This window comes from Paraburkholderia phenoliruptrix (assembly GCF_047325075.1).
Taxonomy (GTDB): Bacteria; Pseudomonadota; Gammaproteobacteria; order Burkholderiales; family Burkholderiaceae; genus Paraburkholderia; species Paraburkholderia phenoliruptrix.
Genome location: NZ_CP168530.1, coordinates 1,084,368 through 1,198,963, shown reverse-complemented (window position 1 = coordinate 1,198,963; position 114,596 = coordinate 1,084,368). Strand labels below are relative to the sequence as shown.

Genomic DNA, 114,596 nt, shown 5'->3' with positions numbered 1-114,596 from the left:
GCGTATGCACGACCGCCTCGATGCTCGAACGCACGAACTGCGTCGGGTCATAGACGATGCGGTATTCGACGCCCGCGGGCATGTCCTGCGCGAGCTCCTTCATCGCCGAGCGGACTTCGTCGGAAATCGCGAGCGAGTTGGCGCCGGGCGCCTGGTTGATGGCGAGCGCAACCGCCGGCTTGTTGTCGAGCAGCGAACGCAGGCCGTATTCCGACGCCGCGAGTTCAATGCGCGCGATGTCGCGCAGATACGTCACGCCGCCGTCGGGCGCAGTCTTCACGATGATGTTGCCGAATTCGCCTTCCGTCCTCAAACGGCCGCGCGCATTCACCGACAACTGCAACTGCGTGCCCGGCACCGAAGGCGATGCGCCGATCACACCGGCTGCCACCTGGATGTTCTGCTCGCGAATGGCATTAACCACTTCGGTCGCCGTCAGACCGCGTTGCGCGACCTTCTGCGGATCGAGCCACACACGCATCGCGTAGTCGCCCGAACCCCACAACTGCACCTGGCCCACGCCCTGAATACGCGCGAGACGATCCTTCACGTTCAGCAGCGCGTAGTTGCGCAGATACGTCATGTCGTAACGATCGTTCGGCGAGATCAGGTGGACCACCATGGTGAGCGTCGGCGAGCTCTTGATGGTCGTCACACCGAGCCGTTGCACGTCTTCCGGCAGACGCGGCAGCGCCTGGTTCACGCGGTTCTGCACGAGCTGCGTGGCGAGGTCCGGGTTGGTGCCGAGCTTGAAGGTCACCGTCAGCGTGAGATTGCCGTCGCTATTGGCCTGCGACTGCATGTACAGCATGTTCTCGACGCCGTTGATCTGCTCTTCGAGCGGCGAAGCGACCGCTTCCGCGATCACTTTCGGATTGGCGCCCGGATATTGCGCGTGCACCACGACCGACGGCGGCACCACTTCGGGGTACTCGGAAATCGGCAGCTTGAAGAGCGAAATCACGCCCGCCAGCAGCACCAATACCGATAGCACGCCCGCGAAGATCGGCCTGTCGATGAAGAATTTGGATATGTTCATTGGAAGCTCTTGATGTTTGGAGCAAGCGGTTGGAACATGCGCCGCGCACTCAATGGCGCGCCGGCAACGCTCACGAGTTCTTGTCCGCTTTGGCGCGCGCCTGCGCGAGCGACGCGCTGTTCGGGTCCTGATCGGTCGTCATGGGCACCATGTGCGCGCGCACCGCGTCGCCCGGCCGCACGCGCTGAACGCCGTTGACGACGATGCGGTCGCCCGCTTTCAGGCCGCTCTTCACGACGCGCAGATTGCCCTGCATGTCGCCCACCGAGATCTCGCGGTAGGCGACATGATTGTTGTGGTCGACCACCAGTACGAACTTCTTGTCCTGGTCGGTGCCCACGGCGGCGTCGTCGATCAGGAGCGCGGGATGCGGTTCGCTGCCGCCCACTTTCACGCGGGCATAGAGGCCAGGAATGAGCGTGCCGTCCTGGTTGTCGAAACGCGCGCGCACCCGGATGGTGCCCGATGACGTATCCAGACGGTTGTCCACCGACTCGATGGTGCCGCTGCGCGAGTAGCCGGCTTCATCGGCGAGACCGAGTTCGACCGGCACCTTGCTGCCGTCTTTCGCGCGACGCAGATACTGCAGATACGTTTGTTCGTCGGCGTCGAACGATGCGTAGATCGGCGAAACCGACACGAGGGTGGTAAGCGGCGCCGAACCTGCACCCGCCGACACCACGTTACCCACCGTGATCTCGGCGCGCGACACGCGGCCCGACACGGGCGCCACGATCTTCGTGTAGCCGAGATTGATGCGCGCGGTTTCGAGCGCGGCTTGCGCGGCCTTCAGGTTCGCGCTCGCTTCGCGCGCGGCGTTCTGCTTCTCGTCGTAGTCGCGCTTGGCGATGGCGTTGTCGGCGATCAGGCGTTGCGCGCGCTCCCAGTCGCTTTGCGTGTAGCCGGTACGCGCCTGCGCGGCCGCGAGCTGCGCTTCGGCACGGTCCACTTCAGCCGCGTACGGACGCGGGTCGATCACGAACAGCGTGTCGCCCTTCTTCACGAGCGCGCCGTCCTTGAAGTTGACGGACACGATCGTGCCGGACACCTGCGGACGGACGTCCACTTTTTCCACCGCTTCGAGACGGCCGGAATAACTTTGCCAGTCGGTAATCGTCTTTTGCACCACCGTGGCGACATCCACTTCAGGCACGATGGTCGGCGCGGCAGGCGAGCTTGCGTCCACGCGAATAGCGCCGAAGGTGCCGAGGCCGGCAAGGACGATCACGGCGAGCGCGGCAACCGCCACGCGGCGACGGGAAAGAGGAAGGATGGTCATGTGTAGCTCCCGGTATTGTTAATTAAAGTTCTGCTCGTTTCTGGTTCAGCGCTGGTTCAGCGCCGCATTTACCGATGGGCGCGCGCATCGAAGCGCCACTGAAAAAATCGCACTGCCTCCTGCAAGGCGGGCGGATGATCGGCGAGCGCCGCATGCGAGACCGCCGGATAGCGGACCACCTGGGTCAGCACACCCGCGTCGATGAGGCTGCTCGCGTACTTCTCCGCCTCGACGTGCAGCACGTCGTTTTGCGCCGTCGCGATCAGCGTGGCCGGCAGGCCCGCGAGCCGCGACGATTCGAGCGGCGCCGCATACGGATGCATGCGTTGCGACGCCTGCGGCAGATACGCGCGATAACAGGCCGCGCATTCTCTTGCCGTGATGTCCGAGCCGAGGCGCTTTTCATCGCCAAGGCGCGTGAGACTCGGATCCAGCATCGGCCCGAACAACGCCTGGGCGGCGATCTGCACGTCGCCGCGATCGCGCGCGATAAAGGCAAGGCAATTGGCCAACTGGCCGCCCGCATCGTGGCCGGCCACGCCAACTTTCCTGCTATTGCCGCCAAATGCACGCGCCCGCGTCTGCACCCACAGCGCCGCGCGGTGCGCGTCTTCCGGCGCGGCCGGAAAAGGAAACGCCGGCGCGAGCGAGTAACCCACCGACACCACCAATGCAGGTAAATGCTCCGCGAAATAGCGCGACGCAAAATCGGCCTGCTCGATCGACCCCTTCGTAAAGCCGCCGCCGTGAAAATAAATCAATACCGGCAGTGCGGTTTTCTTCGGCTGCCGGTACAAACGCAATGTGATGTCCTGTGCGTGTCCTTCTATCTGTACGTCCGTGACTTCCAGTGCCGTGCTGTCGGCCTCGGCCGGCGCAACGCCGGCGGGCACAAAAGAGTACGGCGGTTTGAATGCATCCATGTCGAGCCGCGCAATGCGCAAAGAACTTCAATGGTGCGAATTGTGGGTTCGGCAGACTCGTAAATAAATGCCTATAATCCGGCAACACAATTCGGCGCCTCTGAACAATCAATCCGATTGCCCGGTGGATTCGAATCCTGCTCAGTACGCCTGCCCCTTCTGGAGGTTTGCAATGGACCGGCTTCAGGCCATGCAAGTGTTCACGCGTGTCGTCGACACCAACAGCTTTACCCGCGCGGCTGAAACGCTCGATCTGCCGCGTGCCTCGGTTACCACCATCATTCAGAACCTCGAAGCGTTCCTCGGTACGCGGCTCATGCACCGCACCACGCGGCGCCTGTCGCTCACGCCGGACGGCGCGGCGTACTACGAACGCTGCGTGCGCATCCTCGCGGACGTGGAAGAGACCGAGGCCAGTTTTCAGAGCGGCAATAAAAAGCCGCACGGCAAGCTGCGCATCGACATGCCCGGCTCGATTGGCCGCTTGCTGGTGATTCCGCAGCTATGTGAATTCCATAAGCGCTATCCGGACATCGATCTGCAGCTCGGCTTGTCCGACCGGCCGGTCGACCTGCTGCAGGAAGGCGTGGATTGCGTGGTGCGCGTCGGCGCGCTGCAGGATTCCTCATTGGTAGCGCGACGCATTGGCCTTTTTGAAGGCGTGACGTGCGCGGCTCCCGAATACATTCAGCGGGCCGGCATGCCGACTTCGCTCGAGGACCTGGATAATCACAAAGCAGTCAATTACTTCTCGAGTCGCACGGGACGCACGATCGATTGGGCATTCCTGGTTGATGGTAAAGAGGTTGAAGTAAAAATGAAGAGCATCGTGTCGGTGAACGACGCCGATGCCTACGTGACCTGCGGGCTGGAAGGTTTTGGCCTGATTCAGCCGGCGCTGTTCATGGTGCTGCCGCATTTGCGTTCCGGCCAGCTCGTTGAAGTACTGCCCGAGTTAAAGCCCTTGCCAATGCCTATTTCGGCAGTCTATCCGCACAGTCGGCATCTGTCGCCTAAAGTCCGTGTTTTCGTAGACTGGATTGCCGAAGTATTCGACCGCTGCCCATTGCTGAGCGGCCGCGGCACGCTTGACACTGCCTGCTCGAAGCGCACATTCGAAGAACTCGAATCCTCTCCCGCACTCGACACACCCGTCATGTCAGAGTGGGTCGCGTGATGGGACCTATGAGTTAACTCAGTTGAAGTGCAAATAGTGAAACAGTGAATTCCAACCGCGGCGCCAATGCCGCGGTTGTTCTTTGTGCCTGTGTTTATCAGGCTCTCCGGGCGATTGTTCTGGAATTGCGACAATTCATTTCGCGAAACCGCAATTTATCGGCGCGCGCCCGAAGTCTACATTTCACCCTGTCGCAGCACCGCTCGTGCTGCAAACGAATCGACAGGAGTGAATCATGAAACGCAATCTTCTCGCAGGTCTTGCTCTCTCGCTGCTCGCGAGCGCACCGGTATTCGCACAAAGCAATGGCATCGGCCACGCCGGCAGTTATCAGACCCAACCTGCCGCGACGGCCAGCGGAAAAACGCGTGCGGAAGTGCAGGCCGAACTGGTCGCGGCCTATCGTGACGGTTCGCTGCCCTCTCTTAATCGCACGACGTACCCGAACAAAGGCCTCATCGGACAGACGCAGGCTGCACGCATCGCGCTGCAAGAGGGTGCGAACGGCGAGGTGACGCGCGTCGCCAACGGGCAATAACTTTGCCTTCGAGATTAATGCGCCGCTTTGGTTAGGGTTCCGTAGCAAATTACAATCGGAACCTTGCGCGCGGCGGACGTGACAGACACATCGGAAAAGGAGTACATCATGACACCATCGGAACTCGACCACTGGGATACAGACGCCGCCGTCTGGACACCGTATCGCGCACCGCAACGCTAATGCGAAGCGCACTTGCAACAAGGGCCGCATGTAGCGGCCCTTTGCAATGCGTCTTTTAACGTTTCGGAACGCCTTCGCGCCATTCGCTCCAGTGCGTGACAATGTCCTGCACGAGCGGATTGCCCGAGCGATAGAGGTTCTCCAGCGCAATCGTAAAGCCGCCTTGGGCGGCGTAATTCAACAGATTGTCGGCGCTCGTCTGACCGTCATAAGGGCGGTCGAAATCCGAGCCCGCGCGCAAGACGGCCACGCGGTTCAAATCCACCTTGTGGACGGAAGCCGCGCGCTTGAGTGCTTCATAGGTGGCGTTGTCTTCCTGCTGCGTCGTGCAATAAACGCCCTTGCCGTCGGTCAGGATCTTTGTCCAGTCGCGCGCGCGTTGCCCGAGCAACGTGCCCGACCACCAAGTGTCGCCGGCGAGCGTATCGCATTGAATGACAGTGGGCGGCCGGTTGGCCGGCGCGTACGAATATTTGGCGCGCGCCGCCTGCGCCTGCGCATTGTCGGACAGCACCACGTTGCGCGATAACGCGAATGCGGTATCGGCAAGCTGCGTATTCAGCTGGAATACTTCGGTCCGGTAATCGAGCGGCGGCTTTTCCGTGGGGCTTTTCGTGTTGATCCCGAGGTAGCCGGTGTTCCAGCCGGCCGGAATTTCGCGCCCGTCGATTTCCCATTGAATACCGAAATCGACAAGATACTTCGCCCACGCCGCCGAACCGACCGTGCCCTGCTGCGGGTCGATGCCGGCAATGCCCGCCACCATGAAATAGGTATGCCGCAAATCGAAACGCGGCGAGAACGTCAACGCCATGATGGACGCCGCGGCATTGCTGTGCCCCATGCCGGTCGTCATCACGCACACGTCCTGGCGGTTGCAATGCACCGCGGGATAATCGGGCGACAGGCCGTCCACTGGAATATCGCGCCACGGCCCGAGATTATCGAGCCAGACCTGGCCCTCGGGACCGAACATCGAGATGATCATGACCTTGACGGGCCGCCCGCGGGAAGCACCGTCGTCGTGCGAGAACCCGTCGCTGTCGTCCGCGCTGGCGGGTCCGGAAGTAAAGGCTGCGCATGCCGCGAGTGCAATAACGGAAAGCGCGCCGAATGTGCGAGTCAGCATCGTGATCTTCCTTTTGCTTGTCATGCAGTTGGGGAGAGAGCCGCTTCAAGCCGGAAGAAGTATAGATGCGACGAAATTATTGTCCACCAGACGACGCGTGAGCGCCGCCACGCGCGCGAAGCGCCGCGCGAGCGGCATGCACCGGAAAAAGACCGTCAGACGCGCGGCACGTCCGGTTCGAAAAACACCCAGCGCACTTGCGGAAACGCGGCCTGCAGATCCGCCTCGATGATATTGATCGCGTCGACCATCGCGCGGCCGCTTGCGTAGTCGATCATTTCGGCCTGCACCGCCACCACCACATGGCGTCCCCATTGCAGCGTAATCATATTGATGATGCTGCGAATTTCGCTGCGTGCACGCAAGTGCGCTTCAATGGCGCGGCGCACCTCTGGGCTGGCCGATTCGCCGACGATCATCGACTTCACCTCGCGCGCCACCAGCCACGCAATCACCATGAGCAGCAAACCGACCGCGATCGAGCCCAACGCGTCGTAGACAGGATTGCCGGTCACGAGCGTCAGCAGCACGGCTGTGAAGGCCATGGCGAGCCCCATCAGGGCCGCAATGTCTTCGCCGGCCACCACCAGCAGTTCGGACTCGCGCGTTTCCCTGAACCAGCGCCACATGCTTTTGTCCGGATGCACGCGGCGGATTTCCTTCACCGCCCCCCACAGCGAAAGCGATTCGAGCACCACCGAAACGCCCAGCACGACAAGCGCGACATAGGCATATTGCAACGGCTCGCGCGCGATCAACCGATGCACGCCTTCGTAGACGGAAAACGCGCCGCCCACGAAAAACAGCAGCAACGCCACCAGCAGCGAATAGAAGTTGATCTCGCGGCCGCCGCCCATCGGATGCAACGGGCTTGCCGGCCGGCGCGCCTGACGCAGACCGAACAGCAGCAGCAATTGATTACCGCAGTCGGCGGTGGAGTGGATGGCTTCGGCAAACATCGAGCCGGAACCGGTGAACGAAGCGGCGGCAAACTTGCAGACGGCAATGCCGAGGTTGGCGGCGAGCGCATAAATAATGGCTTTCGGCGATTCTTCTTTCATCGTCGTGGAGGGCGTGAGTCGATTTGCAAAAGGCTTTCAACGGCCGGGAATCCGCATTATGGCCATGCTTCGCAACACGGTCCAACAGCGGCGCGCGGCGAGCATGCGCCGCGCGCCCGGACTGCGTGTATTTCTCTTACGCCCTGCCCCACGCAACGCTCATGCCCTCTCCAGCGCGGCCATCTCGCGCACGATCACCAACAGCATCGACAGACTCGCGCCGCCGGTGGCACGCAGGTCTGCGAGGAGCCGCGCATAGCGCTCGAGTTGTGCGGCCCGCTTGTCGCGCCATGCCTGCACCAGCGCATCCGGCGTGGCTGCGTCGTCGGCGCCGGCAAGCGCGCTCATTGTCAGCGCGCGTTTGAGGCGCGCGAGTTCGGCCAGCGCGGACGCCCGCGCCAGCATGTCCCAGTGCGACGGCGCCGGCAGCGCGGCCGCGCGTTCGCTGATCCAGTGGTAATTCAGCAGGGTGCCGAGCGCGAAATAGACGCCCGCCACCAGTTCGAGCTTGCGCTCGCAGGTCGACGCGACTTCAGCAATGTCGAGGAGCGCCGCCGAAATCTCGCCGCTCGCTATGCGCACCGCCAGGTCGCTGTCGACGCCCGCGTCCACCAGCACGCGCTGGCGCTCGGAGAGCGCTTCCATATCCGCGGCCGGCAATAGCGCCGGCCATTGCGGCGCGAGCCGCACCGCGGCGTCGCGGCAACGCGCGAGCAGACCCGTCACGTCGTCGCTATTCACTGCCGGTGAAGAGAGATGCCGCAGGAACCACAGCGCCGAACGTTCGACCAGCCGCGCGACTTCGACGAACATGCGCGCCTGCACGTCGTCGGCGACGCGGTTGTCGAGCGCGTCGATGCTGCGCCACACGTCGTCCAGATCGAACACGTCGCGCGCCATGATGCACGCGCGCACGATGTCGCCGGGCCGCGCGTCGGTTTCCTCCATCAGCCGATGCACGAACTCGCAGCCGACGCGGTTCACCAGCGCATTGGTCAGATGCGTGGCGAGGATTTCGCGGCGCAGCGGATGGCGCTGCATCGGCTCGCTGAAGCGCTGGCGCAACGGCTTCGGAAAATAGTCGATCAGCATCTCGCTGACGAGCGGATCTTCGGGCACCGACGAATCGAGCAGCGCGTCGTACAGCCACATCTTGCTGTACGCGAGCAGCACCGCGCGCTCCGGCGTGGTGAGCCCCTGTTTTGCGGCCTGGCGCTCGGCCACTTCGTCGTCGGTCGGCAAGAATTCGATCGTGCGATTCAGGCGCCCCGCACGTTCCAGATAGCGCATGAGGCGCGCTTCCGCGTCGAGCAAGTCGACGCCATAACGGCCCGCAATGGAGAGCGCCTGCGTCTGGTAATAGTTGTCCTGCAGCACGAGCAGGCCGACTTCATCGGTCATTTCGGCGAGAAGCGCATTGCGCTGCTTGTCGGTCATCTCGCCGTCGGCCACGACGAGGCCGAGCAGAATCTTGATGTTGACCTCATGATCCGAGCAGTCCACACCCGCCGAGTTGTCGATCGCATCGGTATTGATGCGGCCGCCGCGCTGCGCGAACTCGATGCGGCCCAGTTGCGTGAGCCCGAGATTGCCGCCTTCGGCGACGACCTTGCAGCGCAGCTCAGCACCGTTCACGCGGATCGCGTCGTTCGCACGGTCGCCCACTTGCAGATGCGTTTCGCGCGTCGCCTTCACATAGGTGCCGATGCCGCCGTTGTAGAGCAGATCCACGGGCGCCTGCAGAATCGCGCGCATCAGTTCGGCGGGCGAAAGCGCCGCCGCGCTGATGCCGAGCACCGATTGCACCGAAGGCGACAGCGGAATCGTTTTCGCCGTGCGCGGAAACACGCCGCCGCCGGCTGAGATCAGCGAAGGATCATAGTCGGCCCAGCTCGAGCGGTCGAGGAGAAAGAGCCGCCCGCGCTCCGCAAGACTGGTTGCCGGGTCGGGATTCGGGTCAAGAAAGATATGCCGATGATCGAACGCGGCCACGAGGCGGATATGCGGCGAGAGCAGCATGCCGTTGCCGAACACGTCGCCGGACATGTCGCCGATGCCGACCACGGTGAAGTCCATGGTCTGCGTATCGACGCCCATTTCGCGGAAGTGCCGCTTCACCGACTCCCACGCGCCGCGTGCGGTGATCGCCATTTTCTTGTGGTCGTAACCGACCGAGCCGCCGGACGCGAACGCGTCGTCGAGCCAGAAACCGTATTCCTGCGAGATCGCATTCGCGTAGTCGGAGAAGGTGGCCGTGCCCTTGTCGGCGGCGACGACCAGATACGGGTCGTCGGGATCGTGGCGCACCACGTCGCGCGGCGGCACGACGGTCGTGCCCGCCAGGTTGTCGGTCAGATCGAGCAGGCCGCGCAGGAAGGTCTGATAGCACGCAATGCCTTCGCGCATCCACGCATCGCGTTCGCTTGGCGGCGGCGGATTCTTCACGACGAAGCCGCCCTTCGAGCCGACCGGCACGATCACGACGTTCTTCACCATTTGCGCCTTCATGAGGCCGAGCACTTCGGTGCGGAAATCCTCGCGACGGTCCGACCAGCGCAAGCCGCCGCGCGCCACGCGTCCGCCGCGCAAATGCACGCCCTCCACGCGCGGCGAATAGACCCATATCTCGAACATCGGCTTGGGCTCGGGCAATCCGGGTACCTGCGCAGGATTGAACTTGAACGACAGATACGGTTTGGGCTTGCCTTCGGCGTCGAACAGATAGTAGTTGGTGCGCTGCGTCGCCTTGATGACGCCGAGAAACTGCCGCAGTATGCGGTCCTCGTCGAGATTCGGCACCTGATCGAGCGCGCTGTCTATGGTCTTCTGCAAACTGTCGACGCGCGCTTCGCGCGTGCCGCCAAGCGTCGGATCGAACCGCGCGATAAACAGCTCCACCAGCATGCGCGCAATCGCCGGATTACCGGTCACCGCGCGCTCGATGTACGCGTCGCTGAAAGTCGAGCCCACCTGCCGCAGATACTTCGCATACGCGCGCAGTATCGTCACTTCGCGTGCACTGAGTTGCGCGCGCAGCACGAGGCGGTTGAAGTCGTCGCTTTCTATCGCGCCGGTCCACACCTGCGCGAAGGCGTCTTCGAAAAGATCCTTCACGCGCTCGATGTCGAACTCGGCGTCGTCGGCCAGTTCGAGGCCGAAGTCGTGAATCCACGCGGGCGTCGCGCCCACTGCCTCGATCAGATACGGCCGCTCTTCATCCACCCGCACGCCGAGGTGTTCGAGCATCGGCAAACTGCGCGAGAGCGCAATCGGCATGCCCGCGCGATACACCTTGAAGCGGAATGCGCGCGGCCCAGCTTCGATGGGACGGTACAGGTTCATCGCGAGCCGCTCGCTGCCCTGCACGCGCTCGATCAGTTCGATGTCGCGCACCGCCGTGCGCGCAGCATAGTCGTCGCGATAGCCGGCCGGAAACGAATCCGCATAGTGTTGCAGCAGGCGGTTGCCCTGCTCTTCGCCGAACGCGTCGAGCAACGCATCGGCGAGATCGTCCTGCCAGCGGCGCGCCACCTGCACGAGGCGCGCTTCCAGTTCGCGCGTGTCGACGTGGGGCATGCCGCCCGGCTTCGCATGGACAACGAAATGAATGCGCGCGAGCGTCGACTCGGACAGCAACGGCGTGAATTCGACGCTTTCCCCGTTGAACGCATCGGCGAGCAGGTTCGCAATACGCTGGCGCAGATCGGTGTTGTACTTGTCGCGCGGCACGAACACGAGGCACGACACGAAGCGGTCAAACCGGTCGCGCCGCACGAAGAGCCGCGTGCGCTGATGTTCCTGCAAACGCAGCACGCCGAGCGCGATATCGTAGAGCTGGTTTTCATCGGCCTGGAAAAGCTCGTCGCGCGGATAGGTTTCGAGCACCGTGACGAGCGATTTCGCGAGATGACCTTTCGGCAAGAATCCCGCTCTTCTCACGATATTGGCGCATTTGCGCCGAACGATGGGAATTTCCGCGGCGGACACGAAATACGCGGTGGACGTGTAGAGCCCGATGAAGCGCCGCTCGCCGATCACCTTGCCGTCGGCGCCCGTCAGCTTGATGCCGACGTAATCCAGATAGCCCGGCCGGTGCACGGTCGCGCGCGAGTTGGCCTTGGTCAGGAAGATCGGCGACGCGCTCGAAATGATGTCGACGGCGGCGGGCGGCAACATTGTCACCTCGGTAGTTGCCGCGCCGGCCGTCAGCGGGCGCAGCTCGTCGCGCATGATGCCGAGCCCCGAGCCCGGCACCGCGCGCAAGCCGTAACCCGTGCCCTGCTGCACCAGTTCATAGTCGCGCTGGCCGAGAAACGTGAAGTGATCGGCCACCATCCATTCGAGGAACGCACGCGCTTCCACGGCATCCGGGCCGCTCTCGCCCGCCTTCATGCCTTTGATCGTGACGCGCGCGAGTTCCACGAGCTTCGGCCAGTCTTCCACCGCGGCGCGCACGTCGCGCAGCACTCGCGCAATGTCGTCGCGCAGCGCGTCGAGCTTTGCCGCGTCGCCGCAACGGTCGACTTCGAAGTGGATGAACGAGGCCAGCTGGGAACGCGTGTCGGCGGCTTCTTCGGCGCCCTGCGTCACGCGCACGATGTCGCCGTCGGGACCGCGCCAGATGCGAAACACCGGATGCACGACCGAATGCAGCGCGAGCCCCTGGCGGTTCACCGCCATCGAGACGGAATCGACCAGAAACGGCATGTCGTCGTTGACGATCTCGATCACCGTGTGATCCGAATGCCAGCCGTGCTGTTCGAGAATCGGGTTATAGACGCGCAGCCTTTCCTTGCCCGGCACGAAGCGCTGCGCGGTTTGCCAGTGCGCCAGCGCGGCGCCGTAGAGATCGGGGATGGAGCGGCTTTGCAGGTCGTCGGCGTCGACGAAATCATAGTAGTGCCGCAAAAAAGGCTCGACGACGTGAAACGCCGGCTCGGGCAAGCGCGCTCGTGCAAGCTCGACGACATCGTTCAGCAAGTGCGTGACGGCTTCTTCGTTCTTGGCTTGCATGATGAACTCCCCCGGCTGGCGGCAATGGCGAGTATCGCCCGGATCGGATGCATCGTCTGAAGAAGGATTATGCACCTGCATGGCGCCATGCGACGGACGCCGCGAGTTAGGTTATACCCGCTGCCCGCGCGCTTGCTGCGGGTGCGCAATCAGGCCCCGCCGTAACCACGTAACCGCGCAATCGCGCCGTTGCGCCTAACGCATGGCCCAGGCCTCGGCCGTTTGCTGCGCGAGCCATGCGCGCACCTGCTCGGCCACCCATGCCGGATCGTCGTGCGGCAGGTCGTGCCCGGCCCATGGGTGCTCGCGATGCGGCGCGCCCCACGCCCCGGCCAGGTTCGAGGTACACGCAGGATTGACGAGCCGGTCGCCGCGCGCGGAAAGCAGCAACAGCGGGCAAACAGGTTTCTCCGCGCCCGCGCGAAAGCGCGCCGCCGCCCACAGTTGCCGCAGCGCATTGCCGCGGCTCACCGGCGCGCTGCGGCGAATCATGCTCCACGATTCGAGATCCGCTGCGAGCGTGCCGGTCTCATTGCACGTCAACCGATGAATGCCGCGCTCCGCGCACAGGGCGTCGTTCCAATGCCGGGCGACGGATAAAAGACCCGGCCATGCTGCTGGCCGCAGCCGCTCGTGCACGTGGCTGAACGGACGCATGCTGGTGTTGATCAGGACGAGCCGCGCGACTTCGCCGGGATGTTGTTGCGCCCACGCGGTGGCGACCATGGCACCGAGCGACATCGCGAGTAGGTTGATGGGGCCGGCCGTGCCTGCGCCGGTTGCACTTACGCCGGTCGCACCTACGCCGGTCGCACCTACGCCGGCCGCACCTACGCCGGTCGCACCTACGCCGGCCGCACCGCCTCGCACAGCAGCGAGGCGCACGAACTCGACCATCGCGGCGACGCTCGCGGGCGCGCGCAAATGCGCGAACGCGCCGTTTCCCGGCAGATCGAGCAACATGAGACGGGAGGCGCCCGTGGCTTCGCGCAATGCGTCGGGCAACGCACCCCAATGACGCGTCTCGCGTGTCAGCCCGCGCAGCAGAATCCATGTGCTCATGAACTATTCGGCCTGTACCAGTGATCGATCGCGCTTTGCAGCAATTGCTCGCGGCGATTGCCTTGCGGCAGCCAGCGCTGCGACGAAAACGCCGCCCGCGCGAGGAAATCGAGCAGATTCGCGTGACGCCGCAACACGCGCGCCGTGCGGTGCGCTTTCACCGGATTGAAGAACCCCTGGCGCGAGAAAAGCTGGCGCGGGTTTTTCTTGATCCACAGCCACGAGCCGAGTTCGAGCGTCATCGGTAAAAAAACGTGGGCGGCGGGCGCGCGGTCATAGGCGAAGTCCCACAGATCGCCGTGCAGCAGATATTGATGACTTTGCGGCTCGAACGTATACCCATGATGCGGATGCGAGTGCTCGAACATGGTTTTCAGCACATACATTTCCGGCAGATGCGGCATCAGCTTGCGCGTGCGTGCATACGGAAACCAGATGCTGTCGCTCCAGCCGTAGCCCGAATGGCAATCGAGCGCAATGCTCAACGGCCGCGCAGCCAGTTCCGTTTCGACCACCTGCAGCAGCGCGGCGGCCTCGGCTTCCATCGGCGAGCCGCGGCGCCCGCGATACCACGGCAACCAAGCGCCGACGCGCTGGCCGCCCGCGAGCAGCGGCACGCGCTCGTCGGCGTTTTGCGGCGCATTGCGCATCAGGTCGACGCCGTTCGGATTGGCGCGCGTGGCCGCCCACATTCCGCCCGGATTGACGATCGGCATGAAGACGAGGCGGATCGACTGCAACTGACGGACGAGCAGTTCGTCCCATTCGAGCCGCGCGAGCAGCGCGCGCATGTAATCGAGCACGAGTTGCGAGCCGATTCGCTCGAGCCCGTGAATGCCGCCGAAAAAACCGATGGCGGGCGCCTGCGGATCCGTCGAGCCGATGCTCGCGGTATGCACGCCGAAGCGCCGGCCGCGCACCGTCGTCTCGCAAACGGTGCGGATCGCAAAGCTCGCGCTGCCGTGATCGAGGATCGCCTTAAGATCTTCGTACTCCGCAAAGCTGTCGGGAAGGAAGCTCAAAGGCTGCATGAGGGCGTCGCGAATAGTGCGGGATGTCGGGGACGGCACGGCGAATGACGCAATATAGCCTGGCTGCAAGTCACCCGGCATGACGGCTGCACGCAGGCAAAACGTTGTCATACGGACATCATGCGCGGGTCATACCGGCGTCATTCGGCCGTCATCTTGCGCGCCACAAATTTCCGCTTTTCGCCTTATAAAGCCCCTTCGCTTGGGTCGCCCACTCCTCGATTCGCGTGTTCTGCTGGAATAATCACGGGCTTGCGGCCGGCTGTCCGGCCAGCCATCCCTCGCCTGCTGCCCACCTTCATGGAAACCCTTGTCGTCTTGCTGGTCCTGCTGTCGGCGCTGCTGCATGCCACCTGGAACGCGTCGTTGCATCTGTCAGAAGACCGTGTCTGGCTGCTCGGCATGATGGCGATTCCGTACATCGCCGTGAGCAGCGTCGGTGTGCTCGTGCTGCCGATGCCCGCGCCCGCCGCGTGGCCGTACATCTTCGCGTCGGTGGTGCTGGAGTTCGGTTATCTGCTCGCGCTGATCCGGGCGTACCGGAGCGGCGACTTCGGGCAGATCTATCCGATTGCGCGCGGTCTCTCGCCCATGCTGGTGTTCGTCGGCGCGTTGGTGTTCGCCCATGAATCGCTGAAGCCGCTCGCGGCGCTCGGCGTCGCGCTGGTGTCGATGGGCATCGTCTCGCTGGCGTTCCGGCGCGGCATGCGCTTCTCGGGCGAGAGCGTGCCGTTCGCGCTGCTGACGGGTTTTTTCATCGCGACGTATTCGGTGGTCGACGGAATCGGCGCGCGCGTGGCGGGCAACGGCCTCAGCTACATCATGTGGGTCTATCTGATCTGGAACGTGCCGCAGTTTCTGCTCGCGTGGCATCGGCGCGGGGGCGCGAAGGGGCTTTTCATCGGGCGCGCAGTGGTGACGAAAGGCATTGCGTCCGGCGCGCTTGCGCTCTTCGCCTATTGCCTGATCATCGAAGCCTACCGTTATCTGCCTATCGCGATGGTTTCCGCGCTGCGCGAATTGAGCTCGATCTTCGCGGTGCTGATCGGCTGGCTGTTCATGCACGAGAAATTGACCGCGCGGCGTGTCGTGGCATGCGCGCTCGTCACGCTGGGCGCGGTGTTGATCCGCCTCTGAGGCAGGCACCCGGCGCTTTGCCGGCGCCATCGCCCGCCTAAATGGCTCCTACATTTTTATAGAAATGGCTCTGAAGCTCAGAGCCAAATCTCACTATAGTCGCTGCATGTGCCGCGCCTTGGGCGCGGCGTCCGCCGACAGCGAGGAGCCACGCAATGAACCTGAAGAACGCAGACCTGAAGAGCCGCAAAGACGCAGCCACGCCGCGCGGCGTCGGCGTCATGTGCGATTTTTACGCCGAGCGCGCCGAAAACGCCGAGCTCTGGGATGTGGAGGGCCGCCGCTTCATCGACTTCGCGGCGGGCATTGCGGTGTGCAACACGGGGCATCGTCATCCGAAGATCGTGGCGGCGCTGCGCGACCAGCTCGATCATTTCACGCACACTGCATATCAGATCGTGCCGTACGCGTCCTATGTGGATCTGGCGGAAAAGCTCAATCAGCGCGCGCCAGGCGATCATCCGAAGAAAACGGCTTTCTTCACCACCGGCGCCGAGGCCGTGGAAAACGCGATCAAGATCGCGCGCGCCGCGACCGGCCGTCCCGGCGTGATCGCCTTCACGGGCGGCTTCCACGGCCGCACGCTGATGGGCATGGCGCTGACCGGCAAGGTCGCGCCGTACAAGCTGGGCTTTGGGCCGTTCCCGTCGGACGTGTTCCATGCGCCGTTCCCGAATCCGCTGCATGGCGTCAGCACGGCAGATTCGCTCAAGGCAATTGAATTCCTGTTCAAGGCTGACATCGACCCGAAGCGTGTGGCCGCCATCATCTTCGAGCCGGTTCAAGGCGAAGGCGGTTTCTATCCGGCGCCGGCCGAGTTCGTGCGCGCGCTGCGCAAGCTGTGCAACGAGCACGGCATTCTGCTGATCGCGGACGAAGTGCAAACCGGCTTTGCGCGCACCGGCAAGCTGTTCGCCATGCATCACTACGACGTGGTGCCCGACCTGATGACGGTCGCGAAGAGCCTGGCGGGCGGCATGCCGCTGTCGGGCGTGATCGGCCGCGCTGAGGTGATGGATGCGGCGGCGCCCGGCGGACTCGGCGGCACATACGCCGGCAATCCGCTCGCGCTCGCCGCGGCGCATGCGGTGCTCGACATCATCGACGAAGAGCAGCTCTGCGAGCGCGCCGTCGTGCTCGGCGAGCGCGTCAAGGCCAAACTGACCGCGCTGCAAAAAGACGCGCCGCAGATCGCCGACGTGCGCGGCCCCGGCGCCATGGTGGCCGTCGAGTTCTGCAAGCCCGGCAGCACGGAACCGGACGCGGACTTCACGAAGCGCGTGCAGGCCCGCGCGCTCGAACGCGGCCTGTTGCTGCTCGTGTGCGGCGTCTATTCGAACGTGGTCCGCTTCCTGTTCCCGTTGACGATTCAGGACGCCGTTTTCGACGAGGCGCTCGCGATTCTCGAAGACGTGATCAAGGACAGCGTCGCTGTCGCAGCCTGAGGAAACGATTCATGAGCACACTGACTCTGAAAGACCCGGCTCTATTGAAGAGCGCCGGCTATATCGCGGGCGAGTGGCAAGGTGCCGACGATGCCGCCACCTTCGAAGTCGTGAACCCGGCGACCGGCGAAGTGATCGCCACGGTGCCGCGCATGGGCACGGCGGAAACGCGCCGCGCCATCGCCGCGGCGAACGCCGCCTGGCCGGCATGGCGCGCCATCACGGCAAAGCAGCGGGCGGCGATTCTGCGCAAGTGGCACGACCTGATGCTCGAGCACGCCGACGACCTCGCGCTCATTCTCACGACCGAACAAGGCAAGCCGCTTGCCGAGGCCAAGGGCGAGATCCAGTACGCCGCGTCCTTCCTCGAATGGTTCGCCGAAGAAGGCAAGCGCGTGAGCGGCGACACGATTCCGACGCCCGCCGCCGATAAGCGCATTGTCGTGACGAAGGAGCCGGTCGGCGTCTGCGCGGCCATTACGCCGTGGAATTTCCCCGCCGCGATGATCACCCGCAAAGTCGGCCCGGCGCTCGCGGCCGGCTGTCCGATCATCGTCAAGCCGGCTGAAGCCACGCCGCTCTCGGCGCTCGCGCTCGCCGTGCTGGCCGAACGCGCCGGCGTGCCGCGCGGCGTCTTCAACGTGGTGACCGGCGAGCCGAAGGCGATCGGCGCGGAAATGACCGGCAATCCGATTGTGCGCAAGCTGTCGTTCACGGGCTCGACGCCGGTTGGCCGTCTGCTGATGGCGCAGTGCGCGCCGACCGTCAAGAAGGTGTCGCTGGAACTGGGCGGCAACGCGCCCTTCATCGTGTTCGACGACGCCGATCTCGACGCTGCCGTGGCCGGCGCAATTGCGTCGAAGTATCGCAACAGCGGCCAGACCTGCGTGTGCACCAACCGCTTCTACGTGCACGACAAGGTCTACGACGCGTTTGCCGACAAGCTGCGCGCCGCCGTCGAACAATTGAAGGTGGGCCGCGGCACCGAGGCCGGTGTGACGCAAGGTCCGCTCATCAACGAAGCCGCTGTGCTCAAGGTCGAATCGCATATCGAAGACGCGCTCGCGAAAGGCGCGCGCGTCGTCACGGGCGGCAAGCGTCACGCGCTCGGTCACGGCTTTTTCGAGCCGACCGTGCTCGCCGACGTCACGCCCGACATGAAGGTGGCGCGCGACGAAACCTTCGGCCCGCTCGCGCCGCTGTTCCGTTTCTCGTCGGACGAGGAAGTGATCCGGCTCGCGAACGATACGGAGTTCGGTCTGGCGTCGTACTTCTATAGCCGCGACATCGCGCGCGTGTGGCGCGTCGCGGAAGCGCTCGAATACGGCATGGTGGGCATCAACACCGGCCTGATCTCCAACGAAGTCGCGCCGTTCGGCGGCGTCAAGCAGTCAGGCCTTGGGCGCGAAGGCTCGCACTACGGCATCGACGACTACGTTGTTATCAAGTACATGTGCATGGGCGGCATCTGAATGCACAAACGGCACGCCTTGGCGTGCCGTTTTTTTCGTCTCGCGCGGCAATCCTGCCCGCGCGGCGATCAGCTCAATTAATGGCCGACATACACGGGAGCCGAATACGAGCTCGCGGTCACCTGAGCGCGGCTGCCGGCTTGCGACGAACCGCTGGTTGCCGGGCCATAGCCGCTCGTTTGAGCCGTGCCGTTCTGCGCGGCGACGCGGGCTTCGGCGGCCTGAATATTGGCCGGGTAATCGTAGTCGTTCGACGTGCCCGGGTTGTAGCCGGCCTTTTCCAGCTGAATCAGCTCGGCGCGAACCTGAGCGCGCGTGACCGGCTGGTTCGACTGTGCGAAAGCGGCGAGCGGTGCGGAAATGAGCGCGGCGATAACAGCGGCTTCGATCAGCGATTTCATGATTACGACCTCCAGAGATTGTTTTGTCAGGCGCTGAAGGCGGTGTGTCTTCAGCAGATGGACACAGTCTAGGAGGCCGGGAACCTAGGGTAAACCCCAAACCAGTGAATTCACTGTTGCTGCGCCTGCGATAATTCGCCAGCACCCGCCTTGATTACTGCCTTCGGCGGCACCAAACCGCCGCTCACCTGCCGGTCGCTTCTCGGGCTCGCGCCAAAGCGCGCGCGATACGTCCGCGAAAAATGCGACGGCGACTCGAATCCGCACGCCACGCAGATCGACGTGATCGACATATCGGTCTGTTGCAGCAGCTCGCGCGCGCGGGTGAGCCGCAATTGCAGGTAGAAATGCGTGGGGGTGTCTTTCAGCGACGCGCAGAAGAGCCGTTCCAGCTGCCGCCGCGTCACGCCGATTTCCTGCGCGAGCCGGTCGGGCGCAAGCGGCTCCTCCATGTGCTGCTCCATCACGCCGATCACCTGAATCAGCTTGCGATTGTGCACGCCGTAGCGCGCGGCGATTTCCATCCGCTGATGGTCGGAACGCTGGCGGATGCGGCTCACCACGAACTGCTCGGAAACCGCCGATGCGAGCGCGGCGCCGTGCTCGCGGCCGATCAGGTCGAGCATCATGTCGATCGACGCCGTGCCGCCCGCACACGTGATGCGCCGCGTGCCGATCTCGAACAATTCCTGGCTCGCATCCAGCGACGGATACCGCTCGCGAAATGCCGACAGCGCCTCCCAATGCACGGTCACGTTGTCCGCGCCGCCGAAGAGCCCGGCTTCCGCGAGCACGAAGCTGCCCGTGTCGATGCCGCCGAGCGTCGCGCCCGCCCGCGCGAGGCGCTTGAGCCGCTCGCCGAGCTCGCGCGTGTAGCAGGCGAGCGGCTCGAAGCCTGCCACGACGAAGAGCGTCGCCGCTTCACCCGCTTCTTCGAGGTCGCCGATCGCGGCGTCGGCGTTGATCGAAATGCCGTTGCTGGCCGCGACGGGCGCGCCGTCCAGACTGAGAATGCGCCATCGGTACAACTCGCCGCGAAAGCGATTGGCTACGCGCAGCGGCTCCACGGCCGACATGAAGCCGATCGCCGAAAAGCCCGGCAGCAGCAGGAACGAAATTTCTTCAGGCATGGGGCGAAAATCCGGTGAAAAGCGGCGTGAGCCACGGGCGAACGCGCGGTTCCGGGCGAGCGTAGCAAGCAGATCGCGAGCGGACAAGGCGCGCCAAAATTCGCGGCAGCGCATGCTGCGCCGCAACGCCGCGCGGAGGCCGCCTGCGGCTTGCGCGTGCTGGTTTTCCCTCGTTGTCGCGTGGAAGCAAGAACGGGTCGCTGATGGTCGCTTTGGCAGCAATATGGGGCATTAACTTTAGTGCCATTCCACACGCAGGATCTCACGCAGGGTCGACAGGTTCAGGTAGTACCTCACGCATCACTTGCCGGTGGGCCGCGCCGTGCCTTCGCGCAGCGAAGCGGCCTCTTTCGAAAACACGCTATCAGACGCACATGAGCGTCAATAGGGGAAGGTCATGAAGTTACGCATCAAAACGCTGCTTGCCCAACTTGCCCGCCTTGCCTGCCTCGCGGCCGCATGCGGCGCCGCCGTCACCGCGCTGCCCGCGTTTGCCCAGGATCCGCCTGCTTGTCGCGCCGTGCATTTCGCCGACATCGGCTGGACGGACATCACGTCGACCACGGCGCTCGCCTCCACTGTATTTGAAGGGCTCGGCTATCAGCCGGTGACGACCGTCGCTTCGGTGCCGATTTCGTTTGCCGGGCTGAAGAGCAAACAGCTCGACGTCTCGCTCGGCTACTGGTGGCCCGTGCAGGAGAAGGCGATTGCGCCGTTCGTCGAGTCGAAGTCGATCGAGGTGCTGCAACCGCCCAATCTGACGGGCGCGAAGGCGACCTTCGCCGTGCCAACCTACGCGTACGACGCGGGTCTCAAAACCTTCGCCGACATCGCCAAACATCGCGATCAGCTCGACGGCAAGATCTACGGCATCGAGCCCGGCAGCAGCGCGAACGCGGCCATCCAGAAGATGATCGCCACCAACAAGTTCGGCCTCGGCGGCTTCAAGCTGATCGAATCGAGCGAAGCGGGCATGCTCGTCTCAGTGGAACGCGCGATTCGCGACAAGAAATGGGTGGTGTTTCTCGGCTGGGAACCGCATCCGATGAACATTCAGATCGACATGAAATATCTGACGGGCAGCGAAGGCGTCTTCGGTCCGAACGACGGCGAGGCGCGCGTGTACACCCTCACGTCGCCCGACTATCTGTCCCGTTGCCCGAACGCGGGCAAGCTCGTGAGCAACCTGCGCTTTTCCACGCAGCTCGAAAACGTGGTGATGCAATCGGTCATGAACAAGGAGAAGCCCGCCGATGCCGCCAAGGCTTATCTGAAGAAAAACCCGCAGGTACTCGACGCATGGCTTGCCGGCGTGAAGACCTATGACGGCAAGGACGGTTTGCCCGCGGTCAAGGCTTATCTCGGGCTTTGATCCGCTGAATCCGAGTCGCTGACTTCGTCCGCACAAGTCGCGCACTGAACAACATAGGAATTTTGCACGCATGAATCATGAAGTCATCGTGACCTGCGCGGTCACCGGCGTAGGCGACACCGTCGGCAAGCACCCGGCCATTCCCGTCACGCCGAAGCAGATCGCCGAGGCGGCCATCGAAGCCGCGAAAGCAGGCGCGACCGTCGCGCATTGCCACGTGCGCGATCCGAAAACCGGACGCGGCAGCCGCGATCCGGCGCTCTATCGCGAGGTGGTCGACCGGATCCGCTCGTCGGGCACGGACGTCATCATTAATCTGACCGCGGGCATGGGCGGCGATCTGGAAATCGGCCCCGGCGAAGATCCGATGCGCTTTGGCGCGAACACGGATCTGGTCGGCGGCCTCACGCGCCTCGCGCACGTCGAGGAGTTGCTGCCGGAAATCTGCACGCTCGATTGCGGCACGCTCAATTTCGGCGACGGCGACTACATCTACGTGTCGACGCCGGCGCAGCTGCGGGCTGGCGCCGCGCGCATTCAGGAGTTGGGCGTGAAGCCCGAACTCGAGATCTTCGATACGGGCCACCTGTGGTTCGCGAAGCAGCTGCTGAAGGAAGGGCTGCTGGATGCGCCGCCGCTGTTCCAGCTGTGCCTCGGCATTCCCTGGGGCGCGCCCGCCGACACCACGACGATGAAAGCGATGGCGGACAACCTGCCGCCCGGCGCGCAATGGGCCGGCTTCGGCATCGGCCGCATGCAGATGCCGATGGTCGCGCAGGCCATGCTGCTCGGCGGCCATGTGCGCGTCGGTCTCGAAGACAACATCTGGCTCGATAAAGGTGTGCCCGCAACCAACGGCACGCTCGTGCAGCGCGCGGTGGAAATCATCGAGCGCCTCGGCGGACGGGCGCTTACGCCCGCCGAAGGACGACGCACGCTCGGCCTGCCCGCGCGCGGCGAACGGCAACTCGAACGGCGCGCGGCCGGCGCATACGCGTGAATCGGGCATAGCAGAACTCATAGGCAAACAAGGAAACGTCAGCAATGGCAGTGATCGTCGATATCAAAACATTTGCCGCAATCGGCGCCGGCGTGATCGGCAGCGGCTGGGTGGCGCGCGCGCTCGCCCACGGCCTCGATGTGATCGCGTGGGACCCCGCGCCCGGCGCGGAAAAGCAGTTGCGCGAGAACGTGGCGAACGCGTGGCCCGCGCTCGAACGCGTCGGCCTCGTGCAAGGGGCGTCGCAGGCGCGACTGCGCTTTGTCGAAACGATCGAAGCGTGTGTGGGCGACGCCGACTTCATTCAGGAAAGCGCGCCCGAGCGCGAGGATCTGAAGCTCGCGTTGCACGAGCAGATCAGCCGCGCTGCCAAGTCCGAGGCGATCATCGCTTCATCGACCTCGGGGCTTCTGCCGAGCGACTTCTACGCGCGGGCCATGCATCCCGAGCGGTGTATCGTCGGGCATCCGTTCAATCCCGTGTATCTGCTGCCGCTCGTCGAAGTGCTCGGCGGAGAAAGGACGGCGCCCGCCACCATCGACGCCGCGCTGCGCATTTACCATTCGCTCTCGATGCGTCCGCTGCGGGTGCGCAAGGAAGTGCCGGGCTTCATCGCCGACCGGCTGCTCGAAGCGCTGTGGCGCGAGGCGCTGCATCTCGTCAACGAAGGCGTGGCGACCACCGGCGAGATCGACGACGCGATCCGCTTCGGCGCGGGCATCCGCTGGTCGTTCATGGGCACCTTCCTCACCTACACGCTCGCGGGCGGCGACGCCGGCATGCGCCATTTCATGCAGCAATTCGGCCCCGCGCTGGAACTGCCGTGGACTAAACTGGTAGCGCCGAAGCTGACGGAAGAACTGATCGACCGCGTGGTGGACGGCACCGCCGAACAGGTCGGCCCGCGCTCGATCAAGGAACTGGAGCGCTATCGCGACGACTGCATCACGAGCGTGCTGGCGGCAATCGGCGAGGCCAAGGCGCGCCATGGCCTCGCGCCGGCGGATTGACGCCTGCCGGCTGTGATCGGCGAATCGACCGGAATACTGCCGCGCCCGCTGCCCGGCGCACCATCGCATCACGCGTCGCACACGAACCCAAGGAGACCCCGCACCATGCCGCCCACCACTTCCCTGCCCTGCTACCACGACACGGTGCGCGCGGAATGGGTCGACTACAACGGTCATCTGCGCGACGCGTTCTATATGCTGATCTTCAGCTACGCGACCGACGAACTGATCGACCTGATCGGTTTGCCCGACGCCGTACGCAAGCAACGCGGCCGCTCCATCTACACGCTCGAAGCGCACATCAACTATCTGCACGAAATCAAGCAGGGCGCGCGCGTGCGCGTCGACATGCGCGTGCTCGCGCATGACACGAAGCGCTTGCACCTGTACCTCGAAATGTTCGCGGACGACGGCGACACGCCGGTTGCGGCCGGCGAGCAGATGCTGCTGCACGTCGACACGAGCGGGCCGCGCTCGGTCGCGTTCGACGCCGACGTCGCCGCGCGCATCAAGGAACTGGCCGACGCGCAGGCGGCTTTACCCGCCGCCGCGTACGCGGGCCGCATGATCGGGCTGCCCGCGGCCGCGCAAGGAAAGCGGAGCCAGCATGCTTGAGCCGCAAATGGCGGCGTTCATCGCGCGAGCCGCAGCGATCTACCCGGGACACAGCACCTCCCTGACGCCGCGCGAGCAGCGCGAGATCTATGACCGCTACGCCGCCGCGCTCACGCCCCCATTGCCGCCGCACATCGTGACCGAAGACGCGTCGTTTCAGGCCGCCGCCGGCCATTCGATTGCATTGCGCCGTTATCGCAACCGCGCCCCGGCGGACGGCATGCGGCGCGGCGTCGTGCTGTATTTTCATGGCGGCGGCTTCGTGCTCGGATCGCTCGACAGTCATCAACTGATCACGGCGCGCCTCGCCGCGGACACCGGCCTCGATGTGATCGCCGTCGACTACCGGCTCGCGCCCGAACACCGCGCGCCGGCCGCGCACGACGATTGTCTCGAGCTCACCCGCGCCGCCTTGCAAGGCCGGCTGCCGTTCGATCTTCCCGCCGGCGCCACGCTGCAGCTCGCGGGCGACAGCGCCGGCGCCACGCTCGCGGCCAGCGTCGCATTGCGTTTACGCGACGAGGGAATGGCCGGCATCAGCGGCATGGCGCTGATCTATCCGATGCTCGGCACCGACCCGCAGCCGCCCGCCCGCGACACTGAAGCGCACGCGCCGATGCTGACGCTCACCGACGTCCACGCGTTTCGCGACCTGTACTGGGGCGAAGCGGCGCCGCGTCCGGACTGGACCGTGCCGCTCGACGCCGCGCGTTACGACGCGCTTCCGCCCACGCTCGCCGTCGGCGCCGAGCATGACCCGCTTCGCGACGACGCCCGGGTTTTCGTCGAACGGATCGAGGCGGCCGGCGGCCACGCGCAGTTGTGGATCGGCGCGGGACTCGTGCACGGCTGCTGGCGCGCAATCGATTCGAGCCCCGGCGTGCAAGCCATGCACAAGGCGGTGTGCGGCTTTCTGCGCGCCAATGCCGGCGCCAATGCCGGTGCCAATGCCGGTGCCGCCTGAGCGGCGCTTATCCACGCGGGTTATGCGCGATTAATAAAACCGCTCCCCAATCGCGAATCAAGCCAGAACTCGCGCATCGCGGCTTGCCTGTCCGCTTATCACCATTTCCGCATCCGGCCAGACGCGTCCCCGTGTTCTGTTCGCTGACCCACTGAATAAAAGAATCGCTGCGTCAACACTGTCGTCGGCCAGATATTCCGTCATCGAGACGCCATGGCGCGAGTCGCCAATGAATTGCACGGCTCTTATCGTGGATGAATAGCCACATCGTCCATTTCCCCAACAGAATGGGATATGCCCGCCGTGCCGGCCGGCATGTGTGGCTGCCACCAGCAGCCATCCTGCAAAAGGAAAATCGTATGTTGATGCGAGAAGCTATCCCCCAGGCTCTGAATCGCGGTAACGCTCAGCTTTCGGAGAACCCGCTCACCGCCGGGTCGCCGAAGACCTTTGTCCATTCCTTCGACATCTATCTAAAAGACTCCAATGCCTTCATGAATACTTATTTCGCGCGCTACTTCGAGTGGCAAGGCGTGTGCCGCGAACGGTGGTTCCATGAATGCATTCACGACGATCTGCTCGGCTCGGACGGCATGTTCGTGACCAAACGCGCGCATCAGGAATATGTGCATGAGACGTTTCCGTTCCAGCGCGTGGATTGCTATCTGAACACCGTGCAAGTCAGGCAATGCTCCGCCTACCTGCTGTTTCGCTTTTGCGTCGACGGACGCAAGGTGTCGCAGGGCTATCAGCAGATTCTCTACGCGGGCCGCGACCGCAAGATCCGGCGCTTTCCGGATGGAATCGTCGAACGTGTGAAGGAGTATGAGTTGCCGTTGTCCGCGCTGACGGAGTAGGCCGCGGCGCACCGCGAAAGGCTTAACGCCGGCGCGCCTCGCGCGCCGGCAAGCCGGGCAACGCCCTGTCCGCTGCCGAACCCGGTACGGGCAGGCGCACGGTGAAGGTAGTGTGCGTGCCGCGCACCGACGTGCATTCGATACTGCCGCCGAGCAGCTCCGTCGCGCGGCGGCAAAAAGCGAGGCCCATGCCGGCGCCGCTGCCATGGCGCTTGGTCGAAAAGAAGGCGTCAAAAATATGCGGCAGAACGTCCGGCGCGATGCCGGGTCCGGTGTCGCGAAATTGCAGCACGCAGAATCCCTGGTCCTCCCGCGCGCTGATCGCGATCTGCCCTTCGCCGCTCACGTGAATCGCATGCAACGCGTTTTTCAGCAGATTGAAGAGCACGAACACGACTACCGTGTCCGAGCCGGAAAAACGCAGCGTCGAGTCGATCGGCGAGACCGTGATGCGCTCTCGTTCGCCTGCGCGAAACGGGTAACGCTCCAGCGCGGAGTTCACGCACTGCTGCACGGCATGCGCGCTGAAACGGCTGCGGTCCAGCCGGTCGAGGGTGAAGGAAGCCAGCGCCATTTCGACCATCGCGCTCGTGCCGGATACTTCGCGCCGGATTGCCGTGGCAAGCTGGCTAATGCGCTCGGTTTGATCCGAATGTTCGTGGTCGTCGTACAGGCCGTGCGCGACGGCAAGCCGATAGCCTTTGAACACATGACTCCAGACGCTGGCAATCTCGTCCGCGTGCATGCCGATGGTGGCGAGCGGCGTCGCGATTTCGTGTGCAATGGTGGCCGCGAGCGCATAGGGATGAATCAGGTGATAGCGCACAATCGTGATGGCGAGCAGCCCCAGGCTCAACGCGATGAACAGCACGCCGGGCGGATAAAACGGATAGCCGTAGTTGACCGCGTAGTCGACAGCGGCGAAAGAATACAGGCCCAGCGCCGCGAGACACAGATCGAGACGCCGCCGCGCCTCGCCGCCCGCCTGCTTGCGCGCGCCGAGCAGAAGCTGCGCGCTGCGCGCCGCGAGCAACACCGTCTGCAGGACATGCAACGGATGCAGCGGACCGGCGACCGGATAGTAGCCGAAGAAAAAACGCTGATAGCCTGACACCACTTCATTGCCGGGCAGCAGGACCGCCAGCACGACGCATAATCCATACGAGGCCAGCAACATGGGCCGCTCGCGCCGCCGCGCCGCCACCTCGGTGACGAAGTGATAAAAGGTAGTGGGAAGAAACAGAATGAACAGATAACCGACGCGAACCAGCAAGGCCGCGATCTGCGGGTCTTCAGTCTGGAACAGCAAGGTCCATGTGCCCTGCCATGCGAAGGTGGCCGAGCACATCAGAAGGAATGGCGCCGAGAGCCGCGTCAGCCCCTGCGTGATGACGACATAGAGGCCGAACACGACGAACATGGCCGACACGAAGGCGGTAGGAATGGCGTACATGTAGCTCGACGCGCCGGCAGGCGTTAGCGCGCCCGGTTGCTCCGCCAATGCGCGTAGGTCAGCGGCTTGATGCCGGCTTCGGCCACTTCCGGCGACTCGATCGGACTCCAGCAGTAGAACGCGTCGCCCCAGCCGGGAATGGGCTGCGGCTTGAGCATTCTGAACTCGAGACTGGATCGATACGCGAGATGCGGCCAGAAGAGCGGCATGACTTCGCGCACCGCCATCTGCTTCAGCAACTCGGCGGGGCCGCTTTCGTCCGCGACGATTTCGCCCTGCGCGATCCAGTCGTGCTCGGCCCACGCGACGAAAACGCTCGCCCTGCCCTCGCGGTCGAACATGAGAATCGCATTCTGCTCGGGACGCCAGTAGTACTCGAGAATGCCCTTCTCTTTCACCACGTCGTCGATTACTTTGCGCGTGCGCGGATCGCAATAGGTGATGCCGTTCTCGCCGAGTGCAAGCCAGCCCGCCTCGGAACAGTGGCGGCTCTTGGCGTCCTTCAGGAAGTGAACGAGCCGGTTCGCCGAATCGGCGTCGGTCTTGCGCAGATACAGATCGACAATGCCCGCGTTGAATGCCTTGACCGCGACGGTTTCGTCGGCGACGCCCGTGAGCAGAATTTTCGCGCAATGCAAGTTGGAGATGGACGACAGAAACTCGACACCGCTCACGCCCGGCATGTCGTAATCGACCACGACAGCGGCCACTTCGGCGAAACGCGCATCGCGCGCCAGCACGTCCCGCTGCGGCGATGTTTCCACGAAGCGCTCGAATCCCGTCTCGCTCAGGCACGCCGCAGCCGGGGCGAACTCCAGCGAATTCTCGCGCGCGTGCTGGCGGATGAAGGCGAGCGCCGTTTGCGGCCGCGAAAAAAACAGATTGGTGGAAACGTCCGGAAAGAACCGGCGTAGCGCGTCGAGATAGTTGTCGTTGTCGTCGACGAAAACAACCGTGGTCGGATAGGAGACGGGTGGTCGAATAAACTTGTTCATATTTTCACGTGGTTCGTCGTGCCGCCGCAGCGGATCACCGTGACAGGCTCGCCGGTCGCCGCACTCGCTCACGTGGAACATGCCGGCGCGCCGCCACCTGCGTACACGCCGGTCTTTCTATCGCTGTTGCCGGGCCGGTTCCCGTTGATCCGTATAGTACAGGGCTCTTGGCTTCAACAGTACAAAGTTACGCGTGTTTAAGCCAGCGTATGCGGCCTGAATAAAGCGAATAAGCGATACGGATAAAAACGCGGATAGAAACGGGGATAGGGGACGCGACGGCCGCCCGCCCGTTGGGCAGCCGCGCGATGCCGCGACGGCGCCGGTTACGGCCGCGCGGCCACTTCGTCCAGATGATCGAGCAGCGCAGCCGGGTCGTCGTAGACCCGGAGCGCGCCGGCGCGCTCCAGCTCTTCCGTGCCGTAGCCGCCCGACAGCAAGCCCACGCCGAGCGCGCGGCAGCGCCGCGCCGCGAGCATGTCCCAGATGCTGTCGCCGACCACGACCGAATGCTCGATCTCGACGCCGAGGCGTTCGGCTGCCGCAATGAAGAGATCGGGGTCGGGCTTTGCGTATTTGACGTCGTCGCGCGTGACGACGACGGCTTTCGACGGATCGACGCCGAGCGCCTCAAGATTCACGGCCGCGGTTTCCATGCGGCCGCTGGTGGCGACAGCCCACGGCGTGCCGGCTTGCGTGAGCGCGTCGAGCAATTCGCGCGCGCCCGGCAGCGGACATACTTGCGCGCGCAACCTTTTATACGCCGCCGCATGCGCGTGACGAAGACGCTCGCCGCGCTCGGCGCTGATGTCGCCGTGCGTCTCGCGCAAAAGCTGATTGGTGAAGAGGCCGCCGCTCATGCCGATTTTTCGATGGATCCGCCACACCGATAGGGCAATACCTTCGCTGTCGAGCGCTTCTTTCCAGGCCAGCACGTGTTGATAGACGCTGTCGACGAGCGTGCCGTCGAGATCGAACAGAAATGAGGTCTGGATACGCATGGTGGGCTCCTTTCGATGGCTACGCCCGCCAATATGCCACGTCAAGCGCCGCGAGGCATCAGCGCGCCTTGCCGCGCGCGCCCTTGCCGGCCGTCGCGGCGCGCGGAGGATCCTTGCTGGCCGGCGCGCCGCCGCCCACTTGCTCGAGCCACGACAGCGCGTCGACATACGACAGAAACTGTTTCAGATAGCCCGGCGACAGCTCGCGCATCAGCGAAAGCGAGCGATGCACGAGACTGCTCGAATTGAGCGGACCGGCGTTGCCGGGCGCCGGTTGCAGCGACTGGCGCACCTGCTGGTCGGTGCGCACGCGCGCCCACGTCTCACGGAAATAATCGAGCTCGGGAAGTTCGGGATAGGCGGGCTGGCCGGGCGGCGGGCGCCGCGCTGCGCCTTGCAATTCGCCGACGAGTTCGGCGAGCGCGCTCTGGGACGGCTCGCGCTCGCAGACGGCGTCAGTGGCTGCGGCCGCGGCGCGTGCGCGCAGCGGGCTGTGGTGCTCGTGGTCCTCGCGGTCGCCGGGTTCTATCTTGCGCGCATACGCTTCGAGCAGCGCGGCAAGCTTCTCGTCGAGCACACGTCGCGCCTCGCCGCTGTGTCCGGCGGCGCGCCGCTCCAGCGCGTCGATGAAACGAAACCGCAGCGGGTCTGCCAGGTCGGCACCGCGCGCCCGCCAGCCGTCGAGGATCGCGCGCGGCGTCTGCGGCGTGCCCGCCGGCTCCGTCGCCTGATGGCTCGCGCGATTACTCACGAGACTTTCCCGCCGCCGCGAGCCGCGGAACCGGCGCGATCTCCACGCGGCGGTTGCGCGCGCGCCCTTGTTCGTCGGCATTCGAACTGACCGGCTGAGCGGAGCCGAAGGCCGCCGCGAACACCGACGACGCCGGCACGCCCGCGTCGATCAGCGCGCGCGTCACGGTCAGCGCGCGCTGCGCCGACAGTTCCCAGTTGTCCGCGAAACGGCGGTTGCCTTCGCGCAGCCGCTGGTCGTCGGTGAAGCCGCTCACCATCAGCAGCTGGTCGTTCGCGCGCAGATAGGCGGACAGCGGCCCCCCGAGACTCTTCAGCAGGTCCCGCCCTTGCGGCTGCAACTGGTCGGAGTTCAGCGCGAACAGCACATTGCCGCTGATGCCGATGCGTCCGTTGACGAGCGTCACACGGCCGGCCGCGAGCGGGCCGGCGAGCGCCTCTTCGAGCGTTTTGCGGCGCTGCGTTTCGAGCTGGCGCTGTTTGACCTCCTGCTCCAGCTTGTTCGACAGTTCGAGCTGCACGCCGATCACGGCGACCAGAATCAGCATGAACGCGCCGAGCAGCACCGACATCAGGTCGCCGAACGCCGCCCAGATCGGCGTGCCGGGTTCCACGCCGCCGTCGATGTCCTCGCTCATCCCGCTCATGCCGCCTCGACTCCGTCTGCGGTGCGCTCGGCCGCGAGCCGCTGCAGATCTTCGACGATCTGCTTCTGCGACATCACGCTCAGGTCGACCACCTCGCGCGCCTGCGCGACGTAGTAGGCAAGCTGTTCGTCACTGCGCGCGAGCGACTTGTCGAGCGCCGCTTCGATTCGCTCCAGATGCGCGACGAGCTTGTCGTTCGATTCGCCGAACATCTGCACGGCCGCGCCGAAGGCCTCGCTGAGGCTCGCCACTTCGACGGCGCCGCCCGTGATCTGCGCGGCAATCGTGCCGATCTTCTCCGCCTCGGCCTCGACCTTCTCGGTGAAGCGAGTGCCGACACGGTCGAGCAGATCCGCCGACGTCGCGACGAGCGCGTCCACAGCCGTGCGCTGTTCCGCCGATGCATGGTTGACCGCGTCGAGCAGCGTTTCCAGCGTTTCGAGCAGGCGACTGCGCTCCTCGAGCATTGCGGTGTCGCGCACCATGCTGTCCGAGAGCTTCTGACGCAATTCGGCAACCACTTCGGCCGCGGCCTTCGGCGCCTCGGACGCCGCCTGCACGAGCCGCGAGATTTCAGCGATGGTTTCGCTCGCGTGCGTCTGGGTCTGAGCGGAGATATCGCGCGCGGTCTGCTCGAGCGTGTCGCAAATCTGCTGCTGACGGTTCGCCGTGCGCTCGCCCGCCTGCTGCCATTCGTTGCCAAGCGTGGTCGCCAGCGAATCGAGCTTCGCGGTCCAGGCGGTTAGACGCTCTTCGTTGTGCTCGCCTGCCAGTTGCCATTTTTCGCTGAGCGCAGCGGCCATCGAGTCGAGCTTCGCGGTCCACGCCGCCAGCTGGTGCTCGTTGTTTTCGCCTGCCTTCTGCCATGTCTCGCCGAGCGAACTCGCCAGCGCATCCAGCTTCGCGGTCCACGCCGCCAGCTGCTGCTCATTATTTTCGCCCGCTTTCTGCCATGTCTCGCCGAGCGAATTCGCCAGCGCGTCCAGCTTCGCCGTCCAAGCCGCGAGTCGCGCTTCGTTGTGCTCGCCCGCCTGCTGCCATTCCTTGCCGAGCGCGGCCGCCATCGACTCAAGCTTCGCCGTCCATGCCGCCAACCGCGCTTCGTCTCGCGACGCCATGGCGTTCTGCAAGTCCGCATGCGACTGGCCGACGGTCCGCAGCAACGACGACGAGTGCGCCTCGAACGCCGCGGCTGCCGCCGCCAGGGTCTTTTCGTGCCGCGCCGCCAGCGTCTCGCCGCTCTGCTGCTGGCGCGACAGCGCCTCCTTCCATGTCTCGGAGATGTTGCCCGCCGCGGCTTCGAGACGCGCGGACACGCCGTCGACGAGTCCGTTCGAGCGCTCGTCGAAAGTCTCGGTGAAGCGCTCCAGCGACGCCTGCAATTGCCGGCTCAATGCCTCGTTCGACCGTTGCTGGCCGGCGAGCGCCTCGTTCCAGATGTCGGCCACCTTCGCCGTGGCCGACTCGAAACCGTTCGACAAGCCGTCCAGTTGACGCTGCACCGCCTGCGAGACGCTCTCGTGCAAGGCCGCGCTCTCGCGCGCGAGGCCGGCCATGGTGGCCTGCATGACGGGCTCGAGCGCCTCGCCGGCGGCTCGCGTGCTGTCCGCGACGCTCTGCTTCAACGACTGCTCCACCGAGGCCGCGAGGCGCGCATACGCGAGCTGAGCCTTGCTGTGAAACGCTTCCTGGCTGGCCAGTTGGCGCTCGTTCAAAGCGAGACTGTGCTGCTCCATCGCGCTCATCATCGTTTGCAGACGGTCGACGAGCGTAGGCATCAGCTCCGCCTGCTTTTGCAGGAGGCGGAAGCTTTCGTCGCGCCGATGCGCCTGCGAATAGATGCGCAGTGTGGTCGCGACCTTCACGTCGAGCTGTTGCGCGGCTTCGAGCCGCTCGCGGCGGCACAACGCCGACAGCAGGCCGAGCATGGCGGAACTCGCCACGCCCGCAATCGAAGTGCCGAACGCAAAGCCCAAACCTTTGACCGGCGCGGCCAGCGAGGCGCGGATCGCAGCGAGGTCGGTCGCGCTTTCGAGCGCGAGGCCGGTGCCGCGCAGCGTGACGACCATGCCGAGCAGCGTGCCGAGCATGCCGAGCAGCACCAGCAAGCCCACGAGATAAGGCGTGAGCGCGGGCCCCGGCAACGCGACGCGTTCGCCTTCGATACGAAGGCGCGCCGCGTTGCGCAAGCCCGGATGCAATTGCTCCAGCCACGCGCCGAGCCGCGGCGGCGGTTCGGACAGCCCCGCCACCGCGCGCGTGAGCGTGCCGGTCGCCGCGCTATAGCGGCGCAATTCGAGTGCGCCGGCCAGATAGAAGGCACCGATCAGCAGCGTGACCGCCAGTGCGAGCCAGTTCGAACCGACATAGCCGATGGCAATGCCGCACACCGCGGCAAGACCTGCCGCGAACACAACGAGATCAATACGATATCTGGACATAGTGTCCCAGTTAGCGAGTACGAAGGGCGGCGAGCAGCCCTTCGACCGGTTGTAAACGAACATCCAGCTCGGCCAGCAGCACGCTCAGCATGTCCTGGCGGAATGCATCGAGCCAGAGGCCGGACGCAGCAGGGACGGCAGCAGCGGCGGGAACACCCTCGTCCGCTGCGGGCGTCGCGGCTTCCGCCTGCTGCGCCGCGTCGCGCAGCCGCTCGAAGTGGCCGGCCAGCAGCGCCGGCAGGCTCGCGAAGAGACTCCGTTCGCGTTCGGCGAGCGCGCGTTCCATGACGGCGTCCACCACCGCGAGACGGCCCATCGCCGGCGTCTTTGCTGCGAGCAGCGCGCGCAGCCGGCCGCGCAGACTGCCGACAGCCGTTTCCATCGATTGCTGCATGGCCTGATAGCGCTGGCGAAACACCACGTAGTCCACCGGCGCAGCGGGCGGCTCTCTATACGCGGGACCGCGGCGCTTTGATGTCGCGAACGCGCTGTCGCCGGTAATCGTATTGACGAGCGATGCCCGCACGCGCGCGCATTCGGCTTCTTCCGCGCTGCCGAAGCTCCGCGCGCCCGCGGGCACGGCAGGCGGCGCGCCTGTGAGCGCCGACGAGAGCGCGATCGCGTCCGTCCAGCCGAGCCATTGGCTCAGCCGGCCGGACAGCGACTGCCGGGGTTCGGAAACGTCGACATCGGCGAAACGCGACAGCAGGCGAACGAGCGCGGGGCCGCTGAGAGCTGTGCGCTGAGGGGCTTGCAACATACCACCGGATGCAAAAAAGTCAGCAGTTTACACGCTGACGCACGCGGCGGCTTCAGTCCCCATAAGAACGTCCCGTCGCGCAGACATCGTGGCGCCCGCGAATGGACGTTCTGGGCTGCCGCGCATGCGACGGCCGCGTGGGATTTGCGCCGCGCCGCCGCCCCCGCCGCCCCGGGCTTCCGCTTCAGATCGCTCCACGCGGCCGGGGCTGCTCGGCATCGACGCAGCACACGAGCGCATCGGCGTCTTCATCCCCGACGCTCAGATAGATATGCCCGATGGAACTGTCGAAATAGAGACTGTCGCCCGGCGTCAGCCTGAACGACTTGCCGTTCTCGAAGCGCAGTTCGAGCTTGCCGGCGAGCAGAAAGACGAACTCCTCGCCCGCATGCCGGATGTACTCGGGAAAGTCGGACACGGCGCGCGCGTGGATGTGCGCGCGCATCGGCATCATGCGTTTGCCCGTCAGGTTGTTCGCGAGCATGCCGTACTCGTAGTTCGGCGTGTCGTACACAGGTTGCTTGCCGGCGGCGGTGAACGACGGCTTCATCGCGCCGGCAGCCGGCTTGCGGCGCCGGCCGAAGATCGCGTCGAACTCCAGCTCCAGCGAATGCGCGAGCGCCGCGAACTTGTCGTAAGTCAGCGCGATGTCGCCCCGCTCGGCCTTCGAGATCGTCGAAACCGCAATGCCCGAGCGCTCCGAGAGCTCCGCCAGCGTGAGCCCGCGCGCCTTGCGCGCCTGCCGCAAATGCCCGCCCACCAGCTTGTGATCGAGCGCGGGCGGCGCTTCGTCCGCGCTCGCCCTGAGTTGTTCCACTACGGCTTTGACCATCTCACCTGATTCCGCTTGCCAGAAAAATTTCTCGTATCCGAGAAATTTATTTTTTCTCGTATATGATAACTCACGTCGATTCCACCTTCCTGTGGGGCCCGTATCGTGTCTACCTTTGCGCTCAGTCAATCCGGCTTGACGAAGACCCGCGTCATCACTGCCACGACCATCGGCACGGCGCTCGAATTCTACGACTTCACGATCTACAGCTTCTTCGCGATCCAGATCGGGCAGTTGTTCTTTCCCGGCGCGTCGCCCGTCAATCAGTTCCTGCTTTCCATCGGCGTGTTCGGCGTGGGCTTCGTGGTGCGGCCGCTCGGCGGCGTGGTGATCGGCGCTTATGCGGACCGCGCGGGGCGCAAGAACGCGATGGTCCTCACCATCATGCTGATGGCGCTCAGCTGCGCGATGATCGCGTGCGCGCCGACTTACGCGGTAGCCGGACTCGCGGCGCCGCTGATCGTGCTCGTCGCGCGCCTGATACAAGGCTTCGCGGCCGGCGGCGAGTTCGGACCGGGCACGACGCTGCTCGTCGAATATGCGACCGACAGCACGCGCGCCTTCTTCGCGAGCTGGAATTTCGCGGCGACTGCAGCGGGTCTCGTGCTCGGCGCGCTCGTGGCGACGCTTGTCAACGTACTGCTGCCGAAGCAGGCGGTGCTCGAGTGGGGCTGGCGCATTCCGTTCGTGCTCGGCATCGTCGCCGCGCCGGCGGGCATGCTGATCCGCCGGCGCCTCGAAGAAACGCTGACGGAGCGCAAGCCCGGCGAAGCGCCGCCGCGCGGCGCGCTGAAGGCCGCACTGACCACACATCTCAAGCTGACGATTCTCGGCACCTTCGCCGAGTTGGGCGGTTCCGTGTCCGTCTATATCACCGCGTTTTTCTTGCCGAGCCATGCGGTGCGCGCGCTGCATCTGTCGTCGACGTCGGCGGTCATTTCGGGTATCGTCAGTTCGCTCGCGCTTTTCGTCGCGGCACCGCTCGCCGGCATGCTCGCGGATCGCTATACCCGCAAGCGCGTGCTGGTCATTTCGCGCGTCGTGATGCTGCTCGTCGTCTATCCGGCGTTTGCATTTCTGAGCGCGCATCCGTCGATGACCGCGCTTTGCATCGTCTCCGCGCTGCTCGCCGTGTTCGTATCCGGGCAGATCGTGCCGGTGCTGGTCATGATCCCGGAACTGTTCCCGAAGCATGTGCGCGCAACGGGCATTGCCTTGACGTATGTGGTCAGCGCATCGTTTTTCGGCGGCTTCTCGCCGTTTATCGCGAGCTGGCTCGTCGCGCGTACCGGCAATCCGCTTGCGCCAGCATGGTATGTCGCGACGGCGTGCGCGATTTCACTCGTGCCGGTAATCTGGCTGAAGGACCGTACCGGCGAAGCACTCGCCTGACGAAGAGGACGCAATGAGTCGTGACAATGTAAGTGAGCACAACGAACTGGTAGGCCGCAGCGCGGTCGAGCTGCGCCGGATGATCGGCGCGAAAGAGATCTCTCCTGTCGAACTGCTCGATGCATGCATCGAGCGAATCGAGGCCGTGAATCCCGCCGTCAACGCCATTACGGCCACCGACTTCCCGGCCGCGCGAGCCGCCGCGAAGCGCGCCGAACAACAGGTGCTCGACGGCGAACCGCTGGGTCTGCTGCATGGCTTGCCGCTCGGCGTAAAGGATCTGGAAAATACCGCCGGACTCCTGACGACCTACGGTTCGCCGATGTCGCGCGGCAACGTCCCCACGCAAGATGTGGTGCTCGTCGAGCGCCTGCGCGCCGCTGGCGCAATCGTCACCGCGAAAACCAATGTGCCCGAACTCGGCGCGGGCGCGAACACGCGCAATCCGGTGTGGGGCGCAACCGGCAATCCGTTCAATACCGCGCTGAATGCCGGAGGCTCGTCGGGCGGCTCCGCCGCTGCGCTCGCGTGCGACATGTTGCCTGTGTGCACCGGCTCGGACACCGGCGGCTCGCTGCGCATTCCCGCTTCCAAATGCGGCGTAGTCGGTTTTCGTCCGACGCCGGGACTCGTGCCCAACTCGCGCAAGCTGGTGGGCTGGGCGCCGATCTCGGTGGTCGGGCCGATGGGCCGCACCGTCGCCGAGGCATGCCTGCAACTCGCGGCGACAGCCGGCATTTCCGCGGGCGATCCGCTCAGCTTTCCCGTCGATCCGCTCGGTTTTGCCGCGCCGGCCGACATCGACCTCAGCACACTGCGCGTGGGTTGGACTGAAGATTTCGGCAGTTGCGACCTGGACGCATCGATCCGCCAGCTGTTTCGCGAGCGCGTGGCGCTGATTGCGCCGTCTTTCCGTTCGTGCGAAGAAGTCCGCTTCGATCTCGGCGACGTGCACCGCTGCTTCGACGTGATTCGCGCGGAGAGTTTCGTCGCCGGTCTGCATGACGCCTATACACGCGACCCGGATCAGCTGGGCCCGAATACGCGCGCCAACTACGAGCTCGGCGCGCGCATGAGCCTCGGGGACAGCGCGTGGGCGCAGGCCGAGCAGACGCGCATTTTCAAACGCTTCCAGGCCGCGTTCCGGCAGTACGACGTCATTCTCTCGCCGACCACGTCGGTGTCGCCGTTTCCCTGGCAGCAGCTTTACGCCGCGCAAATCGATGGGCGCGAGCAGGACAACTATTACCGCTGGCTCGCGCTCACCTACGTCGTCACGCTCACGACGCACCCCGCCGTCTCGCTGCCATGCGGACTCGATCACGCCGGCATGCCGTTCGGCTTGCAGATCGTCGGGCCGTTTCATGGCGACCGCAAGACGCTCGGCATCGCGCATGCCATGGAGCAGGTATTCGCGCAATCGCCGGTATTGCGCCGGCCGCGACCGGATCTGTCGAAGCTCACAAAAGCGGACGCGTCGCTCCAATCGATCGTGACCTCGCCTCCCCTCTTTAACGACGCGGGCACGAGCGGCTCCGGCGTCTCGGCGGTTTAAGCGATGACAGCTATCAAATTCGATACCGTGGTGCTCGGCGCCGGCATTGTCGGTGTGTGCGTGGCCGTGCATTTGCAGCAGCGCGGCCGGCAGGTTGCACTGGTAGACCGCAAACCGCCCGGCAACGAGACGTCGTTCGGCAATGCGGGGTTGATCCAGCGCGAAGGTGTTTATCCCTACGCCTTTCCGCGCGGACTCGGTGCATTGCTTCGCTATGCACGCAACCAGTCGCTCGACGTTCGCTATCACGCCGACGCGCTCTTCCATGCAGCGCCGTTCCTATGGAGGTACTGGCGCAATTCCGACCCCGCGAAACACGCCCAGATTGCGAGGTCGTATTCGACGCTGATCGAACACTGCGTGAGTGAACATCGCGCGCTCGCCGCCGCAGCAGGCGCGAGCGCGCTGCTGCGCCCGACCGGATGGATCAAGGTGTTTCGCAGCAATGCCGCGCAAGATGCGGAACTGCGGCTCGCAGATCAATGGCACCGCGAATACGGCGTTGAGTTCGAAGCGCTCGACGCCGCACGCCTGCAGCAGGCCGAGCCGGATCTCGACAAGGCCCTGCGAGGCGGCTTGCGCTATACGCAGGCGGATTCGGTGAGCGACCCGAACGCGCTCGTCACGGCCTACGCGAAATACTTCGAGAGCCTTGGCGGCCGGTTCTTTACCGGCGACGCCAACACGCTGCGCAACGGCTGGGACGTCGCAACGGACGCGGGGACGATCAGCGCTTCATCGGTAGTCGTTGCATTGGGGCCGTGGTCCGGCGTGCTCAGTTCGCGGCTGGGTTATCACCTGCCGCTCGGCGTCAAGCGCGGCTATCACATGCATTACGCGCCGCGCGCGGGTGCGCGCCTCAATCATCCGGTGCTCGACGCAGAAAAGGGCTATCTGCTCGCGCCGATGGCGCGCGGCATCCGCCTCACGACCGGTGCCGAGATTGCGTTGCTCGACGCGCCGAAAACGCCGACGCAACTCGCCGCCGTCGAACCGATTGCGCGCACGCTTTTTCCACTCGACAAACGCCTCGACGATCAACCGTGGATGGGCGCACGGCCCTGCACGCCGGACATGATGCCCGTGATCGGGCGCGCTGAAAAACATCAGGGCTTGTGGTTTGCATTCGGCCACGCGCATCACGGACTCACGCTCGGGCCGGTGACGGGCCGCCTCATCGCCGAAATGATGACAGGCGAGCAAACGCTGGTGAACACGCGGCCTTTCAGAGTGGAGCGGTTCTAGCGGCAAACGGCGGCGGCATACGGCAACGGCATACGCGGTGCTTCCTTCAGTGCAGCGGTTGCATGGCGGTCCATCGCGTCCAGCCGCTCTCACCCTTCATCGCGCTCATGCGCAACGCGCGTGAGCCATCGGGAAAAATAATCGACTCGGTGCGGCATGCTTCGGGGTCCGGAAGATCGCGCAAAGCGACAAAACCGATTTCGTGTTTGAACGACAGATTGCCTTCACGCAATATGCCGAGGTAAGCCGGTTCCTCGTTGTCCATTGGCTGAGCCGTGCAGCGGTTCAGCAGCACAGCGGCGACTTCTGCATCACACATGGTCTCTCTCCTGACTAATACAACACCACCCGGCCCGGCGGTGCTCGAGTTCGTGTTTTTATAAAATCATTCTAGAAGTCGCGGGCGAAAACGCTAACTCCCAGTTTTACGATCGCTTCCTTATCTCAACGGACGCGCGCTAGCGAAGCAGCCGGCTCCCGTCAACCTGACGGCATAGTCTGCAGCACTGCCCGGCCAGCCGAACAGGTAGCCTTGCAGCGTGTCGCAGCCCATTGCGTGCAGCGCGCTCGCCTGTTCTTCGGTCTCGACGCCTTCCGCGGTGACGGACATTCCGCACGCGTGCGCCATCTTCACGACCGCATGGGCAATGGCCGCGCAATCCCTGTCGCCGGGCAAGCCCGCGACAAACGAGCGGTCGATCTTCAGGCCATGCAGCGCAAAGCGCTTCAGGTATGACATGGAGGCATAGCCCGTACCGAAGTCGTCGATGGTCAGCTTCACACCCAGTTTCACCAGCTCGGACATCGTCGCGCATACAGCCGGATCATCGGGCATCAGCATGCCTTCTGTGATTTCCAGTTGCAGAGCGGAAGGTTGCAGGCCGGTGTTGGCAAGACATGCAGCGACATGCTGCACGAGCCGCTCGTTGAACTGCACCGGCGAAATGTTCACGGAGACAGTCACGCCCGGCGCAATGCTCCAGCGCCAGTCCGCGACCTGTGCGCAGGCCTGCTCCAGCACCCAATCGCCGACTGCTTCCATCAGCCCGGCCTGCTCGGCGATCGGGATGAATTCGGCAGGCGCGACGTCGCCGAGTTCGCTGCTCGTCCAGCGCAAGAGCGCCTCGACGCCCAGTATTTCGCGTGATGCAGCGTCAACGACAGCCTGGTACGCGACTCTGAATTCGCCCGCATCGAGCGCATCGCGCAGCAGGTCTTCAATCGCAAAGCGGCGTTGCGCCGCTTCCTTCATGTCACGCGTAAAAAAACGCACGCTGCCGGGGCCGTATGTTTTCGCACGGCGCATCGCGGCGCCGGCATCGCGCATGAGAAGCGCCGCGTCGCGGACATCGCCGTTGGAACGCGCAACGCCCACCGATGCGCTCACGCGGTACTCACGGCCCGCAATCACAAACGGCTCGACGAATAAAGCCAGAACCTGTTGCGCGAACGCGGGCAGCGCCGGCGCGTCGCGGTGACCGTCTGTAACAATCACGAACTCGTCGCCGCCGATGCGGGCAAGCAGATCGTTCGCGGCCACGGTGCCGGCGAGCCGCTGTGCGACGCTGCGCAACAGGCGGTCGCCGAGATCGTAGTCGGCAATGTCGTTGATCCTGCTGAAGCCGTCCACGTTGACAACCAGCATCGCCACGCATGCGGCCTGCGCGGATCTCAGCCACTGCTGGGCGCGCCCTGTCGCGTAGGCGCGGTTATAGACGCCCGTGAGCGAATCGATAAACGAACCATGTGCGCAGTGGCCCTGGACACGCGTTTGCATGGCGACTGCCTGCAATGACGCGTCGCCGCACGGGGGATGGAGTCGCACATCCGATTGAGTTGGCGGCAGCACGGAAACTTGCCCAGTCATCGTTACGCTCCTATGCTAAGCATTACACACGAACCGTATGACAGTTCGCTTTATGCACTCAGCCAATTTTTAATAACCTTCAGGACTACGGAGGTAAGCGCCTTTATCTCACGAGGGAAGAACAGGCACCGCGACGCCATAGCCGTGCCTCCACGATATGCCGGCATAGGCCTCTTGAGAACGGGTCACGTTGGTGAACGCGTAAAGCAACGTCAAACGCTTCACCGCATGCCGCACAAACCGCTGGGCCACACAATGAAAATCCACCAACTGCGCGTCCTGATCGCCATTGCCGATGCAGGCAGTGTCAGAGGCGCCGCGCGCATGCTCGATTCGTCGCCGGCCGCCGTTACGCAAAATATCCAGCAACTGGAAGAAACCGTGCGCATGCAACTCGTCGTGCGTACATCGTCGGGCGTGACGCTTACGGCATGCGGGCAAACCCTGCTTGCGCATGCGCGGCTCGTCGCGGCACAAATGACGCGGGCGCACCAGGCCATCGATGCCATGCGCGGCGAACCGAGCGGACGTCTTTCCATTGCGGTGACTGCCTGGGTCGCGCTGACGTTTCTGCCCGAAACCGTGGCGCGCTTTCGCACCCGAATGCCGGCCATCCAGCTGGAATTGTTCGAAGGCTTGCTGGCCATTGCCACACCGCGTCTGCGTGACGGCAGCCTGGATATTTATGTCGGACGGCAAGCGCCAGGCGCAACGACTTGCGACTTCAACTATCAGCCGCTGTTCGCCACGAGCCGTGCGGTGGTCGCGCGGCAAGGTCATCCCCTTGCGGACTCGCGTTCGCTCTCGGACTTGCTCGAGAACGACTGGCTCGTCGCGCTCGATCCGCAGACCGAAGGTCAGGCGTCCTATCAGATGTTCGCCCGCCACGGGCTGCCGGTGCCGCGCAGTATTCACTTTCTGCATTCGCTTACCGTCGCGGTTGCGCTGCTCAAACGCACGGACATGCTCAGCATTTTTCCGTGGCCGCTCGTCGAACTGTGCGCCGCGCGCGACGGTTTGTGCGCAATCCCGCTGCGGGAGGAACTCGAAGACTCGACGGTTGGCATCATCATGCGCACCGGTGAGCCTGCCGACGCCGCGTCACGATGTTTTATTGACTGCCTGATCGAAACGATCCGCGACGAATCCTGGGGCCGAACAACGGATATCCGCCGGGCCATGCAATCGGTGGAAGTGCTCGTGTAATGCGCTCGTGGCAAGCGCCTCGTCTGGCGTGGGGCTCAAATAAAAAACGCCGCGAGCGCAACGGCTCGCGGCGTCATAACACTCGCTGCTGCAGGAGCGCTCAGGCGGTCACCGCCACCCGCCGCGGCGACACGGCGGATACTACAAACGCGACCACGATGTTCACCACGAGCGCGATCAGGCCAATATAAACCGGGTAGACCGCATCGCCGATATGCAGTGCGAACACCGGCTTGAGCCCTTGCGAAATGGCGAGCGAGGTGCCGAGCACGATGCCGGCCAGCCAACCGCTGAACAGGCCCGGCGTATTCAGGCGCCGCGTGTACAGCGAAAAGACGATAGCCGGGAAAATCTGCAGGATCCACACGCCGCCAAGCAATTGCAGGTCGATTGCATATTGGGTCGGCAGGAACACGATGAACAGCAGCGCGCCGAATTTGACGACGAGCGAGACGATCTTCGCATTTGCCGCCTCGGCTTCGGGCGTGATGTTCGGCGACACCAGCGGACGCCACAAGTTGCGCGTGAACAGATTTGCCGCGCCGATCGACATGATCGCGGCCGGAACCAGCGCACTGATTGCGATAGCTGCCGCCGAGAAACCGACGAACCACGACGGGAACAGCGTGTTAAAGAGTGCAGGCACCATGTCCGACGCCGACTTCACATGCACGCCTGCCGCAATCGCCATGTAGCCGAGCAACGCGATCAGGCCGAGCAGCAGGGTGTAAGCCGGCAGGAAGATCGCGTTCTTGCGGACCGTCTTCGCCGACGAAGACGACAACACTGCCGTCATCGTGTGCGGATACATGAATGCAGCAAGCGCGGAGCCCAACGCAAGCGATGCATACGCGGTGAATTGCGTCGGTTTGAGGATGATGCCGGTCGCGCCGCCCTTCGCCTTGAAGTACGTATCCGCTGCGTCGAATACATGCGCATAGCCGCCGAGTTTTGCAGGAATCAGCCACACCGCCGCGATCACGACGATGTAGATCATGATGTCCTTCACGAACGCGATCATCGCCGGTGCACGCAGGCCGCTCGCGTACGTGTAGAGCGCCAGAATCACGAAAGCGACAATCAACGGCAATTCGCCGCTCACGCCGAGCCCTTTGATCACCACTTGCATGCCGACCAGTTGCAGGGCGATATACGGCATCGTCGCCACGATACCGGTCAGCGCGACCGCGGCCGGAAACCACTTGCCGCCGTATTCGCCGTGCACGTAGTCCGCTGCCGTAATGTGATTCTTCGCATGCGCGACCTTCCACAGCTTCGGCATGACGGCAAACACAAAGGGATAGACGATGATCGTGTACGGCAGCGCGAAGAAGCCATAGGCGCCGACGGAATAGACGAGCGCCGGCACTGCGATCACCGTGTACGCGGTGTAAAAGTCGCCGCCTACGAGGAACCAGGAAATGATCGTTCCGAACTGACGGCCGCCCAGACCCCATTCGTGCAATTGCGTGAGATCGCCGCGTTTCCAGCGAGCGGCAAAGAAGCCGATCACGGTGACAAGAGCAAAGAATGCGATGAAGACGGTCATCGCAACCGGATTGACGGGATTCAGATCACTCATTTGACACCTCGATACACGATGTAAATCAGTAGCGAGGTCAACGGCACCCACAGGAACTGATACCAGTAGAAGAACGGAAACCCGGCAAACGACGGACGTGTGTCGTTATAGAACGGCAACCACAACAGCGCGATATACGGGAGCAAAAGAATGAGCCAGAGCCATGACCGGCCGGCGGATGGGGAGGTCTCCATATACATCTCCTAGGTCTATTATTGACACCGCGCATCCGGACTCGTGGTCCGCCGCGCGGAAACCCGGTCATGGGCATCTGCATGGAATACCCACGCGATAACCCTGCAGAAACCGGAATCTGCCTGTGCGCAACGCCGACGCATGACGAGGCGAGCATGAAGCTGGCCCGCCGCAAGGTTCATACGAATCGCGCACCGGAATATGCGCCGAAATAAGCACCGAATGGCGCCGGCATGACGGCGAAAGCGTCCCGCGAGACGCAGTACGCCGCGGGGATGTAGTATTCGCCTTCGTGGGCGTCCTCACAAGCGCGCAACTACGTAAGCGGGCTACGTATTACTACGTAGCCGACTGCCGGTCTTTTCAACGATGAAACTCAAAGCCAAGATTGTCCTGCTGGCTATCGTGCCCTTCCTTGCGGCTATCGCCAGCATCGAAATCGGTGTGCGCCGCGAAGCGACCGCGCTTGCGCAAACGCAGCACGCGACCACCCAGGCGGCCTACATGGCCAGCAAGGAGATCGAACTCAAGCATTACGTGGAGTTGGCGACCTCGGCGATCGCACCGCTTTACGAAGCTGGCGAGGACAACGCGCGCGACGACGCGCTGCGCCGCACGCGCGCGCTCGGCGTTCTCGAGAAGATGGACTTCGGCAAAGACGGCTACTTCTTCGTCTACGACATGCACGGCCGCTCGCTGATGCATCCGCGGGAGCCCGACCTCGTGGGGCGCGATTTGTCGGAGCTGCGCGATCCGCAAGGTGTGCCGACCATCCAGAAGCTGCTCGCAGCGGCTGCGCAGGGCGGCGGCTATGTGCGTTATCTGTGGCATCGTCCGTCGACGGGCAAGGTTGCTTCCAAGCTCGGCTATGTCGTGCCGCTCGAACGCTGGGGCTGGATGATCGGCACCGGCATCTATCTCGACGACGTCGATACGACGCTCGCGCATATCGACGAACGGGCGGCGAGCAATATCGATCGCACCATGATGTGGATCGACGCCATTGCACTCGCGGGGCTCGCCGCCATTGCACTGTGCGCGCTCGTGCTGAACGTCACCGAGTATCGCAGCGCGGACGCAAAACTGAAGCGGCTCGCGCAGCAGGTCGTCGAATCGCAGGAGAACGAACGCGCGCGGCTCTCGCGCGAACTGCATGACGGCATCAGTCAGATGATGGTGTCGGTGAAACTGCTGCTGGAATCGGCGCTCGCCCGTTTCGAGCGCAGCGAGACGCGCGTGCCCGCTGCCGAAGCCGCCCTCTCCACCAGTCTTACGCGGCTCGGCGACACACTGCGTGAAGTGCGGCGTATTTCTCATGCACTGCGTCCGTCGATGCTCGACGACCTGGGCGTCGCAGCGGCAATCGAGCAACTCACGCGCGAACTCAGCGAACAGTCGGGCATTGAAATCAGCTTTACCCAGATCACCCACACGCATGCCGCCGTGCTCGCCGATGCGGTCAACACCGTGCTGTTCCGCATCGCCCAGGAAGCTTTGACGAACATCGTGCGGCATGCACACGCGTCGAGCGCAGCGCTGGCGCTCGAAGTCTCGAACGATGCGGTCACGCTCAGTATCGCCGACAATGGCTGCGGGTTCGACGTCGCGCACGCGTTTGTGGGCCGCCGCTCGGGCGTGGGACTGCGCAACATGCGTGAACGCGTGGAAGCGCTCGGCGGCACGCTCGAACTCAGTTCACAGCCTGGCCACACGCTCGTCACCGCGCGCGTGCCGCTTGGCCTCGGCGCAACGAATCTGATCGAGCCGAGCTTGCAGGGGACCTCTTCATGAACGACACATCGCACGTCACTGCCCGGCTGATTCTGGTCGACGACCACCCGCTCGTCCGCGACGGTTTGCGTGCGCGACTTGAAGCGGTGCGTAATCTCGAGGTGGTGGGCGAAGCAGGTAATGCGCAAGAAGCGCTCGCGCTCGCTGCGAGTCACGAACCTCACCTCGTGCTGATGGACGTCGGCATGAACGGAATGAACGGTATAGCGCTTGCCGGCATGTTTCATGAGCGTTTTCCGGGCATTCGGGTGCTGATGCTGTCGATGCACGACAACCTCGAATACGTCACGCAGGCCGTACGGGCGGGCGCAAGCGGGTACGTATTGAAGGACTCGCCCGCGACCGAAATCATTCAGGCCATTAGCGCGGTGCTCGACGGTAAGACGTATTTCAGCGCCGGACTCGGCGCGCGATTGATTCAGGCCTCGGCGATGCAATCGCCGGTTGAACGGCTCACGCCGCGCGAGCGCGATATTCTCGATGCGCTCGCCGAGGGCCTGTCGAGCAAGCAGATTGCGCAACGCAATGATCTTTCGGTGCGCACCGTCGAGACACATCGCCTCAATTTAAAGCGCAAGCTGGACATTGAAGGCCAGGCGGAACTGATCAAGTTCGCGGTGGAAAACCGGCGCACGAGCCGTTAATGCCGCGAGTGTCCCGCTGGGCAACAAGTGGAGACAATAAGAATGAGACGATCGATGTGCGGACCAGCAAGTGCCTTTAAAGGTGCCGCTTTATGTCTATGCGTGTCGCTGCTTTCAGCTGTTTTTCCGGCTCACGGCGACGAACAGCGAACGAATCGCGGACACGATCCATTCTTCCAGATCTCGAAAGCGATTGACGCGTGCCCCGTGCCGCTCGGCCCACTCGAAACCGAAGCGGAATGGCTCGCCGACAGTCATTACCGCATTGAACGCGGCAACAGCTGCTGGATAGAGGGCCGTTGCCGTTTATCCAACGCTTACCTGTACGATACGGAAATTGCCGAAGCCGTGCAGCGGCGTCTCGCCAATATCAATGCCGCCATGCACTGGCGGGAACAGTCGACACTGTGGCTCACGCTGCAACGCCGGTTCATTTATGTGCAAGGCTGTGTAGCGCCCGGCTTCGACAAGCAGGCATTCCTTCAAGAACTCGCCAAAACTGCGGACGTCGAACGCGTGATCGATGACACCACAACCAACCCGCGTGCCGCCCAACTACCCTATAAAACGCTGGCGGACCCGGACCGGCCAGTAGTCGATCCGGGCAACTAGCTCACGGCAAGCGTCATGCGCCATATCGAACGGGGCTATCGTACCAAGGCAAACGCCTCGCGGCTCGCTATGTCGGCTGCGCCATAGATGCCCACCACGGTGTAATCCGACGCAATGCACTCGAAGGTGGCTTCCAGAAACGTAATGACGAAATGGCGTCTTGCAGATTCCGTGGATGACACTGCGGCAAGCTCATCCACCAGAGAAGAATGCGTCACCTCATGGGCCGAATATGCGGTGAGACCTTGCGACGCGAGCGGATGAATCTCCAGATCACGCTCCCCCGGCGGCCCTAGCCGATGAAACACCGTGTCGGGAAATAGCACTGCGCAGAAGGGATCGTCGTCGGGATCGAACGGACCGTATCGCTCGAAGTCGGACTCCGCGATTGGATACGCGAGAATCACGCGACGGTCGCTGGCGACAATGAATGGTTCGGCAGCGTCGGCTGCCGGATGAGGAATTGAGTCCAGCAGGAGAACCTGATCCTCCTGCTGGGACGATTCGAGCGCGCTCGTCATGTACTTCGCTATTCCCGTACGCTTATGCGCTCGCTGCCGTTGACGCCAGCGGTGCCGCCGCGCTCGTTGTCAATTCAGAAGCTGCGGCTTTCTTGCGGCCGGGCGCTTTTGCTGCGGCTTTCTTCGCGGTGACTTTTCGCGCCGCAGCTTTCTTTGCAGCGGGCTTGACGACAGCCTTTTTAGTCGCCGCCGATTGGCTGCGTGCCGTGGTCTTTTTCGCCACCACTTTTTTTGCGGCAGCTTTCTTGCTGACCGCGCCGCTCGCGGCCGCGGACGTCGCTTTGCCGTCGATCAGGAACCTGGTGCGGTCTTTCACCGCTGCGAGCCAGCGAGGCGCCGGACCGCGTCCGCTCCACGTTGCGCCGGTGGCGGGGTCGCGATACTTGGGCGGTTGCGCGCCTTTCGGCTGACCTTTGCGTTTCGCGCGAGTCGCGACACCGCTTGCAGACGGCCTGGATTCGCTCGCGCCGTCAATGAGAAACACGCTGCGGTCTTTTGCACCGGCAATCCAGCCGGGCGCACGGCCATGTCCAGTCCACGTCGCGCCCGTTTTATGGTCGCGGTACTTCGGTATCTTCTGTCCGGCCGCAGTGGGCTTCAATTTGCCGCTCGCGGCATTACCATTCAGGCCTTTGGCTGCGCGGCGCGCTTTGGCTTGTGCTTCGATGTCCGCGGTGGTCAGGCCGTGCTTGAGCATCAACTCGCGAATCTGGTCGATTGCGATTTGCGCTTTCCTTGCAATAAGGGCGTCAGCTTGTGCCTGGAGCTTCTTAAGCTTTGCCTGGATCTGCTCTAACGTGGGCATTGAATTGCTCCTTATGTGGTAATCGATCGAACTATGCCATGAATAGCGCGAGAAGGGCATACCCGGCCGGCCGTAAAAACCCCAATCTGTTTGTTCTATGCGTGCTGGAGTACGAAATTTTTCTTTGATGCAGTTGAAAGACTGCCTTTTGCGCGCCTTTGTTCCCTGTCTGGCCTTTTCCTTTTTCGCCTTTTTTTTCGCCTCTTTTGCGCCCTTTCTCGCCTTCTTTTTCTGCTCTCGCTATCGCGCTGCTTCTTTGTACTTCTTTCTGACCTATTCGCTTCTCCCACATCTTTCCGATTGTTTCGCCCTAGCTCAGGTCGGCGTAAAAACGACAACCTGACGATCGGCAATGTATCTGACGCTGCGCAAGAAGCGGTACTGCTGGTCGTCGGCGGTAATACGGTTGAGCCCTATTCGGGTCAGCGCAAGAATCTCGTCGGCTAACTGCGCCCGTACCACACCCTCGTCGCGCAGATCTTCCAGCGAGCCGGACGGATCGCCGACATAAACGCTGCGCACGTGCGCCCCTATTCTCATCAGAACGACGCTTTCGCCTTCGTCGAGCGCCCGTTCCAGGTAGGCCGCCAGCGTTCTCAACGACTCGGGTGTGCAACTCTGAGCCTGATAGATCGCAGCATTCGATGGCGTCATGTCCGTTCCCCGTCGCCGGTATGGAGAGAAGTTGGCTACCCCGCGCTGCGGCAATAGCCGCTTCTACTATAGGCAAGCATTGGGAGATTCAAAGCTTTTCCAGTTCTTTTCTTAACGCGGCGTTGGCCGGCAATCGTGCGGTTTCCACCTTCACGCGAATGTGCCGCGCCCAACGTGTCACGCAATTCGCAGACCGTAAGCCGGCAGAACTTCTTGAGTCGTCACGAAACGGTGCTGTTTTACCGCGTCGTGAAAGAGCCGGTAGTCGCTCTTCTCGAATGCCTCAGTCCATACCGGCCTGTCGCCGGAATCGTCTTCCGCGCGAAGACCGGTGGCCTTGTACTTCCATGAGCCGACTCCTTTCGGCACATAGTCCGGAATCGGCTCTTTCAGGCCGGGAATACCGCCCTCTTTGACGAATTCGCAGATCGCGCGCAAGCGCTCGTTGTCGTCCATGATCCGGTTGTTATCGAGCAAGTCGGTCAGCACCGTTTTCACATGGGCCGGCATTCCTTCTTCGTTTTCGAAATCTTCGCGCCCGGCCACGTAGGCCCGCACCGCGCGGCACGCCATATCAGCAGCCTCGACGAACTCTGGCAAGTTATGCCTCTGTATGAACATATTCCTGCCGTCGATGTAATGCCATTTCGCCCACGGCTGATCCGGATAGTGCAACGCGGCGCCGTGGCCAACAGGAAGTGCGAGGGTCAGCACGTCTTCCTCCACGTGCTGGATCAGGTGCTGCATCGCGAGCGTGAGGTTCTCGAGCCAGCCGGTGCGGGTGCAATCTTGCGCTTCGAGAGAATGAACCCGATTGCCCGGACTTTCGATGCCGGCGAACCCCTGATGCGCCCACGTATCCACATACGTATGCAGCGTCACGCCGAGACGATGCAAGCCCGTGTCCGTGCCCCGCTGCCGGATGGCGCGCCGCACCACCTCACGCGCCACTGCGCTGTCCGCCCGGCACACGGCCTTTTCGTCGAGTGTCGCGCCCTCGCCGGCAGGCAGGAAATGAAACGGCGCCCACACGAGCCGGTTCTGGTCGTTTTCGGTGTTGGCGTAGTCGAACGTCTTGTGTGCGGTGGCGAAGCGCTCGAACGTTTCGCCACCCTCGAAGCGCAGGATGCCCGGCGTGGTTGCGTCATCGACATACTGGCAAGCATGGGCGACGGTCAGCGCCTGAGCAGGCGTCATTCCACCCACTCGCGCGACGATATAAACCACGCCGTAATGAAAGTCGATATTCATGGCAGACGCTCCTCATGCACGATGAATGACAACAACATCATTGGTCAACGAGCGGGCGGGCGGCGAATTAAAAAGATCTCTTATTGAAGACGAACGCAATGCCCTACCGTTTTATTCCTTCCCCGATCCGGCTGGCTGCCGGTGCAATGCCATAAAAAAACCCCGCTGCGTTATCCGGAGCGGGGTTGCGTTTCAGCGCACGTTGCGCCGCCTTATTTGACGATGTCGATCAGCTCGACTTCGAACGTCAAGTCGCTGTTCGGCGGAATGGTGCCCACGGCGCGGCTGCCGTAAGCGGTGGCAGCCGGGCACGTCAGTTTGGCCTTGCCGCCCACCTTCATGGTCTGGACCCCTTGAGTCCAGCACGGAATCACACGGTTCAACGGAAACGTTGCCGGACCCCCGTGCTTCGCGGACGCGTCGAATTCAGTGCCGTTTGCAAGCGTGCCGCGATAATTGACCTTGACGACATCGGTGGCGGCCGGCTGCGCGCCGGTTCCCTGCACCAGATGCTCGACAACGACGCCCGAAGGCAGCTTCTCCGTGGAAGCGGCAGCCATTGCCGTCGAGGAGAGAACAGTAGCAGCGAGCAAAGCAGCGATAGATTTCAAAACGGGCCTCCAGATGGGTAGTACAGCTCATTCTAGCGCAACGCTAGTCGCGCGCCGTCAATCGAGCCGCCGTACGGAAACGTCGCCCGCGCCGGTATCGCCGCGCGCGACGAAATCGGCGAGTGCCGTTTCGCGTTCGCGGACCTCGGCCAGCGCCACGGGGTCGAGCAGTGCGGTGATCACTTCTTCGCGCTCGCGGCTGGCCTGCGCGATCACATCGCCATAGGGACTCCAGATCGCGCTCGCCCCACAGGTGTCCCAGCCGCCCGTCGTGCCGACGTGATTTGAGAGCAATACGTATAGCGTGTTGTCGAACGCCCGCGCCGGGAACCAGATGCGCGACTGGTGATAGCCGGACTTGACGCTGAAGAGCCCGCTCACGAGATAAGCGTGCGCACCGTCGATAGCCACGTTGCGCGCGTGCTCGGGAAAGCCCGAGTCATAACACACGCCGAGCGCGAGCCGCCATCCGTCGAGTTCGAGGATGCAGCCTCGCGTGCCCGGCCGGTAGATTTCCGCTTCGCTTCTATATAGATACTGCTTGTGATAGGGCTCGACGTCCTCACCGCGGCGATCGAATACGAGCGAGGAAATATGCAGCCCGTGCGCTGTGCGCGTGGCCGCGCCCACGACGACGGAAATGCCGCGGCGGCGACACACCTCGCGGATCGGATCGAGGCGCGCATCGGACGCCTCGAATGCATACCTTGCGGGGTCGCCGGCAATCAGCCCGGGCTCGTAGCCGCTCAGGAATTTCTCGGGAAAAACCACCAGTCTGGCGCCGCGGTCGGCGGCAACACCGGTCAATTCGACCGTCTTCGCGAGGTTCGCTGTTACATCGCCGCAAACCGGCTGCGCCTGAGCGGCCGCGATTGGCAGGGTCACGCGAGGCAACGCTGCGAGCTTGTTATCCACGTAAACTCCGTTATGAATCGAACCGCCGGTTGAGTGCCAAGTGGTTGCCGAGCGCCCGTGTGGACCGCCGTCGGTGACGGCTGGGCCAGGTGCCGTTTGAAGCCTCGGCATTTAAACACGGACCGCTCCCGCGTGTCAGCGAGATTTGGTGAACCAGCGCCTTGCGCGCAGAGTCCATTAGGAAATGCACAGCCACAAATCGCCGGCCGCCTGATCCGATGCTAACCAGCGCTTGTCAATGAACGAACCCGTCGATCCCGACAAACAGGACGTTGCGCCGCCTGGGGCCGCGCCCGAGCGGCGCCGCGCGCCCCGGCCGCGACGCATTCCGCTCAGTCGCGAGCAGCAGGCGCGCCTCGACGCTCGCGAGCCGGCCTTCGAGCCGCAGCCGTTCGTGATCGACGAAGAAGCGGCGCGCCGCCCTTTTGCCGCGAAGCTCCATGAGTGGTTCGAACAGCGCCGCTGGCAGCCGTTCGATTTCCAGCGGGAAGTCTGGCGCGACATGGAAAGAGGCGCGAGCGGCTTGCTGCATGCAACCACGGGCGCGGGCAAGACGTGGGCCGTGTGGTTCGGCGCACTCGCCGCCTTTGGCGGCAACGGCTCGTCTCGCGCGAGTTCGAGCTCCATGCGCAAGCGCGCGGCACCCACGCAGCCCGAGCCGCTCACGGTTCTGTGGATCACGCCGATGCGCGCCCTCGCTGCCGACACGGCCCGCGCATTGCAAAGCTCGGCCATCGAACTGGCCGTGCCGTGGACAGTCGGCTTGCGAACCGGCGACACCTCCCCGGCCGAACGCGCGCGCCAGAACCGGCGCATGCCGTCTGCGCTGATTACGACGCCCGAGAGCCTGACGCTCGTCCTCACAAGGCCCGATGCGCGCGACGTGCTCTCCCATGTGAGACTTGTGATTGTCGACGAATGGCACGAGCTGCTCGGCAACAAGCGCGGCACGCAGACCCAACTGGCGCTCGCGCGGCTCGCGCACTGGCAGCCCGGCTTGCAGGCGTGGGGTTTGTCGGCGACGCTCGGCAATCTTGCCTTCGCAGCCGAGGTACTGCTCGCGCCGGTCAGGACCCCGCGCGTGAGCGTGCACGGCAAGTTGCCGAAAGCGTTGATCGTCGATACGGTCATTCCGGAAACCATCGAGCGGTTCCCATGGGGCGGTCATATGGGCATGCGCCAGGTCGCGGCCGTGGCCGCTGCGATCGGCGAGGCGCGCACCTCGCTCGTATTCACCAACACGCGCTCGCAATGCGAAGTCTGGTATCAGGCGCTGCTCGAAGCGCGGCCCGACTGGGCCGGCGCGATCGCTTTGCATCACGGCTCGCTCGATCAGGAAGTGCGCGAGTGGGTCGAGCGCGGCCTGAAGAGCGGCCTCCTGAAAGTGGTTGTGTGCACATCGAGTCTGGACCTCGGCGTCGACTTTTTGCCGGTTGAACGCGTCTTCCAGATCGGCTCGCCGAAAGGCGTCGCGCGTTTGATGCAGCGTGCGGGCCGCTCAGGCCATGCGCCCGGCCGGCCGTCGCGCGTGACGATCGTGCCCACGCACGCGCTAGAACTCGTCGAAGCGGCGGCCGCGCGCGAAGCGGTCGACAAGCGGCAAATAGAGGGCCGAGACACGCCTGAGAAACCGTTCGACGTTCTGGTCCAGCATCTGGTGACGGTCGCCATCGGCGGAGGCTTCGAGGCGCGCGCGCTCTATGACGAAGTTCGCAGCGCCTACGCGTACCGCAATCTGACGCAGCAGGAATTCGACTGGGCGTTGGGCTTCGTGGAAGGCGGCGGCACCGCGCTGCGCGCGTATCCGGACTACCACCGCGTGGTGCGCGAAAACGACGGCATGTACCGCGTGCCCCGCGAAGACCTGGTGCGCCGGCATCGCAACAACGTCGGCACCATCGTCGCGAACGGCACGCTCAATGTCGCCTATCTGGCGGGCGGGCGCATCGGCGCAATCGAGGAGTCGTTCATTTCACGCCTGAAACCGGGCGATATTTTCACCTTCGGCGGACGCGCGCTCGAATTGATTCGCGTGCAGGACATGACCGCGTGGGTGAAACGCGCGACGTCCGCGCGCGGCGCGATGCCGCAATGGGCCGGCAGCCGCATGCCGCTCTCCTCCGAACTCGCGGAAGCGACCTTGACGATGCTGGCGCGCGCCGCCGGCGGCATCTATGACGAACCGGAAATGCGCGCGGTCCGGCCGCTGCTCGAATTGCAGAAGAAATGGTCGGCGTTGCCGGAGCCCGGTGTGCTTGTCGCCGAAATACTCAAAACCCGCGAAGGCCATCACTTCTTCTGTTATCCATTTGCAGGGCGAACCGCACATATCGGTCTGGGCGCGTTGCTTGCATGGAGAGTCGCGCGAGAAAAGCCGGGTACTTTTTCCATTTCCATGAACGACTATGGTTTCGAGTTGTTGTCCGCGCAACCATTCGACTGGGCCGCGGAATTGCAGCGCGGGTTGCTCTCGGCGGAAGAACTGGATCGCGACATTCTCGCCAGCCTGAATTCTTCGGAATTATCGAGGCGCCGCTTCCGCGAAATTGCGCGCGTGTCCGGACTCGTGTTTCAGGGGCATCCCGGACAGCAGAAGAGCGCGCGGCAATTGCAGGCGTCGAGCGGCCTTTTCTACGAAATATTCCGCAATCACGACAGCGGCAATCTGTTACTCGACCAGGCGGACGCGGAGGTGCTGCTGCAGGAACTCGACGCCAAACGCATTCGCACCGCGCTGCAGCGGATGAACGCAAGCCGCCTCGTTCTCACGCAGCCGAAAAAACCGACTCCGTTTGCGTTTCCGCTCATCGTCGGACGGCTGCGCGAGAAAGTCAGCACGGAAAAGCTCGCGGATCGCGTGGAGCGGATGCTCGCGGAACTGGAAAAGGCGGCCCGCGCATGAAGCCCGCTGCGCTGCCGGTCGATATTGCGGGCCACGCGCTTGTCCTGTCGACTTTGCGCGCCGCCTTCGATCCCGCGCTGCGCTGCCTGCTCGTCGCCGATGCGCATTTCGGCAAGGACGCGGTATTCCGTGCGCGCGGCGTCCCGGTGCCGGTGGGGTCCACGGCGGACAACCTGATGCGCCTCGACATACTCATCGCCGAATTCGAACCGGCCATGCTGGTCTTTCTCGGTGACCTGCTACATGCGCGCGAGGCGCACGCCGAAGAAACGCTCGATGCGCTGCACGTCTGGCGCGCGCGGCACGCGAGTTTGCGGATCGTGCTAGTGGAAGGCAATCATGACCGGCACGCGGGCGCCTTACCCGATGCACTTCGCGTCGATTATGTGCAGGAGCCGTGGCGCATCGGACCGTGGGCGCTGTGTCATCACCCGCAGACCGTGGACGGTGCGTATGCACTCGCCGGCCATCTGCATCCCGTGTATCGGATCGCCACGCGTCACGACTCCGTCCGCGTGCCATGCTTTCGTTTCGGCGCGCAATGCGGCGTGCTGCCGGCATTCGGCAGCTTTACCGGCGGCGCCCGCAACGACGGCCTTACGAAGGGAGAAAGGGTTTTCGTCGTGGCTCAAGACAAGATCGTTCAAGTGCCGCGCTAGGCAGTGGTACCCCGCACGGCAGCGCGTTTTCCTCATACCAGTCGCAACAAACCATGCGGATTTGCGGCCAGCCAACACATTCGCACGCGATCTTTTCCGCAAGCGCATGCATCATTGCCCGCGCCCGGCGCCGCACTATTTGACGGCCGGGCTCTCACAAGCCCACCGCGCGGGCCTCGCGGCGCGCAGCGAGCCGCACGCGGGTTTACGTGTGTTTGACTGCGCGCAGCCGCCCCGTTTACTGGACGCTGAATCAGTCTGTCAACAATCTTTCGGTCTGCTTCGGTCAGTCAACGGTGCTCGGAGAGCGCCCTCACAACACCCTGGAGACAAGCCATGGCACACGTGTCGAGCAGCGCCATAGAAGAACTCAAAGCCGCTATACGCGGGCAGCTGGTGCTGCCCGAAGACGCCGGCTTCAACGAAGCGCGCAGCATCTGGAATGCGATGATCGACCGCCGCCCGGCGATGATCCTGCGCTGCGCGGGAGTCGCCGACGTGCGCCGCGGCATCGCCTTCGCGCGCGCGAACAATCTGCCGCTCGCCGTGCGCGGCGGCGGCCATAACATTGCCGGCAGCGCGCTGTGCGAAGACGGCCTCGTGATGGATTTCTCGCGGATGAAGTCGGTGCGGATCGACCCCGTGGCAAGACGCGCGTATGTCGAACCGGGCGCGACGCTCGCGGACTTCGATCATGAAGCGCAGGCCTTCGGGCTCGCGACGCCGCTCGGCATCAATTCGACCACCGGCGTGGCGGGCTTGACGCTTGGCGGCGGCTTTGGGTGGCTGAGCCGCAAATACGGCATGACGGTCGACAATCTGATCTCCGCCGACGTCGTCACGGCCGAGGGCGAATTGCTTCGCGCCAGCGCCGAATCGAACGAAGATCTGTTCTGGGCCATTCGCGGCGGCGGCGGCAACTTCGGCGTCGTCACTTCGTTCGAGTTTGCGCTGCATCCGGTCGGACCGATGGTGTACGGCGGCCTCGTCGTTTTTCCGCTCGCTCAGGCAAGGGACGCGCTCGTCAAATATCGCGCGGCATCCACGCAAATGCCCGACGATCTCTCCGTGTGGGCGGTGCTGCGGCTCGCGCCGCCGCTGCCGTTCCTGCCCGCCGACGTCCACGGTCAGCCGGTCATCATCTTCGCGAACTGCTACACGGGACCGACCGCCAACGGTCCTTCGGCGGTCGCGCAAGTGAAGACGTTCGGCACGCCGGTCGGCGAACATCTCGGCGAAATGCCGTTCGTGGCGTGGCAGCAGGCGTTCGACCCGCTGCTCACGCCCGGATCGCGCAACTACTGGAAGTCGCACAATCTTGCCGGCATCGACGACGGCCTCATCGACGCACTGCTTCAGTCGATCGAGAATCTGCCTTCGCCGCAGTGCGAGATTTTCTTCGGCCAGATCGGCGGCCAAACGCAGCGCGTGCCCGTGAACGCGACCGCTTATTCGAGCCGCGATACGCACTACGCGATGAACGTGCATGGCCGCTGGGAAGATCCCGCCGACGACGATCGTTGCATCGGCTGGGCTCGCGCATTTTTCGACGCCGCGGCGCCCTTCTCGCTCGGCAGCGTCTACGTGAACTTCATGACCCAGGAAGAAGGCGGCCGCGTAGCCGATGCATACGGCCCGAACTACGAACGGCTCGTCGCCGTGAAGAGCCGCTACGATCCGCATAACGTCTTCCGTCATAACCAGAACATTCGTCCCGCCATGTAACGGCGATCATTGAGGAAGCCGCGCCGCTCGCCCGCGCGGATTCCTCGCCTCCCATGCATTCATGCCACTCTGCGCGGGCAGCATGGGGTCAGGCACGGCACATGCTGCTCTATCATTGACCCCGGTCCTTATGGGCCGGTGTCACGGCATTACCCTTTTGATCGATAAAGAAAAACCGCCTCGATAAACGTAAAAGGACAACTATCATGCGCAGACGACAATTCATCACGACGGCCGGCGCGGCTTTCGCAACCGCGGGGCTCGGCCTCGCCGGTTGCACCACCACGTCCTCGTCTTCGAACGCGTCGGCGTCCGCCAACGCCAACAAGCGCGACACGATTAACGCCGGAGTCGACTCCACGCTTTCGCGTCTGTACGCGAATGTCGGCGGCTCGCGCGAACTCGTGGCCAAAGCGCGCGGTGTGCTGGTGTTCCCGTCGGTGATTTCGGCGGGCTTCTGGGTCGGCGGCCAATACGGCGAAGGCGCGCTGCGCGTGGGCGGTCGCACGACCGGCTACTACAGCACCGTGGCAGGATCGTTCGGCTTGCAGATCGGCGCGCAGTCGAAGGCGCTGATTTTCCTGTTCATGACGCAGGAAGCGCTCGACAAATTCCTCAATAGCCAAGGCTGGGCAGCGGGCGCCGACGCAACCGTCGCGGTGCTCAAGGTCGGCGCGAATGGCGCGATCGATACGTCGACGGCGACGAGCCCCGTCGAGGCGTTCGTGTTGACGAACGGCGGGCTGATGGCCGGAGTGTCTCTGGAAGGCACGAAGGTGTCGCGCCTCGTCATCTGAGCGTTGATCATCTGATCTTGCTCGAAGCCGCGCGGCCGCCTCGCGGACCGCGTGGCAACCGCGCCTCGCCTCTCCGACCGGCGGCAGTCACTCGGCCGGGAGCGTCATCTCGGCAATCTCGCAGCGCGGCCACTGGCGCAGCACGTCCGGCGCGAGCAGCAGCTTGGCTGCGCGGACGCCGGCTCCCATCACAATCTGTGCGCGCTCCATCACGGCCGCATCCACGAGAATGCGCCAGCCATCCGGCAAGCCGAAAGCCGTAATGCCGCCGAACTCCATTCCGCTCAGTTCGACCGCGACCTCGCGCTTCGCGAACGAGAGCCGCTGCGCGCCGAGCGCCGCCTTGACCGCGCCGTTGATGTCGAGCCGCAACGAGCCGAGCGAAACGAGCGCCGCGTAGTGCTCGCCGCCGTCTTTCTTGTAGCGCACCACGATCGTATTCGCGCAGTCTTCCAGACCGAAGCCGTAACGCGCGCTGAAGGCGGCGGTGTCCGAAGCGTCGTCGGTGACGGAGAAAACCGTGACGCCCTGCTGCGGAAGTTGCGCGAGCACAGGCGCCGGCAACGACGCGGCGAGTTCTTCGGCGGGAATCACGTCCAACTGCTTCAGGGCTTCGTGCGAATGCATGGCGGATAGTGGAAACGATGAGAAGAGCCTTCGCATTCTAGCGGCACGCGCGCGGCGCCGGGCGGGGCGCACTTGCTATAGTCACAGGCACAAGCTTTGCGAAAGTCAGCGATACGAAGGCTGCGTCCGGCTGAGCGGCTCGCGCATGCCGACCGGCGCCCGTACCCATCGAGACTTCGACCATGGACATCGACACGCTTTCCGCAGAAAACCTCCAGCACGTGGCGCGCGCGCAGGCGAACTGGGCAATCGGAGCACTCAGGAAGTTTTCCGACGACCGCTGCTCCGCGATGGCGGCGAGCATCGCGTTTTACGCCGCGTTTTCTCTTGCGCCGACACTCGTCATGGTGATTGCGGTGGCCGGCTGGTTCTTCGGTGCCGAGGCCGCGCGCGGCGAACTGTTCGACCACATCCACGGGCTGCTCGGCGACCAGGCGGCAGCGGGCGTGCAGACCATTGTCGAGAACGCGCATCACAGCGGCAGCGCGGGCGGCATCGCGGCCATCATCTCGTTCACGATGCTGGCGATCGGCGCGTCGGCCACGTTTTCATCGCTGAACAGCGCGCTCAACGTCGTGTGGCCGTACAGCGGACCGCGCACCTCCAGCGTCATCGCGCTCGTGCGCGTGCGGCTGATTTCGTTCGGACTCGTGCTCGGCGTCGCGTTTCTGCTGATCGTTTCGCTCGTGCTGGACACGGTGATTACCTTTATCGGCAAATGGCTGTGGGGCGACTCGCCTTATGTGGTGATCGGCAATCTGTTGCAGCTCGGCGTGGGCCTGCTGGTGCTCGCGTTTGCGTTTGCCGGCCTGCTCAAGTTCCTACCCGACGCGAGCGTGCGCTGGCGCGATGCGCTCGTCGGCGGCGTGGTGGCAGCCGTGCTGTTTTCGGCGGGCAAGAAGCTGTTTGCGCTGTACCTCGCGCACGCGGGCATGGCCAGTTCGTTCGGCGCGGCGGGATCGCTCGCGGTGCTGCTCATGTGGCTGTATTTCTCGGCTGCGGTGCTGCTGCTCGGCGCGGAATTTTCGGCGGCCCGCGGCCGGCTCAACGATCCGCGCGGCGGCTGGGGCATCCAGAGCGATTCGCCGCCGGGGAGCCGCGCCAAGCTCGCGTCGGTGCTGGCGGCGTCGACGGTTCCGGCGAGTGCGGCGTTGCACGCGAAAGAGTACGCGTTCGGTGCCGAAGACCACGCGCAACGCGCCGGGATCGGCGCCGCGTTCTCCGCGGACCACCGCGCCGGGTCATCTGCTTTTGGCAGGCGGCGGCCGCGAGCGCGAGACAAAGCGTCGGTCGCGGCGACCGCGCTCAAGGTCGGACGCTCGGTGATTTCCGCTGAAGCCGAAGCGACGCATCTCGCCGCGGTGACGCTGCTGGGCGCCAGCCGCAAAGCGGCCGCCGCGAATCGCTACGTGCGCGCGCACCCGTGGAAGTCTGTCGCCCTCGCCGCCGCCGCGGGCCTCGCGGCAGCGAGCATGGCGCGGCACGCGCGCGACGAGGACACTCCGGCCAGATAGAGAGCGGCGAACGGCCGCACCTTATTGGTGCGCGTGGATCACAATCCCTGAGACCTGTCTAGTCCGCTTTTCGGTCAATCCGCATCGCGCTGCCCGAACAGGTGGCGGGCGACGCCGCGTTCGCTAGACGAGTTCCTTACTCTCAGCTTACAAATTAATGCCAAAAGGACATCAGCGGAAACGTTCGTCGTCAACAAAACAACAATAATGCGAATGCAACGAAACAATATTGCAAAAACGGAAACAATGGCCAACAGGCTGTAAATACAAGGCTTTGCGCCGATTGTCAGTTTTTGGCGACACTCTTTTTTTTCCAGTTCTTACCGATTGACGCGGTGAGCTATTCTCCTTTCCGCAACAAGTAAACTAATCATCTGCGTGGAGAAATGGATGAAACGAATCGCACTGTCTACCCTCTCGCTGGCGCTTCTCGGCGCTACCGGCGTCGCACACGCTCAAAGCAGCGTGACCCTGTACGGCTTGATCGATGAATCGATCCAGTTTGCGCACAACACCGTCGACGCGACGGGCGCGAACAAGAACCAGCTCGGCCTGGCCGCCGGCAACCTGCAAGGCAGCCGTTGGGGCTTGAAGGGCACGGAAGATCTGGGCGGCGGTCTGAAGGCGCTGTTCCAGTTGGAAAACGGCTTTGATCCGAATACCGGCCGTCTGAACCAGGGCGGTCGTATGTTCGGTCGTCAGGCATATGTCGGTTTGACCGGTGACCAGTGGGGTACGGTCACGCTGGGTCGCCAGTATGACCCGGTCGTCGACCTGGTCCAGCCGCTGACGGCAGACAACTACTTCGGTTCGACGTTCACGACGCCGGGCGACGTGGACAACAACGACAACTCGTCGCGCACGAACAACGCTGTCAAGTACACCTCGCCGGTGTGGGGCGGCTTCCAGTTCGAAGGCATGTACGCATTCGGCGGCATCGCTGGCTCCACGGGCGCAGGTCAAACGTGGTCGGGCGCGGCAACGTATGCAACGGGTCCGTTCAGCATTGCTGCCGGCTACTTCCGCGCAGAAAACCCGCACACCGCAGCGCCGACCCGTGCAGGCTGGGGTGCGACGAGCACGTCTGACGGCACGTTCGACAACCAGATCAACCCGTACGCCGCCGCCAAGTCGATCGGCATCGCTTCGGTTGCTGTTCAATACGTCGCGGGCCCGTTCACGGCCAACGTGCGTTACAGCAACGCGCAGTACAAGCCGGACGCACAGTCGGGCTTCGGTTCGACCGAGAAGTACAACGTCGCAGGCGCGTACCTGGGCTACCAGGCAACGCCGGCACTGCTGGTTGGCGTGGGCTACATCTACACGAAGGCTAGCGGCGACGCGAGCGCAACGTACCACCAGGTCTCGCTGGGCGGCGACTACAACCTGTCGAAGCGCACGGACATCTACCTGGTCGGCGCATACCAGCACGCAAGCGGCGATCAGCGTGCTTCGAACGGTGCACTGGTCAGCGCAGGCGCAGCAGTCGGTTCGTACGGCTACAACTCGGCTTCCAGCTCGCAAGAAGTGGTCAGCCTGGGTATCCGCCACAAGTTCTAATTGGACTTGACGGACTGCTGAAGCTTACGCAGTTCGAAACCAGCCACGGGCGTGAAGCCGGTGGCTGGTTTTTTTTCGTCCGTAGCATGCGGCTCATGCGGCCCAGCAGCGACGAACAGTCAGATCGCGCCCAAAAAATAAGGCCGCCGACTCACCCCGCGCGGGGTTCATGGCGACCTTCATTTTCCCGATGCAGGGTGTTCGGCCCGCCGGCGACGCGGCGCTCCCCACCCACAGCAGACACCCAAACACCTACCGCCGCTGCGCCTTGCCCTTGTCCGCCTGGGCCAGCGTCTGCGCCGGTTTCATATCGAGTTCATGTTCGATGCCGTCCGCGCCCACCGGCGCGCGGTACAGCACCAGCGCCCGCTCGCGCTGCAGCGTCGGCACTTCGGGCGACGCCTGCCAGTCGGGATCCGGAATCTCGCCGAACACCTGACGCAGCCGCTCGCCCCACGTGCGATGAATCATCTCGAAGTAAGCATTGTCGTGATCGATCGAGACGAAGCGCGTGACGCGCAGCGAGTCTTTCTCGTAGACCAGCAAGTCGAGCGGCAACCCCACCGAGAGGTTCGAGCGCAGCGTCGAGTCCATGGAGATGAGCGCGCATTTTGCGGCTTCGTCGAGCGGCGTGGACGGTGTCAGCACCCGGTCGATGATCGGCTTGCCGTACTTCGCCTCGCCGATCTGGAAGTACGGATTCACCGCCGACGCCTCGATGAAATTGCCCGCCGCATAAATCATGAAGAGACGCGGCCGGTTCCCGGCGATCTGTCCGCCGAGAATGAAGCTGCAATTGAAGTCGACGCCGAATTCCTGCAGCGCCGCCGCCTCCCGCTGATGCACCGAACGCACCGCCTCGCCGATCACGCGCGCCGCGTCCGCCATGGTCGGCGCGGTCCACAGCGTGGGCTTCGCGGCATCCGCCGGCTCCGACAGTTCGTGCAGCACGGCTTGCGTGAGCGACAGATTGCCCGCGCCCAGCAGCACGAGCATGCGCTCGCCGGGCTGCTCGAACACCGACATCTTGCGCGCGGTGCTGATGTGATCGACGCCCGCGTTGGTCCTCGTGTCGGAAAGAAACACGAGACCTTCGTCGACGGTCATCGCTACGCAGTAGGTCATAGGGAAAAGTACCCGCAAAAAACAACTGAACGGCGCTATTGTAATGCGGCGCGAATGCGCTTCTTCACCGTATTACGGCCGTTGCGGGTTTGTACTTGATAGCAGTGGCGACTCGCGCGGCGCGAGACCCGGCGCCGCCTACTGCGACATCTGCGCAGTGACGTTGACGGACACCTTCAACTGCTCCTCCCTGCCGCCGATGCGCCGGCCGCGCACCGGCGCCGCCGCCTCGTAATCGCGCGCCACAGCCAGCCTGCAGTACATTTCGCTGGCGAAGGCGGCATGTGTGACATCGATCGACACCCAGCCGGTGCCGTCGAGCCACACGTCCACCCACGCGTGGCTCGCCGCGTGTGCGACGTCGCCCGGTTCGATATAGCCGCTCACGTAGCGCGCCGGGACGCCGCGGGTCCGGCAGCATGCGAGCATCAGATGCGCATGGTCCTGACACACGCCATTGCCGAGCGCGAGCGCCTGCGCCGCCGTGCTGGTCACCTCGGTCACGCCCGGGCTGTACCTGACCTGTTCGACGATCCGCTCGGACAGCGCGATGAGACCGGACGCGCTCCCGAGACTCGGCACCGAGCCGGCCAGTTCGCGAATCGCCGCGTCGGCCTCCGTGAGGCGCGTCGCGCAGGTGAAATGCTCGAGCGGAATCGGACCGGCATCGTCGGGAAGACGGCCGTCCCGCAGCGCAATCGTGTCGACTTCGCCGGCTACGTGCAGGCGAATCTCGCTATGCGGCTTGTTGATGACGAGCGTATGCAGCACGTTGCCGTAGGCGTCGAACGCTGCGTCGAGCTTGCCCGGCGCGTCGATGCTCCAGCGCCGCACAACCTGCGAGGCGCCGCTTGCGGGCGTGAGCCGCAATTGCTGGATCGAGTAATGGACAGTCGCTTCGTAACGATAGGACGTCTCGTGGCGGATTGTCAGGTACATGGAAACTCCGTCAGGCGACTGGCAGCATGAGATAGGTACGCGCGACGAGATTGCCGAGCTCGAACACGCGAGCAAGGAATTGCGTCAGGTACGCGTGCAGGCCGGCTTCGAAAATCTGCCGGATATCCGAATAGAGCAGTTCGGCGCGCAGCTTGCCGGCGAACCGCTCGCACTGGTTCGAGCCCGACGTGCGCAGCATCGCCAGATTCGCGCAGACGCCTTCGAGCGAGGCGAGCAGCGAGCGCGGCATCTGCTGGTTGAGAATCATCAATTCGACGACCCGGGCCGGCGTGACAACGTCGCGATACACCTTGCGATAGATTTCCAGCGCCGACACGGAGCTCAGAATCGAAGTCCAGTAATAGAAGTCTTCGAGCTGGCGCGCGGCGTCGCGCGAATTCGGCTCCACGTCGGCAAAGCGCACGTCGAGAATACGCGCCGTGTTGTCGGCGCGCTCGAGAAACGTGCCGAGCTGCGTGAAGAAGAACGCGTCGTCCTGCAACGCGGTGCCGATCGTCACGCCGCGTGACAGGTGCGAGCGAAACTTGACCCATTCGAACAACGCGCCGGGATTCGCCGCGGCCTGACCGGACGAAATACGCTCGTTGAATTCGAGCCAGGTATCGTTGATCGTCTCCCACCATTCGGTCGTCAAGGTGCCGCGAACGGCACGCGCATTTTCGCGCGCGGCGTGCAAACACGAATGAATACTCGACGGGTTCGTCGCGTCGGCCACCATGAAATCGAGCACGTGTTCGCGCGTCGGCTCGTCATAGCGCTGCGCGAAGGCGGACTCGAGTTCGGAGATGCGCAGCACCGAACGTTGCGCGCGCGCCTCCTGGTCGGGCGTCTGCGGCAGCAAAAGCGCCTTCAGGTTGATGTCGAGCATGCGGGCGGTGTTCTCCGCGCGCTCCATGTAGCGGGCCATCCAGAAGAGGTGATCGGCGGTGCGGCTTAGCATGACGGCGTTCCGTATCTGATGACGCGAGGTCTCTTGAAGTAAAGCTCGCGCTGGTTATCCGTATGCGCCGGCGGCTTTCGATGAGCGCCCCGGCGCGCTGGGTTGCGGGCGCGGCCAGGCCAGCCGCGCGGCAACCGCGTCAGTCGACCATCCACGTGTCTTTGGTCCCGCCTCCCTGCGACGAATTGACGACGAGCGAGCCCTCCTGCAACGCGACCCGGGTCAGTCCGCCCGCGACCATCGTGACCGTCTTGCCCGACAGCACGAACGGACGCAGGTCGATATGGCGCGGCGCAATGCCGGATTCGACGAAGGTCGGGCAAGCGGAAAGCGCCAGGGTGGGTTGCGCGATATAGCCTGCCGGGCGCGCGATCAGACGCTCGCGGAACGCTTCGATCTCCGCCTTCGTCGAGGCGGGCCCGACGAGCATGCCGTAGCCGCCCGCGCCGTGCACTTCCTTGACGACGAGTTCCGGCAGATGCGCGAGCGTGTAGGCAAGATCGTCGGGCTTGCGGCACTGGAACGTGGGCACGTTGTTCAGGATCGGCTTCTCGCCCAGGTAGAACTCGATCATGTCCGGCACGTACGGGTAGATCGATTTGTCGTCGGCGATGCCCGTGCCCATCGCATTGGCGAGCGCGACGCGCCCCGCCCGATACGCGGTCAGCAGGCCGGGCACGCCGAGCGCCGAGTCGTTGCGGAACGCGAGTGGGTCCAGAAAATCGTCGTCGACCCGGCGATAGATCACATCCACCCGCTTGGGCCCCTGCGTCGTGCGCATGAACACATAGTTGTCGTCGACAAAAAGGTCCTTGCCTTCCACCAGCTCGACGCCCATCTGTTGCGCGAGGAACGTGTGCTCGAAATACGCGGAGTTGTACATGCCCGGCGTCAGCACGACGACGACCGGATCGTCGACGCCTTCGGGCGCGACCGAGCGCAGCGTATCGAGCAGAAGATCGGGATAATGCGCGACCGGCGCAATGCGGTTCTGCACGAACAGCTCGGGGAAAAGCCGCATCATCATCTTGCGGTTTTCGAGCATATAGGACACGCCCGACGGCACCCGCAGGTTGTCTTCCAGCACATAGAACTCACCGTCGTCGCCGGCGCGCACCACGTCGACGCCGGCAATATGCGCGTAAACACCGAGCGGCACGTCGACGCCCTGCATTTCCGGCCGGTATTGCGCGTTGGTATAAACCTGGTCCGCGGGCACGATGCCGGCGCGCACGATCTTGCGATCGTGATACACGTCGTGGATAAACAGATTGAGCGCCTGGACGCGCTGACGCAGGCCGGCTTCCAGGGTCTGCCATTCGCCGCGCGGAATGATGCGTGGAATGAGATCGAAGGGAATCAGCCGCTCGGTGCCGGAGAGGTCGCCGTTCACGGCGAACGTAATGCCGACCCGGCGAAACAGCAGGTCGGCTTCCGCACGCTTGCGTGCGATCGCTTCATTGCCCTGCTTCGAGAGCCACCGCTCAAAGCGCGCGTAATGTGGCCGCACGGCATCGTCATGATGACGCATCTCGTCATAGCATCGCATGTCACGCCCCGCTCTTGTTGTCGGATAGAAGGCGAATGCGCTGCGCATTCGGTGTTCGACTTCATTCAAGCAAGCGCTATGCCATTGAGCTTTTAGCGCGCCAAACCGGCAGACATGCACATGAAGCGCGCATCGCAAAGCGTTGCGCTTCGCTGTCATCGTACTGCTGCCGCACACGATGCGCTAGTACAGTGCATAAGCGGCCCCGACGATGCAGCGCGTCGTATTTTGGGGCGTACCGCGCGAGAGAGCGCGGAAGGCAGGCGCCAAAAAAAATCCCCGTGGAGTTGCATCCACGGGGATTCTGACTGCTTGCAATGCTGAGGGCTGAGCCACCCTGAGCAAAGGCGTGAAGCGGACTTAGCCTGCTGCAGCGTCCTTCAGCTTCTTCAGCGCACGTGCCTTGATGCGCACGCTAGCCGGCTTGGCCGGGAACCAGCGCTCTTCGCCCGTGAACGGGTCTTTGCCGAAGCGCTTTTTCTTGGCCGGCACGGCTTGCACGACGATCTTCAGAAGACCCGACAGCGTGAATTCGCCGGCGCCCTTCTTATGCACTGCGCCGAGGATCGTGTCTTCGAGCGCGGCCAGAACGGCCTTGGCAGCCTTCGGTTCGACCGCTGCGCGTTCAGCAACGTGTGCAGCCAGCGAGGCCTTCGTGAAGGTGTCCTTGATCGGCGACGGTGCGCCGGACGCCTTCACGGCGACCTTCTTAGCTGCGGGAGCTTTCTTCGCAGGGACTTTCTTTGCAGCAACCTTCTTGGTCGGTACCGGGGCAGCAGCCTTCTTGGCCACCTTTTTTGCGGAAGTCGGCATGTTTCTCCTACCTGTTGTGGTCAGTGAATTGCACGAAGCGCACACCGTATGCGCACGCTTCAACGCCGGATTCTACAAGCGCTCATGCGATTTGCGCGACTCTTTTGTGTATCAGGGCACAGGTTTGTTGCGCGGCGCAGACTGCCGAACTCATTTTGAGCCTTGTTTCAGGGGCTAAACTGCTTCTGCGCACCCGGCAACACCGATTCGTAAAGTGCGTTACAAGCGATTTCAACCCCTGTGTAGCGGCACATTCTGCGGGGCGGCCACCGCTGTGTGCGCCGTCGCGGGAACATTTTTAACGCTTTGGACAGGCCGTTTGCGCTACGCGCGAGTCCTTTGCGCGCCATGTCGCTCGCTCGCGAATCGAGCCTCGGACAGAGCCTTCGGGTAACTCCGCATTGGCCGCGCCACATGAGCCGTTGCAACGTCACGGCGCCGGGCGCGCTTGCAGGCGGCTATGAAGGGAGTCGCGGCAGGATGTCCGCGAGCTTCTGCAACGCAGCGTCGATATGTTGCCCGGCAATGTTGCCGTAGCCGAAGATCAGACCCGCCTGCGGTTTCGCGCGCTGATAGAACGGCGACAGTCCATACAGACCGATCGACGCGTCGCGCGCGGCCGTCACCACCGCCTGCTCCGTGAGCGGCGCCCGCAAGCGCGCCGCGAGATGGATGCCGGCCGTCGGCACGATCGGCTCGAACCACGGCGCGAGCGGGCCTTGCAGATGCGAAAGCAGCGTCGCACGCCGCGCCGCATAGGTCTTGTGCATGCGCCGCAGGTGCTTGGCGAAATCGCCGTTCAGCATGAACGAGGCAAGCGCGGTTTGCGTGAGTGTGCAGCCGTGCCAGTCCGCGATCTGGCGGGCCTTGAAAAGCGGCCTGAACAGCGATGCCGGCGGCACCACGTAGCCGACTCGCAGCTCGGGAAAAATGGTTTTGGAAAACGTGCCCACATAGGCGACGAGTCCTGCACGGTCGAGACTTTTCAGCGGCTCCATCGGCCGGCCTTCAAAACGGTACTCGCAGTCGTAGTCGTCCTCGATAATCACGGCCCCGCGTTTTTGCGCCCATTCCAGCAGTTCGACGCGGCGCTCGAGACTCATCGGCATGCCGAGCGGAAACTGATGCGACGGCGTCACGTAGACGAGCCGCGCGTTGTCCGGCAATTTGCCGACGATTAAACCCTCGCGGTCGACCGGCACGTGCGCCACGCGCGCGCCGGTTGCCGTGAAGCACGCATGCGCAGGCGGATAACCGGGATCTTCGATAGCGGCCACTTCGCCGGGCCCGAGCGTGACGCGCGCGAGCAGGTCGAGCGCGTGCTGCGCGCCTTGCGTCACGATCACTTCTTCCCAGTTGCTGGACACCGCGCGATTGAACGCGAGGTAGCGCGAAATCGCGAGCCGCAATTCCTGTTCGCCCGCCGCGTCGCGATAAGTGCCGGGGCCGCGCGCTTGCGTACGCAGCGCGTGGTTCACGCAACGGCGCCAGGCGTCGAACGGGAACAACGTCTTGTCAGTGGCCCCGCCGACGAAATCGTGCGGCGATGCCACGGAAGGCCGCGGCATCGGCAGGCTGTCGGGCATCTGCTCCCACAGCGGTTGGGCGCGCGCGGCGTCGCTCTTCGTCTTCGCAGGTTCGCGCGACGAAGCGGCCGCGCGCGCATGAGGCGAGCGCTCGGCCGGCAGGCGCTCCAGACCGTCGGCCACGAAGGTGCCCGAACCGGCCCGCGCAGTGAGATAACCCTCCGAAAGAAGCCGCTCGAAAACATCGAGCGTGGTCTTGCGCGAGACGCCGAGCTGCGCGGCGAGATCGCGCGTGGACGGCAAACGCGTGCCGCCGGCGAGGCGCCCCTCCAGGATACCGGCGCGCAACTGCCGATAGATCTGCCCGGAGAGGTCGTGATGCCCTTGAACGGCGATGTGGATTTCCATTCTGACTGGCTACCTGTTATGTCCACGCCATGATACTTCCGCGTGGCCAATGGCAGCTGCCCCCTTGACGCGTCGCCGCCGGTGCTACGTGGGCGGTACCCCGCGCAATGGTCCTCGATTCGCAGCGCCACACGGCAGACCGTGCGCGTGCCGACAATCGCGTGCGTCCGGCGCGAACCGGCGCATCGCCGAAGGCAACTCTGCTTGCTACGGCCGCCCGCCTATCCACCGCGCATAGAGACAGACACCGCCTAATCGTGTCACGTCCCTTTCCGAAGAAAGCCGCGGCATTTCCGCATTGCCGGCCGCATCGGCTGAGCGTCTTGTAGCTTCTGGCAACATAGCGTGTTGTCTCGAAAATGGCGGTGGGTTTGAAGCCGGGGTCTCAGGCCCGCAGTCCCGGCAAGGCCGGATCAAACCATATTTGCTTATATCAAACAAATTTTGACGGGCTAATTTCCTCCTGCTATGGTCACGACAATTCATAAGAGCAATGCGGCACTCGAAGTAGGCAGCAAGATCCGCGCGCTGCGGCACCGGCTGAAGCGCACGCTGGACGACACGGCAACCGCGGCGGGCATTTCCAAGCCGTTTTTGTCGCAGGTGGAACGGGGTCTCGCATCGCCTTCCATCACGTCGCTGGCCGGCATCGCTCACGCGCTCGGGGTCACGGTGCAGTACTTCGTCGACACACCGAGCGAAGAGCGCTCGGTGAGCCGCGGCGATCAGCTGAAGTTTTTCGGTTTCGCGGACTCCGCCAATCTGTTCGCGCGCCTGACCAACGTGACAGGCGGCCGGCAGCTCGAGGCGATCCTCGTGAAGATGCCGCCGGGGCAAAAGCGTTCGGAGGTCACGACGCACGCCGGTGAAGAGTTTTTGTATGTGATCGACGGCGAAGTGTCGTTGACGCTGGAAGGCAAGACGTTTGTTCTGCGTGCAGGAGACAGCGCGCATTACGAATCGACGGTGCCGCACAGCTGGATGAACACCGCGCGCGTGGAGTCGGTGGTGGTCTGGGTGGGCACACCGAGGCTGTTTTAAAGAAGCAGGCTAACTTTCCCGGTTCATCCGGCAGGACAGCCTGCATTACTAAATGTAAGGATTCCTGCATGTTGGACAAACAACAAGGGCCGCCCCGGCCCGAACAAAGCAGATAGCCAGGCGCATTGACGCCGGCGCTTTCTTCTCTCGACCTTTCCTGCGATCTGAACCGATGAAAACCCCGTTTGCCTACGCGACGGCGCTGAGTGCGCTCGTCCTCAGCTTTACCTCGTCCTTTGCACCTTCCGCTTTTGCCGTCACCGTGCCGGCCGGCGTCACGCTCGCGGCCAGCCAGGAAATGACCCGGCAGGTGCCGGGGGAAACCGAGTCGCTCGATCCGGCGCACATCGAATCCTGGACCGGCAATACGATCGCGCTCGACCTCTTCGAGGGCCTCACGCGCATCGACGCCGCCGGCGCGATCGTGCCCGGCGTCGCGCAGTCGTGGACGCGCACCGGCCCCGACACATGGGTGTTCAAGCTGCGCCATGATGCCCGCTGGAGCAATGGGCAGCCCGTCACCGCAAACGATTTCGTGTACGCATGGCAGCGCGTGCTCGACCCGAAAACCGGCTCCAAGTACACCGTGCTCGTCGAATTCGTGAAGAACGCCAAGGCGATTCTCGCCGGCAAGGCGCCGCTCTCGAGCCTGGGCGTGCGCGCCGCCGACCCGTACACGCTCGAAGTCACCACCGAGGTGCCCGCTGCCTTTTTCCCGCAACTCGTCGCCATGACGACTATGGCCCCGGTCAACCGCGACGTCGTGACGAAATTCGGCGGCGACTGGACGCGGCCGGGCAACTTCGTCGGCAATGGCCCGTACACGCTCGCCGACTGGCAGCCGGGCAACCGGCTCGTCGGCACGAAGAGCAAGACGTACTGGAACGCGAGCAAGGTCGTGATCACGAAAGTGACCTATCTGCCGATTGAAAACGACGAAACCGCCATGCGCATGTATCAGGCGGGCCAGTTCGACTACACCTATTCGATTCCGTCCGGCATCTACGCGCAGGTGAGCAAGCAGTTCGGCGCCGAGCTGAAAACCGGCCTGCAGATCGCCACTTACTACTACAGCCTGAACAACGAAGATCCGCTGTTCAAGGACAAGCGCGTGCGTCAGGCGCTTTCCATGGTGCTCGACCGCGATCTGCTCACGCAGCGCCTGACGGCCGACGGCGAGCTGCCCATGTACGGCCTCATCTCCAAAGGCACGCAAGGCGCAGCCGTATTCAAGCCGGACTGGGCAAGCTGGCCGATGGAAAAGCGCGTGGACTATGCCCGCAATCTGCTGAGAAGCGCCGGCTATTCCGACGCGAAGCCGCTCACGTTCACGCTCACCTACAACACGAACGATCTGCACAAGAAGGTCGCGCTCTTTGCGACGTCCGAATGGCGCACCAGGCTCGGGGTCAACGCAAAGCTCGAAAACGTCGAATACAAAGTGTTGCTCAAGCAGCGCCATGACGGCAAGGTGCAGGCGTCGCGCGACGGCTGGTTCGTCGACTATAACGACGCCATGTCGTATTTCGATCTGATCCGCTGCAACAGCGTGCAGAACGATCAGCGCTACTGCAATCCTCAAGTGGACAAGATCGTCGACGAAGCCAACCAGCAGCTCGACGACGCCAAACGCACCGCGCTCCTCACCGAGGCACACACCATGGCGATGAACGACTACCCGATGGTGCCGCTCTTCCAGTACTCGGCGGTGCGGCTCGTCAAGCCGTACGTGGGCGGCTACACGTCGACCAACTACGTCGACCAGCGCGCCACGCAGGACATGTACCTGATCAAGCACTAAGCGCGGAGCACCGACATGCTGGCCTATACGCTGCGCCGCACGCTGTGGGCGATCCCGACGATTCTCGCCGTGATCACCGCGTGCTATCTGCTGCTGCATCTCACGCCGGGTGGCCCGTTCGACACCGAGCGGCAACTGTCGGCGGCCGTGCTCGCGAACCTGAACGCGAAGTATCACCTCGACGAACCGCTGTGGCTGCAGTATCTCCACTACCTCGGCTCGCTGCTGCGCGGCGATCTCGGGCCGTCGTTCCGCTACGCCGACTGGTCGGTCAACGACCTCGTCTGGAAAGCGTTGCCGGTGAGCCTCGGCGTCGGCGGCGTGTCGGTGCCGATCGCTGTCGTGATCGGCGTCGCGCTCGGCACGCTCGCCGCCGTGCGCCGCGACCGTTTCGTCGATCACGCGGTGATGGTGCTCGGCAATATCGGCAACGTGGTGCCGCCTTTCGTGCTCGGGCCCGTGCTCGTGTGGATCTTCGCGATCCTGTTGAAAACCTCCGAAGGCCAGGGCTGGCTGCCGGCCGGCGGCTGGGGCGAAGGCGAATGGCGCTATCGCGTGCTGCCGATCGTGCTGGTCACCTTCATCAACGTCGCGGCGATTGCGCGTGTCATGCGCGGCAGCATGATCGAAGTGCTGTCCGGCAACTTCATCCGCACCGCGCGCGCCAAGGGCTTGCCGGGCCGCACGATCGTCTTGCGTCACGCGCTCAAGCCGGCGCTCATGCCCGTCGTCTCGCTACTCGGCTCGCTTTGCATTTCGTCGATCACCGCGGCTGTCGTGACCGAGTCGGTTTTCGCGCTGCCGGGCCTCGGGCAACTGGTGGTGAACGGCGCGATCAATCGCGATTACACGCTCGTGCTCGGTCTCGTCGTGCTGACGACCGCCGCCGCTGTGCTCTTCAACCTGCTGGTCGACCTCGCCTATGCGTGGCTCGACCCGCGCATCCGGTACTGATCATGGCCCGCTCTCTTCAATCGACTGCCGCGGCACGCAACCCGCTCGCCGCCATGACCGGCGCTGCGCGCTCGCGCGGCCCGCTTGCCCGCGCCGCCGCGCGCTTCGTTCGCAACCGCGCGGCGTTCGCGAGCAGCGTCGTGCTGTTGCTGATCGTGCTCGCCTGCGTGGCCGGGCCCTGGCTCCTGCCCAATGGTCCGATCGACAGCGACTGGTCCGCAATCAGCCTGCCGCCGACATGGCAGAACATGCACTGGTTCGGCACCGACGAACTCGGCCGCGACCTGCTCGCGCGCACGCTGCAAGGCGGGCGCGTGTCGCTCGAAGTCGGACTGCTCGGCACGCTCGTGTCCGGGCTGATCGGCGTCGCGTATGGCGCAACCGCCGGTTATCTCGGCGGTCGCGTCGACGCGGTGATGATGCGCATCGTCGACATGATGTACGCGATTCCCTACATGCTGATCGCGATTCTGATGATGACCCTGTTCGGCCGCGCGTTCTATCTCGTCGTGCTCACCATCAGCGCGTTCTCGTGGCTCGACATGGCGCGGGTGGTGCGCGGCCAGACGCTGTCGCTGCGTTCGCGCGAATTCATCGACGCCGCCAAAGCCATCGGCGTGAGTTCGCGCTCGATCATCGCGCGGCATATCGTGCCGAACCTGTTCGGCGTCGTGGTCGTGTACGCAAGCGTGACCGTGCCGAACATCGTGCTCACCGAATCCGTGCTGTCGTTCCTCGGCCTCGGCGTGCAGGAACCCATGACCAGCTGGGGCGTGCTGATTCAGGACGGCGCGCAGAAGCTCGAGTCCATGCCGTGGCTGCTGCTCTGCCCGGCTCTAATGTTGTGCGTCACGCTCTACTGCGTGAATTTCGTCGGCGACGGTCTGCGCGACGCATTCGATCCCAAGGACCGCTGACATGCCGCTACTCGAAGTCAAAGATCTCAGCGTGCGCTTTACGCGCCGCGAAGGCGCGCCCGTCGACGCGGTGCAGCGCGTATCGTTTTCGCTCGAAGCAGGCCGCACCCTCGGCATTGTCGGCGAATCGGGTTCGGGAAAGAGCCAGACGGTGATGGCGCTCCTCGGTCTGCTCGCGGGCAACGGCCAGGTGTCGGGCGAAGCGCTCTATCGCGGCGACAATCTGCTCGCCATGAATGAAGCCGCGCTCAACAGGATTCGCGGCGACCGCATCGGCATGATTTTTCAGGACCCGATGACCTCGCTCAATCCGTTCCTGACGATCGAGCGGCAAATGACGGAGACGCTGCAACTGCATCGCAAGATGTCGCGGCGCGAGGCGCGCCGCCGCGCGATCGAAGCGCTGGAGTCGGTGCGCATTCCCGATGCCGCACGCCGCATCGGCATGTATCCGCACGAGTTTTCCGGCGGCATGCGGCAACGCGTGATGATCGCCATGGCGCTGCTGTCGGAGCCCGAAATCCTGATCGCCGACGAACCCACCACCGCGCTCGACGTCACCGTGCAGGCGCAGATCATCGAGTTGCTGCGCGAGCTGAATCGCGAGCGCGGCACCGCGATCATTCTGATCACGCACGACATGGGCGTCGTTGCCGGTCTATGCGACGACGTGATGGTGATGTACGCCGGCCAGACCGTCGAGCAGGCGAGCGCCGCCACGCTCTTTGCCGCGCCGACGCATCCGTACACGCGCGGGCTGCTCAACGCACTGCCGCGCCTCACCGACGACAGCGACGACGAACGCCCCCTGCAAACCATTCCCGGCAACCCGCCGCTGCCCGGCGAAGCGGGCGCGGGCTGCGCGTTCGCGCCGCGCTGCACGTATTGCAGCGACGCATGCCGCGAATCGCGTCCCGTGCTCGTTGCAACGGCGAACGACCCGCGGGCGCGGCGCGCCTGCCATCGTCCGGCGGCCGACATCCTGGAGGCACAACACGTATGAACGCGACATCCGTTGCAAGCAACGAAGCGACCACCCTGCTCTCGGTCGAACAGCTCAAGGTGCAATTCGGCGTGCCGCGCGGCGGCTACCCGTGGTCGGGCAAGGCGACACTGCGCGCCGTGGACGGCGTCTCGTTCAGCGTGCGGCGCGGCGAGACAGTGGGGCTTGTCGGTGAATCGGGCTGCGGCAAGTCGACGCTCGCGCGCGCGATCATCGGACTCGCCCCCGTCGCAAGCGGCAGCGTGCGCTGGCTCGGCAACGAGACGGTGTTGCCTGCGGGGCGTCGCGATACGAGCCGCCTGCGCCGCGACGTGCAGATGATTTTCCAGGACCCGCTAGCGTCGCTCGATCCGCGCATGACGATCGAACAGGTCGTCGCAGAGCCGCTCGTTGCGCACGGCAGACAGCTTGCGCGTGCCGACGTGCAGCGCCGGGTGCTGACCATGCTGGAGCGCGTGGGTCTGAATGCGCAGCATATGCGCCGCTATCCGCATGAGTTTTCCGGTGGTCAATGTCAGCGCGTCGGCATTGCGCGCGCGTTGATCGGCGAACCGCAACTCGTGATTTGCGACGAACCGGTATCCGCGCTGGATGTGTCGATCCAGGCGCAGATCGTCAACCTGCTGCGCGATCTGCAGCGCGAGTTGTCGCTTTCGCTCATTTTCGTCGCGCACGACCTCGCGGTCGTCAAGGCAATCAGCCACCGCGTGCTCGTCATGTATCTCGGTCGCGTCATGGAATTCGGCGACAAGCGCGACGTGTACGGCACGCCGCGTCATCCGTACACGCGCGCGTTGCTCTCCGCCGTGCCGGTGCCCGATCCGGCAGTGGAGCGCGCGCGGCGCCATCTGCTGTTGCGCGGCGAGATTGCGTCGCCGCTGAATCCGCCTTCCGGCTGCGCATTTCGCACGCGCTGCCCCGATGCGCTCGACGCCTGTGCGGCACAGATTCCGCCGCCTGTCACGCACGGCTCAAACGCGACGCGGGTGGCCTGCATTCGTGTCGGCGACGGCTAAACCTGCCGCCTTTAACCGAAGTACAAGCACAACCCTAACGACCCGATTCTCCGGCGCGGCGGTCTCGCCGCGCCGTTGGATTCGCTCGTCCTGCAATCCGCAAGACGGGCGATTAGCGTGGACTGGCTAACCGCCGGCCGAAGTTTCATCACCATTGCCGAGACATCCTTTAATGAAAAACAACACACCACGAACCCGGTCGAAAAAGTCCGGAGTCACCGCCGCGATCTGCTGTGCCTTCACCGTTCCCGCGCTGGCTATCGCCGCGAACGCCTACGCCGACGACAGCGTGACGCCGCCCGCGCCCGAAGCGAGCAACGCCGCGCCCGCCGCGCAAGCGTTGTCGTCGCCCGCGCAAGTGTCGCAGGCTCAACCTGCAAACAAGCGCCGCGCGGATCAGGGCGGCCAGATCCGCAACGATCAGCCGGATACGACGAACGCCCTCGTCAACGCGGAAGCTTCTCAAACCGTCACGCCGCCCGAGCCGCCGTCGAGCCAGGCCGCGAGTAAGGGCTTTATTGCGGATAGCCATTTGAATCTGCAATTGCGCAATTACGCGGATTACTTCCAGGCGCCGCCCAACCTCTACCGCCATGCGTGGGTGCAAGGTGCTCAGGTGAACTATGAATCGGGCTTCACGCAAGGGCTCGTCGGCTTCGGCGTGGATGCGTCGCTATTCGGCGCATTCAAGCTCGACGGCGGCAACGGCGCGGGCAACATGGTGCACGTCGGCAAAAGCGGCGGCGGCTCGCAGCAGCTCGCGTGGGCGTACCCGGGCATGTACGACATCAAGGGACGCATTTCAGAAACGGTCGTCAAATACGGCTTGCAGGGCGTGACGAATCCGTTTCTCGAGCCGCACGACAACCGCGCGTTGCCGCCCACTTTCCTCGGCGTCTCGGTCGTCAGCAACGATCTGGTTCACACCACGCTCGAGGCCGGCAGCTTCACCAAGGTCGACGCACGCGGCCACACGAACCTCACCAATCTGACCACCTCGTACGGCGGCACGCGCATCGACCGGCTGACGTATCTGGGCGGCACCTGGCACTATGCGAAGAACGGCGAGATGTCGCTTTACGTCGACCAGGCGGACGATGTCTGGCGTCAGTACTACGGTTCGGTCTCGCAGTCGTTCGGCGATCCGACCACGATCAAGTGGAGCGGGCTCGCCAACATCTACTCGACGCACGACACCGGCGCGTCGCGCCAAGGGCACATCAACAGCAATGCGTATAGCCTCTCCGTGTCCGCGCAACACGGGCCGCATGCGCTGCTGCTCGGCTATCAGCAGGTGCTCGGCGACCAGTTCTTCGACTACGTGAACGAGACCAACGGCATCTATCTGACCAACTCGATGGACGTCGACTACAACGCGCCGCACGAGCAATCGCTGCAATTGCGCTATACGTTCGACGGAAAATACGCGGGCGTGCCCGGACTCAAGGCGATGTTGTGGGGCGCGTACGGCTGGGGCGCCGATGCATCGGCGGGCGCTGCGGAGAATGCGTCGCCGAGCGCCGCGCTGCACGATCTGTACTGGAAGAACGGCCAGCCCGTGCACGGCCATCATCACGAGTTCGGCTTCATTCCGAGCTATACGCTGCAAAGCGGCCGCTTCAAGGACACGAAGGTCACGTTCATCGCCATGTGGCACAACGGCAGCGCTTACTACTCGGACGGCAACAACATGGAATACCGTCTGGTCGTGAATGTGCCGGTGAAAGTGTTCTGAGCGCCGCGCACGCGCGCCGCAAGAAGACCGGAAGGCGTCACGTCGCGCATATCCGTGCGTGACGCCGGCCTCGCCAGTGCTGCGTGCGGCGCTCTATTCCTGCTCCGAACCGGGAATCCGCACGCTCGTCATTGCGCGCGACAGGCCGTGCATGGGCCGGCGCAACGCGACATCGAACGGATTGGTTTGCGGGCCGATCGCCTCGGCCTGACGACGCAGCAATTCCACCACCATCGGCAAGCGGTCGTCGCTCAAACGCGCAGCCAGCGTGCCGACGCTCAATGCGGCCACCGCCACGCCGGTGCGGTCGAGAATCGGCACGGCCACACCGGCCATGCCGTCGAGCACGCCGCTATTGCGGCCCGCGTAACCCAACTGCCGCACGCGTTCTATCTCCGTGCGCAAATACACTTCGTCGAGCACGCCATAGCCGCGAATACGCGGCACATTGAAGCGAATGATCTCTTCCCGCTCGGCCTCGGGCAGGAACGCGAGAATCGCCAGACTCCCCTGCCCCACGCCGAGTGCGACGCGTCCGCCAATATCGCCCGTGAACGAGCGAATCGGAAACGGCCCTTCGCAGATGTCGAGACACACTGCGTCGAAACTGCTTTTGACGAGCAGAAAAATCGTATCGCCGAGGCTCGCGCAAAGTCTCAACAAGGCCGGACGGCATAGCGTGCGCATGCCGCTCGGATTGCCCGCCTGCGCCGCGAGCGCGAAGAAATTCACGCTCAGCCGGTAAAGCTTCGAATTCTCGTCCTGTTCAACAATGCCCTCGGCAATCAGCGCATGCAGGATGCGATGCACCGTGCCCTGCGTCAGGCCGACCGCCTTCGCAAGACGCGTAACGCGGCTGCCGTCGGATTGCGTTTCGGCTAACGCGCGAATCACGGCGAAGGCGCGTTCCAGCATGCCGGTGCCGGGCGCGGCGCCGGCTTCGGCAGTGTCGCTGTCGATATCTCGTTTGGCGGCAGCATTCATCGTTCGGAGTCGCATTTATTCCATTGATCGGAACACTATAAGGGGTTTTGTCCGATGGGTGAATCATGCACGAGATTCAGCGTGCGTGCGACGTTTGCGTCGATGCATAGGGATTGTCCGGAGGACACGGAGCGGAACGATTCTGCATGGCGGGGCGCATGGCATTCCGTTTAATGGAATTTTTTCAAAACTTATACCGGCAACCGGAATTTGCAATTGACGTCTCTTAATTTGGCTAGCTAGAGTCGGCTCCATCGAGGCATACAAAGGCCACACCATGTCGTTCCTCACACTCACAGACGTCGCCAAATCGTTCGGCGAGCTGCAGGCCGTCGCGGACGTCAACCTGTCGGTGGAAAAAGGCGAGTTCGTCTCGCTGCTCGGGCCGTCCGGTTGCGGCAAGACGACCACGCTGCAGATGATCGCCGGCTTCCTCGAAACGACACGCGGGCGCATCACGCTCGACGGCCGCGACATCACACACATGAAGCCGAACAAGCGCGGCCTCGGCGTGGTGTTTCAGAGCTACGCGCTGTTTCCGCATATGAGCGTGGCCGACAACGTCGGTTTCGGGCTCGACATGCGCAACGTCGACAAGGCGGAGCGCAAAGAGCGCGTGCGCGAAGCGCTGTCGCTCGTGCGTCTCGATCAGCTCGCGCATCGATTTCCGCGCGAACTGTCGGGCGGTCAGCGGCAACGCGTCGCGATTGCGCGCGCCATCGTGATCGCGCCGCCGGTGCTGCTGCTCGACGAACCCATGTCGAACCTCGACGCGAAGCTGCGCGAGGACATGCAGTTCGAGCTGCGCGGCATTCAGCGCAAGATCGGCACGACGACCATCATGGTCACGCACGACCAGTCCGAAGCGCTGTCGATCAGCGACCGCGTCGTCGTGATGGGAGCGGGCCGCATCACGCAGATCGACACGCCGTATGAAGCCTACGAGCGGCCCGAGAACCGCTTCGTCTCGCAGTTCATCGGCAAGGCGAACATGCTGCCCGGCACAGTGATCGCGCGCGACGGCGACGCGATCCGCGTCGACCTCGGACACGATCTGTGCGAAACCGGCCGCACCGCGCAACTGCCGACGCGCGAGCGCGTGCCCGGCGTCGGCGACGCCGTCACGTTGTGCATCCGCCCCGAAAAACTGCGCCTGTGCGCGCCGGACGCGGGACGCGTGCCCGCCACCGTGACGAGCCGCTTCTTTCTCGGCAGCCAGTGGTTGTATCGCCTCGACAGCCGGCTCGGCGAAGTGCTCGTGTGTTGCCAGAACGAAGGCAACGAGCCGTTGCCGGAAGGTGCCGCCGTGGGCGTCGACTGGAACAGCGAGGCAATCCGCTTCATTCAACGGGACGCGCATCATGGATAGCACGCTGCCCGCCACGGAAAACGGCAACGCGGATTCGGCAAGCTCGCGGCGCGCGCCATGGCGTGCATTCGTACCGCTCTGGCTGATGTGCCTGCCCGCGTTTCTGCTGTTCGTCGCGCTCGTGCTGGTGCCGCTTCTGATGACTCTGGTGCTGAGCTTCTATCGCTTCGACCCGGCAAGCGGCCCGCTCGCCGCGTTTCAGCTCGGCAATTATGTCGAAGTGCTCGGCTCTTCGTATTTCCACACCATCTTTCTGCGCACCTTCGGCATTGCATTTGTCGTCACGCTGCTGTGCGTCGTCATCGGCACGCCGGAGGCTTACGTACTGTCGCGCATGCGCGATCCCTACCGCTCGATGTTTCTGCTCGTGATTCTCGCGCCGCTGCTCGTGTCCGTCGTGGTCCGCGCGTTCGGCTGGAGCATGCTGCTTAATAGCAATGGTCTCGTGAATCAGGCCTTCGCACTGGTCGGTCTCGGCCCGTACAAGCTCGAGTACACCACCTTCGCGATTGTGATCGCCCTCGTGCACGTCATGCTGCCCTTCATGGTGATTCCCGTCTGGACGGCGTTGCAGAAGCTCGATCCGCAAACGGAAAACGCCGCCCTTTCGTTGATGGCCTCGCCCGCGACGACGCTGCGCCGCATCGTGCTGCCGCAACTCACGCCGGGCATTCTGTCGGGCAGCCTCATGGTATTCGGCCTGTCGGCAAGCGCATTTGCGATTCCCGGCCTGCTCGGCGGACGGCGCCTGAAAGTCGCCGCGACTGCTGTCTACGACGAATTCCTCGGCTCGCTGAACTGGCCGCTCGGCGCGACGATTGCGCTTTTGCTGCTGCTTGCGAATCTGATCGTGATGCTCACCTACTACCGGGTTCTGGAGCGCAGGTACGCCAGAAGTCTGGGTTGATACAACGGCTTCGCGCACACACATCATGAGAAAGAACGGTCCTATTGCGCTGATCTTCCACGCGCTCGTCATTGCGTTCGTGCTCGCGCCGCTCGTGATCGTCGTGCTGGTCGCATTCACGCCCGACGAAACGCTCACGTTGCCGACGCACGGCGTGTCGCTGCGCTGGTTTCGCGCGATCCTCAATTACCCGGATTTCATCGCGGCATTCTTCAACAGCCTCAAGCTTGCGTTTGCATCCGCGACGCTTTCGCTGATCGTCGCGCTGCCCGCCGCACTTGCCATCGGCCGCGCGCGCTTTCCGGGCCGCGCTTTCCTGAACGGCCTGCTGCTCTCGCCGCTCGTGATTCCCGGCCTCGTGCTCGGCATCGCGCTGCTGCGTTTTTTCGCGCTGATCGGCGCCACCGGTTCGTTCGCCTGGCTGATCGTCGCGCACATGATCATCATCACGCCGTTCGTCATGCGGCTCGTGCTGGCCTCGGTCAGCGGCTTGGACCGCAGCGTCGAACATGCGGCGCACTCGCTCGGCGCCGACCCGTGGACCACCTTTCGCCGCATTACCTTGCCGATGATCCTGCCCGGCATCACGGGCGGCTGGCTGCTCGCGTTCATCAACAGCTTCGATGAACTGACGATGTCGATTTTCGTGACCTCGCCGCAAACGGTCACGCTGCCGGTGCGCATGTACATGTACGCAACCGAATCCATCGACCCGATGATGGCCTCCGTGTCCGCGCTCGTGATCTTCATTACAGCGGGCGCGATGCTGTTGCTCGATCGCGTGTACGGACTCAACCGCATTCTGATCGGCCAGCATTGATGTCTTCTTCTGCTCACGCCCTCATGCCGTCGAACTTGCCGTCATCTCAAGCTTCAAAGCCCGCGTGCGAGCCGCAATTCGTGCGCATCGCCGAAACGGGACGCGCGCCGTTGCGCTTTTATATCGACGGCGATGAAGCGTCCGCGCTGCAAGGCGATACCTTGCTGACTGCCGTGCTGATGCAACAGCGCCGCGTGCGCAACAGCGAATTCAGCGGTGCGCCGCGTGCCGGCTTCTGTCTGATCGGCGCGTGCCAGGACTGCTGGATGCGCACCGAAGACGGCCAGCGCATCCGTGCGTGTTCGACGCTCGTCACGGAAGGCATGCGTGTGCTCACGCAGAGCCGCGCCGCGCGTGCCGACGCTGCTGTTGCCGGCGTGGCGGGCCTCGCCGCTCAGGGAGACGCGCCATGAGCGACGCTCGCCGCATCGTCATTGTCGGCGCAGGACCGGCCGGCGTGCGCGCCGCCGAAACGCTCGTCGCCGCGGGCCTGCGCCCCATCGTGATCGACGAAAACGCGCGCTGGGGCGGCCAGATTTACCGCCAGCCGCCCCCGAACTGCGGTTTTCAGCGCTCGAAAAAAGCGCTGTACGGCTTCGAGGCGCGCAAGGCCGACGCGTTGCACACGACGATGGCAGCGCTGCTGCCGCACATCGACTATCGCCCGGACACGCTCGCGTGGGCCTGCGAAGCGGGTCGCCTCGATACCCTTGCCGGCGGGCGTGAAGCCGGCGTGCCGTTTTCGCGTCTGATCATTGCAAGCGGCGCGACCGACCGCGTTTTGCCGCTGCCCGGCTGGACCCTGCCCGGTGTCTACACACTGGGCGCCGCGCAGGTCGCGTTAAAGGCGCAAGGCTGCGCAATCGGCAATCGCGTGGTACTCGCCGGGACCGGGCCGCTGCTGTATCTCGTCGCCTATCAATATGCGAAAGCCGGCGCACACGTCGCCGCCGTGCTGGACACGAGCCCTTTCTCGCAGCAGGTCGCCGCCGCGCCGAAACTCGCACGCATTCCGTCGACGTTTGCAAAAGGCCTCTACTATGTCGGCTGGCTGAAGGCGCATGACATACGCATCGAGCACGGCGTGAAGCTCGTGGCCATTCACGGCGCGGAAAACGTCCGGTCCATCGAGTGGCGTGCATCCGATACTGATTCGGTATCCGAAACAATGGCATGCGACGCTGTCGGAATCAGCTTCGGCCTGAAACCCGAAACGCAGCTCGCGGATCTCGCGGGTTGCCGCTTCCGCTTCGACGCGCTCAACCGTTGCTGGCTGCCCGAACTGGACGCCGGCGGGCGCAGCTCCGTGCGCGGCATCTACCTGGCCGGCGACGGCGCCGGCATTGCAGGCGCAGACGCCGCGGAGCTCGCCGGGCGTCGCACCGCGCTGGCCTTGCTCGACGACCTCGGCCTCCGACATCCGCTCGGGCCCGGCATGCCTGATGCAGCGTCGCTGGAGCGCGGTCTGCAACGCATCGCGGTGTTTCGCGCGGGCATCGAGAGCGCTTTCGCGCCGCCCGCCCACTGCGCCGCCCAATGGCCCGATCAGATGACCGTGTGCCGCTGCGAAGAAATCGACGCGGGCGAACTGCGGCGCTGCATCCGCGCCGGCGAAGCGAACGAGATCAATCGCCTGAAGGCGCTCACTCGCGTGGGCATGGGACGCTGCCAGGGCCGCATGTGCGGCGAAGCGGCCTTGCATCTGCTCGCCGAGGAAACCGGGCGTCCGCTCGAAGCCGTGGGCCGCCTGCGCAGCCAGCCGCCGGTCAAGCCGATTCCGCTCTCGCCCGCGCTGTATGCGGACGATGTCGCCGAGATTCCCGAGGAGGCGCGCGATGAGTAACACCGTGCACTACGACGTGGCGATTGCGGGCGGCGGGCTCGTCGGATCGTCGGCGGCATTGGCGCTTGCCAAGCGCGGCTTGCGCGTGGGTCTTTTCGAGCGGCGTTTTTGCGGCGCGCAGGCGAGCGGCGTGAACTACGGCGGCGTGCGCTGTCAGGGCCGCCCGGTCGAGCAGATGCCGCTTGCCCTACGCGCGCGGCGCATCTGGGACCGCTTACCCGAGCTCATCGGCATCGACGGCGAATTCACCGTGTCCGGACATTTGCGCCTTGCACGCAGCGACGGCGATCTCGCCGCGCTTCAGCAATGGGCCGACATGGCGCGCGAATACGGCCTGCACGCGCAACTGGTTCATGGCGAGCCGTTTCGCCGGCGCTACCCGTGGCTCGGCACGGCCGCTATCGGCGGCTCGCTGTGTGCCAGCGACGGTCATGCGAATCCGCGGCTCGTCTCGCCCGCGTTTGCGCGCGCCGCGCGTGCCGCGGGCGCTCACGTGCACGAGCAAACCGAACTCAGCGACATTCATCACGACGGCAAGCGCTTTCAGATGCGCGCCGGCGGCACGCAAATCAGCGCGGACTGGCTCATCAATTCCGCCGGCGCGTGGGCGAACACGGTGGCCGGTTACTTCGGCGAACGCGCGCCGATGAAGCCGATCTACCCGAACATGTGGGTGACCGAGCCGCTGCCGCTTTTCATCACGCACAACCTGGGCGTGTATGGCGGCGGCATCTATGCACGGCAAGTGGCGCGCGGCAATTGCGTGATCGGCGGCGGACGCGGAAGCGGCGACGGCGAGTACGGGCGGCCGTCGACGGAAACCACGCGGGCCGTGATGCGCGACGCGTGCGCGCTGCTGCCCGCGCTGCGTGAGGCGTTGCTGATCCGCACGTGGAGCGGCGTCGAGGGCGAGACGCCCGACAGCAATCCGATCATCGGGCCGAGCCGCGCCGTGCCGCGGCTTCTCCATGCATTCGGTTTTTCGGGCGGGGGCTTTCTGCTCGCGCCCGGTGTCGGCGAAGTGCTCGCCGATCTCGTCATCGACGGCGCCACGGCCACGCCTCTCGACGCTTTTTCGATTGGCCGCTTTGCGCAGGTCGCTGCGTCATCCGTCGCTTAAAAACACACCTCAAAACCCACACTCACGAAGACAGGAGATCATCGATGAAACTGTTCAAGACGATCGCGGCACTCGCCGCCATGTGTGCCTTCGGCGCCGCCGCGCCGGCCTGGTCGCAGACCAGGACGATTTACATCGGCATGAACGGCGGCCCGATGGAGAAGGCGTACACGAGCCAGGTGCTACCCGAGTTCGAGAAAGCGAACAACGTAAAAGTGGTGGTGGTGCCGGGTACGTCGTCGGATATTCTCGCGAAGCTGCTCGCGAACAAGGCGAGCCCGCAGATTCACGTGGTGTTTCTCGACGACGGCGTGATGGCGCGCGCGGTCAGCATGGGCGTGTGCAAGAAGCTCGACGACTCGCCGGTGCTCAAGGAGCTCTACCCGTTCGCACGCATGAAGGACGACATGGGCGCGGGCGTGCAACTCGGCATGACCGGCATTGCATACAACAAGAAGCTGTTCGCCGAGAAAGGCTGGGCGCCGCCCACTTCGTGGATGGACTTCGCCGATCCCAAGTACAAGGGCAAGGTGGTGTTCCAATCGGCGTCGAGCAGCACGTTCGGCCTGCACGGCTTTCTCGCCATCAACCGTTTGATGGGCGGCAGCGAGCAGAACGTGGAGCCCGGCTTCACGAAGTGGGCGAGCACGGTGGGCCCGAACGTCGTCGAATACGTGCCGAATTCGGCGAAGATTTCTGAAATGGTGCAGACCGGCGAAGCAGGGCTCTTTCCGTTGACGCCCACTGCCGTTGGCGATCTGGCCGACAAGGGCATTCCGGTCGGCTATGTGAACCCGAAGGAAGGTCCGGTGCTGCTGCTCGTCGACCTGTGCGTGGTCAACAACAACCCCGATCCGCAGCTTGCGCAAAAGCTCGCGCAATTCCTGCTGTCGGCTCCCGCGCAAACCAAAGCCGCCGAGGCCGGCAAGCAGATTCCGACCAACCGTCTCGCGAAGATGACGCCCGCCATGCAGCAAAGCCTCGGTAACGTGGAAGACCTCGTGCACAAAGTCACGGTGGTGGATTGGGACACGATCAACGCACACCGCGCGCAGTGGGACACGCGCTGGAATCGTCAGATCGAGCGCTGAACGCAGGCTGTCGGGCTGGATGAAGCGCGCGCCTTGTTGCACCCTGTTGCAGTCAGGCGCGCGTTTTTTCGCTTGTTTTGCGGCGACTCAGAAGATTACCGAAACCGCCACGGCGAGCCAGATCGCCGATACGCCCGCGAGAAAGAGATGCCGCGCAATGCGTATCCTCGCGTCGCTGGTTTCAGGCTCGACGGGCGTCGTAGCCATCCACGGCACGAGCCCGAGGCAGCCGAAGCCGATCAGCGCGAGGATGAACACCACGACATCCGCTGCGCGCCAGCCGGTCGGCTCATACATTCCCCAGTAGCCGAGAAACGCAATACCGATCGAAAAGATGGTGGCCGACGCCGCGCTCAGCGCGGGGACCGATCCGATGGGAGCCGGCATGTTGACCTCCGGTCAAGGACTTACCACTCACGACGTACGCGTTTGCCTCGCTTCATAGGTCTTCAGATGGCTATACGCGATACGCAGCAACGACAAAGCCTCCTCGGTCTGCTGCGCCTCGCCGCCGCGCGCGATCAGATCGCCGAGAATATGATCCGCCTCGGTATGCGAGTGGTTTTCCACGTCGCGCAACATGGAAGCGGTGAGCTGCGAGGGCGTAAACAGCATTTGCGTGGCGCGCGCATCGAAGTCCGGCGCCATGGTGAAACCGTTATGCTGCGCCACCGCGCGGGCCTCGCCGAGCAGCGTTTCGATGACGTGCCTGCCGTCCGGCGCGGAAAGAATATCGCCGATGGAGCCGCGCATCAAACAGGTGCTCGCCGCGAGCGTGGCGAGAAACACCCACTTTTCCCACATGCGCAACAGGATGTTGTCGCTGACCAACACGTCGAAATTCGCATCGGCCATGGCGTCGGCAATAGACTGCGCGCGCTCCGAGACGCCGCCCGCCAGTTCGCCTAGCGTGAGCGCGTGCGTGTCGTTCCGATGCACGATCTGCTGATCGGCGTTGAGCGTGGCCGCAATGACACATTGCCCGCCGAGCACGCGCGCTTCGCCGAACTTCTGCGTCAGCACGTCGATATGGCGCATGCCGTTGAGCATCGGCAGGATCAGTGTCGATTCGCCCACGAGCGGCGCGAACGAATCGATGGCGTCGTCCAGACTGTAGGCCTTGCAGCTCAGCAGCACGACGTCGAAGGGTTCGGCGCTCACGCCTGCCAGAATCGTTTTCACGTCATGCAACGTGAGATCGCCGCGCGAACTTCTGATCACGAGGCCATCGCGCTGAAGTCTTTCCGCCCGGCCGGCTCGCACGAGAAAAGTCACGTCCTGTCCTGCCGCTGCGAGCCGTCCGCCGAAGTAGCCGCCCACGGCGCCCGCCCCTACAACCAGAATTCGCATCTTTGGCCTCTCGAGTGAATGTCGTCGCTCGAAGCAATGTAGCAAAGATTGGCGCAATGCATCGGACAAGCACGCAGGCGCCGCGCGGCTCAGGCATCACGTGCACGTAGCAGGCGACTCGCCGCCCCGCTCTCAGCCGCTCACGGCTTCGCGCAGAGCGTTTGCTCGTACAGCGCGAGCATGCCGGGCACGTCCGCGCCCACACACACCTTGCACGCGGGGCGCCCGTCCCACGCGGGCGCGGGCACCGGCATGGTGGAGGGCTTCTGTAGGGTCTGACCGACGGCGATGCCCTCCGTCAACACCCGCACAGGGCCGCTGCGTGTGGTGTACAGATGCGGCGCGAGCACATAGGCCACCGCCGACGAGTCGTGCACGTAAATACCCTTGAGCTGCGCGCTTTCCTGATGGAACGCCTCGTAATGGCGCGACACGTCCCAGACAAACTGCCCGGCTCGGCCGCCGCGATCGCGAATCGACGCAAGATAGTCCCGGCTCATGATGGTGCGCTGCGTAACGTCCAGACCGACGATAACGACGGGCCAGGCCGCGCCGAACACGATGTCCGCGGCGTCGGGGTCGCCGAGAACGTTGGCTTCGGCCGCGGGCGTGACGTTGCCGAGCACGCCGTCGGTGCCGAACGCGCCGCCCATGACCACCACCTGCTTCACGAGCGGCGCGATCTGCGGATCGTCGGCGAGCGCGAGGGCGAGATTCGTCAGCGGGCCGACGGCCAGCAATGAGACCTCGCCAGGATGCGCGCGCACCGTGTCGATGATGAATCGGTGCGCGGGCCGCGCATCCAGCGGTGCGGCAGGTGAATCGCCGAGCGTGATGTTGCCGAGTCCGTTGTCGCCGTGAATCCACGCGAGCGGCTCAGGCGCGGCGCGCCTGAGCGGCGCGACGGCCCCGCGCGCGACCGGTACGCCGGGCGCGAAGCGGCCCGCGAGAAAGCGCGCGTTATGCGTGGTCGTTTCGATCGTCGCGTTGCCGAATACACTTGTGAGCCCGAGCAATTCGATGTCCGGATGCAGCGCCTGGAACACGAGGGCCATCGCGTCGTCCACACCGGGGTCGGTGTCGTAGATCAGCTTGTGTTTGCTCATAAATAGAACGCGTCCGGCAATTGTTCACGCGCGGTCGTGTCGCGCGTCGCGCCCTTCAGGTTGCCGAGACGAATCGGCAATTCTGGCCCGCCCAGTTCGATAATCACCTGACGGCACGCGCCGCACGGCGCAATGGGACCATCGGTATCGCCGATCACTGCGAGCGCGGCAAACTGGTCGCGCTGATAGCCCGCAGCGATCGCGCTGAAAAACGCGGTACGTTCAGCGCAATTGCACAAACCGTACGACGCGTTCTCCACATTGCAGCCGTCGAATACCCGGCCGTCATGAGTCAGCAAGGCCGCGCCGACCTTGAATTTCGAATACGGCGCATAGGCTTTTTCTCGCGCCACGCCCGCGCGCGCCAACAGTTGTTCCATGTTCATGCAGGACATCCTCGAATCAATTGAGCGTAATGAACATGCCCGCGATGGTCGCGCTCATCAGGTTGGAGAGCGTTGCCGCGAGCACCACACGCAAGCCGTAGCGCGCGACTTCGGCGCGGCGTTCCGGCGCGACGGCGCTAAAGCCGCCAGTCAGCACCGCGATCGACGCAAAGTTCGCAAAGCCGCATAACGCAAACGACAGGATAGCAAGCGTGCGCGGATCGAGCGTCTGCAGACCGGCCGCAGTCACGCTCGCCGCATCCTTCAGATACGGCGACAAAGATGCATACGCAACGAATTCGTTGAGGATGATTTTCTGCCCAAGAAAATTGCCGGCAATCGCGGCCTCGCTCCAGGGCACGCCGATCAGCCACGCGAGCGGTGCGAACACCATGCCGAGGATGGATTGCATGGACAGATCCGGGCGCCCGAACCAGCCGCCGATGCCGCCCACGAGTCCGTTGAGCAACGCAATCAGGCCGACGAATGCGATCAGCATGGCGCCCACCATCACCGCGATTTTCAGGCCGACGGTGGCGCCCGAGCTCGCGGCTTCGATCACGTTCGCGGGACGCTTTTCGTCGAAGTTGAGGTTCTCGAGATGGACGCGGCTTGCTTCCGTGGACGGATGAATGATCTTGGCGAACAGCAAGCCGCCGGGCACGGCCATGAACGACGCCGCGAGCAGGTATTCGATTCGTACGCCGAGTCCCGCATAACCCGCGAGTACGGAGCCGGCGACGGCCGCCATGCCGCTCGACATCACCGCGAAGAGTTCGGCGCCCGTCATGTCGCGTGTGAAGGGTTTGACGACCGCGGGCATTTCGCTTTGACCAAGAAAGATGGTCGTGACGGCCGAAAACGATTCGAGCTTCGACACGCCGAGCAGCTTCTGGAACACCGTGCCGAGCACGATCACGATCCAGCGCATGACGCCCAGGTAGTACAGCACCGAAATCAGCGCGGTCACGAAGATGATGGCCGGCAGCACGCGCACCGCAAACACGAAGCCGCCGTTGCCGAACACCTGGAACATCCTCGCCTGCACGAGGCCGCCGAACAGGAACTCGATGCCCGCATTGCCGTAGCCGAGCACGCTGTTCACGCCGGCCGCCGCGGCCGCGAGAATCGTCTTGCCGAGCGGCACGAACAGAATGAATGCGCCGATACAGATCTGCGCGAGCAGCGCGCTACTTACAGTTCGTAAGCGAATGGCGCGCCGATTGGTCGAAAAGATAAAAGCGATCAGGAGCAGTACGGCAATGCCGAGTACGTTGCGAGCGATAAGTGCCATGTCTCGCGTTCTTCATATGAATGTGGCACTGATGCTAAACGAAACTGCTGTGCGAGAGAAATGTTTGAGGGGCGAATCAGTGTGATTTGGAAAAAAACACCACAGCGCCTTCCTGCGGTGTAAGGCCGAGGCTGAAGTACCCTTCGAGCCGCTCGGCGTCGGCGTCTTTCAGTTCGAACGGCGCGCGAATGAAACCGGACACGACCGCATGGTCGTACCACACGCTCATCCACATGCGCAGTGCCAGGACTTCCGGCGACACCAAACCCCATTCGTGGGTCATGATTCTGTCTCCGTCACGCAACTCGCCGCTTACGCGGCCATCATGGTTACCTTCATGGCCGGCCGCTCGACAGGCGGAAACACGTGCCAGAAGCCGTCGTCGTGTCGAAAGAAAAACAGTGTGAGCACGCCGGTCTCGCGCTGTGCCTCGACACACACACAGCGCCTGATGCCTCGGCGCGGGGACGGCTGTAACTGAATACGGACCGAGGCTGCGCCGCTCGCATCCAGCCACTTCTCGATGAGTTCGCGCAATGATCGCTCTGACGCTGCCATAGGTCCTCCGCCGGTTCCCATAATGCATCGTAGGATGGTGTTGGCAGCGCCTCCATCGGCGGCGGCGGAATGTCAGTTCAGGAATGTCTGTTTTGCCACTCAGATTTTCCTGACGCGCCAAAATTACCTATTCGGCGACGAGTCCGTGCCGGATGGCATAGCGAATCAGGTCCGCATTGTTGGCGAGTCCGAGCTTCTGCATGAGCCGCATTTTGTGCGTGCTGATCGTTTTGGCGCTGAGTGCGAAGGCGTCGGCGATTTCATTCAGGCTCTTGCCGAGCGCGAGCATTTGCAGCACCTGAAACTCGCGGTCAGACAGGATTTCATGCGGCGGGGCATCACCCGAATAGGTTTCGAACACGATGCCTTCCACGAGCTTCGGGTCGATGAAGCGCCCGCCTTCCGCCAGCTTGCGAATCGCCGCAAGCAGCACGTCGGGGTTGCTGTCCTTCGTGACATAACCGGTTGCGCCCGCACGCAGCGCGCGCGAGACAACCTGCGCCTCGTTATGGATGCTCAGCACGAGCACCGGCAGCGACGGGCGCTCTGCCCGCACGCGCCGGATCAGGTCCACACCGCTGATGCCTGGCATCGTCATGTCGAGCAACAGCAGATCGACCTGGCAGCTACGCAGCTTTTCGATGACTTCGGAACCTTGGGCTGCTTCGCCGGCCACCACGATATCCGGAGTGGTTTCGATTATCTGCTTGAGACCTCCGCGCACCAGCGGGTGATCGTCGGCAATCAAAAGGTTGATCATGTTTAAAGCCCATCCTGAAGCGGTATATGAATCGAAACCGAAGTGCCGGTGCCCGGCGCGCTGTCGATCAGCAAGGACCCGCCGATCAGACGCGCCCGCTCGCTCATGCCGAGCAGTCCGTATGAATAGTCTCTGCGCGCCGCCTCCTGGTCGAAGCCGCAGCCGTCGTCGCTGACATGCAGATCCAGGGCAGTCGGCGTGCTCGTGAGCGTGACGTCCGCGCGCGTCGCGCACGCGTGACGTGCAACATTGGTGAGCGATGCCTGCACGATGCGAAACATCGCCGTGGCGTGCGCATCGGAGAGCACCGGCTCGTTGCCGTTGAGCCGGAACTGGCAGGCAAGCCCGCTGCGCCGCCCGAAATCGTCGACGAGCCATTCGAGCGCCGACACGATACCGTAATTGAGCGCGGCCGGCCGCAAATGACTCGCCACATTGCGCACCATCCAGATGGTTCTCTCGACCAGCTCGCGCATGTCGTCGGCCCGCTTTGCCACTTCCTGATCGCCGGGAAGCCGCATTTTGAGCAGCGAGACGTCCATCTTGAGCGCCGTCAGCAGCTGGCCCAGTTCGTCGTGAACTTCCATCGCGATGCGCTTTCGCTCTTCTTCGCGAATGGCTTCCATATACGCGGACAATTCGCGCAGTTGCTCACGCGACTCCACCAGTTCCTGCTCGATGCGCTTGCGCTCGGTAATGTCGTTCAAGCCGACGAAGATGGCGGGCGCGTCGTCGTAAGTCGCGACGCGCGCGGTCGCGATCGCCCAGAACACCGTGCCGTCCGGCCGCCTGAACCTGAGCTCGGTGTTGCGGAAACTGCCCTCGTGTCGCAGCTGTTCGACAAGCCGGTCGCGATCCGCCAGGTCTGCATACAGCTCGGCGATGTTGGCGACGTGCGTGGTCACATAGTCGACGCCAAACAGCTCGCGCAATGGCTTGTTGGTGTACAGAATGTGCCCTTCCGGCATCGACGTGATGCACAGCGGCACAGGACTCGTCTCGGCGATGGTGCGAAAGCGGAACTCGCTGGCGAGGAGCCGCGCTTCAGCGCGTCTGCGTTCCTCTATCTGCGATTGCAGCGTCGCGTTGGCCCGCGCGAGTTCGTCGGTGCGCTGCGCGACGCTCGCTTCGAGGCCGTCGCGCACGCGCGACAACGCAGCCTCCGCCTGCTGACGGACCAGCACTTCCTCCTGCAACTGGCGGTTCTGCGCCATCAGCTTCTGGTGCATGCCGCGCAGCGCAAGGTGCGTGCTGATGCGCGCCATCATTTCGTCTACGTGGACGGGCTTCGTGAGGTAATCGACTCCGCCCGCCGAGAAACCTTCCACCATGTCCTCGCTGCCCGTCAGCGAGGTCATGAAGATCACGGCGATGTTGCGGGTGCGTTCGTCCGACTTCAGGCGCCGGCAGGTTTCGAAACCGTCGATGCCCGGCATGCGCACGTCGAGCAGAATCAGATCGGGCTGCGAGAATTGCGCGCGCTGGATCGCCTCCGGGCCGTCGAGCGCGACCAGCACCCTGAAGCCGCGCGCCACCAGGCTCTCGACAACAATGGCGAGATTCGCGGGGTTGTCGTCCGCGATCAGTACGGTGGGCGACTCGTCGTCGGGCAGGGACATCTCGTTCATCGTACCGCCCTGGCTTCGAGCTGCTCCTCGACGAGATGCAGCAGCGCCTTCGACTGATAGCCCTTCGCGAGAGCAAGAATCCGCGTGGTGAACGCCTGGTAATGCGGGTTGTGTGTCGCGACGCGCTCGGCCCACAACGCGATTTCCTGCATGTCGCCAAGACGCGCGAGCAGATGCAATTGCTGCAGCTCCTTGTCCGGCACGACGACGAACGGCTCGGCGGAGGCTTCCAATGCGACTCGCGGATCGTCCGCCGGCGCGTAGATCCATTCGAGGTCGAGCAAACGCGCGATCTGCGCGAGCAGTTCGTCGAAGTCGACCGGCTTCGAGAGAAACGCATTGGCGCCGGCCTTCAGACTGCGCTCTTCGTCGGCGCCCGACGGGCTCGCGGAAGTGGCAATCACCGGCACCTCGGCGAAGCCCTGAACCTGGCGCAGTCTGCGCGTCGCCTCGAGTCCGTCCATATCCGCCATCACGATGTCGGTCACGATCAGCGCCGGGCGCTCGCTCAAGGTTTTGGCGAGGCCCTGGCGGCCGCCGGTTGCCTCGACAATCTCGAAGCCGAGCCGGCTGAGAAACTCGACCATCACCGCGCGGTTCATCGGGACGTCGTCGATCACGAGCACCTTGCGGCGCGCCCCTTTGTAGCCCGTCGCGATGCGCGCACCGGAGGCCGCGGCGGGCGCGGAGAGCGGCGCCCCCGGCGCTGCCTCGAGCTCGAACCAGAATGCGCTGCCGCGGCCAGGCAGGCTCTGCACGTGGATCTCGCTGCCCATCGCGCGCAAAAACTGCTGACTGATCGTGAGGCCGAGCCCGGTTCCGCCGGTGCCGCGTTCCGTATGCATGATCTGTTCGAAAGGCTCGAAGATAGTCTGCAGTTTATCCGGATCCATGCCGATGCCGGTATCGCGCACCTCGAAACAAACCCTGCCCATTGCGCTCATTTCGATGAGCAGGCTCACGCTGCCCTGATCGGTAAAGTTGAACGCATTCACGAGCAGATTCAAGAGCACCTGACGCAAGCGCCGTTCGTCGGCGCGCACGGCCTCCGGCACGTCGGGCGCCACACGCCAGATGAAATCGACGTGTTTCTGCGCCACCTTCACTTCAATGATCTCGCGGATGGCGTCGAGCGTGCCCGCGAGCGGCACATCGGCCATCTCGATGCGCAAACGGCCCGCTTCGACGCGCGCGAAATCGAGTGCATCGCCGATCAGTGCGAGCAAATGTTCGCCACTGCGTTGAATCACGCCGACGCCTTCGCGATGCTGCGCGCTCAGGCTCGTGTCGCGCCGCAAGATCTGCGCATAACCGAGAATCGCATTCAGCGGCGTGCGCAATTCGTGGCTCATGTTCGCCAGAAATTCGCCTTTCGCGCGGTTTGCCGCCTCCGCGGAACGGCGTGCCTCGCGCTCCACCGCCGCGTCGCGTTCGTCGAGATACCCGCGATGCAGCCGCGCGGCCATCGAGTTAAAGGCGCTCACCACGCGCTCGAGTTCGTCGGGCTCACGGGGCGCGCGCCGGTTCAGCTTCAGGGGTTGGGCGGGCTTGCGAAAGTCGTACTCTTCGACGGTATGCGCGAGCACCATAAGATGACGCGTCACGAGCCGCGTCAGAATGTAGAAGATAAAAAGAGAAACCAGGAAGATATTCGCGGCCTGCGTGACGAGAATGGTCAGCGCCGTGTGGGTGAGATCGTCGTAGAGATCCCTTAACGTCGCCTGCACGTAGAGCGTGCCGATGCGTTGCTCCTTGCCGAGCACGCGATACACGAGCGGGTACTCCCGTGTGATGGCCGGGCCGCTTGCCGGCCGGCCGGCGGACACGATCAACGGTGCAGTACCGCTTCCCGCCTGGCGCACCTGCGCCGTTCCGATGTCCGGGAGGCGCACAATGCCGCCGAGTTCGAGCCGCAGTTGCGCGTCGTCGAGCCGCCACAGCGCCTCGCTGAGGCTGTCGCGATAGCTTTTGTCGATGTCCGAGAGGCGGTTCTCGATCAGCGCGATGCCTGCGCTGTAGTCGCGCTCGATCTGCAGCGCGGTCAACAACAAGGTGAGCACGCAACTAAACAGAATCGTGATCGCGAGAAGCCTGAGCACGACACTGTGCCGCAACCGCCTGAGCGGATACCGCCACTCCCCCATGAGGTTGACAGCCATATTGCCCCGCAAGCATGGTGATGTCAGTTCGTGTTGCGCTCGTGCGGCGATTGCAGTTTTTCAGCGCCTGCGTCGAAGAGCCGCTTTTTTTGCCAGTTATTGCCCGTTATGACGCCATGCGAGAGCGTTGCCCGTTTCCGTGCCCAATCTGCTGCATTCGATTCACGACGACAGCCGGATTCCCCTCACCGCCGGGGGCTCGTGGACGACGCGAAGCAGCAGGTCGTCTACGCAATCCGCGAGCTCCCGCAGCATGGCCGCGGCGTCGCCATCCAGTTCCGTGTAATGCGATTTGCGCAATTCCCGCAGTGTTTCGCCAACCCGCCTGATCGCCTTCGGTCCGCTGTCAACGAGCGGCCAGCAATGCATCAGGTACCCGAGCGGCGTAATGCAGCGCCGTTCGCACCAGATATCGAATAGCCGGAAGCAGATCGAATTGATATGCTCCACTTCGTTTTCGCGCTGCGACAGATACGGAATCATTTCTGCTCGTCCGGTTGGGCCATTTTGACCCGCCCATCATAGAACGAAGGCCGGCGTACAACAGTCAGGCGGCGCGGAGAATCCGCCAAGGGTATCCCGATTCACGAGTAAGGAAATCCTGACCCCGGCTCGCGCCCCGTGCGCACCGCTTTTCTGCCTCGCGCAAAGCACCCGTTAGCGGCTGCGCGGCGCGGCCGGCCACTCCATCCAGTACTCGGCCGGAATCTTCCTATCCGCTGCGGAAAGATACCGGTTGTCCAGTTCGATCACCCTCCGCTCGCGCAAATCGGCTTGCGCCAGCGCGTTCTGAATGTACGGATGCGAATTGAAGAGGCGCATATAGGAGCCGTTTTTATAAGCCCCCGCGAATCCCCGCTCGATGGTCGACGCCAACGCGGGATCGCGGCGGCCGACATAAAAAAGGAAATCCGACCGGTATTTCAACAGCAAACGTTTTTCCACCGTCAATTCCGGGCCGCTCTCGCCGCGCGCTTCCATTTCGGGAAAGGCCTCGATCAGGCCCCTGGGGTAATAATCTATCCGCCCGGCACGTGTCATCGCGAGCAGCGTGTCCGTGCTGGACGTTTCGACCTTCAGACCAGCGTCGCGCAGAATGTCCGTATCCACCCAGCCGAGCCCCTGGCCCGCCGTCAAACGCTGCAGGTCGGCAAGGTTCTGCACGCGGTCGAACTCGGCCTGCCGGTCCTTCCGTATGACGAAGAGGCGATAGCCGATCAGCCCGCGATTCACCGGAATATGCACCACATTCAGGCCATGTTCCGCGCGGCTGTCCATGCTGGTCCATAAAAGATTGATGGATGAGCCGTCCGCCAGTTCGGCGAGCGCGCGGCCGCGCTCCATCGCAACGTCGGCCTCCCGAATCCTATACGTCGCGTTGGCCGTCTTCATGGCCAGGTCCAGCACCGCAAGAGCAAAGGCGGCATGCACCTCGCCGCCGGTGCGGATGCGCGGATGCACGATCTCGAAGTCGGCTGTCGACATGGGGCGCGGGCGGCCGGGCATGCCGGCCATGCCCAACGCCGCGAGTACAAAGGTCCTGCGCTGCATGATGTGTCGACGTCTAATGGAATGCGCCGGACGTCCGCGTCGGCGCCCGGCATGTGTAAGCATCGTGTCACTGTAGTGAAAGCTTTGCAATGAGGGAAAGACTGGCTGAAGAGCAGGCTCTCGTTGCGAGTGCAACGTCGTTCGTCGCGCTCCCCGGCCTGTTCACGACAATGGAAAACCCTGAGAAGCATGAGGCTTGCGCCGTCGGTAAAGATCCGGATAGCTAAGTGTTATCGCCGCGTCTACTGATTTAACTGCGGATTGAACTGCGCGGCAGGCCGATCATGGTCGCCGGCCGATAGGCTTTCGCGGCATGAATGATGCTTGGCCAACACACCGACGCTTTTGAAGGAGTCGACGCCATGACGCTCTGGAGCCTTTTGCGTTCGCCCGCGGAACAACAGATCGCCGGCATGCCGGTGCCCTGCTCTGTGTCGCTGCCCGACGGCCAGCGCATCGGCGCGCCAGAGCCGCGTCTGTCGTTCGAAATCCGCGATATGCGGGCATTGCTGCATCTGCGGCAAGGTGCGATTGGCCGGCTGGCGGAAGACTATGTGGAAGGCCGGCTCGAAATCGAAGGCGATCTGCATGACCTCATGGCCGCGGCGCCCGCTTTGCTGCGCGGCGATCCTACACACGAAACGCACGGATGGCTGCTCGAGCGCGTGAGCCGCACGCGCCGCGCGATCTGGGAGCGCACGCATCACAGCCGCGCGAAGGACGCCGCGCAAATCCAGCATCATTACGATATCTCCGACGATTTCTACGCCCTCTGGCTAGACCCGTTGCGCGTGTACTCGTGCGCCTATTTTTCGTCGCCGGACATGGCGCTTGCTGAAGCGCAGCAGGCCAAGCTCGATCACATCTGCAGGAAACTGATGCTCCGTTCCGGCGAACGCTTTCTCGACGTGGGTGCCGGTTGGGGCGCGCTGCTGCTGTGGGCTGCCGAACACTACGGCGTGGCCGCCACGGGCATCACGCTGTCGAAGAACCAGCACGCTTACGTCAACCGGCTGATCGAGGAAAAGGGACTGCAAGGGCGTGTAAAAATGCTGCTGCAGGATTATCGCGATGTGGATGAGTCGGCGCCGTTCGACAAGATCGCTTCGGTGGGCATGTGCGAGCACGTCGGCCGTCCCAATCTGCCCGCCTATTTTGCCAAGATGCGGCGACTGCTGAGACCCGGCGGTCTCATGATGAACCATAGCATCACGGCCGGCGGCGTCGAAAACGGCGAAGTGGGCGGCGGCATGGGCGAGTTCATCGACAGGTACATCTTTCCGGGCGGCCAGCTCGTCCATGTGAGCGTCATGATGGACGCCATGACGCGCGGCAATCTCGAACCGGTGGACGCGGAGTGCCTGCGGCCGCATTACGCGCGCACGCTATGGCATTGGGCCGATGCGCTCGAGGCGCATCTCGACGAGGCGCGCCGCATTCTCGGCAACGACGCGGAAAAAGTCATTCGCGCTTACCGGCTGTATCTTGCCGGGTCGGCCATGGGATTCGAGCACGGCTGGACGTCGCTGTTCCAGATCGTCGCTTCGCGTCCCGCAGAGTCCGTGACAACGGACGACGGCGCAACCGGCCACATGCCATGGGCTCGCAGCGACTATCCGTACAATCGCACGTACATGTATGCCCGCAACGCGGCGATCGATCAGGTCAACGAAATTGAACACGCCAACGGCGGCCAGGACATCTGCTGAACGGTGCGGCTTGCTTCTATCTTTGCTGCGCGGCACCGCCGCGCGTGTCACGAATGCTCGACTCGGGGCGCTGCTGCACCGGATTCCGCGTGCCCGGCGTTTTCCGCCTCCGGCTCGCGGGATTCGACTTCCGGCCCCATCGTAACGAGCACGCTGCAACTCACGCGGTCGAGCAGCAGCCCATCGGTCCGGCCTCCCCACCATCGCGCGAGCCTGCCGGCTTTGTGGTGTCCCACCACGATCAGATCGACGTTGAGCTCTTTGGCGAAGTGAGGAATCTGATCCAGCGGATCGCCTATTGCAAAGTGGCCTGTCGCGTGAATGCCCTTCGCGGCCAGCTTCTTCAGACCTTCGTCGAGCACGCTTTTGACCGAGTCGCTGATCAGGTTCGCCGGTATGGCGGAAGTGATATCCGCGCCCTGCACCCACGTGGAATTGTTGATCACGGAAAGCACGTGGACTTGCGCCGCGAGATCGCGCGCGAGCCGGGCGCCGTCTGCCAGCGCGTGCTGCCCCTCGCGGGTTCCGTCGTAACAGAGAAGAATGCGGTTGAAGGCCGACATGTCGTCCCCCCTATCTCGATGCGCGGCAATGCGCCGAATGCAATCGGCGCATGCAGGAAGACAGATCCCAGCCCGCACAATTCAGTATATGTCGCTGATCGAAGCCGTGCCGCTCTTCACCCGAGCAGACAGCACAGCCGGTTGGCCTTGCACCAGGCCAACCGTCAACAACCGCCTACAGTCCCCAGATGATGTCCGCGCCGCGCTTGCGGGCTTCGCGCAACATGTCCAGAAACGGCCACGCGCGCTGCGACAGACCATTGCTCGGCTCCCGCCGGTTACCCGGCGAACGATGCAGCGCTTCCAGCGCGACTTCCGCGCTGGCGTCTTCCGTGATTGCCGACTCCAGCCGGTCGATCGCGGCCGGCAGTTCGTCGTGCATGATCACGCCCCGCTCGCTCAGACGCTTACCGATCAGGCCCAATAGATATTGAGCGAGGTCCCGAAGCATCACAACGTCCGGTGATGCAGTGGATTGAAAAGTGATCAGCATGATGGCTCCTTTTTTATGCACCGCGTCGCGCCACGTGGTCAGACACGGGCCATGGCGCGCCCGCACAGGCGGTAAGCCTGTTTCTGAATATTTATATCACGTTGTGATTTAAATGGCAGGTGCAATCTACCCGAAGCCTGCGCCGCGCAACGCGCGTAAGCCCTGCCCATGGGATCGGAGTCTGCTCCTCGACGGCCCACCGCTCTCCACGTGCCGGCCGTTTATATCATATTGAAATATAATTATGACCAGACGGTATTCGCGCTCACCGGGGTTTCCCTAGTATCGTCGCACTCCAGCACAATCGGCTCACTCCCTTTTTTCGCAGTTTTTCCCGCACTTTGTCCCGCACTCTCGTCCTGCGCTGGTTCTCCAGCTTTATTCCCGCCCCCGTTACAGTGCAATTGCAGGAGCGCGCGCGTTCATGTCTGGGCGCGCTGCTCGGCATCGCATTTACCGGTGGCTCGATGTATCTGCTGTTGGGGCCCGGCACGAACATTCCGCTGCTGGTTGCACCCATGGGCGCTTCCGCGGTGTTGCTGTTCGCGGTACCGGCAAGTCCGCTCGCGCAGCCTTGGTCGATCATCGGCGGAAATCTGGTTTCGGCGACGATCGGCGTGACGTGCGCGAACGTGATTGCCGACCCGACACTGGCGGCCGCAATGGCGGTCGCGCTGGCGATCTGCGGCATGTTCGCGCTTCGCTGCGTGCACCCGCCGTCGGGCGCGGTGGCCCTGACCGCGGTGCTCGGCGGGCCCGCCATTCATGCTCTCGGCTATCGGTTCGTGCTCGAACCGATCTTCATACAGTCGGCTGCGCTGCTTGCCGCCGCGATCGCCTATCACGCGGCGACCGGCCACCGCTATCCGCATTCGGCCCGCGCGGCGCGCGGCGCGGCGGCCAGCGCCGCCGGCGCGGACTCTCGCGCCGGCTTCACACGCGCCGATCTCGAAGCGGTGCTCAAGCGCCGCAGCGAAATGCTCGACATCGATCCGGACGACCTCGAATCCCTGCTGCGCGAGACGCAGCTTCATGCCTTCTCGCGCAGCTTCAACGAGTTGACCTGCGAAGACATCATGTCGCGTCAAGTCGTATCGGTGTCGGCCAGCACGCGTGCGGTCGCAGCGTGGGCACTGCTCAAACGCAACAAGGTCAAAGCGCTGCCGGTGATCGACGAGGAACGCACTTTGGTGGGTATCGTGACGCGTGCCGACCTTGTCGATAAACGAATCTTCGGCCAGTTCGCGCCGTTCATCGCCTATTTCGACGGCTGGCTGCGCGGCGACGCGCTGCGTGCGCCAAACGTGGGCAATGTGATGACGACCGACGTCTGCACGGTCAAGGCAAACGCGCCGATCACCGACCTCGTACCCATGTTCGCAAACTACGGCCACCACCATATTCCTGTACTCGATTTCACCGGACATGTAGTCGGCATGATTACGCAGGTGGACCTGATCTCCGGACTGTATCGGCAGACCGTGGTGAAGGCGCAGCACGCGGCTTGAGGGATCGAATTCTGCCGATTACGTCATTTTATGATATAATTATCGTTTATCCACGCTGGCGGACGAACAATGAAAGAACGGGCTCGCGGGCTGCGCAAAGCCGACTTTGAGCAACTGTCGGAGTTCCGCTATCAGATGCGGCGCTTCGAGCGCTTCTCGGAGCAGGCCGCGCAGAGCGAAGGCATCACGCCGCTGCAATATCTGCTGCTCCTGCATATCAAGGGATATCCGGAGCGCGACTGGGCGACCATCGGCGAACTGGCGGAGCGGCTGCAGGCCCAGCATCACGGCGTGGTCGCGCTCGTATCGCGCTGCGAGGCGCTCAATCTCGTGCGCCGCCAGACTAGCGAAACGGACCGCCGTCAGGTTGAAGTGCACATTGAAAAAGCCGGCGAGCGTGTGCTCGCAAGACTGGCGGAGCTGCATCGCGCCGAGTTGAAATCGCTGAAAGGCGCATTCCAGGTTCCTCAGATCGACCTCGACTAACTATGACCATGGACTCCCACAAGCGGGATTTTTCCGCGAACGCACGGCTGCCGGGCATTTTCGCGCTGGCGGCATGCATCGGCGCGGTGAGTACGCTGGCAGCGTTCGTGCTGCTGAATCTGATTCATCTGTTCACGAACCTGTTCTTCTTCGGCACGCTGTCGTTCGTCGAACATTCGCCGGCGCATAACAACGTGGGCTTGTGGGTGATTGGCGTGCCCGTGGTGGGCGGGCTTATCGTCGGATTGATGGCCCGCTTCGGTTCGGAAAAAATTCGCGGCCATGGCATTCCCGAGGCGATCGAAGCGATCCTGTTCGGCAAGAGCAAAATGTCGTCGAAAGTGGCTGTCCTCAAGCCGCTGTCGTCCGGCATCGTGATCGGCAGCGGCGGACCGTTCGGCGCGGAAGGCCCGATCATCATGACCGGGGGCGCACTCGGCTCCCTGATCGCGCAATGCGTGAAGGTCACGTCGGCGGAACGCAAGACGCTACTGGTCGCGGGCGCCGCGGCAGGCATGACGGCCGTATTCGGCACACCGCTCGCGGCGGTACTGCTCGCGGTGGAATTGCTGCTGTTCGAATGGCGGCCCCGCAGCTTCCTGCCGGTGGCGGTGGCCTGCGCCGTGGCCGGTTTTGCGCGCGCGGCATTTTTCGGCGCTGGTCCGCTGTTTCCGCTCGAAACCGCCGCACCCGATGGCTGGTCGCTGTTTTCCTGCCTGATTGCAGGGCTTTTATCCGGTGCGCTCGCGTCAGGACTGTCCGCCTCGCTCTACAAGACCGAAGATCTGTTCGGCAAATTGCCCGTCCACTGGATGTGGTGGCCCGCTCTCGGCGGCATCGTAGTAGGCATCGGCGGATGGCTCGAGCCGCGCGCCCTCGGCGTGGGCTATGACGTGATCGGCGATCTGCTGCATCAGCACATCGCGCTGCAGATTGCTATCGCGCTGCTCGCGGTGAAGGCCGTCATGTGGGTCGTCGCGCTCGGGTCCGGCACGTCAGGCGGCGTGCTCGCGCCGCTGCTCATGCTCGGCGCGGGACTCGGGACCGTCCTGTCGCACTGGCTGCCGGGCAATCAACCTGCGTTGTGGCCGCTGGTGTGCATGGCCGCGACCCTCGGTGCCACGCTTGGCGCGCCGCTTACCGCAATCGTGTTCGCATTCGGTCTCACGCACGACGCCAACGCCCTGCTGCCGCTCCTCACCGCGACGCTGGTTGCGCACGGCTTTGCCACGGTGACCATGCGCCGCTCGATCATGACGGAGAAAATCGCCCGACGCGGCTATCACATCTATCGCGAATACGGCGTAGATCCGCTGGAACGCCATCATGTGGATGAGGTGATGACCGCCTCGGTCGATTCGATCGACGCGGACATGACGGTCGGCGCGGTGCTGGACAATTTCTTTGGCACGAAGCAAACCCGGCGTGCATATCCTGTCGTGCGTGACGGCGCGGTGGTCGGCGTGGCCGATCGTGCGTTGCTCGAACAGTTCCGCGATGCAGACCCCGAACTGCGGATTGCCATGAGCGTCGCGAACGTGTTCGGTCAGCGCTCGCTTGCATTTGCTTTGCCATCCGAAACATGTCGCCTGGTTGCGACAAGACTCGCGGTACACGGCCTTGAGCGGCTGCCTGTAGTCGCAGACGCGAAGTCCCTGCGCCTCATTGGCATCGTCTCGCGCAGTGACCTCGTCAAGCCGTCGCTCAGCCATTTCGAAGAAGAACACAAGAGAGAGCGGTTCCGCCGTCTCGCACCGGCGCGCAGCAAACGCCGCTTCGCTCCGGTCGGAAAGGCAGGCTAGGCCCGGCCCGCCGCTATCCGATCCGCTTCAGGGCGAAGCGGATTCGGCCGGATAGACCAACCGCCCGTCCGGCTGCGCCTGTGCTGCCGGCGTGACGGTTGCGGGGTCAACGTGATGCGGGCCCATGATGTGACATACCGTTTCGCCGCGCATCAACAGGTAGTCGGTAATGATGCGCCGGTGACAACGCCACCACACGGCTTCCGAGCACATGATCGCGCAGCGACAGCGGTGGCCCAGCTCACGCAGCTCCGCAAGCCCCTTTTGAAAGGCCGCCGTCATGGCGTAATCGGCATAATTGCGAAACGCCGGATGCGTCCAGTAGCCGTTCACCGACGGCCCTTCGTCTTTGCGGCGGCTACGCCGCCCGCCCAGCTCCGCGAGGTGCACATAGTCGATATGCGCGGGGGCCAGCGAATGCGGCAACGTATCGCGATTAAATTGAGGATTGGTCCGCGAGCGAGGAATGCTGCGCACGTCGACCAATAATTCGACCTCCGAATCTTTCAGCAGATCGATCAATTCGGGAAGCGTACGCGTGGAATGCCCGATCGTGAAAAATGGCCGCGCCATGGTGACCTCGTCGACTGCGGGATATGCATCGGATTGTATCGCCAGCGAGGCATGACCGACCACCCGACTCGACCGCCCGACTCGCTCGACCTTCCGTACGCATTCTCCATGCCTGCAAGCCCTGCCATTCGCGGCTCTTCACCTCACGTGAGACCTCAGTTGCTCGCCGAAACCGCCGTCACGGTCTGGGGCACGTCCCAGCCGCCGCCAAGCGCGCGGTAAAGCGCGACCGCAGCGAGCGCGTGCTCACGCCGTGCCTGATTCAACGATTCAGCGTCGCGCAAATACGCCTCCTGCGCGGCGAGCACGTCGAGGAAACTGGACGCGCCTCCTATATACAGCTCGGTCGACAGACGCAGCGCATGGTTCGACGCATCCAGCGCGCCTCCGAGCCTTTGTACCTGCGCGGCGCCGCTTACCAGTTCACTGCGGTTGTCCTCGATTTCCTTTAGCGCCTGCAGCATGGTCTGGCGCAAGCCGAGCTGCGATTCACGCATTCTGCTCTCGCTCGCGTCGATATTCGCGCTGATGCGGCCTGCGTTGAAGATCGGGCTCGTCGCGCTCAATGCCGCACTAAACAGATTGTCGGTCAGCGTAGGCAGTCCAAGATACGACGACGCCAACAAGCCATCGGCGAGATTGAGCTTGAACTTCGGATAGCGCTCCGCCTTCGAGACGCCCACTTCGGCCGCGCGCTGCTCGACCGTTGCATAGGCCGTGCGCACGTCGGGGCGCTGCAACAGCGCTTCGGAAGGCAGCGTTTGCGGCACGCGCTGCGCCGGCGCCGGAATGTCGCGAGCGACGGCGAGTAGCAGGCTATCCACACTTTCCGGCGTGCGTCCCGAGTAGACCGCGATCAGACTGAGCTGATGCTGCACGACGGTCTGCACGCGTGGAATCTGTGCCTGCAAGTCGTCCAACTGGTTTTGCGCGCGCGCCACATCGAGCTGCGACGACAGGCCGTAGTGCAAACGTTGTTGCGTGAGTTTGAGCGCGCGCTCGCGAATCTGTTCGTTATCCAGAAGAATTTGCAATTGCGCCTGTGCCCAGCGCAGGTCGATATAGGCGGCTGCTGTATTCGCAGCAAGCGCGAGCCGCACCTCGTTCAGTGCGGACTGCTTGCCCGACACCTGGGCCTGCGCCGCCAGAACGGCGAGACGCTCGCCGCCGAAAACGTCCGGAGTCCAACTGGCTGTCAAACCGACACCGGCCTGACGCACGTAGCCCAGTGGCGGCGGCGTGTTCTGCCGGGAGTAGGCTGCGTTGGCGCCGGCATTCAGCTCAGGCAGCAATGCCGCGCGATTCTGCGTGGCGAGATCCTGCGCCTGCCTGACACGCTCCACGGCGGCCTGCACGTCCAGATTGCCGGTCAGCACGGATTCGACGAGCCGATGCATCACCGGATCACCGAACTGGTCCCACCATACGTTGGCATTCACGCTGTCTTGCGGTGCATCCACGTTCCAGGCGTCGGGTGCAAGCGCGCCGACCGTTTGCGGCAGGTCCGCGTGCGTGGCAGGCTGCACCGCACACGCGGCGAGCGTCAGCAATGCAGCGCTCGCGACGAGCCTGATAGCAGTCGTTTTCATATTGGAATCCTCAATGGGCGTCGGGCGGCGGCGCCGTATTGCCGAACGGGCGCGAGAAGAACACACTCAACAGGCCCACGACAAAGCACAGCGACACAGCAAGAAAAGTGTCGGAAAAAGTCAGCACGAGCGCTTCGCGCATCAGTACCGCATGCAATGCGCCGAGTCCGGCGTGGGCTGCATCTAGTGCGTTTCCGCCGACTGCCGCGAAGTGCGCAGCCTGCTGTTGCAGGATTGCTTCGACTGCGGGTCGGCCTGCTGTCAGATGTTCGTCGAGCCGCTCGTAGTGCAGATTGAGCCGGTCGTTGAGCATTGTGCTGCTCACCGCAATGCCGATCGCTCCGCCCAGGTTGCGCATCAGGTTGAAGAGGCCGCTCGCCGAGCGAAGCCGCGACGGCGGCAACGAGCCGAGCGCCATCGTCACAATCGGCGGAATGCAGAACTGCTGGCCGATGCCGCGAAGCGCCTGCGGAATCAGCAACTCATGCCAGCCCCATTCATGAGTGAGCGGCACATACAGGTAACAGCCAATGCCAAAGAGGATAAGGCCGAACACCAGGAGGAGACGCATATCGACAAAGCGCGCGAGCGTGGAATACGCAACCAGTGCGAGCAACTGGAAACAGCCGACCGACAGCAACGCGAGGCCGATCTGCAGCGAGTCAAAACCGCGCACGCGCGACAGAAACACCGGCGTTAGAAATACCGTGCAGAAGATGCCGATGCCGGTAATAAACGAGAGCAGACTGCCAATGCCGAAGTTACGAATGGCGAGCGCGCGCAAATCGACAATCGGCTCTTTCGCCGTGAACGCATGCACGACGAAGAGAAAGCCGCAAATCGCCGAGATCCATGTACACAAGATAATTACGTCGTCGCCGAACCAGTTCTTTCGCGGTCCTTCTTCCAGCACGTATTCGAGGCACCCAAGAAATCCCGACATCAACAGGATACCTATGTAATCGCCCTTCTTCAGCAACGACAGATCGGCCTTGTCGATATGCACGTATTTCGGCACCATCAGCGCGACGACGAGGCCCGGAGCGAGGTTGAGATAGAAGAGCCAGTGCCACGACCATTGCGATGTGATCCAGCCGCCGATTACAGGACCCACCGTCGGCGCGAGCGAGGCAAGCGCGCCGATGGTGGTCGACGCAATCAGGCGCTGCTTGCCGGGAAACAGCACGAATGCGGTGGTAAAAACCGTCGGAATCATCGCGGCGCCGAGCGCGCCTTGCAAGCCGCGAAACAGAATCATCGAATTGATGTCCCATGCAAGGCCGCACAACATGCTGGTCACGGTGAAGCCGAGGGCCGAGAAGGCGAACAGCCAGCGCGTGGAGAACACGCGAGTGAGCCAACCGGACATCGGAATCACGAGAATTTCGGCGATCAGATACGAGGTTTGCACCCACGAGAGCTCGTCCTGGCTCGCGGACAGGCCGCCGCCAATGTCCTTGAGCGACGACGCGACAATCTGGATATCGAGGGTGGCCATGAAGAAGCCGAGGCACATCAGCGCAAAGGCGAACACCTTGGTGCGTGTCGGCTGATCGGCTGGATTGACGGGAACCTGAGTCATGATGGCTTACCCGCGAGCCGGTGTGGCCGACGCGTTGACGTGGACCTTCACCGTCGCCGAGAGGCCGGGGCGCAGCACGCCTTGCATCTCCTTCGGCACGTTCAGGCGCACGCGCACCGGCACCCGCTGCACGATTTTCGTGAAGTTGCCGGTCGCGTTCTCGGCGGGCAGCACGCTGAACGTCGCGCCGGTTGCGGGCGCAACACTCTGGACCACGCCGTGCATGTGCTGGCTCGATGCGTCGAGCTCCACGTCCACCGCGTCGCCGACGCGCATCTTCTTCAACTGGTCTTCCTTGAAGTTCGCGTCGATCCACAAGCCGCTCGCGGGGACCACCGTCAGCAGAGAAACGCCCGTGTTCGCGAGCAGGCCGACGCGCGCGGTGCGGTTGCCGATATAGCCGTCGATCGGCGACCGAATCGTGGTGTACTCCACGTTGAGCGCCGCGACGCGCTGTGCCGCCTGCGCAGTGGCAATGCGCGCCTCAGCATCGCCGATCTGCGCGTCGAGCACCGCAATCTGACGCTGCGCGGCGATCAACGCGGCGCTGCTGCGATCGACTGCGGCGTGTGCCTTGCTCAAATCGGCATTGGCGCGCTCCACGACCTGGTTGGACACCGCGTCGTCCTTCACGAGTTCGCGATAGCGCAGCTGATCCGCCGCACTGCGCGTCAATTCCGCGCCCGACGCGCGAACTTCCGCGGCCTGTTCGTTGATGGTGGCCAACTGCAGCGACTTCTTCGCCTGCAGTTCGGTCACGGCGGCTTGCGCGCTGCTGACTTCCGCAGCGGCCTGCGCTAGACGCGCGTCATAGTCGCGGGCGTCGAGCCTGACCAGCACCTGGCCCGCGTGCACGAACTGGTTGTCCTGCACGAGCACATCGGCGACAAAGCCATTCACCTTCGGCGCCATGACCGTGACGTCGCCGCCCACGTAGGCGTCGTCGGTAGATTCGACGAAGCGGCCGACGAAAAACCAGTACGACGCGGCGAGCGCGAGCACGGCGAGTACCGTGATGATCGCGAGCAGCATCCACGGAATGCGCGCCGCGGGCTTGCCCGCCTGCGCGGCGCCCGCGGGCGCAACAGTCGAGGGTGTAGAGGACATAATGACTAGTGTGCGTATGCACTGGTTGAGTTAAAAAAATAGCGCGTGCTCATCGCGCCCTTGAATTGCCCCAATTGCGGCGAGCCCGAGCGCATTGCGCGGCATTACAGGCGACCTGTCATGGCAAACAGTTCGCCGCGCAACGCCCGCGCGCGCGGCCCGCCGAAGCTGTGCTCGAATTCCGCTTGCGCCGCATGCCAATGCTTCCACCCTGCTTCCAGCCGCGCTTTGCCTTCACTTGTCAGGCTGAAGGACAACGCCCTCGCATCCGCCGGAGGTGCTTCGCTCAACACCAGTCCGTTGCGGCGCAACGGCTGAACGATGCGAACGAGCGTGGTGCGCTGCATGCGCATGGTCTCGGCCAACTGCTTCATGGTCATCGGGCCGGTGCGCTGCAGCCTGCTCAGCAGCGAGAACTGCGTGATCGTCAGGCCCACACTCGCAAGGTGGCGGTCGTAGATTTGCGAGACATGGCGCGCGGCCTGGCGGATCGCAAAGCAGTCGTCGTCGAACGATTCTTCCATTGCTACGTTTCCTCAGTTAGTGCATATGCACACATTGACCCGAAAAAACTCGCCGGAACGAGCCTGTCCGGCGGGCTCCTTTATCGAGGCTAGTCTGTAATGCTGAACAACTCGGCCCGCAGTGCCTTGGCGCGGCCATGACCGAATTTCTTCTCGAACTCGTCTTGCGCGGCGCGCCATGCGATGACCGCCTCGTCAAAAGTCTTTTCGCCCTCTTCCGTCAGGCTGAACAGATAGGTCCGGCTGTCATGTTCCGCCGGTTCGGAGACCACGAGGCCGTCTCTTTGCAACGGTTTCATTGCCCGCACGAGCGTGGTGCGCTCCATCACCATGGCATCCGCCAGATCGAGGATCGGCACGCCGGGCGTGCGGGCCAGCTTGGCGAGAATGGTGAACTGCGCCGCCGTTAGCCCGACCGCGCCGAGATGGCGCTCATAAAGCTGCGTGATGTGCCGCGCCGCCTGGCGCAGCGCAAAGCAGTTGCATTCGTCGTAGGAGAGTGGGCGGTTCATGCTACGCAGTCTATGTGTGCATATGCACTAAGTCAAGGACTTTTGTTGCCGACAGCGCCGGAGCTAGAGCGCCAGCACGGTGACGCCCACTTCCACGCGGTGCGCGCCGCCGCCGAGAATCATACCGCGCAGCAGCGACACGTCGCTGTAATCGCGGCCGATGGCAAGCGTGACGTGGTCCGTGTCGGCGAGTACGTCGTTGGTCGGATCCAGATCGATCCAGCCGCTGCCCGGACAATGCACCGACACCCATGCGTGCGACGCATCCGCACCGATCAGCCGCGGCTGGCCCGGCGGCGGATCGTTACGCAGGTAACCGCTCACATAGCGCGCCGGCAAACCCAGCGAGCGCAAGCAGCCGATCATGACCTGCGCGAAGTCCTGGCAGACGCCGCTCTTCAAGTCGAACGCGCGTTCGGCGGGCGTATCGAACATGGTCGCGGACGGCTTGTAAGCAAAATCCGCGTGAATGCGGTGCATCAGGTCGATCGCACCCGCGGCAATCGGCATGCCCACAGGGAAGCTCGGCAGCGCATATGCGCGCAACGACGGTCCGGGTACGATATTCGGCGACGCAAAGCAGAACTCCACCTCAGGACGGAACTGCCCGCCAACGCGAAATTCGAGCGCCTCGGCCACCTCTTCCCAGGCAGGTGTGGTGTGGGGGTCCAGGTTCGTCCAGCGCGGCGTCAGCGCCACGGTGGTTTCACTGACCAGTTGCAGACGCTCGTGCGGCGCGTCGAGCGCAAAATACAGGACGTCGTTGCCGAATGCGTCGATACGGCTATTCACATACGACGGCTGGGGCTCGATGCGTTCGCCGTGCGAGACGACGCGCTGCCATGCGCAGACGATAGGCCGGATAGTGGCCAGATGCTGCGCAGTCTCCACATACGTCGAGTAATGATACGTAGTCCGATGCGAAACCGACAGCACGATGGGCGCGCTTTTCATGACCACACCTGCGATGCAACCGTACTGGCGTGGCTGAAATAACGCGCGCTGATTTCATGCGCGGCCGCGCCGGCGAAACTGCCGATCTGATCGCAGACACTGATCAAAGCCGCGTAAGCGCCATTCGAATCGGCTTCGCACAGCGACGCGAGCGCCGGCAGCGAGGCCGTGGGCGGCATCAACTCCGCGAACGGCCGATGCCGCGCACTGCCCGCGGCGACCGCGATCTCGTCGAGCTTCTTGCGCAAGCGGTCATACACGCCGTAAATGCCGCGCGGGTTGGTCGGCTCTATGACAAGCAGATCGAGCAGCGCCGGCACTTCGAAACGTCCCGGATAAAGCGCGCGATACGTGAGGGTGCTGTCGAACAATTGCAGCAGCAGATCGAAACCGGCGGGCGTCGCAAGCTGGCCTTTCTCGGCCACGATGCGCACGAACGCGCTCATCGCCGACACGCGTTCAATGTGCCGCCCGGCGAAAAGCAGCCGCCAGGCTTCGTCGCGTGTCATGCGGTCGCCTTGCGCACCGCTGATCGCGGACAACTGCACCGACAAGCGTTCGAGCGCGTTCATCAGCGTGACGCGGTCATAACGGCGCGTGTCATTCGCGCCGCCATTCGGCTGAGCCTGTTGCGGAGCACCGTTGGAACCCGCAACCGGCATCAACGTCTGCAAGGCGTCGCGGAAATCGTTACGCGAGGCGAGAATCGTGCGCCAATGATCGTTCGACAGACGGCCGCGCACCTCGCCGTTCGAACGCGCCTGGCAACTCAGGTTCTGACCGATGCTCGCCGCGCCCGTGCTCTCGCTCAGATTGGCGACGAGCGCCCGCTCGAAAGCTTGCGGCGTATGCGGCGCGGACATATCGCCCGGCTGCACGAGCCCGCAATGCAACGCGAGCTCGACGAGCGTCGCAAACATGGCTTCCGCATCGTTACCTTCAAGAGAGCCGAGAATGAAGCGCAACAGCCGCACATTGTTCTCCGCCCGTTCGCCGTAACGGCCGGCCCAGAAGAGATTTTCCGCGGCGCGGCTCGACACGGTGCGATGCTTGCGCGCGAGGTCGGCGGGCTGCATCGGCGATGGGAGCAGCGTGAAAGTCGAGGTGGGCTGGCTCGACAGCACCCATGTGTCGACACTGCTGCCGCCGTATTGCATGGAGACGGTCGAGCGCCGTTCGCCGGCCATCCGCGTAAAGCCGCCCGGCATGACGTGCCAGCCGCCGTTGACATCCGCGATTGCGTACGCGCGCAAGACCGACGGACGCGCGCCGAGGGTGCCGTCCTCGTAACGCGGCGTGCATGAAAAACGCTGCGCCTGCTGGATCGTGTAACTCCCGGGCGCCGCCTCGATCCGCTCGCGCCACGCGCCGAGCCGCTGCTTGCCCTGCTCCACGCCGAGCGGCGCATCGCGCGCGGCGAGTGGCCACGTCGGCACGATCAGCGCTTCGTCGAGATGCGCGAACGCATGCTCGCGCGCGGCCTTTTCGCCGCACCACCATGTCGCGACGCTCGGCAGAACAAGGTCTTCGTCGAGCAGCACTTCGGCAATGCCCGGCAAGAATCCGTGCAGCGCCGGCGATTCCACAAAACCTGCGCCAGGCACATTCGAAACGACCACATTGCCCGCGCGCATGACCTGCAACAGGCCGGGCACGCCGATGGTCGAATCGGCGCGCAATTCGACAGGATCGCAGAACGCGTCGTCCAGACGGCGCAGCACGACATGCACGCGCTCGAGACCGGCGAGCGTCTTCAGATAAAGCATGTCGTCGCGCACCGTGAGGTCCTTGCCCTCGACGAGCGTCACGCCCAGGTAACGCGCGAGAAACACGTGCTCGAAGTAAGTCTCGCTGAACGGCCCGGGCGTGAGCAATGCGATGTGCGGCGACCTGTCCGCACGCGACGGGTCGTCGCTCATCGTGGCTTGCGCCGCCTGCACGAGCGTCGAAATCAGCTGCGAGTAGCTGGGCGCAAGACGGCTCACATGCATTGCGCGGAACGGATCGGCGAAGAGCGACGACACAATCAGCCGGTTTTCAAGCGCATAGCCGAGGCCCGAAGGCGCCTCCGTGCGATGCGCCATCACCGTCCAGTCGCCGTTGGGCGCGCGCGCGAGGTCCACCGCGACCACTTGCAGGAACTGCCCGCCAGGCGGCGCGTAGCCCTTCACCGAGCGCAGGTAGCCAGGGTGGCCGAACACCAGCGCGGGCGGCAACTGGCCGCGCTGAAGCAGCGTTTGCGGCCCGTAAATATCCGCGACGACCGCATTCAGCAGATGCGCGCGCTGCGTCACGCCGCGCTCGATCTGCGCCCACTCCGCCTCGCTGATCAGAAACGGCAGCAGATCGAGCGCCCACGCGCGCGGCTCGCCGTTGTCCGCGTAGACGTTGTAGCTGATGTCGTTGTCGCGGATCTGCTGCGCGACCGACGCGCGATGACCCTCCAGCCGCGCAATGCCGTCCTCGCCGAGCCGCTCGAAGAACTGCCGCCACGGCTCGCGCAATGCGCCGGACGCATCGCGCAACTCGTCCCAATGTCCCTCGTGCGCGGGCACAAGCCGCAACAGGGACGAAGCGTCCGCATGCGCCGCGGACGCTTCGAAGGGAAAAGTCGATTGAAAAGCCAAGGTCGTATCGTTCTTGTTAAGGGTGAGCGGCGTTACCAGTAGCGCAGGTCCAGCGTGAACGGAAATTCGAGGCTGCGCTGCGGCGCCTGCACCGCGAGCGGCCCCGGCGTATGCCCCGACGCAAAGAAGCGCGCGCGCCGCCGGCTTTCCGCCTCGTAAGCGTTCACCGGGAAGGTCTGATAGTTGCGCCCGCCCGGATGTGCGACATGATACTGGCATCCGCCGATAGAGCGGCCATTCCATGTATCCACGAGGTCGAACGTGAGCGGCGCATCCACGCCGATGGTCGGATGCAGCGCCGAGGCTTGCGACCACGCGCGAAAGCGCACGCCAGCCACATATTCGCTGACGCGGCCGGTCGGCTGCAACGGCACGGGCACGCCGTTGACCGTCAACACGTGGCGGTTTTCGTTCAGGCCGAGCGCGCGCACTTCGAGGCGCTCCACCGACGAATCCACATAACGCACGGTGCCGCCCGCCGAGCCTTCCTCGCCCATCACGTGCCAGGGTTCGAGCGCATTGCGCAGCGTCAGCGACACGCCGCTCACGGTCGTCTCGCCCACCAGCGGGAAACGGAACTCGAAGTGCGGCGCGAACCAGCGGCTGTCGAATGCGAAGCCCTCGCGGTTCAGTTCGCCGAGCACGTCGTCGAAATCCATCTTGACGAAGGTGCCGAGCAGGAAACGGTCGTGCAGTTCCGTGCCCCAGCGCGTGAGCCGCTGCGTGTACGGTGTGCGCCAGAAACGCGCGACGAGCGCGCGCAGCAGCAGTTGCTGCACGAGGCTCATGCGCGCGTGCGGCGGCATTTCGAAACCGCGCAGTTCGAGCAGGCCGAGGCGCCCGGTCGGGCCGTCGGGCGAATACAGCTTGTCGATACAGAATTCGGCGCGGTGCGTATTGCCGGTCACGTCGATGAGAATATTGCGCAGCGACCGGTCGATCATCCACGCAGGCAGGCTCGCGCTGTCGCGGCCGCCCAGCAGATCGATCTGCCGCTGCAGCTCGCGCAATGCTATTTCCAGTTCGTAGACCTGATCGTTGCGGGCTTCGTCGATGCGCGGCGCCTGGCTCGTCGGTCCGATAAAGAGTCCTGAAAACAGGTACGACAGCGAAGGATGGTTGTGCCAGTACGCAATCAGACTCGCGAGCAGGTCGGGACGGCGCAGGAACGGGCTGTCGGCGGGCGTCGCGCCGCCGAGCACGAGATGATTGCCGCCGCCCGTGCCGGTATGGCGCCCGTCGGTCATGAACTTCTCGCTGCTCAGATAGCTGTGCGCCGCCGAGTCGTACAGATACTCCGTGTGATCGACGAGCTCGTCCCAGTTCGCCGCCGGATGAATGTTCACTTCGATCACGCCGGGGTCGGGCGTGACCTGCAGCATCTTCAGGCGCGCGTCGCGCGGCGGCGGATAGCCCTCCAGCACGACCTGCATGCGCAAGTCGGCGGCGGTGGCTTCAACGGCGGCCAGCAGATCCAGGTAATCGTCGAGTTGCGTGAGCGGCGGCATGAACACGTGCAGGAGCGCGCGGCCGCTGCCGAACGCATCCGCTTCCGCCTTCGGGCCGGCCGCCCGCTTCGGATCGCGCGCCTCGACGCAAATTGCGGTGCGCAAGGTGTCCTTCGACGACGTGCCGCGCGCGGGCGCGGCTTCGGCCTGCGCTTCCCCCCGCTGCGGCGCATACGCGAGCACGGCGCTGCCCGGCATGCCGCTCAGCAAATCCCCCGCCGACGACGACAACGCCGCGGCGCGCCGCGCATCGGCGGCGCTCAGGGCAGACCGCTCGCCGTCGTACTGCATGCGCAGTTGCGCGGCGGGGCGCAACGGCACCGGCGGTGCAAACGGATCGTGTGCGTGCTGATACGGATAGTCGGTCTTCGACACCCACGGCAGCGAATCGAGCGGCAGCCGGTAACCCATCGGCGAATCGCCGGGAATCAGGTACATGCGTTCGTCGCGGAAGAACCAGCGGCCCGTCACCCATTTCGGCGACGCGTGGGCCAACTCGCGCTCGCGCGCGAGCGGCAGCACGTAGCCGGTGACGCCGCCGAGGCCGGCGTCGAACACGCGCCGCAACCGGACGCGCTCGAGTTCGTCGTCAAGACGCGCGTCGAACGGATCGACGTTGACCGGCAGGCGCCGCTCGCGCCACAGGTAGTACCAGACGTCTTCGAATCCGGGCTGAATGCAGTCCTCGTCGAGCGCGAGCTTCGTGGCGAGATGCCGGATGAAGCGCTGCGCGTCGGCAGCCGTGTAAGTGCCGGGTTCGCGCTCGTCGGCGAATAGCTCCGGGTTCTGCCAGCACGGCTCCCCGTCGGCGCGCCAGTAGAGCGACATCGCCCAGCGCGGCAGCTGCTCGCCCGGATACCACTTGCCCTGGCCGATGTGCAGGAAGCCGTTGGCGCCGTAACGCGCACGCAGCTTGTCCATCAGCGCAACGGCATAGCCGCGTTTGGTCGGGCCGAGCGCGTCCGTGTTCCATTCCGCCGCGTCGCGGTCGCGCACCG

General features: G+C 63.9%; 101 protein-coding genes (2 of these 101 cut by a window edge). 42 read left to right on the top strand and 59 right to left on the bottom strand.

Annotated features, from left to right (window positions below):
• From ACEN8U_RS05330 to ACEN8U_RS05320, 3 genes are all read right to left on the bottom strand, one after another.
• On the bottom strand, positions 1-1,039 hold the 5' end (the start) of the coding sequence (locus tag ACEN8U_RS05330) for an efflux RND transporter permease subunit (protein WP_013590648.1). It extends 2,147 nt beyond the left edge of the window; the window shows 1,039 of its 3,186 coding nt (coding positions 1-1,039); it begins with the start codon at positions 1,037-1,039; its stop codon lies beyond the left edge, outside the window.
• A gap of 70 nt (positions 1,040-1,109) precedes the next feature.
• A complete protein-coding gene (locus ACEN8U_RS05325; RefSeq protein WP_310108373.1) occupies positions 1,110-2,318 on the bottom strand; it encodes an efflux RND transporter periplasmic adaptor subunit in 1,209 nt (402 codons plus the stop codon).
• Between the two features lie 68 nt (positions 2,319-2,386).
• Entirely contained in the window at positions 2,387-3,241 is an 855-nt protein-coding gene (locus ACEN8U_RS05320; protein ID WP_035480341.1) for an alpha/beta hydrolase, read from the bottom strand.
• 172 nt (positions 3,242-3,413) lie between these two features.
• Here ACEN8U_RS05320 and ACEN8U_RS05315 point away from each other — a divergent pair, with 172 nt between their 5' ends.
• Together ACEN8U_RS05315 and ACEN8U_RS05310 are read left to right on the top strand one after the other, a co-directional pair.
• Positions 3,414-4,418: a LysR family transcriptional regulator gene (locus ACEN8U_RS05315; RefSeq protein ID WP_310108375.1), complete on the top strand. Its 1,005-nt coding sequence runs from the start codon at positions 3,414-3,416 to the stop codon at positions 4,416-4,418.
• A gap of 235 nt (positions 4,419-4,653) precedes the next feature.
• On the top strand, positions 4,654-4,956 hold the full coding sequence (locus tag ACEN8U_RS05310; protein WP_028360725.1) for a DUF4148 domain-containing protein: 303 nt from the start codon (positions 4,654-4,656) through the stop codon (positions 4,954-4,956).
• 238 nt (positions 4,957-5,194) lie between these two features.
• Here the strand turns inward: ACEN8U_RS05310 and ACEN8U_RS05305 are convergent, their stop codons facing one another.
• The 5 genes from ACEN8U_RS05305 to ACEN8U_RS05285 form a co-directional block, all read right to left on the bottom strand.
• A complete protein-coding gene (locus ACEN8U_RS05305; RefSeq protein WP_310108377.1) occupies positions 5,195-6,268 on the bottom strand; it encodes a purine nucleoside permease in 1,074 nt (357 codons plus the stop codon).
• A 155-nt stretch (positions 6,269-6,423) separates the two neighbouring features.
• Positions 6,424-7,329 carry a cation diffusion facilitator family transporter gene (locus ACEN8U_RS05300; protein ID WP_310108379.1) on the bottom strand — a complete coding sequence of 302 codons (906 nt, stop codon included), beginning with the start codon at positions 7,327-7,329 and terminating at the stop codon, positions 6,424-6,426.
• A 159-nt stretch (positions 7,330-7,488) separates the two neighbouring features.
• On the bottom strand, positions 7,489-12,342 hold the full coding sequence (locus ACEN8U_RS05295; protein ID WP_310108380.1) for an NAD-glutamate dehydrogenase: 4,854 nt from the start codon (positions 12,340-12,342) through the stop codon (positions 7,489-7,491).
• A gap of 195 nt (positions 12,343-12,537) precedes the next feature.
• Positions 12,538-13,404: an alpha/beta hydrolase gene (locus ACEN8U_RS05290; protein WP_310108382.1), complete on the bottom strand. Its 867-nt coding sequence runs from the start codon at positions 13,402-13,404 to the stop codon at positions 12,538-12,540.
• Positions 13,401-14,435: a M14 family zinc carboxypeptidase gene (locus ACEN8U_RS05285; protein ID WP_310108384.1), complete on the bottom strand. Its 1,035-nt coding sequence runs from the start codon at positions 14,433-14,435 to the stop codon at positions 13,401-13,403. Before ACEN8U_RS05285 ends, ACEN8U_RS05290 begins: the two co-directional genes overlap by 4 nt.
• Positions 14,436-14,735: 300 nt before the next feature.
• Here ACEN8U_RS05285 and ACEN8U_RS05280 point away from each other — a divergent pair, with 300 nt between their 5' ends.
• The 3 genes from ACEN8U_RS05280 (at position 14,736) to gabD (ending at position 18,489) form a co-directional block, all read left to right on the top strand.
• Positions 14,736-15,572, top strand: coding sequence for a DMT family transporter (locus ACEN8U_RS05280; protein ID WP_310108385.1), 837 nt, complete (start codon positions 14,736-14,738; stop codon positions 15,570-15,572).
• Positions 15,573-15,727: 155 nt separating this feature from the next.
• Positions 15,728-17,017 (top strand): 4-aminobutyrate--2-oxoglutarate transaminase, encoded by a 1,290-nt coding sequence (locus tag ACEN8U_RS05275; RefSeq protein WP_310108387.1) that lies wholly within the window; start codon positions 15,728-15,730, stop codon positions 17,015-17,017.
• Between the two features lie 11 nt (positions 17,018-17,028).
• Entirely contained in the window at positions 17,029-18,489 is a 1,461-nt protein-coding gene (gabD, locus tag ACEN8U_RS05270) for an NADP-dependent succinate-semialdehyde dehydrogenase (protein WP_310108389.1), read from the top strand.
• A gap of 77 nt (positions 18,490-18,566) precedes the next feature.
• On the opposite strand, the gene ACEN8U_RS05265 is transcribed toward gabD, so the two are convergent.
• Together ACEN8U_RS05265 and ACEN8U_RS05260 are read right to left on the bottom strand one after the other, a co-directional pair.
• Positions 18,567-18,890: a DUF4148 domain-containing protein gene (locus tag ACEN8U_RS05265; RefSeq protein ID WP_013590661.1), complete on the bottom strand. Its 324-nt coding sequence runs from the start codon at positions 18,888-18,890 to the stop codon at positions 18,567-18,569.
• A 110-nt stretch (positions 18,891-19,000) separates the two neighbouring features.
• Complete coding sequence (locus ACEN8U_RS05260) at positions 19,001-20,020, bottom strand: GlxA family transcriptional regulator (protein WP_310108392.1); 1,020 nt, start codon at positions 20,018-20,020, stop codon at positions 19,001-19,003.
• Positions 20,021-20,417: 397 nt separating this feature from the next.
• Here ACEN8U_RS05260 and ACEN8U_RS05255 point away from each other — a divergent pair, with 397 nt between their 5' ends.
• From ACEN8U_RS05255 to ACEN8U_RS05230, 6 genes are all read left to right on the top strand, one after another.
• Complete coding sequence (locus ACEN8U_RS05255; protein WP_013590663.1) at positions 20,418-21,392, top strand: choline ABC transporter substrate-binding protein; 975 nt, start codon at positions 20,418-20,420, stop codon at positions 21,390-21,392.
• 70 nt (positions 21,393-21,462) lie between these two features.
• The gene (locus ACEN8U_RS05250) at positions 21,463-22,392 is read left to right on the top strand and encodes a 3-keto-5-aminohexanoate cleavage protein (protein ID WP_310108393.1); all 930 of its coding nucleotides are present in this window, start codon (positions 21,463-21,465) and stop codon (positions 22,390-22,392) included.
• Between the two features lie 44 nt (positions 22,393-22,436).
• The gene (locus tag ACEN8U_RS05245; protein ID WP_310108395.1) at positions 22,437-23,402 is read left to right on the top strand and encodes an L-carnitine dehydrogenase; all 966 of its coding nucleotides are present in this window, start codon (positions 22,437-22,439) and stop codon (positions 23,400-23,402) included.
• 105 nt (positions 23,403-23,507) lie between these two features.
• The gene (locus ACEN8U_RS05240; RefSeq protein WP_310108397.1) at positions 23,508-24,017 is read left to right on the top strand and encodes a thioesterase family protein; all 510 of its coding nucleotides are present in this window, start codon (positions 23,508-23,510) and stop codon (positions 24,015-24,017) included.
• Positions 24,010-24,981 carry an alpha/beta hydrolase gene (locus ACEN8U_RS05235; protein WP_310108399.1) on the top strand — a complete coding sequence of 324 codons (972 nt, stop codon included), beginning with the start codon at positions 24,010-24,012 and terminating at the stop codon, positions 24,979-24,981. Before ACEN8U_RS05240 ends, ACEN8U_RS05235 begins: the two co-directional genes overlap by 8 nt.
• 359 nt (positions 24,982-25,340) lie before the next feature.
• Positions 25,341-25,838: an acyl-CoA thioesterase gene (locus ACEN8U_RS05230; RefSeq protein WP_310108401.1), complete on the top strand. Its 498-nt coding sequence runs from the start codon at positions 25,341-25,343 to the stop codon at positions 25,836-25,838.
• Between the two features lie 22 nt (positions 25,839-25,860).
• Here ACEN8U_RS05230 and ACEN8U_RS05225 read toward each other — a convergent pair whose 3' ends face one another.
• The 8 genes from ACEN8U_RS05225 to ACEN8U_RS05190 form a co-directional block, all read right to left on the bottom strand.
• Complete coding sequence (locus ACEN8U_RS05225) at positions 25,861-27,291, bottom strand: ATP-binding protein (RefSeq protein ID WP_310108403.1); 1,431 nt, start codon at positions 27,289-27,291, stop codon at positions 25,861-25,863.
• A gap of 23 nt (positions 27,292-27,314) precedes the next feature.
• Entirely contained in the window at positions 27,315-28,286 is a 972-nt protein-coding gene (locus tag ACEN8U_RS05220; protein ID WP_310108405.1) for a response regulator, read from the bottom strand.
• Positions 28,287-28,612: 326 nt separating this feature from the next.
• Entirely contained in the window at positions 28,613-29,287 is a 675-nt protein-coding gene (locus tag ACEN8U_RS05215; RefSeq protein WP_309588113.1) for an HAD family hydrolase, read from the bottom strand.
• 58 nt (positions 29,288-29,345) lie between these two features.
• Positions 29,346-30,038 carry a DUF2894 domain-containing protein gene (locus tag ACEN8U_RS05210; protein ID WP_310108408.1) on the bottom strand — a complete coding sequence of 231 codons (693 nt, stop codon included), beginning with the start codon at positions 30,036-30,038 and terminating at the stop codon, positions 29,346-29,348.
• Complete coding sequence (locus ACEN8U_RS05205) at positions 30,031-30,675, bottom strand: OmpA family protein (protein ID WP_310108783.1); 645 nt, start codon at positions 30,673-30,675, stop codon at positions 30,031-30,033. Before ACEN8U_RS05205 ends, ACEN8U_RS05210 begins: the two co-directional genes overlap by 8 nt.
• Positions 30,676-30,680: 5 nt before the next feature.
• On the bottom strand, positions 30,681-33,125 hold the full coding sequence (locus tag ACEN8U_RS05200; RefSeq protein WP_310108410.1) for a DUF802 domain-containing protein: 2,445 nt from the start codon (positions 33,123-33,125) through the stop codon (positions 30,681-30,683).
• A 10-nt stretch (positions 33,126-33,135) separates the two neighbouring features.
• Positions 33,136-33,885 carry a DUF3348 domain-containing protein gene (locus ACEN8U_RS05195; RefSeq protein WP_310108412.1) on the bottom strand — a complete coding sequence of 250 codons (750 nt, stop codon included), beginning with the start codon at positions 33,883-33,885 and terminating at the stop codon, positions 33,136-33,138.
• A 184-nt stretch (positions 33,886-34,069) separates the two neighbouring features.
• Complete coding sequence (locus tag ACEN8U_RS05190; protein WP_013590676.1) at positions 34,070-34,717, bottom strand: helix-turn-helix domain-containing protein; 648 nt, start codon at positions 34,715-34,717, stop codon at positions 34,070-34,072.
• A gap of 105 nt (positions 34,718-34,822) precedes the next feature.
• Here ACEN8U_RS05190 and ACEN8U_RS05185 point away from each other — a divergent pair, with 105 nt between their 5' ends.
• Genes ACEN8U_RS05185 through ACEN8U_RS05175 form a run of 3 tightly spaced genes read left to right on the top strand, consistent with a single transcriptional unit; the run spans position 34,823 to position 38,909 of the window.
• On the top strand, positions 34,823-36,109 hold the full coding sequence (locus ACEN8U_RS05185) for an MFS transporter (protein WP_310108414.1): 1,287 nt from the start codon (positions 34,823-34,825) through the stop codon (positions 36,107-36,109).
• A 13-nt stretch (positions 36,110-36,122) separates the two neighbouring features.
• Positions 36,123-37,664 (top strand): amidase, encoded by a 1,542-nt coding sequence (locus tag ACEN8U_RS05180; RefSeq protein ID WP_310108416.1) that lies wholly within the window; start codon positions 36,123-36,125, stop codon positions 37,662-37,664.
• A gap of 12 nt (positions 37,665-37,676) precedes the next feature.
• A complete protein-coding gene (locus ACEN8U_RS05175) occupies positions 37,677-38,909 on the top strand; it encodes an FAD-binding oxidoreductase (RefSeq protein ID WP_310108786.1) in 1,233 nt (410 codons plus the stop codon).
• Between the two features lie 46 nt (positions 38,910-38,955).
• On the opposite strand, the gene ACEN8U_RS05170 is transcribed toward ACEN8U_RS05175, so the two are convergent.
• Both ACEN8U_RS05170 and ACEN8U_RS05165 read right to left on the bottom strand, forming a co-directional pair.
• Positions 38,956-39,228, bottom strand: a complete 273-nt coding sequence (locus ACEN8U_RS05170; protein WP_013590680.1) for a hypothetical protein — start codon at positions 39,226-39,228, stop codon at positions 38,956-38,958.
• A 120-nt stretch (positions 39,229-39,348) separates the two neighbouring features.
• Positions 39,349-40,776 carry a bifunctional diguanylate cyclase/phosphodiesterase gene (locus tag ACEN8U_RS05165; protein ID WP_310108419.1) on the bottom strand — a complete coding sequence of 476 codons (1,428 nt, stop codon included), beginning with the start codon at positions 40,774-40,776 and terminating at the stop codon, positions 39,349-39,351.
• Between the two features lie 255 nt (positions 40,777-41,031).
• On the opposite strand from ACEN8U_RS05165, the gene ACEN8U_RS05160 reads away from it, so the two are divergent.
• A complete protein-coding gene (locus ACEN8U_RS05160) occupies positions 41,032-41,982 on the top strand; it encodes a LysR substrate-binding domain-containing protein (RefSeq protein WP_310108423.1) in 951 nt (316 codons plus the stop codon).
• Positions 41,983-42,082: 100 nt separating this feature from the next.
• On the opposite strand, the gene mctP is transcribed toward ACEN8U_RS05160, so the two are convergent.
• Together mctP and ACEN8U_RS05150 are read right to left on the bottom strand one after the other, a co-directional pair.
• A complete protein-coding gene (gene mctP, locus ACEN8U_RS05155; RefSeq protein ID WP_310108425.1) occupies positions 42,083-43,564 on the bottom strand; it encodes a monocarboxylate uptake permease MctP in 1,482 nt (493 codons plus the stop codon).
• The gene (locus tag ACEN8U_RS05150; protein ID WP_013590684.1) at positions 43,561-43,758 is read right to left on the bottom strand and encodes a DUF3311 domain-containing protein; all 198 of its coding nucleotides are present in this window, start codon (positions 43,756-43,758) and stop codon (positions 43,561-43,563) included. Before ACEN8U_RS05150 ends, mctP begins: the two co-directional genes overlap by 4 nt.
• Positions 43,759-44,128: 370 nt before the next feature.
• On the opposite strand from ACEN8U_RS05150, the gene ACEN8U_RS05145 reads away from it, so the two are divergent.
• From ACEN8U_RS05145 to ACEN8U_RS05135, 3 genes are read left to right on the top strand one after another with little or no spacing between them, the layout of a single operon-like run.
• On the top strand, positions 44,129-45,550 hold the full coding sequence (locus ACEN8U_RS05145; protein ID WP_310108428.1) for a cache domain-containing protein: 1,422 nt from the start codon (positions 44,129-44,131) through the stop codon (positions 45,548-45,550).
• The gene (locus ACEN8U_RS05140) at positions 45,547-46,194 is read left to right on the top strand and encodes a response regulator (protein WP_013590686.1); all 648 of its coding nucleotides are present in this window, start codon (positions 45,547-45,549) and stop codon (positions 46,192-46,194) included. Before ACEN8U_RS05145 ends, ACEN8U_RS05140 begins: the two co-directional genes overlap by 4 nt.
• A 42-nt stretch (positions 46,195-46,236) precedes the next feature.
• On the top strand, positions 46,237-46,806 hold the full coding sequence (locus ACEN8U_RS05135) for a hypothetical protein (RefSeq protein WP_310108431.1): 570 nt from the start codon (positions 46,237-46,239) through the stop codon (positions 46,804-46,806).
• A 35-nt stretch (positions 46,807-46,841) separates the two neighbouring features.
• Here the strand turns inward: ACEN8U_RS05135 and ACEN8U_RS05130 are convergent, their stop codons facing one another.
• From ACEN8U_RS05130 to ACEN8U_RS05105, 6 genes are all read right to left on the bottom strand, one after another.
• Positions 46,842-47,327, bottom strand: a complete 486-nt coding sequence (locus ACEN8U_RS05130; RefSeq protein WP_310108433.1) for a hypothetical protein — start codon at positions 47,325-47,327, stop codon at positions 46,842-46,844.
• 22 nt (positions 47,328-47,349) lie between these two features.
• A complete protein-coding gene (locus ACEN8U_RS05125) occupies positions 47,350-48,132 on the bottom strand; it encodes an H-NS family nucleoid-associated regulatory protein (RefSeq protein WP_310108436.1) in 783 nt (260 codons plus the stop codon).
• A 315-nt stretch (positions 48,133-48,447) separates the two neighbouring features.
• A complete protein-coding gene (locus ACEN8U_RS05120) occupies positions 48,448-48,786 on the bottom strand; it encodes a hypothetical protein (protein WP_310108438.1) in 339 nt (112 codons plus the stop codon).
• Between the two features lie 177 nt (positions 48,787-48,963).
• Positions 48,964-50,037 (bottom strand): DUF6765 family protein, encoded by a 1,074-nt coding sequence (locus tag ACEN8U_RS05115; protein ID WP_310108439.1) that lies wholly within the window; start codon positions 50,035-50,037, stop codon positions 48,964-48,966.
• Between the two features lie 212 nt (positions 50,038-50,249).
• On the bottom strand, positions 50,250-50,597 hold the full coding sequence (locus ACEN8U_RS05110) for an FKBP-type peptidyl-prolyl cis-trans isomerase (RefSeq protein WP_014972205.1): 348 nt from the start codon (positions 50,595-50,597) through the stop codon (positions 50,250-50,252).
• A 108-nt stretch (positions 50,598-50,705) separates the two neighbouring features.
• Positions 50,706-51,563 (bottom strand): carbon-nitrogen hydrolase family protein, encoded by an 858-nt coding sequence (locus ACEN8U_RS05105; protein ID WP_310108441.1) that lies wholly within the window; start codon positions 51,561-51,563, stop codon positions 50,706-50,708.
• Positions 51,564-51,801: 238 nt separating this feature from the next.
• Here ACEN8U_RS05105 and ACEN8U_RS05100 point away from each other — a divergent pair, with 238 nt between their 5' ends.
• The 4 genes from ACEN8U_RS05100 (at position 51,802) to ACEN8U_RS05085 (ending at position 57,646) form a co-directional block, all read left to right on the top strand.
• On the top strand, positions 51,802-54,465 hold the full coding sequence (locus ACEN8U_RS05100) for a ligase-associated DNA damage response DEXH box helicase (RefSeq protein WP_310108442.1): 2,664 nt from the start codon (positions 51,802-51,804) through the stop codon (positions 54,463-54,465).
• A complete protein-coding gene (gene pdeM, locus ACEN8U_RS05095; protein ID WP_310108444.1) occupies positions 54,462-55,124 on the top strand; it encodes a ligase-associated DNA damage response endonuclease PdeM in 663 nt (220 codons plus the stop codon). Before ACEN8U_RS05100 ends, pdeM begins: the two co-directional genes overlap by 4 nt.
• A 336-nt stretch (positions 55,125-55,460) precedes the next feature.
• Positions 55,461-56,849, top strand: a complete 1,389-nt coding sequence (locus ACEN8U_RS05090; RefSeq protein ID WP_310108446.1) for an FAD-binding oxidoreductase — start codon at positions 55,461-55,463, stop codon at positions 56,847-56,849.
• A 206-nt stretch (positions 56,850-57,055) separates the two neighbouring features.
• On the top strand, positions 57,056-57,646 hold the full coding sequence (locus tag ACEN8U_RS05085; RefSeq protein WP_013590697.1) for a YSC84-related protein: 591 nt from the start codon (positions 57,056-57,058) through the stop codon (positions 57,644-57,646).
• An 87-nt stretch (positions 57,647-57,733) separates the two neighbouring features.
• Here the strand turns inward: ACEN8U_RS05085 and ACEN8U_RS05080 are convergent, their stop codons facing one another.
• The gene (locus tag ACEN8U_RS05080) at positions 57,734-58,273 is read right to left on the bottom strand and encodes a YbaK/EbsC family protein (protein WP_310108449.1); all 540 of its coding nucleotides are present in this window, start codon (positions 58,271-58,273) and stop codon (positions 57,734-57,736) included.
• A gap of 182 nt (positions 58,274-58,455) precedes the next feature.
• On the opposite strand from ACEN8U_RS05080, the gene ACEN8U_RS05075 reads away from it, so the two are divergent.
• Together ACEN8U_RS05075 and ACEN8U_RS05070 are read left to right on the top strand one after the other, a co-directional pair.
• Complete coding sequence (locus tag ACEN8U_RS05075; RefSeq protein WP_310108451.1) at positions 58,456-59,787, top strand: YihY/virulence factor BrkB family protein; 1,332 nt, start codon at positions 58,456-58,458, stop codon at positions 59,785-59,787.
• A gap of 390 nt (positions 59,788-60,177) precedes the next feature.
• Positions 60,178-61,347 (top strand): porin, encoded by a 1,170-nt coding sequence (locus ACEN8U_RS05070; RefSeq protein ID WP_310108453.1) that lies wholly within the window; start codon positions 60,178-60,180, stop codon positions 61,345-61,347.
• A 252-nt stretch (positions 61,348-61,599) separates the two neighbouring features.
• Here ACEN8U_RS05070 and ACEN8U_RS05065 read toward each other — a convergent pair whose 3' ends face one another.
• From ACEN8U_RS05065 to ACEN8U_RS05040, 6 genes are all read right to left on the bottom strand, one after another.
• Positions 61,600-62,472, bottom strand: a complete 873-nt coding sequence (locus ACEN8U_RS05065; RefSeq protein WP_310108455.1) for a proteasome-type protease — start codon at positions 62,470-62,472, stop codon at positions 61,600-61,602.
• A 138-nt stretch (positions 62,473-62,610) separates the two neighbouring features.
• Positions 62,611-63,411, bottom strand: a complete 801-nt coding sequence (locus tag ACEN8U_RS05060) for a transglutaminase family protein (RefSeq protein WP_310108458.1) — start codon at positions 63,409-63,411, stop codon at positions 62,611-62,613.
• A gap of 10 nt (positions 63,412-63,421) precedes the next feature.
• Positions 63,422-64,372, bottom strand: a complete 951-nt coding sequence (locus ACEN8U_RS05055; protein ID WP_310108461.1) for an alpha-E domain-containing protein — start codon at positions 64,370-64,372, stop codon at positions 63,422-63,424.
• Positions 64,373-64,511: 139 nt separating this feature from the next.
• A complete protein-coding gene (locus tag ACEN8U_RS05050; protein WP_028360692.1) occupies positions 64,512-65,921 on the bottom strand; it encodes a circularly permuted type 2 ATP-grasp protein in 1,410 nt (469 codons plus the stop codon).
• Between the two features lie 360 nt (positions 65,922-66,281).
• Positions 66,282-66,734, bottom strand: coding sequence for an HU family DNA-binding protein (locus ACEN8U_RS05045; protein ID WP_013590705.1), 453 nt, complete (start codon positions 66,732-66,734; stop codon positions 66,282-66,284).
• Between the two features lie 458 nt (positions 66,735-67,192).
• Positions 67,193-68,668, bottom strand: a complete 1,476-nt coding sequence (locus ACEN8U_RS05040) for a PLP-dependent aminotransferase family protein (RefSeq protein ID WP_014972214.1) — start codon at positions 68,666-68,668, stop codon at positions 67,193-67,195.
• A gap of 468 nt (positions 68,669-69,136) precedes the next feature.
• Here ACEN8U_RS05040 and ACEN8U_RS05035 point away from each other — a divergent pair, with 468 nt between their 5' ends.
• From ACEN8U_RS05035 to ACEN8U_RS05005, 7 genes are all read left to right on the top strand, one after another.
• Positions 69,137-69,709, top strand: a complete 573-nt coding sequence (locus ACEN8U_RS05035; RefSeq protein WP_310108464.1) for a cupin domain-containing protein — start codon at positions 69,137-69,139, stop codon at positions 69,707-69,709.
• A 172-nt stretch (positions 69,710-69,881) separates the two neighbouring features.
• A complete protein-coding gene (locus tag ACEN8U_RS05030) occupies positions 69,882-71,510 on the top strand; it encodes a peptide ABC transporter substrate-binding protein (protein ID WP_310108467.1) in 1,629 nt (542 codons plus the stop codon).
• 15 nt (positions 71,511-71,525) lie between these two features.
• Positions 71,526-72,464: an ABC transporter permease subunit gene (locus ACEN8U_RS05025; RefSeq protein WP_310108469.1), complete on the top strand. Its 939-nt coding sequence runs from the start codon at positions 71,526-71,528 to the stop codon at positions 72,462-72,464.
• 53 nt (positions 72,465-72,517) lie between these two features.
• Positions 72,518-73,381 carry an ABC transporter permease gene (locus ACEN8U_RS05020; protein ID WP_310108789.1) on the top strand — a complete coding sequence of 288 codons (864 nt, stop codon included), beginning with the start codon at positions 72,518-72,520 and terminating at the stop codon, positions 73,379-73,381.
• 1 nt (position 73,382) lies between these two features.
• Positions 73,383-74,384, top strand: coding sequence for an ABC transporter ATP-binding protein (locus ACEN8U_RS05015; RefSeq protein ID WP_310108472.1), 1,002 nt, complete (start codon positions 73,383-73,385; stop codon positions 74,382-74,384).
• Positions 74,381-75,400 carry an oligopeptide/dipeptide ABC transporter ATP-binding protein gene (locus ACEN8U_RS05010; RefSeq protein WP_310108475.1) on the top strand — a complete coding sequence of 340 codons (1,020 nt, stop codon included), beginning with the start codon at positions 74,381-74,383 and terminating at the stop codon, positions 75,398-75,400. The genes ACEN8U_RS05015 and ACEN8U_RS05010 overlap by 4 nt, the downstream gene beginning before the upstream one ends.
• A gap of 172 nt (positions 75,401-75,572) precedes the next feature.
• Entirely contained in the window at positions 75,573-77,135 is a 1,563-nt protein-coding gene (locus ACEN8U_RS05005; RefSeq protein WP_413657409.1) for an OprD family outer membrane porin, read from the top strand.
• A gap of 93 nt (positions 77,136-77,228) precedes the next feature.
• Here ACEN8U_RS05005 and ACEN8U_RS05000 read toward each other — a convergent pair whose 3' ends face one another.
• Positions 77,229-78,119, bottom strand: coding sequence for an IclR family transcriptional regulator (locus tag ACEN8U_RS05000; protein WP_310108790.1), 891 nt, complete (start codon positions 78,117-78,119; stop codon positions 77,229-77,231).
• A 277-nt stretch (positions 78,120-78,396) separates the two neighbouring features.
• Here ACEN8U_RS05000 and ACEN8U_RS04995 point away from each other — a divergent pair, with 277 nt between their 5' ends.
• Genes ACEN8U_RS04995 through ACEN8U_RS04965 form a run of 7 tightly spaced genes read left to right on the top strand, consistent with a single transcriptional unit; the run spans position 78,397 to position 85,269 of the window.
• Complete coding sequence (locus ACEN8U_RS04995) at positions 78,397-79,488, top strand: ABC transporter ATP-binding protein (RefSeq protein WP_310108479.1); 1,092 nt, start codon at positions 78,397-78,399, stop codon at positions 79,486-79,488.
• Entirely contained in the window at positions 79,481-80,395 is a 915-nt protein-coding gene (locus tag ACEN8U_RS04990; RefSeq protein ID WP_310108482.1) for an ABC transporter permease, read from the top strand. The genes ACEN8U_RS04995 and ACEN8U_RS04990 overlap by 8 nt, the downstream gene beginning before the upstream one ends.
• Before the next feature lie 25 nt (positions 80,396-80,420).
• On the top strand, positions 80,421-81,215 hold the full coding sequence (locus tag ACEN8U_RS04985; protein ID WP_310108486.1) for an ABC transporter permease: 795 nt from the start codon (positions 80,421-80,423) through the stop codon (positions 81,213-81,215).
• Positions 81,216-81,238: 23 nt separating this feature from the next.
• The gene (locus ACEN8U_RS04980) at positions 81,239-81,628 is read left to right on the top strand and encodes a (2Fe-2S)-binding protein (RefSeq protein WP_310108792.1); all 390 of its coding nucleotides are present in this window, start codon (positions 81,239-81,241) and stop codon (positions 81,626-81,628) included.
• A complete protein-coding gene (locus tag ACEN8U_RS04975; protein WP_310108489.1) occupies positions 81,625-83,058 on the top strand; it encodes an FAD/NAD(P)-binding oxidoreductase in 1,434 nt (477 codons plus the stop codon). Before ACEN8U_RS04980 ends, ACEN8U_RS04975 begins: the two co-directional genes overlap by 4 nt.
• Entirely contained in the window at positions 83,051-84,178 is a 1,128-nt protein-coding gene (locus tag ACEN8U_RS04970; RefSeq protein WP_310108492.1) for an FAD-binding oxidoreductase, read from the top strand. The genes ACEN8U_RS04975 and ACEN8U_RS04970 overlap by 8 nt, the downstream gene beginning before the upstream one ends.
• Positions 84,179-84,222: 44 nt before the next feature.
• Complete coding sequence (locus ACEN8U_RS04965) at positions 84,223-85,269, top strand: ABC transporter substrate-binding protein (RefSeq protein ID WP_310108494.1); 1,047 nt, start codon at positions 84,223-84,225, stop codon at positions 85,267-85,269.
• A gap of 87 nt (positions 85,270-85,356) precedes the next feature.
• Here ACEN8U_RS04965 and ACEN8U_RS04960 read toward each other — a convergent pair whose 3' ends face one another.
• The 12 genes from ACEN8U_RS04960 to ACEN8U_RS04905 form a co-directional block, all read right to left on the bottom strand.
• Positions 85,357-85,656 carry a hypothetical protein gene (locus ACEN8U_RS04960; RefSeq protein ID WP_013590722.1) on the bottom strand — a complete coding sequence of 100 codons (300 nt, stop codon included), beginning with the start codon at positions 85,654-85,656 and terminating at the stop codon, positions 85,357-85,359.
• Positions 85,657-85,683: 27 nt separating this feature from the next.
• On the bottom strand, positions 85,684-86,619 hold the full coding sequence (gene panE, locus ACEN8U_RS04955; protein WP_310108496.1) for a 2-dehydropantoate 2-reductase: 936 nt from the start codon (positions 86,617-86,619) through the stop codon (positions 85,684-85,686).
• 140 nt (positions 86,620-86,759) lie between these two features.
• Positions 86,760-87,725, bottom strand: a complete 966-nt coding sequence (locus tag ACEN8U_RS04950; protein WP_310108499.1) for a nucleoside hydrolase — start codon at positions 87,723-87,725, stop codon at positions 86,760-86,762.
• On the bottom strand, positions 87,722-88,111 hold the full coding sequence (locus ACEN8U_RS04945; protein ID WP_310108501.1) for a cytidine deaminase: 390 nt from the start codon (positions 88,109-88,111) through the stop codon (positions 87,722-87,724). The genes ACEN8U_RS04950 and ACEN8U_RS04945 overlap by 4 nt, the downstream gene beginning before the upstream one ends.
• A 16-nt stretch (positions 88,112-88,127) precedes the next feature.
• On the bottom strand, positions 88,128-89,405 hold the full coding sequence (locus tag ACEN8U_RS04940; protein WP_310108503.1) for a NupC/NupG family nucleoside CNT transporter: 1,278 nt from the start codon (positions 89,403-89,405) through the stop codon (positions 88,128-88,130).
• 76 nt (positions 89,406-89,481) lie between these two features.
• Entirely contained in the window at positions 89,482-89,688 is a 207-nt protein-coding gene (locus ACEN8U_RS04935; RefSeq protein WP_013590727.1) for a hypothetical protein, read from the bottom strand.
• 29 nt (positions 89,689-89,717) lie between these two features.
• Positions 89,718-89,963 (bottom strand): hypothetical protein, encoded by a 246-nt coding sequence (locus ACEN8U_RS04930; protein WP_013590728.1) that lies wholly within the window; start codon positions 89,961-89,963, stop codon positions 89,718-89,720.
• 127 nt (positions 89,964-90,090) lie between these two features.
• Complete coding sequence (locus ACEN8U_RS04925) at positions 90,091-90,723, bottom strand: response regulator transcription factor (RefSeq protein WP_013590729.1); 633 nt, start codon at positions 90,721-90,723, stop codon at positions 90,091-90,093.
• Positions 90,724-90,725: 2 nt separating this feature from the next.
• The gene (locus ACEN8U_RS04920; RefSeq protein WP_310108505.1) at positions 90,726-92,351 is read right to left on the bottom strand and encodes a response regulator; all 1,626 of its coding nucleotides are present in this window, start codon (positions 92,349-92,351) and stop codon (positions 90,726-90,728) included.
• Entirely contained in the window at positions 92,348-94,510 is a 2,163-nt protein-coding gene (locus tag ACEN8U_RS04915) for an ATP-binding protein (RefSeq protein WP_310108509.1), read from the bottom strand. The genes ACEN8U_RS04920 and ACEN8U_RS04915 overlap by 4 nt, the downstream gene beginning before the upstream one ends.
• 162 nt (positions 94,511-94,672) lie before the next feature.
• On the bottom strand, positions 94,673-94,993 hold the full coding sequence (locus ACEN8U_RS04910; protein ID WP_013590732.1) for a hypothetical protein: 321 nt from the start codon (positions 94,991-94,993) through the stop codon (positions 94,673-94,675).
• A gap of 174 nt (positions 94,994-95,167) precedes the next feature.
• The gene (locus ACEN8U_RS04905; protein ID WP_310108511.1) at positions 95,168-96,061 is read right to left on the bottom strand and encodes a hypothetical protein; all 894 of its coding nucleotides are present in this window, start codon (positions 96,059-96,061) and stop codon (positions 95,168-95,170) included.
• A gap of 362 nt (positions 96,062-96,423) precedes the next feature.
• Between ACEN8U_RS04905 and ACEN8U_RS04900 the strand changes: the two genes are divergently transcribed.
• Positions 96,424-97,770 carry a class I SAM-dependent methyltransferase gene (locus ACEN8U_RS04900; protein ID WP_413657401.1) on the top strand — a complete coding sequence of 449 codons (1,347 nt, stop codon included), beginning with the start codon at positions 96,424-96,426 and terminating at the stop codon, positions 97,768-97,770.
• Between the two features lie 47 nt (positions 97,771-97,817).
• Here the strand turns inward: ACEN8U_RS04900 and ACEN8U_RS04895 are convergent, their stop codons facing one another.
• Positions 97,818-98,333: a universal stress protein gene (locus ACEN8U_RS04895; RefSeq protein WP_310108515.1), complete on the bottom strand. Its 516-nt coding sequence runs from the start codon at positions 98,331-98,333 to the stop codon at positions 97,818-97,820.
• 175 nt (positions 98,334-98,508) lie between these two features.
• Complete coding sequence (locus ACEN8U_RS04890; protein WP_310108518.1) at positions 98,509-98,826, bottom strand: DUF1840 domain-containing protein; 318 nt, start codon at positions 98,824-98,826, stop codon at positions 98,509-98,511.
• 341 nt (positions 98,827-99,167) lie between these two features.
• On the opposite strand from ACEN8U_RS04890, the gene ACEN8U_RS04885 reads away from it, so the two are divergent.
• The 3 genes from ACEN8U_RS04885 to ACEN8U_RS04875 all read left to right on the top strand — a co-directional run bounded on the left by ACEN8U_RS04885 (position 99,168) and on the right by ACEN8U_RS04875 (position 102,622).
• Positions 99,168-100,334, top strand: coding sequence for an HPP family protein (locus ACEN8U_RS04885; protein ID WP_310108521.1), 1,167 nt, complete (start codon positions 99,168-99,170; stop codon positions 100,332-100,334).
• Positions 100,335-100,403: 69 nt separating this feature from the next.
• A complete protein-coding gene (locus ACEN8U_RS04880; protein WP_310108523.1) occupies positions 100,404-100,820 on the top strand; it encodes a helix-turn-helix domain-containing protein in 417 nt (138 codons plus the stop codon).
• Positions 100,821-100,822: 2 nt separating this feature from the next.
• The gene (locus tag ACEN8U_RS04875) at positions 100,823-102,622 is read left to right on the top strand and encodes a chloride channel protein (RefSeq protein WP_413657398.1); all 1,800 of its coding nucleotides are present in this window, start codon (positions 100,823-100,825) and stop codon (positions 102,620-102,622) included.
• A gap of 27 nt (positions 102,623-102,649) precedes the next feature.
• On the opposite strand, the gene ACEN8U_RS04870 is transcribed toward ACEN8U_RS04875, so the two are convergent.
• From ACEN8U_RS04870 to ACEN8U_RS04830, 9 genes are all read right to left on the bottom strand, one after another.
• Positions 102,650-103,195: a DUF488 domain-containing protein gene (locus ACEN8U_RS04870; protein WP_310108795.1), complete on the bottom strand. Its 546-nt coding sequence runs from the start codon at positions 103,193-103,195 to the stop codon at positions 102,650-102,652.
• Between the two features lie 155 nt (positions 103,196-103,350).
• Positions 103,351-104,784 (bottom strand): efflux transporter outer membrane subunit, encoded by a 1,434-nt coding sequence (locus ACEN8U_RS04865; RefSeq protein ID WP_310108528.1) that lies wholly within the window; start codon positions 104,782-104,784, stop codon positions 103,351-103,353.
• Positions 104,785-104,794: 10 nt separating this feature from the next.
• A complete protein-coding gene (locus ACEN8U_RS04860; protein ID WP_310108530.1) occupies positions 104,795-106,366 on the bottom strand; it encodes a DHA2 family efflux MFS transporter permease subunit in 1,572 nt (523 codons plus the stop codon).
• Between the two features lie 6 nt (positions 106,367-106,372).
• A complete protein-coding gene (locus ACEN8U_RS04855) occupies positions 106,373-107,473 on the bottom strand; it encodes an HlyD family secretion protein (protein ID WP_310108532.1) in 1,101 nt (366 codons plus the stop codon).
• A 104-nt stretch (positions 107,474-107,577) separates the two neighbouring features.
• Positions 107,578-107,997, bottom strand: a complete 420-nt coding sequence (locus ACEN8U_RS04850) for a MarR family winged helix-turn-helix transcriptional regulator (RefSeq protein WP_310108534.1) — start codon at positions 107,995-107,997, stop codon at positions 107,578-107,580.
• Between the two features lie 89 nt (positions 107,998-108,086).
• Positions 108,087-108,509 carry a MarR family winged helix-turn-helix transcriptional regulator gene (locus ACEN8U_RS04845; RefSeq protein ID WP_310108537.1) on the bottom strand — a complete coding sequence of 141 codons (423 nt, stop codon included), beginning with the start codon at positions 108,507-108,509 and terminating at the stop codon, positions 108,087-108,089.
• A 63-nt stretch (positions 108,510-108,572) separates the two neighbouring features.
• Complete coding sequence (locus ACEN8U_RS04840; RefSeq protein WP_310108539.1) at positions 108,573-109,463, bottom strand: transglutaminase family protein; 891 nt, start codon at positions 109,461-109,463, stop codon at positions 108,573-108,575.
• The gene (locus ACEN8U_RS04835; RefSeq protein WP_310108543.1) at positions 109,460-112,090 is read right to left on the bottom strand and encodes a circularly permuted type 2 ATP-grasp protein; all 2,631 of its coding nucleotides are present in this window, start codon (positions 112,088-112,090) and stop codon (positions 109,460-109,462) included. Before ACEN8U_RS04835 ends, ACEN8U_RS04840 begins: the two co-directional genes overlap by 4 nt.
• A gap of 32 nt (positions 112,091-112,122) precedes the next feature.
• Positions 112,123-114,596: the 3' portion of a transglutaminase family protein gene (locus ACEN8U_RS04830; protein ID WP_310108544.1), read on the bottom strand. 1,009 nt of this gene lie beyond the right edge of the window; 2,474 of the gene's 3,483 nt are visible here — the last part of the coding sequence; its start codon lies off the right edge, out of view — the gene reads right to left on this strand; its stop codon occupies positions 112,123-112,125.

Bases quoted from the DNA above. Each gene is read 5' to 3' on its own strand.
- ACEN8U_RS05325 (WP_310108373.1), bottom strand. From the start codon at position 2,318: ATGACCATCCTTCCTCTTTCCCGTCGCCGCGTGGCGGTTGCCGCGCTC.
- ACEN8U_RS05320 (WP_035480341.1), bottom strand. From the start codon at position 3,241: ATGGATGCATTCAAACCGCCGTACTCTTTTGTGCCCGCCGGCGTTGCG.
- ACEN8U_RS05315 (WP_310108375.1), top strand. From the start codon at position 3,414: ATGGACCGGCTTCAGGCCATGCAAGTGTTCACGCGTGTCGTCGACACC.
- ACEN8U_RS05310 (WP_028360725.1), top strand. From the start codon at position 4,654: ATGAAACGCAATCTTCTCGCAGGTCTTGCTCTCTCGCTGCTCGCGAGC.
- ACEN8U_RS05305 (WP_310108377.1), bottom strand. From the start codon at position 6,268: ATGCTGACTCGCACATTCGGCGCGCTTTCCGTTATTGCACTCGCGGCA.
- ACEN8U_RS05300 (WP_310108379.1), bottom strand. From the start codon at position 7,329: ATGAAAGAAGAATCGCCGAAAGCCATTATTTATGCGCTCGCCGCCAAC.
- ACEN8U_RS05295 (WP_310108380.1), bottom strand. From the start codon at position 12,342: ATGCAAGCCAAGAACGAAGAAGCCGTCACGCACTTGCTGAACGATGTC.
- ACEN8U_RS05290 (WP_310108382.1), bottom strand. From the start codon at position 13,404: ATGAGCACATGGATTCTGCTGCGCGGGCTGACACGCGAGACGCGTCAT.
- ACEN8U_RS05285 (WP_310108384.1), bottom strand. From the start codon at position 14,435: ATGCAGCCTTTGAGCTTCCTTCCCGACAGCTTTGCGGAGTACGAAGAT.
- ACEN8U_RS05280 (WP_310108385.1), top strand. From the start codon at position 14,736: ATGGAAACCCTTGTCGTCTTGCTGGTCCTGCTGTCGGCGCTGCTGCAT.
- ACEN8U_RS05275 (WP_310108387.1), top strand. From the start codon at position 15,728: ATGAACCTGAAGAACGCAGACCTGAAGAGCCGCAAAGACGCAGCCACG.
- gabD (WP_310108389.1), top strand. From the start codon at position 17,029: ATGAGCACACTGACTCTGAAAGACCCGGCTCTATTGAAGAGCGCCGGC.
- ACEN8U_RS05265 (WP_013590661.1), bottom strand. From the start codon at position 18,890: ATGAAATCGCTGATCGAAGCCGCTGTTATCGCCGCGCTCATTTCCGCA.
- ACEN8U_RS05260 (WP_310108392.1), bottom strand. From the start codon at position 20,020: ATGCCTGAAGAAATTTCGTTCCTGCTGCTGCCGGGCTTTTCGGCGATC.
- ACEN8U_RS05255 (WP_013590663.1), top strand. From the start codon at position 20,418: ATGAAGTTACGCATCAAAACGCTGCTTGCCCAACTTGCCCGCCTTGCC.
- ACEN8U_RS05250 (WP_310108393.1), top strand. From the start codon at position 21,463: ATGAATCATGAAGTCATCGTGACCTGCGCGGTCACCGGCGTAGGCGAC.
- ACEN8U_RS05245 (WP_310108395.1), top strand. From the start codon at position 22,437: ATGGCAGTGATCGTCGATATCAAAACATTTGCCGCAATCGGCGCCGGC.
- ACEN8U_RS05240 (WP_310108397.1), top strand. From the start codon at position 23,508: ATGCCGCCCACCACTTCCCTGCCCTGCTACCACGACACGGTGCGCGCG.
- ACEN8U_RS05235 (WP_310108399.1), top strand. From the start codon at position 24,010: ATGCTTGAGCCGCAAATGGCGGCGTTCATCGCGCGAGCCGCAGCGATC.
- ACEN8U_RS05230 (WP_310108401.1), top strand. From the start codon at position 25,341: ATGTTGATGCGAGAAGCTATCCCCCAGGCTCTGAATCGCGGTAACGCT.
- ACEN8U_RS05225 (WP_310108403.1), bottom strand. From the start codon at position 27,291: ATGTACGCCATTCCTACCGCCTTCGTGTCGGCCATGTTCGTCGTGTTC.
- ACEN8U_RS05220 (WP_310108405.1), bottom strand. From the start codon at position 28,286: ATGAACAAGTTTATTCGACCACCCGTCTCCTATCCGACCACGGTTGTT.
- ACEN8U_RS05215 (WP_309588113.1), bottom strand. From the start codon at position 29,287: ATGCGTATCCAGACCTCATTTCTGTTCGATCTCGACGGCACGCTCGTC.
- ACEN8U_RS05205 (WP_310108783.1), bottom strand. From the start codon at position 30,675: ATGAGCGAGGACATCGACGGCGGCGTGGAACCCGGCACGCCGATCTGG.
- ACEN8U_RS05200 (WP_310108410.1), bottom strand. From the start codon at position 33,125: ATGTCCAGATATCGTATTGATCTCGTTGTGTTCGCGGCAGGTCTTGCC.
- ACEN8U_RS05195 (WP_310108412.1), bottom strand. From the start codon at position 33,885: ATGTTGCAAGCCCCTCAGCGCACAGCTCTCAGCGGCCCCGCGCTCGTT.
- ACEN8U_RS05190 (WP_013590676.1), bottom strand. From the start codon at position 34,717: ATGGTCAAAGCCGTAGTGGAACAACTCAGGGCGAGCGCGGACGAAGCG.
- ACEN8U_RS05180 (WP_310108416.1), top strand. From the start codon at position 36,123: ATGAGTCGTGACAATGTAAGTGAGCACAACGAACTGGTAGGCCGCAGC.
- ACEN8U_RS05170 (WP_013590680.1), bottom strand. From the start codon at position 39,228: ATGTGTGATGCAGAAGTCGCCGCTGTGCTGCTGAACCGCTGCACGGCT.
- ACEN8U_RS05165 (WP_310108419.1), bottom strand. From the start codon at position 40,776: ATGACTGGGCAAGTTTCCGTGCTGCCGCCAACTCAATCGGATGTGCGA.
- ACEN8U_RS05160 (WP_310108423.1), top strand. From the start codon at position 41,032: ATGAAAATCCACCAACTGCGCGTCCTGATCGCCATTGCCGATGCAGGC.
- mctP (WP_310108425.1), bottom strand. From the start codon at position 43,564: ATGAGTGATCTGAATCCCGTCAATCCGGTTGCGATGACCGTCTTCATC.
- ACEN8U_RS05150 (WP_013590684.1), bottom strand. From the start codon at position 43,758: ATGGAGACCTCCCCATCCGCCGGCCGGTCATGGCTCTGGCTCATTCTT.
- ACEN8U_RS05145 (WP_310108428.1), top strand. From the start codon at position 44,129: ATGAAACTCAAAGCCAAGATTGTCCTGCTGGCTATCGTGCCCTTCCTT.
- ACEN8U_RS05140 (WP_013590686.1), top strand. From the start codon at position 45,547: ATGAACGACACATCGCACGTCACTGCCCGGCTGATTCTGGTCGACGAC.
- ACEN8U_RS05135 (WP_310108431.1), top strand. From the start codon at position 46,237: ATGAGACGATCGATGTGCGGACCAGCAAGTGCCTTTAAAGGTGCCGCT.
- ACEN8U_RS05130 (WP_310108433.1), bottom strand. From the start codon at position 47,327: ATGACGAGCGCGCTCGAATCGTCCCAGCAGGAGGATCAGGTTCTCCTG.
- ACEN8U_RS05125 (WP_310108436.1), bottom strand. From the start codon at position 48,132: ATGCCCACGTTAGAGCAGATCCAGGCAAAGCTTAAGAAGCTCCAGGCA.
- ACEN8U_RS05120 (WP_310108438.1), bottom strand. From the start codon at position 48,786: ATGACGCCATCGAATGCTGCGATCTATCAGGCTCAGAGTTGCACACCC.
- ACEN8U_RS05115 (WP_310108439.1), bottom strand. From the start codon at position 50,037: ATGAATATCGACTTTCATTACGGCGTGGTTTATATCGTCGCGCGAGTG.
- ACEN8U_RS05110 (WP_014972205.1), bottom strand. From the start codon at position 50,597: ATGGCTGCCGCTTCCACGGAGAAGCTGCCTTCGGGCGTCGTTGTCGAG.
- ACEN8U_RS05100 (WP_310108442.1), top strand. From the start codon at position 51,802: ATGAACGAACCCGTCGATCCCGACAAACAGGACGTTGCGCCGCCTGGG.
- pdeM (WP_310108444.1), top strand. From the start codon at position 54,462: ATGAAGCCCGCTGCGCTGCCGGTCGATATTGCGGGCCACGCGCTTGTC.
- ACEN8U_RS05090 (WP_310108446.1), top strand. From the start codon at position 55,461: ATGGCACACGTGTCGAGCAGCGCCATAGAAGAACTCAAAGCCGCTATA.
- ACEN8U_RS05085 (WP_013590697.1), top strand. From the start codon at position 57,056: ATGCGCAGACGACAATTCATCACGACGGCCGGCGCGGCTTTCGCAACC.
- ACEN8U_RS05080 (WP_310108449.1), bottom strand. From the start codon at position 58,273: ATGCATTCGCACGAAGCCCTGAAGCAGTTGGACGTGATTCCCGCCGAA.
- ACEN8U_RS05075 (WP_310108451.1), top strand. From the start codon at position 58,456: ATGGACATCGACACGCTTTCCGCAGAAAACCTCCAGCACGTGGCGCGC.
- ACEN8U_RS05070 (WP_310108453.1), top strand. From the start codon at position 60,178: ATGAAACGAATCGCACTGTCTACCCTCTCGCTGGCGCTTCTCGGCGCT.
- ACEN8U_RS05065 (WP_310108455.1), bottom strand. From the start codon at position 62,472: ATGACCTACTGCGTAGCGATGACCGTCGACGAAGGTCTCGTGTTTCTT.
- ACEN8U_RS05060 (WP_310108458.1), bottom strand. From the start codon at position 63,411: ATGTACCTGACAATCCGCCACGAGACGTCCTATCGTTACGAAGCGACT.
- ACEN8U_RS05055 (WP_310108461.1), bottom strand. From the start codon at position 64,372: ATGCTAAGCCGCACCGCCGATCACCTCTTCTGGATGGCCCGCTACATG.
- ACEN8U_RS05050 (WP_028360692.1), bottom strand. From the start codon at position 65,921: ATGCGATGCTATGACGAGATGCGTCATCATGACGATGCCGTGCGGCCA.
- ACEN8U_RS05045 (WP_013590705.1), bottom strand. From the start codon at position 66,734: ATGCCGACTTCCGCAAAAAAGGTGGCCAAGAAGGCTGCTGCCCCGGTA.
- ACEN8U_RS05040 (WP_014972214.1), bottom strand. From the start codon at position 68,668: ATGGAAATCCACATCGCCGTTCAAGGGCATCACGACCTCTCCGGGCAG.
- ACEN8U_RS05035 (WP_310108464.1), top strand. From the start codon at position 69,137: ATGGTCACGACAATTCATAAGAGCAATGCGGCACTCGAAGTAGGCAGC.
- ACEN8U_RS05030 (WP_310108467.1), top strand. From the start codon at position 69,882: ATGAAAACCCCGTTTGCCTACGCGACGGCGCTGAGTGCGCTCGTCCTC.
- ACEN8U_RS05025 (WP_310108469.1), top strand. From the start codon at position 71,526: ATGCTGGCCTATACGCTGCGCCGCACGCTGTGGGCGATCCCGACGATT.
- ACEN8U_RS05020 (WP_310108789.1), top strand. From the start codon at position 72,518: ATGACCGGCGCTGCGCGCTCGCGCGGCCCGCTTGCCCGCGCCGCCGCG.
- ACEN8U_RS05015 (WP_310108472.1), top strand. From the start codon at position 73,383: ATGCCGCTACTCGAAGTCAAAGATCTCAGCGTGCGCTTTACGCGCCGC.
- ACEN8U_RS05010 (WP_310108475.1), top strand. From the start codon at position 74,381: ATGAACGCGACATCCGTTGCAAGCAACGAAGCGACCACCCTGCTCTCG.
- ACEN8U_RS05005 (WP_413657409.1), top strand. From the start codon at position 75,573: ATGAAAAACAACACACCACGAACCCGGTCGAAAAAGTCCGGAGTCACC.
- ACEN8U_RS05000 (WP_310108790.1), bottom strand. From the start codon at position 78,119: ATGAATGCTGCCGCCAAACGAGATATCGACAGCGACACTGCCGAAGCC.
- ACEN8U_RS04995 (WP_310108479.1), top strand. From the start codon at position 78,397: ATGTCGTTCCTCACACTCACAGACGTCGCCAAATCGTTCGGCGAGCTG.
- ACEN8U_RS04990 (WP_310108482.1), top strand. From the start codon at position 79,481: ATGGATAGCACGCTGCCCGCCACGGAAAACGGCAACGCGGATTCGGCA.
- ACEN8U_RS04985 (WP_310108486.1), top strand. From the start codon at position 80,421: ATGAGAAAGAACGGTCCTATTGCGCTGATCTTCCACGCGCTCGTCATT.
- ACEN8U_RS04980 (WP_310108792.1), top strand. From the start codon at position 81,239: ATGCCGTCGAACTTGCCGTCATCTCAAGCTTCAAAGCCCGCGTGCGAG.
- ACEN8U_RS04975 (WP_310108489.1), top strand. From the start codon at position 81,625: ATGAGCGACGCTCGCCGCATCGTCATTGTCGGCGCAGGACCGGCCGGC.
- ACEN8U_RS04970 (WP_310108492.1), top strand. From the start codon at position 83,051: ATGAGTAACACCGTGCACTACGACGTGGCGATTGCGGGCGGCGGGCTC.
- ACEN8U_RS04965 (WP_310108494.1), top strand. From the start codon at position 84,223: ATGAAACTGTTCAAGACGATCGCGGCACTCGCCGCCATGTGTGCCTTC.
- ACEN8U_RS04960 (WP_013590722.1), bottom strand. From the start codon at position 85,656: ATGCCGGCTCCCATCGGATCGGTCCCCGCGCTGAGCGCGGCGTCGGCC.
- panE (WP_310108496.1), bottom strand. From the start codon at position 86,619: ATGCGAATTCTGGTTGTAGGGGCGGGCGCCGTGGGCGGCTACTTCGGC.
- ACEN8U_RS04950 (WP_310108499.1), bottom strand. From the start codon at position 87,725: ATGAGCAAACACAAGCTGATCTACGACACCGACCCCGGTGTGGACGAC.
- ACEN8U_RS04945 (WP_310108501.1), bottom strand. From the start codon at position 88,111: ATGAACATGGAACAACTGTTGGCGCGCGCGGGCGTGGCGCGAGAAAAA.
- ACEN8U_RS04940 (WP_310108503.1), bottom strand. From the start codon at position 89,405: ATGGCACTTATCGCTCGCAACGTACTCGGCATTGCCGTACTGCTCCTG.
- ACEN8U_RS04935 (WP_013590727.1), bottom strand. From the start codon at position 89,688: ATGACCCACGAATGGGGTTTGGTGTCGCCGGAAGTCCTGGCACTGCGC.
- ACEN8U_RS04930 (WP_013590728.1), bottom strand. From the start codon at position 89,963: ATGGCAGCGTCAGAGCGATCATTGCGCGAACTCATCGAGAAGTGGCTG.
- ACEN8U_RS04925 (WP_013590729.1), bottom strand. From the start codon at position 90,723: ATGATCAACCTTTTGATTGCCGACGATCACCCGCTGGTGCGCGGAGGT.
- ACEN8U_RS04920 (WP_310108505.1), bottom strand. From the start codon at position 92,351: ATGAACGAGATGTCCCTGCCCGACGACGAGTCGCCCACCGTACTGATC.
- ACEN8U_RS04915 (WP_310108509.1), bottom strand. From the start codon at position 94,510: ATGGCTGTCAACCTCATGGGGGAGTGGCGGTATCCGCTCAGGCGGTTG.
- ACEN8U_RS04910 (WP_013590732.1), bottom strand. From the start codon at position 94,993: ATGATTCCGTATCTGTCGCAGCGCGAAAACGAAGTGGAGCATATCAAT.
- ACEN8U_RS04905 (WP_310108511.1), bottom strand. From the start codon at position 96,061: ATGCAGCGCAGGACCTTTGTACTCGCGGCGTTGGGCATGGCCGGCATG.
- ACEN8U_RS04900 (WP_413657401.1), top strand. From the start codon at position 96,424: ATGACGCTCTGGAGCCTTTTGCGTTCGCCCGCGGAACAACAGATCGCC.
- ACEN8U_RS04895 (WP_310108515.1), bottom strand. From the start codon at position 98,333: ATGTCGGCCTTCAACCGCATTCTTCTCTGTTACGACGGAACCCGCGAG.
- ACEN8U_RS04890 (WP_310108518.1), bottom strand. From the start codon at position 98,826: ATGCTGATCACTTTTCAATCCACTGCATCACCGGACGTTGTGATGCTT.
- ACEN8U_RS04880 (WP_310108523.1), top strand. From the start codon at position 100,404: ATGAAAGAACGGGCTCGCGGGCTGCGCAAAGCCGACTTTGAGCAACTG.
- ACEN8U_RS04875 (WP_413657398.1), top strand. From the start codon at position 100,823: ATGACCATGGACTCCCACAAGCGGGATTTTTCCGCGAACGCACGGCTG.
- ACEN8U_RS04870 (WP_310108795.1), bottom strand. From the start codon at position 103,195: ATGGCGCGGCCATTTTTCACGATCGGGCATTCCACGCGTACGCTTCCC.
- ACEN8U_RS04865 (WP_310108528.1), bottom strand. From the start codon at position 104,784: ATGAAAACGACTGCTATCAGGCTCGTCGCGAGCGCTGCATTGCTGACG.
- ACEN8U_RS04860 (WP_310108530.1), bottom strand. From the start codon at position 106,366: ATGACTCAGGTTCCCGTCAATCCAGCCGATCAGCCGACACGCACCAAG.
- ACEN8U_RS04855 (WP_310108532.1), bottom strand. From the start codon at position 107,473: ATGTCCTCTACACCCTCGACTGTTGCGCCCGCGGGCGCCGCGCAGGCG.
- ACEN8U_RS04850 (WP_310108534.1), bottom strand. From the start codon at position 107,997: ATGGAAGAATCGTTCGACGACGACTGCTTTGCGATCCGCCAGGCCGCG.
- ACEN8U_RS04845 (WP_310108537.1), bottom strand. From the start codon at position 108,509: ATGAACCGCCCACTCTCCTACGACGAATGCAACTGCTTTGCGCTGCGC.
- ACEN8U_RS04840 (WP_310108539.1), bottom strand. From the start codon at position 109,463: ATGAAAAGCGCGCCCATCGTGCTGTCGGTTTCGCATCGGACTACGTAT.